Below are 115,343 nucleotides of genomic sequence, written 5' to 3' on the forward strand. Positions count from 1 at the left end.
TGACACAAGCAGGGCCAGAACCGGACAAATCCATCGCAGCCACGTCATGAACGTGTCACAAATCCGTGAATACCGGCCTTCGGGAGCTCTATCTTCCCACCTCACCCCCTATCCACGTCAACGGAATTGCAGCCACAAACAGGTGGACGTTATACAACAAAAAAATGAGTAATGACCAGCCCATTGATTGTCATGGTCTGCTTTGCAATGGTTCCAGGGATCCCGCTCACCATGCTCGTTGGGAGCCTCCGCACGATGACCATCCCTGCACCAGCCACGACCACGACCGGGGAGGCACTGGCGGCGAAGACACCGGAAACGGTGGGCCGCTCACCCGGACAGCTGATGTGGCTGCGTTTCCGGCGCGACCGTACCGGCATCGTCTCGGCCGTGGTGGTGATTTTCTTCTTCCTGGTCGCGCTCCTCGCGCCGGTCATCGCCTGGCTGTACGGCAAGGACCCCTACGCCCTGTACGGCCAGGACACGCCGGGCCTGCTGAACGACTACGGCTACCCGATCCTGCCCAACGGCGGCATCAGCTCGGAGTTCTGGTTCGGCATCGAGCCCGGCCTGGGCCGTGACGTGTTCACCCAGCTCGTCTACGGGATCAGGACCTCCCTGTCGATCGCGGTGACCGCGACGATCATCGCGACGGCGATCGGCATCGTGATGGGCATCGTCGCCGGGTACGCCGGGGGCAAGACCGACTACTTCATCGGCCGCCTGATCGACATCGTCCTGTCGTTCCCCTCGGTGCTCTTCATCATCGCGTTCATGCCGGTCGTGGAGAACCTGTTCGTCAGGCCGGACGAGGAGACGCCCATCTGGCTGAGAGCCGTCACCCTCGTGATCGCGCTGACGATCTTCCAGTGGGCCGGGCTCGCGCGGCTGCTGCGCGGCCAGGTGCTCTCCCTGCGCGAGCGCGAGTTCGTCGAGGCCGCGAAGGTCACCGGGGCCTCCCCCGCCAGGATCGTCTTCAAGGAACTACTGCCGAACCTCTGGACCCCGATCCTGATCCAGTCGACGCTGCTGCTCCCCGCGCTGGTGACGGCCGAGGCGGCGCTGTCCTTCCTGGGCGTCGGCATGATCGAGCCCATCCCCGACTGGGGCCGCATGTTCCGGCGCGGCACCGAGATCTACCAGAACGACATCACCTATCTCATCTTCCCCGGTGTCGCCCTCCTGATCTTCGTGATCGCCTTCAACCTCCTGGGTGACTCGGTTCGCGATGCCTTCGACCCCAAGCTCAAGCGCTAGATCGGAAATAGGAGAAAGATGAAAGTCCGTACGCGGTCAGCGATGGCCGTACTCGCCATAGGCGCTCTCGCACTCACCAGTGCCTGCGCCCAGGGCAACCAGGGTGCCCCCGCGGCCCCCAGCGGCGCGGCATCCGGCGCGCCCAGCGAGGGCGCCGCCCCGGCCCCGTCCTACAAGCCGCCGACGATCACCGTCGGAACGGCCGACGACTCCAAGGGCCCGGCCATCGAGCCCGAGGGCGTCGTCAAGGGCGGCACCGTCACGATGATCGACCGTGACGACATCGGCCACATGGACCCCGCGCAGGTCTACGTCAACACGATGTCGAACTTCGGCCTGCTCATCGGCCGTACCCTGACCGGCTACAAGCGCGTCGGCGTCGGCGACTACAAGCTGGTCGGCGACCTGGCCACCGACTCGGGCACCTCCTCCGAGGGCGGCAAGACCTGGACCTTCACCCTCAAGGACGGCGTGAAGTGGGAGGACGGCACGCCGATCACGTCCGAGGACGTGAAGTGGAGCATGGAGCGGACGTTCGCCCCGTTCGTCACCCAGGGCCCCACCTACATCCAGCAGTGGCTGACCGAGGTCGACTACAAGAAGGCCTACCAGGGCCCGTACGACGGCAAGCGCCTTGACAGCATCGAGACGCCGGACGACAAGACGATCGTCTACAAGTTCAAGTCGCCGCACGCCGACGCCAACTACGCCTTCGCCATGGGCGGCTACGGCATCGTGCCCAAGGAGAAGGACACCAAGGAGCAGTACGACAAGAAGCCCGTCTCCAGCGGCCCGTACATCATCAAGAGCCACGTCGTCGACAAGTCGATGGAGCTGGCGCGCAACCCGAACTGGGACCCGGCCACCGACCCGATCCGCGGCGCCTACCCCGACGCCTGGCGTCTGGAGTTCGGCCAGGAGAACCTGCAGATCACCGACCGCCTGATCGCGGACACCGGCCCCGACCAGACCGCGTTCACCTTCTACGCGACCGTCCCGCCGGAGCGTCTGCAGCAGGTCCTCGGCGACGCCAGCCTGGCTCCCCGCCTGATGAAGAGCCCCTCGCCGTACGGCAACTACTACTACTTCAACCTTGACCGGGTGAAGGACCCCAAGATCCGCCAGGCCATCAACTACGCGTGGCCGTCCAAGCAGATCCAGCAGGTCTCGGGCGGCCCGGCCGCCGCGGCGCTGCCCACCACGATCCTGAACGAGAACACCACGGTCGGCTACGAGTCCTACGACCTGTTCGGCAAGGAGACCAAGCCCGAGGGCGACGTCGAGAAGGCCAAGCAGCTGCTCGCCGAGTCGACCAACCCGACGCCGACCATCGTCTACGCCTACAACCAGACGCCCGTCCAGGAGCAGGTCACCGTCGTGATCAAGAACGCCCTGGAGAAGGCCGGCATCAAGGTCGTGGTCAAGCCCCTGGACCGTAAGACCTACTACGACTCCATCGGCAAGGTGAAGAACGACTTCGACCTGTACTGGGGTGGCTGGGGCGCCGACTGGCCGTCCGGCACGACGGTCCTGCCCGTCATCTTCGGCCCGATCGCCGACGGTGCGCCGAACTACTCGCACCTGAAGGACGAGGCCATCATCAAGGAGATGGAAGACATCACCGCGATGACCGACATCGACGCCCAGAACAAGGCGTGGATGGCGCTCGACAAGAAGATCCAGGAGACGATCACCCCGCTGGTCGTCGCCGAGAACCGGATCGCCAACACCCTCCACGGCTCCAAGGTCGGTGGCGCCGAGATCGACCCGCAGTCGTGGGTCGTCTCGCCCAACACCATCTTCGTGAAGCCGTAACGGCTCACGAAACCGTAGGAGAACCGGCGGCCGTGGCCTCGCGGGGATGACGACATCCCCGCGAGGCCACGGCCAGGGGCCTCCCCGGCCCCAGCGGTCCCAGCCACCTCGGGAAACAGGCAATGCTTCCATTCATCACTCGCCGCGTGCTCGGCGCCGCGGTCACCCTCGTGATCATCTCCGCGGTCACGTTCTTCCTCTTCTTCGCCGTACCCGCCGACCCGGCGAGGCTCGCCTGCGGCAAGGTCTGCCCGCCGGAGCTGCTGGAGCAGGCGCGGCACAACCTGGGACTGGATCAGCCCCTGTTCGCCCAGTTCGTGGCCTGGCTGGCCGGAATCTTCGTCGGCCGCGACTACGGGGGCCTGGGCTACTGCCCCGCCCCCTGCCTCGGCTTCTCCTTCGTCAACCGCGCGCCGGTGTTCGAGACGATCCTGGACCGGCTCCCGCTGACCATCTCGCTCACCATCGGGGCGTCGGCCGTCTTCCTCACCTTCGGCGTGGCGACCGGCATCATCGCGGCGCTCCGGCAGGGCAAGCCGCTGGACAAGATCGCCAGTGTGTCGTCCCTCATCGGCGCCTCCGTGCAGATCTACTTCATCGGCACCCTCGCGCTGTACTTCCTCGTCTACCAGAACCAGATCTTCTGGCGTCCCAAGTACGTGGAGTTCACCCAGGACCCCGTCGGCTGGGCCACCGGCCTGCTCCTGCCGTGGCTGGTGCTGGCGATCATCTTCACCGCCAACTACACCCGCATGACCCGTTCGACGATGGTGGAGCAGCTCAGCGAGGACTACGTCCGCACCGCGCGGGCCAAGGGCATGTCAGGGCGCAGCGTCGTGATGCGTTTCGCGATGCGCGGCACGCTGACGCCCATCATCACGATCTTCGGCGTTGACCTCGGCGCGCTGATCGGCGGCGCGATCATCACCGAGCAGACCTTCGGCCTCCAGGGGCTCGGCCAGCTGTCGGTCAAGGCGGTCACCAACTCCGACCTGCCCATGCTGATGGCGACGGTGCTCGTCGCGGCCGCCGCGATCGTCGTCTTCAACATCATCGTCGACATCACGTACGCCTTCATCGACCCCCGCGTGCGGCTGAGCTAGGAGCCTTGAAGAAAGTGTCAACTCCGTTCCTCTCGGTCCGTGACCTGACCGTCGACTTCCACACCGAGGACGGCGTCGTCCACGCGGTGGACGGGCTCTCCTTCGACGTGGAGAAGGGCACCACGCTGGGCATCGTCGGCGAGTCCGGGTCCGGCAAGTCGGTGACCAACCTGACCGTGCTCGGCCTGCACAACCCGGACACCACCAAGATCGGCGGAGAGATCCGGCTGGACGGCGAGGAGCTGATCGGCGCCTCCCGGTCCACCATGGAGAAGCTGCGCGGCAACAAGGTCGCGATGATCTTCCAGGACCCGCTGACCTCGCTCTCCCCGTACCACACCATCGGCAAGCAGATCTCCGAGGTCTACCGCAAGCACACCGGCGCGAGCCGGGGCGAGGCCAGGAGCCGCGCGATCGAGATGCTGACGCGGGTCGGCATCCCCCAGCCGAAGACCAGGGTGGACGACTACCCCCACCAGTTCTCCGGCGGCATGCGGCAGCGCGCGATGATCGCGATGGCCCTGGTGTGCGACCCGGACCTGCTGATCGCCGACGAGCCCACCACCGCCCTGGACGTGACCGTGCAGGCCCAGATCCTGGACCTGCTCAAGGAGCTCCAGGACCAGACGGGGGCCTCGATCATCCTGATCACCCACGACCTCGGCGTGGTCGCCAACACCGCGCACGACGTGCTGGTGATGTACGCCGGGCGGGCGGTCGAGCGCGGGACCGTCAGGGAGGTCCTCCACGAGCCCCGCCACCCCTACACCTGGGGCCTGCTCGCCTCCATGCCCCGCCTGAACGCCCCGGTGGACGTGCCGCTCCGGCCGGTCCGCGGCACCCCGCCGAGCCTGATCAACGTCCCGTCCGGCTGCCCCTTCCACCCCCGGTGCGACTTCATGGAGCTGGCCGGTCCCGGGCTGTGCCGCTCCGAGCGGCCCGAACTGTCCCCGCACCGCGGCCACGGCGACGCGTGCTACCTGACCCTCGCCCAGAAGAGGGAGATCAAGAAATGAGCGAGACAACCGGCGAACCCCGCGGCGAGGCGCTGCTGGAGCTGTCCGGGCTGAAGAAGCACTTCCCGGTGATGGGCGGTGTCATCTTCAAACACCAGGTCGGCAAGGTCCACGCGGTGGACGGCGTCGACCTGACGGTGCACGCCGGTGAGACGCTCGGCCTGGTCGGCGAGTCCGGCTGCGGCAAGTCCACCGCCGGTCGGCTGGCGTCCCGGCTGCTGGAGCCCACCGCGGGCAGCATCAGGTACGCCGGGCGGGAGATCGGTCACGCCAGCCGCAAGGAGCTGAAGCCGATCCGGGCCGAGATTCAGATGATCTTCCAGGACCCGTACTCGTCGCTGAACCCCCGGCACACGGTGGGCACCATCGTCGGCGGCCCGATGGAGATCAACGGCATCAACCCGCCGGGCGGCAGGGACAACCGGGTCCGGGAACTCCTGGAGATCGTCGGGCTCAACCCCGAGCACTTCAACCGCTTCCCGCACGAGTTCTCCGGCGGCCAGCGGCAGCGTATCGGGGTGGCCCGCGCGCTCTCCCTCAGCCCCAAGCTGATCATCGCGGACGAGCCGGTCTCCGCCCTCGACGTCTCCATCCAGGCGCAGGTCGTGAACCTGCTCCAGCAGCTCCAGCGGGACATGGGCATCGCGTTCCTGTTCATCGCGCACGACCTGGCGATCGTCAGGCACTTCTCCCAGCGGGTCGCGGTCATGTACCTCGGCAAGATCGTCGAGATCGCGGACCGCGCCTCCCTGTACGAGCGCCCCCGCCACCCCTACACCCACGCGCTGCTGTCGGCGGTGCCCGAGGTGCTGGAGGACGAGGCGCCGCGCGAGCGCATCCGCCTGGCCGGGGACGTGCCCTCCCCGATCAACCCGCCGTCCGGCTGCCGCTTCCGCACCCGCTGCTGGAAGGCCCAGGACAAGTGCGCGACCGAGGAGCCCCCGCTGGTCAGGCTGGAGGGCAACCGTGAGGGTCACCTGACCGCCTGCCACTTCCCCGAGCAGCCGACCGTGCACGGCCAGGACGTGGTGCTGGACCCGGCACTGCAGAGCTGACGGCCCGGTGGCGGCGTTCCCGCCGCCTCCCCGCCGGTTCCCGTCCGCCGCGTCCCCTCGCGGCTCCTCGGGAAGATCAGAGGGCGGACCCGTACGGGTCCGCCCTCTGGCGTTCGAGACCGCCCTTGTCGGGGGGAGTCCGGTTGCCGAACGGCCGGGCCGGGGGCGGCGTGGCTGATGGGCTTGGCCGGTGCCCCGGGCTCAGTGGCCGGTGGCGATTGCTGGCGGCCCGGGCTCGGTGGCCGGTGGGGCGGTGGCTTGGCCGGTGCCCCGGCTCAGTGGCCGGTGGGGCGGTGGCTCGGCGGCTCGGCGGATGTGGCCAGGGCGCGCAGGGCGTCGACCGCGCGGGCCGGGTCCTCCGCGCCGTAGACGGCGTTGCCCGCCACGAAGACGTCGGCGCCCGCCTCCGCGCAGCGCTCGATCGTCGTGTCGGAGACGCCGCCGTCCACCTGGAGCCATATCCGCCCCCCGTGCCGGTCGACGAGCTCGCGGGCCCTACGGATCTTGGGCAACACGAGGTCGAGAAATCTCTGGCCGCCGAAACCGGGGTCGACGGTCATCAGCAGCAGCATGTCGAGCTCGCCGAGCAGGTCCTCGTACGGCTCGACGGGGGTGGCCGGGTTCAGTGCCAGGCCCGCGCGGGCGCCCGCCCGGCGGATCTGACGCAGCGTGCGCACCGGGGCCTTGGCAGCCTCCGCGTGGATGGTCACGCTCCCGGCACCGGCCTCGGCGTAGGCGGGGGCCCAGCGGTCCGGGTCTTCGATCATGAGGTGGCAGTCGAGGGGCGTCGAGGTCGCCTTGAGCAGGGACTCGACGACCGGCAGCCCGAGGGTCAGGTTGGGCACGAAGTGGTTGTCCATGACGTCCACGTGCAGCCAGTCGGCGTTGGGCACCGCCGCGGCCGCCTCGGCGAGGCGGGCGAAGTCGGCGGACAGGATGCTGGGCGAGATCTGTACGGCCATGATTGGCCGATTCTAGCGGCGAGGGCCCACCGGGGGGACGCCCGTGCCCACCAATCCCCTATTTACCTAAAAATCAGCATATTTGAGACATTTTCCGTGTCGAATCCACCCGTGGCCGGGAATTTCACCGGGTGCGATTTCATAACTCTCCCGGCGGCCCGCGAACCACTGGGGTAATTTCCCTTCCGGATTATCCGAAAGCCATCGCATGAGACGGGCGCGAGGCCCGTGGCCTCCCCTCGTCCCGCTGACCGGAACCGGACGGCAATGCCCTTTTCCCGGCACCACCTGCGCCCGGCCCTCGCCCTCGCGGCCGTCGCCGCCGCCCTCCTCGTCGTGCCCGCCGATGTTCCGGTGTCCCGGCCCCGCACAACCGAACCGTCGCCCCTCGCCGGAATCCGCGTTTCCGAGAAGAACGGGATCGTCAGCGCGAAGGTTTTCCGTACCGGCCGGATCCTCTGGAAAACCACCTGGGACGGTGAGACGACGGACGCGTTCGACGTGCTGGTGGAGGAGTCGGGGAAATCCATGGACGCGGGGGAGCAGCGCGAGGAGGGAGAACCGCGCACCGCCTCCACCGGCCGCCACCTCGTGATCGAGACCGCGTCCAAGTCGGGCGACCCGCACCATCCCGACGACCGGCGGCGCATCACCGTGATCGACGCCCTGACCGGCCTGCGGACCTGGAGCGTCCTCTCGGGCTACGTCGGGGACGGCCCGGCCCGGCCGTTCTTCCACCTCGTGGGCGCCGCGGCGGGGAAGATCCTCGTCGAGGTTCCCGCCCTCCGGACGATCCGCGCGCTGGACCCGCGCGACGGGACGGTCGTGTGGGAGACCGCCCTGCCCGATGACTGCGTGAGCGTCGCCCTTCCCCGGGTCGGCGAGGACGGCCCCGTCCGCTCGTACTCGCTGGCGGACGAGAGGCTGGCGGTCGCGGTGGGCCGCTGCGCGGACCGCCACACCTCGCTCACCGGCCTCGACCCCGCCACCGGACGCGTCCGCTGGCGGCACCGGCTCCCCCCGTCCGGTGACCCGGAGCTGGTCCTGGACGAGGGCGTCTCCTTCGTGACGTTCCCCAACGCGATCACGGTCGTGGACGAGAGCGGCCTGGTCCTCGCCGAGGATCTCATCCGCCACACCCCCTCCTGGCTGATCACCGACGAGGCGGTGGTCCTCTCGGACGGCGAACAGGACGATCTCGCGGGAGTCAGGTCGATCAGCCGGTCGTCGGGACGGGTCGTGTGGTCCCGGCCCGAGTTGTCGGGCGAGCTGGGCGCCGCCGCGGGAAAGATCTACGTGTGGAGCGACGGGGTGGATCCCTGGCTCATCGGAGGGCTGACCGTCCTCGAACCCGCCGACGGGCGCACGCTCGCGACGCTCTCGGCGCCGCTGACCGAGAAGGACATCGGGGCCGCCCTGACCGCCCCGCCCGGCTGGGGCGAGCGGGGCGGAGTGCCCGCGACCGCCTGGCCGGACCCCTGCGCGCTGCTGCCCCCCGCCGAACTCGCCGCGCGCGCGGACACCGGCCCGTACGCCGCCGTCCCGGTCCCCGCGCCTCCCGGGATGAGGCTGACCACGCCCCTGTCCTGCGAGCTCACCCCGGCGCGCGGGGGGACACCGGTCACCGTCACCGTCATGCGCGCGTACGCGTCGGCAGAGAAGGCCGCTGAGGGGATGAGGGAGGCCGTGAGCGTGGAGGCCGCCCCGGAGGTGGCGAGGCACGCCGGTTACTTCGACGCGGCCGAGGACGCGGTCGTCCTCAGGGAGGGTCACGTCGTCGTCACGGTGGAGGCCTTCGGTGACCGCGCCCTGCTCCGGCACGCCGGGCGGATCGTGAGCGGGCACCTGCGCGAGCCGAGCCCGGCGGGGAAGGGAAATCCATGACGGCGCGGACATCCCCCGAACGACCGGCCGGGGACGAGCGACCGGCCAGCAGCGAGCGACCGGCCGGTAGCGAGCGGTCCGCCGGAAACGATCGATCGACCGGGGACGAGCGGCCGGTCGGGAACGAGCGACCGACCGAAAACGAACGGCCAGCCGTAAACGAGCCACCGACCGGGGACGAGCGGCCGACCGAGGACGAGCAACCGGCCAGAAACGAACGGCCAGCCGTAAACGAACAACCGGCCGAGGACGAACGACCGACCAGAGACGAGCGACCCGCCGAGGACGATGCCGCCGCCGAGGAGACCCCCCTGGCGAAGGCCGCCCGGCCGTTCAAGTGGCTCGGGCTCACCGTGGCCGGAGGACTCGCGACGATCATCGCGGGTGCCGTGGTGACCGGCTGGTCGTGGGCGCAGGACCAGTGGCGCGAGTTCCACCGGGAGCCCAGGCTCAGCGCGATCGTCTACGCCCCGGAGAAGGAGGGGATATCGTTCGCCTTCCCCGGCGCCATCACCTCCGGCCTCGACCGCCGCCACCTGCTCTCCGGTGACTACGAGAAGGTGCTCCGGTCCGGCCGGGGAGCGCGCATCGACGAGACGAAGGTCCTCCTGGTGCTGCGGGGGCGGCGTAACGACCCGATCCGCGTGCTGGACGTCCGTCCCCGGATCCTGTCCTCCGGGCCCGTCGCGGCCGGTACCTGCCTCCACCTGTCCAACGCCGGAGACTCGCCCGTGTTCCCGGTGAAGGCCGACCTCGACCAGTTGGCCAACCCCAGGAGCCGCTCCTCCGGGCGGCTCCTGGAGAAAAACCTCGACCTCGTCTACGGGGAACGGGCGTCGGTGGAGCTGACCGTGACGGCGCGAAAGCGCAGCTACGAATGGGACATCGAGGTCTCCTACGTCTACGGCGACTCCCCCGAGGTCCAGAGCGCCCACTTCACCACCGGGGGCGGGCCCTTCCGGCTCACCGGCCCCGCCCGCAAATACGCGATCGCCTACGGGAATCCCACGCTCAGCCATTTTCGCGAGGTCGGCAGGAACGTCAGGAGATGCTGACGGGGCCGGGGAGAGGCGGCAGGCGGGCGGCGATCCTCGCCGTCCTCGTCCTGCTCGTCGCCGTGCCCCGCTCCGCCTTCCCCGACGGCGCCTCGGCCGGAACCGGGTTCTCCGAGGTGTGGAGCCTGGAGGCGCCCGGCCCACTGGACGACCCGGACAACTCGGACGACCAGGACGACCAGGACGGCTCAGCGGTGAGGCTGTCCGGCGGAGACCTCCTCGTGCCCACCCGTACGGCGCTGCGGGTCCACGATCCCGCCACCGGCGCCGAGCGGTGGCGGCACACCCCCGCCGGAGCCGCCGTACGGGGGTGGGCACCGGCGGGATCCTCGGTGGTCGTCGAGACCGTCCGCCCGACGCCGTCCGGGGACGCCACCGCCCTGACCGGCCTCTCCCGCCGGACCGGCACGGTGCTCTGGCACCGGGAGGGACTCGGCCTCGCCGCGCCGGTGTCCGCCCTGGCGGGGGCGGAGGAGTCCCCGCCCGCCGGGCTCGCCAGGGATCCCGCCTCCGGGGCCCTGCTCGGCCTGGACCCCGGGACCGGACGGACCCGGTGGACCCTTCCGCTCCCCCCGTCGTGCGACCGGATGACCTCGGCGGGCTCCGACGCGCGGACCGTGGCGGTCGCGGCGCTCTGCGGAGACAGGATCCGGGTCGCCGCGCTCGACCCGGCCGGCGGCGCCGAACGGTGGCACACGGAGATCACGAGTTTCTCCACCCTGTACGTCGGGGGCGGCTACGTCGGGGGCGGCGCGGTGGTCGTCTCCCGTCCGGAGAACCTGACGGTCCACGACGCCGCGACGGGGCGGGTGATCGCCGAACGCGGAGACTGCTGGGACGGGTGCGTGCCGGTGCACGCCGGAGGGCGGATCGTGGTGGCCCGCGACCAGGACGGCGCCTCGTCCGTCGAGGGGATCGGCCTCGCCCGAGGCTCGGCCGCCTGGAGGAGGGTCCAGCGGAACGGGCCGCGCTACGACCGGCTCGTCCCCCTCGGCGCGGCGGTCTACGCGACACCGTACGGCGACGACCTGGGCAGGGTCCTGGACGTGATCCAGGCGCCGACGGGGCTCCTGCGGCGGACGATGATCCCGGCGGCGGGCACGCTGTTCGGCGCCGACGGCGACCGGCTCTACTTCGTCCGGACGGTGCGCCAGGCCGCCCTGCCGTCCCGGCTGCGGATCACCGCGCTGCGCGTCCCCGACCCCCCGGCCGGGCCCGCCACAGCGCCCGCCACGATGCCCGCCACGATGCCCGTCGCGGTGCCCGGGGCCGACCTGTGCGGCCTGCTCCGCGCGGCCGGGTTCACCGTGCTCGGCGGGGCGCGGCACCGGGGGCGGGCGGTCCCGTCGTTCACCACCTGCGAGTTCGGCGAGGCGCGCGGGGAGCCGATGACGGCCGAGTTCTGGCGCCTGCCCACGGAGGCGGACGCCGCCCGCGTCCTGACCGAACTCGGCGCGGGGAGCGGAGGGGTGGCCGTTCCCGGGGTGGGAGACGAGGCCAGGCTGCTGGACCTCCCTGAGCGGGCGGTCGCCGTCCGCGCCGGTCGTGACCTGCTCCGGATCCGGTCGCCGTACCTCACCGTGCGCGACCGGCTGGTCCCGGTCGCCCGCGCGCTGGCGGGGCGGATCGGCGCGCTGGGATGGGCGGTTCCGCCGAGCTGGTCGCCCCCGGTGGAGTACGGCGCGGCACCGTCCGGCCGGATCCACGGGCTGCCGGGGACCCGGTTCCAGGTCCGGGACGCCCCCGGCTCGCCGCTCTCGCTCTCCGCCTACACCCTCGGGAAGGACGGCCCCGCCTACCTCGGGGACGGCGACGGGTTCACCGTGGCGCGGGAACGCGTGAAGGCCGTCTCCCAGGACGGCCGGTGGGCGGTGAGCGATTTCAAGGACTACGTCGACGGCCGTGACGGCGTCGTCCTCCTCGACCTGCGCGGTGGCGGGATCCGGCGCATCACCACGGTGGGGCGTCCCTGGTCGAACAACGCCCCCGTCTGGTCCTCCGACGGCCGTGTGCTGCTCACCCTGTGGCACACCGACGAGCGGGACTACTCGACCGCGCGCGGGTTCGTCGTCGTCGACCCGGCGCGGGGAACGGTCAAGGTCACCCTCGTCGAGGACGACGACCAGGTCTACGAACCCCCGTACCGGTGGAGCGCCGACGGGGCCGGGGTGAGCGGTCGTTTCGGCCTCGGCGACGCCTACACCGACCTGGGTGAGGGGTACGCCTCCTACGAGCTGCGCACGTTCGGCGTCGACGGCACCCCGCTGTCCGCCGTGCCCGGCCTGGGAAGACCGGACGAGGCGATCCTCGACCCGTACTCCCCCGGCGGGCGGCGGCTGGCCGGGTGGTGCCCGGACCGTCCCAAGAATCTCTGCGTGCACGACGCCGCCACCGGGACCCCGCTCGTCCGGATCGAGACGAGCCTGCGATATCCGATCCGCTGGTACGACGAGGACCACCTGCTGGTGTGGCGCCGCCACGGCGGGGGCCACGCGGCGAGCGTGATGGATCTCCAGGGCCGGATCCTGACGGACCTGGCCAGGGACGGCTCCGCCGGACGGGACGGGACGAGGCTCTTCTACACGCCCCGGCCGAGCTGACGGCCCGGGATCACCCCGGGGAGGCGGGCGGCGGCTCGCCCCGGCCGCCGGTCTCGCCGGGCGGCGGGGAGGCGTCCTCCGGCCGGTTCACCTCGGCCTTGAAGACGCGCAGGGAGCGGCCGACCGACCTGGCGACGCCGGGCAGCCGCGCGGAACCGAACAGCAGGACGAACACCGCCACGATGATGAGCAGCTCGGACAGTCCCAGGTCGGCCATGGGACGACCTCCTTCTGATGGATCTCCCGCGCCGGGGACGCGGGTCAGATGTTGACCCGGACGCGGTACCTCTCCAGCCAGGCGTTGAACTGGAGCAGCCCCTCCAGCGACGCCCGGCCGCCCGTGGGACCACCGGCCGCCTCCGGCCGGTCGATCACGGCCCGTACCTTGTCCAGGTCGATGAACGGCGCGGCGGCGACGTTCCGGTCGCCGAGCAGCCGGGACACCTCCGCGCCGACGGCCTGCTCGTAGGAGGGGTCCTGCGTCGAGGGGTAGGGGCTCTTGCGGCGCCCGACGACCGAGGGCGGCAGGACGTCCGCGGCGGCGGCGCGCAGCAGGCTCTTCTCCTGCCCGTCGAAGGTCTTCATCGCCCAGGGGGCGTTGAAGACGTACTCCACCAGCCGGTGGTCGCAGAACGGCACCCGGACCTCCAGCCCGACGGCCATGCTCATCCGGTCCTTGCGGTCCAGCAGGATCTGCACGAACCGGGTGAGGTGCAGGTAGGAGATCTCCCGCATGCGCCGCTCCAGGCCCTCCTCGCCGGGCAGCCGGGGCACCTCGTCAAGCGCCTGCCGGTAGCTGTCGGCGCGGTAGCCGGGAATGTCCAGCTTGCGGGCCAGGTCCTCGTCGAGGAGCGCCCCCACCCCGGCGAACCGCCCGAACCCGGGGGCCACCAGCCACGGGAAGGTGTCGGCGGAGACCGCCTCGGGGTCGAAGAACCACCGGTAGCCGCCGAAGACCTCGTCGGCGGACTCGCCGGACAGCGCCACCGTGGAGTGGCCCCGGATGGCGCGGAACAGCAGGTAGAGGGAGGTGTCCATGTCGCCGATGCCGATCGGCAGGTCACGCGCCCTCAGGACCGCGGCGCGCACCGCGGGCTCCATGAGGTCCGAGGAGTCCAGGACGATGTCGGTGTGGTCGGCGCCGATGTGCCGCACGACGTCGTGCACGTACGGCGCGTCGGGGGTGTCGCGCATCTCGTCGGGCTTGAAGTTCTCGCTGTATCCGGCGAAGTCGACGGAGAACGACCTGACCTTCCCCGCCCCCTGCCCCTCCAGGCCGAGCGCGGCGAGTGCCGTGACGGTGCTGGAGTCGAGGCCGCCGGAGAGCAGGGTGCACAGCGGCACGTCGGAGATGAGCTGGCGGGTGACGATGTCGTCCAGCAGCTCGCGTACGGTCCCGACGGTGGTGGCGAGGTCGTCGGGGTGCTCGTGGGACTCCAGGCGCCAGTAGGGGCGGCGGCACAGGAAGTCGCGGGTCACCCGGACGGTGTGGCCGGGGCGCACCTCGTACATGCCCTGGTAGACGGCGCGTTCCGGGGTCTTGACGAAGGCGATCAGCTCGCGCAGGCCGTCCGCGTCGACCGTGGGCGTCCTGATCAGCGGATTGGCGAGGATCGCCTTGGGCTCGGAGCCGAACAGCACGCCGCTGGGCAGCGGGTAGTAGTACAGCGGCTTGATGCCCATCCGGTCCCTGACGAGCAGGAGCTCCTCGCGGCGGGCGTCCCAGATCGCGAAGGCGAACATGCCGTTCAGCCGTTCGGCGAAACCCTCGCCCCATTCGAGATAGGCCCGCAGCAGGACCTCGGTGTCGCTCTGGGTCCGGAAGCGGTGGCCCCGGGCGGCCAGTTCCGCGCGTAGTTCGATGAAGTTGTAGATCTCACCGCTGTAGGTGAGGACGGCGAGATCCTGCCCGTCCTCGTCCGCGACCATCGGCTGGCGTCCGCCCTGGATGTCGATGATGGCCAGGCGCCGGTGACCTATCGCGGCGTGCGGGGCGAGCCACAGCCCCTCGTCGTCGGGTCCTCGGCAGGCCATGGTGTCGGTCATGGCCTGCGCGGCGGCCCGTGACTGCCGGAGATCGCGCTCGAAGTCCACCCATCCGCAGATTCCGCACATTTCAACGACTCCGCATCCTTTTCGGAAGCAGTTACATTCAGTCGAACAGCGTGCGGTGCCCATATATGCCCAGGTCATACCCTCTGACCTGCGACGATGCCCCGAGCGCCCGTTCAGCGGCGGCGCAGCAGGGCCAGGAACATGGCGTCGGTGCCGTGCCGGTGCGGCCAGAACCGCGCGTAGGGGCCCTCGCCCAGCCCCTCGACCTCGGGGAGGTGGTCGCGGGCGTCCAGCGCCTCGACGTCGTCGCGGCGGCGCAGGACGTCGCCGACCACGGCCACGGTCTCGGCCAGGTGCGGCGAGCAGGTCACGTACGCGACGACGCCACCGGGCCGTACCGCGTCGATCGCCGAGTCGAGCAGGGCACGCTGGAGCCTGCCCAGCTCGGGCAGGCTCCGGGGATCGCGGCGCCAGCGGGCCTCGGGGCGGCGGCGCAGCGCGCCCAGGCCGGTGCAGGGGGCGTCGAGCATGACCCGGTCGAAGACCCCGGGCCGCCAGGCGGGCGCGGTGCCGTCCGCGGTGATCACCGCGGCCTGCCGGGTCGTCTGCCACACCAGCCGCGCCCGGTGGTACTGCAGCTCGGCCGCGAGCAGCCGTGCCCCGCCGGGGAAGGCCACCGGGCCCGCCCCCATGGCCGGGGCCATGCCCGTGACCGGCCCGGGTGTCGCGGCCAGGACGGGTCTTTCCGCACCGAGGCCGCCCAGGCCCGCCTCGTCGCCTCGGGTCGCGATGGCGTCGAGCAGGCCCGCCTTGCCGCCGGGACCCGCGCACAGGTCGAGCCAGCGGGAGTCTGAGCCCTCCACCGGGACCCGCGTCAGGGCCAGCGCGACGAGCTGGCTCGCCTCGTCCTGGACGGCCGCCCGCGACTCGGCCACGGCGAGGACCGCGCCGGGGTCACCCTCGGGCAGGTAGGCCGCGTACGGGGAGTATCTGGCGGGTTCCGCGCCCGCGTCGAGGAGCTCCTCGACCGACGAGCGGCCGGGGCGGGCGACCAGGGTCACCTTGGGACGCTCGTTGTCGGCCGCGAGCAGGGCGGCCGTCTCCTCGAAGTCGCCGCCCACGGCGTCGCGCAGGGCGTCGACGATCCACCTCGGGTGGCTGTGGGCGACCGCCAGGTGACCCACCGGGTCGTCGGCCGGGTCGGGCGCCACGATCGGGATCCACTGCTCCAGGGAGCGGGTGGAGACCTTGCGCAGCACCGCGTTGGCGTACTTCGACGCGCCGATGCCCACGCGCAGCCGCACCAGGTCGACCGTGGTGCCGACGGCGGCGTGCGGGGGGACCCGCGTCTTGAGCAGCTGGTGCACACCCAGGCGGACGGCGTCGAGCAGCGGCGGGTCGACGTCCTCCGGCGCCCGGTCGCTGCAGGCCGCGATGATCTCGTCGTAGGTGCCGAGGCCGCGCAGGGTGCCGTAGGCCAGCTCGGTGGCCAGGCCCGCGTCGCGCCCGGAGAGGCGGCGCTCGCGCAGCAGCGCGGGCATCAGCAGGTTGGCGTAGGCGTCCCGCTCGTCGACGGCGCGCATCAGGTCGTACGCGGCGTTGCGCGCCTCGTCGCGGACCGGCTTGGGCGGCCGTCCGCCCCTGCCCCTGCCTCCGGCGCCGCGTGAGCGGCCCGCCGGGCCGTGGTCCCCGCCGCGCGGGACGTTACGGCCGTTACCACTGCTCATGATCTTCAGGCCAGCCGATCCTCGTCGGTGGGCCGCACGCCGCGGGCCCACTCCCCCGCGCCCATCAGGCGCTTGCCCTGCGGCTGCACCTCGCCCAGCTCGACCGGGTGGGTGGCGGTGCCCACCAGGACGGAGTTCTTGGACGCCGCGATCCGGCCGGGGGCCAGGTCGGGGGCGCCGGGGGCCGGTCGTACGGGACCCAGCTTGATCCGCTGGCCACGGAACTCCGTCCACGCGCCCGGGGCGGGGGCGCAGGCGCGGACCAGGCGGTCGACCCGCATGGCGGGCGCGGACCAATCGACCCTGGCGTCGTCGACGCTGATCTTCGGGGCGAGGCTCACCCCCTCCGCGGGCTGCGGCACGGCCTCCAGCTTGCCGTCCTCGATCCCGTCGAGGGTGGCCGCCAGCAGCCCCGCGCCGGACTCGGCGAGCCGGGCGAGCAGCTCCCCGCTGGTGTCTGCGGTGCGGATCTCCTCGGTGACCACGCCGTAGACCGGGCCCGCGTCCAGCTCCTTGACGATCTGGAAGGTGGCCGCCCCGGTGATCGCGTCACCGTGGAGCACGGCGTGCTGCACCGGCGCCGCGCCACGCCAGGCGGGCAGCAGCGAGAAGTGGAGGTTGACCCAGCCGTGCCGGGGGATGTCCAGGGCGGCCTGCGGCAGGAGCGCGCCGTAGGCGACCACCGGGCAGCAGTCGGGGGCGAGCTCCCTCAGCCGGTCGAGGAAGTCCGGGTCACCCGCCTTGGGCGGCCTGAGCACCTCGATGCCCGTCTCCTCGGCGAGTTCGGCGACGGGACTCGGGTGGACCTTGCGGCCCCGGCCCGACTGGGCGTCCGGGCGCGTGACGACGGCGACGACGTCGTGGCGAGGCGAGTCGATCAGAGCCCGCAGCGAGGGCAGGGCGGTGTCCGGGGTTCCGGCGAAGACCAGGCGCAAGGTTCCTACAGAGCCTTCCCTTGGGTGGCGTGCGGGGAGAACTTGAACGCGGGGGCCGACAGCCCGTTCCAGTCGGCCTCGCGGATCGCCTTCATGGCGAGTTTGCGCTGCTTGACGTCCATCCGGTCGATGAACAGCACGCCGTCCAGGTGGTCGGTCTCGTGCTGGAAGCAGCGGGCCATCAGGTCGGTGCCCTCAAGGGTCACCGGCTCGCCGTGCATGGTGAAGCCGGTCGCCACGGCCCGGATCGCCCTGGGCGTGGGAAAGGACAGGCCGGGGAACGACAGGCAGCCCTCCTCCCCCTCCTCGTCCCTGTCGTCGGACAGGTCGAGGTTGGGGTTGATCAGATGCCCGACCTGGTCGTCCACGTAGTAGGTGAAGACCCGCAGGCCGACCCCGATCTGCGGCGCCGCCAGCCCGGCCCCCGGCGCGTCCATCATCGTGTCGGTGAGGTCCTTGACGAGCTTGCGCAGCTCCTTGTCGAAGTCCTTGACCGGCTCGGCGGGAGTGCGCAGCACCGGGTCGCCGAAAAGGCGGATCGGCTGAATGGCCAACAGGGATCTCCTCACGCTTCAGGGGATTGCCCCAGTCTAAGGGCGACGGCCGCCTCCCCCGGGCCTTCTCAGGGACGGCCGGGGCCGTGCTCAGCGGGAGCGGGCCTTCATCGCGGCCTTGCGGGCGGACTTGGCCACCGTCGCGTCGCCGTGGCGGGAGCCCAGCAGGTCCAGCACGGCGAAGGTGTCGGGGTGGTCCACCACGGCCATCTCCTCGATCACGCGGACGAGGTCCTCGCCGGGTTCGAGCGCGTCGAACTCGCAGATCGCCTCGGAGGCGTCGCCGCGTTCAAGCAGCGAGGCGAGCGAGTCGACCGCGAGCCAGGTGTTGTCGGCGGGCGTGAGGGCGGGCGCGGACAGGTCGCGGATGTGCAGCCAGGAGGCGGCGTAGCGCCACATGGCGGGCTCGGAGAGCGCCTCCCGCAGCGGGGCCTCGGCCTCGGGGCCGAGCTCCTCCAGGATCGTGCCCACGGCGCCACGGCGGCCGGCCGTGCCCGAGGCGGCGACCTTGACCAGCTCGCGGGCGGCGGCCTCGGGGTGGCGGGACTCCAGCCACACCGTGACGGCGCTGGGCGCGGCGGACCCCTTCATGATCGCCTCGACCAGCTCGGGCGCGCCCAGGTCGGTGAAGACCGCGACCTCGGCGCCCGTCGGCGCGTCGTGGCCCTCGCGCATCAGGTCCTGGCGGACGGCCCACATGCCGAGCGGGGTGAGCCTCGGCCGGCCCGCCCGCGAGGTCTCGACCAGCCCGCAGTAGGCCAGGAGCGACAGGGCCGACTCCAGCTGGGCGGGAAGCGCGGAGGCCAGCGTCCGCATCTCCGCCTGGCGGGCCCCGCAGGCCACCTGGTGCGACTGCAGGACGCCCTTCGCCAGGGTCGCGGTGGACAGCCCCTCGCGCACGGCGTACAGCGTGGCGAGCATCTCGGCCAGGTGGTCGTCGATCACCGGGGAGCCGGTCAGGTCGTCGTCGGCGCGGTCGAGGACGTCCATGACCACCCCGTCCCAGAATCCCAGCAGCGCCCGGGAGGGCAGGTCGGGGGAGAGCGTGAGCGGTCCCGGCGTCACCCGGCCCCGGGAGATGCGGAGCATGCCGGTGTTGACCGCGACCACCCAGAGCAGGTGCAGCCGCGCGGGGCCCGGCAGGCCCAGCTCGGCGCAGGGCGCGAACGGGTCGGGAAGCAGGCCCTCGGGGGTCACCTGGCGGGCGCCGGTCCAGGCGGCCAGGCGCTGGGCGTCGATCACCAGCGGCACGTACGGCACCAGCGCGGCCAGCTCCGCGTCGGAGGCGAGGTCGACGGGGGGGAAGCTCAGCGCGTCGCCGCGCGGGGGGCGGCCTCGGCCCGTGGCGGTGACGGACTCCTCCAGAACGGCCGCCCGCAGCTCGCGTGGCGCCGTTCCCAGCTCGTCGACCAGCCTGCGCAGTTCGCCGATGTCGAAGACGTTCCCACTGTTCCCGCTCTTTGCCACCCGTGAAACTTACTGCACTCGCGCCTCACGCATACACGGCTCAGCCGATGGCGCGGGAACGTGCCTTGAAAGCCGCCTTGCGGGCCGCCTTGGCCGCTCCGTGATCTCTGAGGGAGCGTCCGAGCAGCTCAAGGACGTCGACGACCTCCGGATGGTCGACCCGCCACATCTCCTCGATCACGTGTGGCGGGGGGCCGGAGGCGGACATGTTCTCGGCGAACGTCTCCGGATCCTCCTCGGCGGCGGGCATGGCCAGGGCGAGCATGTCCACGCTCATCCAGAGCACCTCCTCCTGGGTGAGCGCGGGGGCCGCCAGGCCCCGCGAGCTCAGCCAGTGGACGGCGTGCGGGCGCAGCTCCGGTTCCTCCAGGAAGGCGCGCACGGCCTCCTCGGCGTCGGGGCCGAGGCGGTCGACGATCGTCACCGCGACGCCCCTGGCGACCGAGGGGGCGCCGGAGACGGAGCCGAGCAGCTCGGTGACCGCCTGCGCCGGTGTCCTGTTCTCCAGCCAGCCCCCGATGTCGGCCTCGGCCATCTCGGCGGGCATTCCGGAGAGCAGCCCCTCGATGAGCTCGGGCGCGTCGGCGACGGTCAGGTCGGCCGCCTCTGGCGCCTCGATGCCCAGGTCGGTGTAGAGCTCGTGCAGTCCCCACAGGGCCAGCGGGGTGAGCTCCAGCAGTTCGTCGCTCGGCTCGGCCATCCCGCAGTAGGCGAGCCGCCTGACGGCCTCGGGGACGTCGATCTCGCCGTTCTCGACCAGGCCGATCTCCTCCAGATACTCCCCGACGAGGGAGATCGGCACGGGCGCCTGGAGGCGGTAGAGCATGTCGCACAGGCCGTAGAGCTCCTCGTCGAGGGAGACGTCGCCCGTCGCGGCGCCGCCGGTCTCCTTCTCGACGACGAACTCGACCGTCGCGGCCCAGACGTCGAGCGGGTCGAAGTCCTCGCCGTCGAAGATGGCGGTGCCCTCGACCTCGACCAGGCCGGTGTGGACCGCGAGCTCCCACAGCAGGCCGGGGTCGGCCACCGAGAGCTGCGCGGCCGCCTCGGCGGCGTCGCGGACCCTGAGGCGGCCCTTGAGGGTCGGGGTGCGGCCCCCGGCGAGCATCCACTGGACCAGCCTGCGCGCGTCGGTCACCAGCGGCACCCGCAGGGCGTTCTGGGCGAGCGTCTCGCGGGGGGCCAGCCGTACGGGCGGCAGGGGCGAGCAGCCGGGGCAGTCGCAGTGGTCGACGGCGGGCTCCTCCTGCACCGCCGAGACGGAGAGAAAACCACTCTCAGTGCTCTCGGTGGCCCGCTCCAGCGAGTCGGCGCCCATCGCGCTGAAGAGGCTCTTGGCCATGCCGAACCGGGAGGTGTCGGCGAGGGCGATGGGCATCTCGGGCTCGATGCGGTCGAGGACGCTCCTCATCCGGACGGCCATCTTGCCGCCGATCTCCTCGGTGGCGAGCAGGAAGTCGACCAGGGTACGGGCGGCGGCGACGGTCTCGGGGGCACTCTCCGGGGGGGCGATGACCTTGCGCGGATAGATGTTGAGCAGCAGCTCCTCGAAGGCGACAGGGGTGAAGTCACCCAGCTCGTTCACGTCCAGATAGTCGCTCGCGTAGTCGCAGAGCAGCCGCACCTCGTCCACGTCAACGTCCAGGCCGTGCGCACGCCCCCACGCGCGCAGGTCGTCTACGGCCCGATTCACCCATTCGATCGACACAGGGGAAAATTAACGGCTTACTGCCAGCACCGCGAATCGGGGAAACAACTCAAATCACGTCTAGGGGGTCAATGCATACCTTGACCACCTCCGGAGCCTTGCGCGCGGAGCGTACTCCGGCGGCCCCTTTCAGCGCCGCGGCCAGTGCCGATCCGGAGCCCCGCGAGATCCGCACCATGGCGCGTTCCCGCACTTGGTCCCCCTTGGGAGAGGCCACCGGGACGGGGCCGAGCACCTGTGCCTCGGGGGGCAGGACCATCTCGCCGATCATTTCCCTGACCGCGGCCGGAGATCCGGTGAGCGTCGCCATTCTCACCGCCGGGGGGAAACCGAGTTCTGTCCTGTCGGCCAGTTCCCGCTCGGCGTGGGTCACCGGATCCCAGCGCAGCAGAGCCTGTACGGCGGCCAGCGAGGAGTCGGCCAGCACGACCAGCTCGGCCGAGGTCCGCAGCAGGGCCGCCGCGTTCATCCACCGGCGCAACGTCTCCTCGGCGGCGCGCAGGTCGGGCCGGCCGAGCAGCGCCCAGCCGTCCAGCAGCACCGCGGCCGCGTACCCGCCCTCGGGCACCGGCTCGGCCCCCGGGGTGGCCACCACCAGGGCGCGGCCCGCGCCGACCGTGGCGAGCACCCCGTCCCTGCCCGACGTCCTGACCGGCACCGAGGGGAAGGCCCGCCCCAGCTCCTCGGCCGTACGGCGGGCGCCGATCACCAGGGCCCGCACCCGGGCGCCGCCGCAGGACGGGCAGCGCCAGTCGCCCGCGATCCGGCCGCACCAGCGGCAGTACGGGGCCACGTGGCCGCCGCGCAGCGCGAACGGCCCGCCGCAGTGCCCGCAGCGGGCGGGGGTCCGGCAGCTCTGGCAGGCCAGCGCGGGCAGGTAGCCCCGCCGGGGGACCTGCACCAGCACGGGGCCGCTCTCCAGCCCGGCGCGCAGGGTCCGCCAGGCGAGGCTGGGCAGCCGGGCGGCCCTGGCGGCCTCGTCCCTGGCCAGCTCCGAGTCCTCCCCCGCCGGGCGGACCCTCGGCGCCCTGGCCCTGACCGTCTCGCGGGCCGCGACGATGGGCCCGGCCCAGCCCGCCGCGATGAGCTGGGTGGCCTCCGCCGTACGGGCGTGTCCCCCGATGAGCAGGCCCGCCCGCCCCTGGTGGGCGCGCAGGGCGAGGACCTCCCTGGCGTGGGGGTAGGGGGCGAGCCGCTCGGAGTGCAGGTCGTCCCCGTCGTCCCAGATGACCGCGAGCCCGAGATCCCTGACCGGGGCGAACGCCGCGCCCCTGGTGCCGGCCGCGACCCGCACCTGCCCCCTGGCCACCCGCAGCCACCGCCGGTAGCGCTCGGCGGGCCCCAGGTCGGCCGTGAGCGCCACGTGCGCTCCGGGCTCCAGGACGGCGCTCAGGGCCGCGTCGAGCAGGGCCACGTCCTTGCCGTCGGGAAGCACCACGAGGGCTCCCCTGCCCCCGCGCAGGGTCTCCCGTACGGCAACCGCGACCGCCTCCGGCCACCCGGGGCCGTTCTCCCCGGTTCCCGGCAGGGCGGTCCACACCGCGCGGGGGGAGCCTCCCTTCGCCAGGGCCGCCAGGAACGCCTCCCCCTCCGGGTAGTCCGCCCAGGGACCCGGCCCGGCCTCCGCCGGTCGCTCCTGGCCCGGGGGTACGGGGGCGGGGGTCTCGGCCTCGACCCTGGCGTGGCGGGGCGGGACGGCCAGGCGCAGGACGTCGGCCATGGTCCCGGCGTAGCGGTCGGCCACGGCGCGGGCCAGCGCGGCGATCTCCGGGGTGAGCACGGGCTCGGCGGAGACGATCCTCTCCAGGCGGGTCAGCTTTCCCTCGTGCTCGGTGGTCTCCGCCCGTTCCAGCAGGAACCCGTCGACGAGCTTGCCCGCGAACCGGACGCGGACCCTGGTCCCCGGCACGGCGGCGGCGTCCAGGGGGGCGGGGACGAGATAGTCGAACAGCCGGTCGAGGTGCGGCAGCGGCGTGTCGACGACGACCCGCGCGACCGGCAGCTCGGCGGCCGGCTCCGGCACCCCCCTGACCGGCTCGGCCACCCCCGACGGCCTCGCCGTCCCCGCGGCCCTGACGACCCTGGCGGCCCTGACTGCCCTGGTCGCTCCGCCCCGCGCCCTCGCGGGACCGCCGGGCGCGGGCCGCTCGCGGACGGCGTCGAGCGGCAGCAGGGCGTCGTCGTCCGGCGAGGGGCTGGCGTGGGTCACCCACCTGTCCTACCAGACCCGGGCACCCGCCCAGACGACGGCGAGGAAGGCGGACCGGTCCCGGGGCGCGGATACGGGAGGCGCGCCAGGTGGGATCGCCGACGGGACCGGCCAGGGCGGGGCGGACCGGTCCCCGGCGGACACGAAAGACGGGCCGGATGGAACCGGTCAGGAGAAGGCGGACCGACCCTCAAGCACGAACACGGAACACGGAAGACGGACCCGGCGGGACCGGTCAGGAGAAGGCGGCCCGATCCCCGAGCACGAACACGGAAGACGGCCGGGTGGGATCGGCCAAAAGAAAACGGACCGGCCCCCGAAGACGTGCCCGACGGGGCCGGTCAGGGGAAGGCGGCCGGACGAGAGCTGGTCAGATGGAGCGGCGGTGGGTCCAGCGGCCACCGAGCAGGGTGCCGAGGACCGGCATGTGGCGCAGGCCGTCCCCGTCCAGTCCCGCCGGGTCGTACTCGGTGATCACCAGGTCGGCGGGGTCGCCGGGACGCACGGCGGCGCGTCCCCTGGCGGCCGCCGCGAGCGCCACCGGCAGCGGGATCGCCTGTTCCGGGTGCCACGGCGGGCGCTCGTCGTCGGTCCTGGCCACGGCTGAGGCGATCCCGTCCCACGGGTCGAGCGGCGCCACCGGGGCGTCGGAGCCCAGCTCGATGACGGCTCCGGCCGCCAGCAGGTCGGCGTAGGCGAAGGCCCTGCCGGTCCGCCCCGGCCAGTGCAGGTCGGCCACGTCGCGGTCGTCGGGCGCGTGGGCGGGCTGGACGCCCGCGATCAGGCCGGGCCTGGCGAACCTCCCGAAGTCCTCGGGGCGGACCAGCTGCGCGTGCTCGATCCTGCCCGGGCAGCCGGTCCGCTCGAAGGCGTCCAGCGCGATGCCCACCGCCAGGTCGCCGATCGCGTGCACCGCCGGGGCGATCCCGTGCCCGGCGGCCAGGGCCATCACGCCGTACAGCTCCTCGGGCGCCGTCTCCAGCAGCCCGCGCGTGTCGCCGCCGCCGGGGTACGGGTCCTCGCAGTAGGCGGTCCTGGTGTTCAGCGATCCGTCCACGAACGTCTTGACCGGCCCGACCTCCAGCAGGCCCCCGGAACCGGCGACGGGCTCACCGGTACGCAGCCCGCGGCCGATCGCCTCCTCCAGCCGGTTCACCGGGATCGAGCAGCCGACCCGGACGTCGATCCGCTCCGAGCGGACCCGCCGGGTCCAGTCGGTGACGTTGTCGGCGAACTCGAAGTCCAGCACGCCGACGACCCCCCTGGCCGCGGCGGCGGTGGTGGCCTCGGCCACCCAGCGGTCCAGCTCCGCGCGGGGCGGCGGGGGCATCTCCGCCATCGCCTCGTAGCAGTCGCGCTCGCGCAGCACCCCCGTCGGGTGCTCGCCCCTGCCGATCGCGGCGAGCGCGGCCGGGCTGAACCAGGCGGTGTGCAGGTCGTTGCTGACCAGGACGATCGGGCGGCCGGGCGCCGCCGCCTGGAGGAGCGACTTGTGCGGCGTGTCCGGCCACAGGCCGTCGCGGAAGCCGTAGCCGACCGTGAACCCGGATGTACCGGACGTACCGGCGTGGGGTGCGACGAGGTCGACCGCCTCGCGCGCCGACCGCGCCGAGGTCAGGTCGATCCTGCGCCGGGCCTGCGCCCACTGCGCGGAGTGCACGTGGGCGTCCCACAGGCCCGGCAGGAGGGTGGCGCCCCCCAGGTCGACCGACTCGTCGCAGGAAGGCGGCTCGGCGGCCACCTCCGCGACCCGGCCTCCGGTGATCAGGACGTGGCGGAGCGGGCCGCCGGGACCCAGCCGCGCGTCGCGCAGCAGCAGGCGAGAGGACGGTGAGGACATGAGGCAGAGATTAGGCGGGCCCGCGACCGCGCGCGAGGGAGCGGAGGGCACCGATCCACGCCGGGCGGGGCCTGGCGCCGCGACCGCCCCGGGCGAGCAGCCAGAGCAGGAACGGCGCGCCGAGCGCCCCGGTGACCACGCCGACCGGCAGCTCGGTCCCGGGCACCAGCCCGCGCGCGATCAGGTCGGCCCCCAGCACGACGAGGGCTCCCGCGAGCGCGGAGGCCACCGGGGTCGGCCCGGCGGTACGGGCCAGCCGCTGGGCGATCTGCGGCGCGGCCAGGGCGACGAACGCGATCGGACCGGCAGCGGCGGTGCCGAAGGCGACCAGGGCGACGCCCACGAGGAGCATGAGCGGCCGGGCGCGCCGTACCGGGGTGCCCAGGCCCAGGGCGACGTCGTCGCCGAGCTGCAGCGCGCGGGTCCAGCGGCCGAGCAGCAGCGCGGCGGGCGCGAGAACCGCCAGGGCGAGCGCGAGCGGGACCACCTGGTCCCAGCTCCGGCCGTTGAGGTTGCCGACGAGCCAGCCCAGCGCCGCGTGCGCCTGGAAGAGTTCCGAGGTGACGATGAGGTAGTCCGTCGCGCTGGTGCACATCCACGAAATGCCGATGCCGACGAGCACGATCCGGTAGCCGGTGATCCCGCCCTTCCAGGACAGCAGGTAGACCAGCAGGGCGGTGAGCACGGCGCCGGTGAACCCCAGGAACTGGGTCCCCGGGCCGCCCAGGCCGAGGACGATCCCCGCGACCACCGCCGTACCGGCGCCCTCGGTGATGCCGATCATGTCGGGGCTCGCCAGCGGGTTGCGGGTCATGGTCTGGAACAGGGCGCCCGACAGGCCGAAGGCCGCCCCCACCAGCAGCCCGGCCAGCGCCCTCGGCAGGCGCAGCTCCTGTACGACGAACAGGGTGCCCTGGTCGGCCAACCCCCACAGCGCCCGTACGACCTCGGTGACGGTGAGCGGGAAGTCGCCGACGCCGACGCCGAGGCAGAAGACCAGGAAGGTCGCGGCGGCCAGGACCAGGCACACGGCCAGCAGCCGGGGACGCACCACCCAGGAGACGGGCGGCGAGGCCAGGCGGACGGTGATGTTGACCATGGATGGCACGACTAGATCTCCGCGAGACGGCGACGGCGGACCAGTGCGACGAAGAAGGGCCCGCCGATGAAGGCGACGATGAGACCGGCCTGGATCTCGGCCGGTGGCGCGATCATCCGCCCGGCGATGTCGGCGGCGAGCAGCAGGCACGGGGCCAGCAGCATCGACAGGGGCAGCAGCCACCGGTGGTCGGTCTCGGCGCCGCCGTACTGCGCGAAGACCCGCGCGACGTGCGGCACCACCAGGCCGACGAAGACGACGGGGCCGATGACGGCCACCGCCCCGCCGGTGAGCAGCGTGACGGCCACGGCCCCCTGGAACCTGACCAGGCCCACCCTGCGGCCGAGCGCGGTGGCGATGTCGTCGCCGAGGGCGATGCTGTTCAGCGCGGGCGCCGAGGCGAGGGCCAGGACGGCCCCGGCCACGAGGAACGGCAGGATCCGCAGCAGGACCTGGGTGTTCTGCCCGGCCAGCGACCCCGCCGACCAGAAGCGGTACCGGTTGAGCGACTCGGGGTCGATCAGCACGATGGCGCTGGTCAGGGAGCTGAGCATGAAGGTGAGCGCGACCCCGGCGAGGGCGAGTTTGACCGGTGTCGTCCCGCCGGGTCCCAGGCCGCTCAGCAGGTAGACCACGACGCTGGCGGCCAGCGCGCCCGCGAAGGCGAACCAGATGAAACCGGCGATCGTCGCGACGCCCAGCAGGGCGACCGATAGCACGACGGCGAAGGCCGCACCGGCGCTGACGCCCAGCAGCCCCGGGTCGGCCAGCGGGTTGCGGGTCAGGGCCTGCATCAGCGCGCCGGACAGGCCGAGCGCCGCTCCGGCGAGCAGGCCGAGCAGCGTCCTGGGTACGCGGACCGACCAGACGATGTTCTCGACCCCCGCGTCCCGCGCGTGGCCGGACAGCGCCTCCAGGACCTGGACCGGCGGGATCTGGCGGGCGCCGAGCGCCAGCGACAGCAGGCAGAGGACAGCGAGGACCCCCAACGCCGCCACCACCGCGACAACCGGACGCCTCACCACACCGTTCACCGGACCGCTCGGTACGCCGTTCTGTACGCCTGTTGTCGGACTCTGTACGCCTGTTGGCGGACCGCTCGGTGCGCCGTTTGGTACGCCTGTCGCCGGACCGTTCAGAGCACCGCTCGGTACGCCGGTCGCCGGACCGGTCGAGGTGCCGTCCGGGGTGCCGTTTGAGGTACCGGTCACTGGGCCGGCTTGACCTCGGTCGCCGGGTCCCCGTCCACGGCGGCGGCGAGCTGCGGGACCAGCCTGTCGAGCAGGTACGGCAGGCTGAGCACCGAGATGAAGGCGGCGGCGTTCCCGTAGGGGGTGCCCTCGGCGATGATGACCTCGCGCCCCTCCTTGACCGCCCCGAGGTCGGCGTACACCTTGTCGGCGTGGAGCTTGGCCCGGTCGGCCTCGGCGTCGGCGACGGCGACGGACCAGACGATCACGTCGGTGTCGAGCAGGTCCAGGCGCTCGCGGCTGATGCTGGCGCCGAACTTGTCGCCGATCACCTTGTCCAGGTCGGCGGGGAGGGTGAAGCCGAGCGAGGTGAGCAGGCGGGAGCGGGGGTCCTCGGAGCCGAAGACGAAGTAGCCCTCGTACGGGGTGGCCATCAGCCCGCTCGCCCCCTTGAACTCGGGGTGCGCCTTCAGGTCGGCGGCGAGGCGGGCGTCGACCTCCGCCACGAGCCGGTCGGCCTCCTCCGCCCTGCCGACCGCCTGGCCCGCCTTGCGGGTCAGCTCCTGCCAGGGAATCCCGTAGTCGGAGTACTCCTTGGGCTGCGCCACGGTGGGGGCGATCTTCGACAGGGTGTCGTACTGCTCCTGGGTCAGCCCCGAGTACAGCGCCAGGATCAGGTCGGGCCGGAGCGCGGCGATCTTCTCGAACTGCGGCCCGCCACCGGTGTCCTTGAGCACCTCCGGCACCGCCGCGCTGCCCAGTTCCTCCTGGGCCCACGGCCCCACGGCGCCGGGGTAGCCGCCGAACCACTCGGTGGTGGCGACCGGGACGACGCCGAGGGCCAGCAGGGCGTCCTGGTCGGTCAGCCCCACCGTGACAACCCGCGTCGGCGCCGCCTTGATCGTGGTGCTGGCGTACTTGTGCGCGATGGTGACGGGAAAGGCCGACGCGGCCTGCTGACCGCTCTGCCCGGCGGCCTGCTCGGTGCCCGCCGGTTCGGCCGAGGTCGTGGCCGGGCCGGATCCGCACCCCGCCGCCGTGGAGACCAGCAGCGCGATCGACACGAGGGCGCCGACAAGACGCGGGGGCAGTGCGCGGGCCATTGCAGTCCTTTTTGTGGTGGAAGCTGATGTTTTCAGCCTCAGGCACCGCTTAGGTTTGCCTAACCTAAATAAGTTGTCAAGTCAGAGGCACGGCCCTGACCAGCGAAGATCAGCAAACAGGGCCCGTCTCCCCCACGGCGTCCGTCGCCGGGCGGTGCGCCAACCCCTTCCCGCGCTCGACGAGAGGCGGCGATCCCGCTATCCACTCTCACTCTCGGACGACCCCCAACCGGCGCACGTGATCTCCAACGGCCCCCAAACCGACCATCGCGACGACTTCGAGCCCTCCAAAAAAAGACCGGGAAAACCCCGCGCCGCATCCACCGCACCCCGGGACGATCGAACTCCTGTTCCTATAATCACCCTTCAACGGGAGACCTCCCGCATTCGGAAAACAGGTCATCTCCGGATGACCACCCGGGAATCAATCCACCGACACGAACGGATACAAGGCTCTCCGTGCACATCGGCCGACATCACCCAGATCCAGTGACGTCTGACAATCAAGCGATTTCCCGGAAGAGCACCCGAACGCGCCAGACCACGACGAACAGCGAGCACAACCGCTGGCCCAGGCCCCGGAGGCGCTTGCCGCCCCCCACGACCAAAGCCGTCCGCGAGTTTTCCGTACGGAACGAACAAGCCCGGCGAAGCTGTTTCGCGAGGCTATTCAAGGGGCCTCACCGATCGCGGTAACGGCCACCGGATTCTCTCGCCTCCTAATCAGCGCGGCCGTGTATTCGAGATTTTTGAAAAGCTCGCGATTCCGGTGTCCGGTTCCAGCGGCCGCCCGGCACGGAAGGCACGGCCCACCACGGTCAAAGTGCTCGTGACGAGAAACGCACGGGCCTTCGAGGAGTTTTCCGGCCCGATCGCGACCGGGTTCGTCGCGGGGAGCAGGGCTAGGCGCAGGCCGGGACCGAGGAGTCGACACAGGTGAGCAGCGGGGTCAGCGACCCTCCGCCCAGAGGTCGCCGAGGACCGGACCGGCGCCCTCGGTGGCCGCGAGCGCACGCTCCCGATCGGCTTCCGTCACAAGAGGTCCGTCACAAGCTTCCGTCACAAGTCACAAGCTTCCGTCACAAGAGGAACGGGAGAAGAAAAAGCCCCTCGGCGAGCACACCGAACCTCCGCGCCCGAGCGCGAAGCTCCGCGCGGACGTCCAGCACCTCGTCGGACACACCGTGCACAAGGATCTCCCCCGCGGTCGTGACGGAACCCTCCCGCATCCCGCCGGGCGGGATAGGGCCGGAAACGCGTACGGCCCCCGCGAGAGAACTCACGGGGGCCGTACGCGGAACGCGGTGCGAGGTCAGAGACCGGCGGCGCTGCGCAGGGCGGCGGCGCGGTCGGTGGACTCCCAGGAGAAGCCCTCCCGGCCGAAGTGGCCGTACGCGGAGGTGCCCGAGTAGATCGGGCGGAGCAGGTCGAGGTCGCGGATGATCGCGGCCGGGCGCAGGTCGAAGACCTCGAGCACGGCCTGCTGGATCTTCTCGACGTCGGTCTTCTCGGTGCCGAAGGTCTCGACGAACACGCCGACCGGGTGAGCCTTGCCGATGGCGTAGGCGACCTGGACCTCGGCGCGGTCGGCCAGACCGGCGGCCACGATGTTCTTCGCGACCCAGCGCATGGCGTAGGCGGCAGAGCGGTCGACCTTGGACGGGTCCTTGCCGGAGAAGGCGCCGCCGCCGTGGCGGGACATGCCGCCGTAGGTGTCAACGATGATCTTGCGGCCGGTCAGACCGGCGTCGCCCATGGGGCCGCCGATCTCGAAGCGGCCGGTCGGGTTGACCAGGAGGCGGTAACCCTCGGTGGCGATCTCCAGACCGGCCAGGACCGGGTCGACCACGTGCTCCTTGATGTCGGGAGCGAGCATCTCCTTGAGGTCGATCTCGGCCGCGTGCTGGGTGGAGACCACCACGGTGTCGAGCCGGACGGGCGTGTCGCCCTCGTACTCGACGGTGACCTGGGTCTTGCCGTCGGGACGCAGGTAGGGGACCGTGCCGTCCTTGCGGACCTGCGACAGGCGCTCGGCGAGGCGGTGCGCCAGCTGGATCGGCAGCGGCATCAGCTCGGGGGTCTCGCGGCAGGCGTAGCCGAACATCAGGCCCTGGTCACCGGCGCCCTGGCGGTCGAACTCGTCGCCGGCCTCGCCCTCGCGGTTCTCGTAGGCGTCGTCGACGCCCTGGGCGATGTCGGGCGACTGCGCGCCGATGGACACCGACACGCCACAGGAGGCGCCGTCGAAGCCCTTGTGCGAGGCGTCGTAGCCGATCTCAAGGATCTTCTCCCGGATGAGACCGGGAATGTCGACGTAGGTCTCCGTCGTCACCTCTCCGGCGACGTGGACCTGACCGGTGGTGATCAGCGTCTCGACCGCGACACGGCTCTTGGGATCACCCTTGAGCATGGCGTCGAGAATCGCGTCACTGATCTGGTCGGCGATCTTGTCCGGGTGGCCCTCTGTGACCGACTCGGAGGTGAAAAGGCGACGGGACAAGTCAGTGGCTCCTCATGCAGCGGCTGCTGGCGTCTGGGGGCTCTGGCGTCGGCGGACACCAGTAGCGCTCCGGCGAATTCTAGCCCCACCCGATGTGGAGCCGCGAAACCGTCTCAGATCATGTCACTCTAAAGTCTCGGATCGTGTACGGGAAAGGGCCCCGTCTCCCGGCGGTCCGGACCCGGAAACCCCGCCGGGCGGGACACGGGAGGGAACCACACCACATCACAGATCGGGCAGCGGGTCGGGGGGTAGCGTCTCCGGGGCGAAGATCTCGGCGTCGGCGGCGGCGACCACCGCGGCGTACTCCTCGTCGATCTCGAACACCATCCCGCCGAGCTCGATGGCCGCGCCCGCGGAGAACTCCAGCGGGCCGAGCCGGGTGTGCCGGGAGTGGGTGGCGTACACCGAGGTCGGCGCGTCGCGGTCGAAGAACTTGGTGGACATCACGCAGATGGTGCGGTCGGTGACCACGATGAGGAAGGTCGCCATTCCCGGGGTTCCCACCGACAGCGCGGGCAGGACGTAGTGGATCTCCTCACCCGGGGGGAGCAACGCCCGGCATCGAGCCCTGACGGCGGCGGCGACCGGCATGATCGAAACCCCTCCCAGTCGCGACATCGCAGGTCATCTCGGAGGCAGTATCCGCCGGGAGGTGGTCGACGGCAAGGGGTCAGGCCAGGCGCGCGGCGACAAGATCCCAGACCGTGTCGGCGAGGGCCTCCTTGGGACCGCGCGGGATGTCGACCGGTTCCCCTCCGGCCACAAGGACCACGGCCGCGTTGTCGGGCGTACCGAACGCGAGGCCGTCGCCGACCTGGTTGACGACGAGCAGATCGCAGCCCTTGCGGGCGAGCTTGGCCCGCCCGTTGGCGAGGACGTCGTCGGTCTCGGCCGCGAATCCCGCGATCACCCGTGGGTACGGCTTGAGACCCTCGCGGCGCCGCTCACCCAGCTCAGCCAGAATGTCGGGATTTTTCACGAGATGGATGGCGTCAGGCTCGTCGGCGGTCTTCTTGATCTTCGATTCGCTCCGCGCCGAGGGCCGGAAGTCGGCGACGGCGGCGGCCATGACCACGGCGTCGGCGCCCTCCACCGCGTCGAGCACGGCGGCGCGCAGCTCCAGGGCCGACTCGACCCGGACGACCCTGGCCCCCGCCGGGTCGGGCAGGCCGACGTTGGCGGCCACCAGGGTGACCTCGGCCCCCCGCGCGACGGCCGTACGGGCCAGCGCGTAGCCCTGCAGGCCCGAGGAGCGGTTGCCGATGAAGCGGACCGGGTCGATGGCCTCGCGGGTGCCCCCGGCGGAGATCACCAGGCGGCGACCGGCCAGGTCGGCCGGGCGCCCGGCGATGACCCGGCGGCAGACCTCGAAGATCTCCTTCGGGTCCGGCAGCCGGCCGGGGCCGGTGTCGGCGCCGGTCAGGCGGCCCACGGCGGGGTCCACGACGATCGAGCCGCGCTCGCGGAGGGTGGCCACGTTGGCGCGGGTCGCGGGGTGCTCCCACATCTCGGTGTGCATCGCCGGGGCGAACACCACCGGGCAGCGCGCGGTGAGCAGGGTGTTGGTCAGCAGGTCGCCCGCCAGCCCGTGGGCGGCCTTGGCGAGCACGTCGGCGGTGGCCGGTGCGACGACCACCAGGTCGGCGCCCTGCCCGATGCGGACGTGCGGCACCTCGTGCACGGACTCCCAGACGTCGGTCGTGACCGGGTTGCCGGACAGCGCCGCCCAGGTCGGCTCGCCGACGAAGCGGAGCGCCTCCCTGGTCGGGACCACGCGCACGTCGTGGCCCGACTCGGTGAACAGGCGCAGCAGCTCGCACGCCTTGTAGGCGGCGATGCCCGCGCTCACACCGAGGACGACCCGGGGCCTGCCGGGAGACCCGCCCTCTCCGGGGGTCGGCATCGAGGTGGGTCAGCCCTCGATCGGCTCGGAGGTCAGCAGGCCCTCGCTGACCTCGCGCAGCGCGATGGACAGCGGCTTCTCCTGCGCGTGGGTCTCGACGAGCGGGCCGACGTACTCGAGCAGGCCCTCGCCGAGCTGGGAGTAGTAGGCGTTGATCTGACGCGCCCGCTTGGAGCCGAAGATCACGAGACTGTACTTGCTGTCGACGATGTCGAGCAGGGCGTCGATCGACGGGTTGGTGATGCCTTCGGAGTAGGCGGCGCTGGTTGCCACGTGTGATTTCCCCTAGCTAGGTGAACGTCCGAGGCGCGAATCCTCGGGAGCATCAGCCAATAAGGCTATCAGCCGATGGCATACGCCCTGGACGGACGTGTTGACGAGTGTCAGGTCGAACTCCTGCTCGGCCGCCATCTCGATCCGGCCGGCCGCCAGGCGGCGGGCGATGACGTCCTCGGGCTCGGTGCCCCGGCCGCGCAGGCGCTTCTCCAGCTCTCCCCAGGTCGGGGGGGCGAGGAAGACCAGCAGGGCCTCGGGCATGGTCGCGCGGACCTGCCTGGCGCCCTGGAGGTCGATCTCCAGCAGCGTGGGCACCCCGGCGTCGAGCTTCTCGATCACGGGGCCGCGCGGGGTCCCGTACCGGTTTCCGGCGAACTCGGCCCATTCCAGCAGTTCGCCGGAGGCGGCGAGGCGGTCGAACTCCTCGTCGTCGGCGAAGAAGTACTCAACGCCGTGGGTCTCCCCCGGACGGGGCTTCCTGGTGGTCACCGAGACCGACAGCCACACCTCCGGGTGTGCCCGCCGAAGCTCGGCGACGACCGTGGACTTGCCGACGCCCGACGGCCCGGACAGGACCGTCAGGCGCTTACCGGCCGGGAGTCCGGGGAAGGCTCGCGCCCCCTCCGGGCCTCCGGCCGGGGATGTGGAGCGACCGGCCCCGCCCTCGGCGGTTGCCTCCGGAGTCCGACTCTCGTCGGACCACGACGTTCCGGTCACTCCAAACCCCCCGTGATGCTGTCCCCCATGCGGGGCGAGCGTGGTCGTATGAACCGAGATTAGCTCTCGGCCCCGCCGAACTCACGCTCGAGCGAAGCTCGCTGGTTCGTACCCAGGCCCCGCACGCGGCGGGACTCTGCGATTCCAAGCCGCTCCATGAGCTGCTTGGCGCGGACCTTGCCCACGCCGGGAAGCGACTCAAGAAGGGCCGAAACCTTCATCTTGCCGATGACGTCGTCGGCCTGCCCGTCTTTGAGCACCTCAGCCAGAGAGACCGCACCGTGCTTCAGGCGGTTCTTCACCTCGGCACGCTCTCGGCGGGCCTTGGCAGCCTTCTCTAGGGCTGCGGCGCGCTGCTCAGGGGTAAGGGGAGGAAGAGCCACGCCGGGTCACCTCGAATTTCCTGTCGATGTACTCGGACGGGAAGGGAAACTAGCTGGTCATGGCGCTTCAAGCAACGTCAAGGCCACTTTATCCCCCTAGAAAATCTACTTCGTGACTTTGCGTGTCCGCCGCGTCGCCGTGCGTCGACGAAACTGCTCTCAACGCCGAGTTTTCAGGGGTTGTCCCACCCGCGACGCCCGGCGGTTTCCCGCGTCCCCTCACACGCGGAACCGGGTCGTTTCCGGCGTTATCCCACCCGCGACGCCCGGCGGCCTCCCGCCCCCGCCACACGCGGCGCGCGACGGGTTCCCGGGTCCGGACGGCACCCCGCGCCCGGCCGTTCCGGGCCACACGCCGCCCCCGGCCGCTTCGAACACACCGGGAACCACACCGCGGGCACGCCGAAAACACACCGCGAGCCCGCCACGAGCACACCGCGCGGGACCGTTTCAAGCACGCCGCGCCCGGCGGCTTCCGGCACACACCGCGCGTCCGGGCGCACGCCGCACACACTCGTCTCGGGCGGGCGCAACACACACCCGTCTCGGACGTACGCCTCGCGCGGACGTTTCGGGCATACGCCGCACACGCCCGTTTCGAACGTACGCCACCGCGCGGTCCCCGGACGGTTTCCCCGGCCGCACGCCCGGCGTCCGGCGTGAGACCGGGCCGCGTCAGGCGCGGTGCCCCGTGGCGGCGGAGACGCGCCGGAGGGCGGCGGCGATGCCCGCGGCCGTCGCGCCGGGGTCGGCGGAGCCGGTGATCGGGCGGCCGATCACGAGCAGGTCGGCCCCGTCGGCCAGCGCCTGCTCGGGAGTCGCTACTCTTGCCTGGTCCTGACTCGCGGCGCCGGCGGGGCGGACGCCGGGGGTGATGAGGGTGATGCCGGGCCCGACCTCCGCGCGCACCGCGGCGACCTCGCGCGGCGAGCAGACGAGGGCCTGGGCGCCCGCGGCGACGGCCAGCGCCGACAGGCGGCGTACGGCGTCCTCCGAGGGGCCGTTGACGCCCAGCTGGTCCAGGTCGGCCTCCGTGAGCGAGGTGAGCAACGTCACCGCCGCGATCTGGGTGTTGGGCATGGCCTCCACGGCCGCCCGGATCATCGCGGGGCCGCCGGTGGCGTGGACGGTCAGGATGGCGGGCTTGAGCCGGGCCACGGCCCTGGCGGCGCCCGCGACGGTGTTGGGGATGTCGTGGAGCTTCAGGTCGAGGAAGACCCGCACCCCGCTCGCCCCGCGGACGGAGGCGATCACGTCGGGGCCGTAGCGGAGATAGAGTTCCAGCCCGACCTTGACGGTGGTGACGTGCGGGGTCACCAGGCTCGCCCAGTGGGCCGCGGTCTCAAGGTCGGGCGCGTCCAGGGCGACGGCGATGGGTGCGGGCGTCACAGGGAACTCTCCTCAAGATCTATCCGATGCCGGGTGGACGCCCCCGGCGGGCGGTGGGCCAGCCCGACCGCGTCGGCCAGCCGGTGGAACCCCCGGGCCGCCAGGAGCTCCTCCAGCTCGCGGAGGATGCGCAGGCAGGCGTAGGGGTCGTGGAACAGCGCCGTCCCCACGGCGACGACGCAGGCCCCGGCGAGGATGAGCTCGAAGGCGTCCCTGCCGGTCAGCACGCCGCCCATGCCGATGATGGGCACGCTGGGCAGGGCCGCGTGGACCTGCCACACGCAGCGTACGGCCAGCGGCCGGATGGCCGGTCCCGACAGGCCGCCGGTGACCGCCGCGAGGGCGGGCCGCATGGCCTCGGTGTCGATGCTCATGCCGAGCGGGTTGTTGATCATCGAGAGCGCGTCGGCGCCGCCGTCCACGCACGCGCGGGCGACGCTCACGATGTCCACGACGTCCGGGGAGAGCTTGGCCACCACGGGCACGTCGTAGCGCATGACCGAGCGCACCGAGGCGATCACCTCGGCGGAGGCGGCGCCGTCGCGGGCGAAGACCCGGCCGCGGTCCTCGATGTTGGGGCAGGACAGGTTGACCTCCACGGCGGTGACGCCGGGCGCGTCGGTGAGCCTGCGGGCCAGCGCGGTGTACTCGGCCACGGTGCCGCCGCCGATGGACACCACGGTCCTGACGCCCCGCTGGGACAGCCAGGGCAGCTCGCGCTCCAGGAAGGCGTCCACGCCCGGCCCCTGGAGCCCGACGGCGTTGAGCATGCCCGAGGGCGTCTCGGCCATCCTGGGGGTCGGGCGGCCCGCCCTGGGGGCCATCGTGATCGACCGGGTGGTCAGCGCGCCGATCCTGGCCAGGTCGAAGAACTGGGCGAGCTCGGAGCCCGACGCCGCGCATCCGGCGGCCGTGGTGACGGGGTTGACCAGCTCCACGTGCCCCAGGTACGTCCGCATGTCAACCGGCATTCCGCGTTCCCCCACCGGGTGCTCCCAGCGCGTCGAACGGGATCGTGCCGACGTCGTCGAAGCGGACGCGCTCGCCCCTGAAGACCGGTCCTTCGACGCACGAGCGCACCATCCGGGTTACACCGTCGTCCCCGATGACGGGCAGCACGCACGTCATGCACACGCCGATCCCGCACGCCATCCCCTCCTCGACGGCCACCTGGACGGGGATGTCGAACTCGACCGCCACCGCGGTGACGCCGCGCAGCGTCGGCATCGGGCCGCAGGCGTAGACGGCGTCGGCCCGTACGTCGGCGATCACCCCGGGCAGCACGTCGGTCACCCGGCCGCGCATGCCCAGGGAGCCGTCCTCGGTGGTCAGCGTGGTGGTCTCCCCCATCCTCCTGGCGCGCAGGGCGCCGAACACCCGGTCGGCGGAGACCGCGCCGAGGACGAAGTCGACGCGGCAGCCGCGTCCCTGGAGGGCGTCGGCCACGGTGAACAGCGTCGCCGAGCCGTGCTCGGCGCCGACCAGGACGCAGGTCACCGGGTCTCTGGGCAGCGGAAACGGGCGGCCGAGCGGGCCCACCAGGTCGAGGGTGTCGCGGGCGCGGCGCTCGGCCAGCCACGCCGTGCCGGGGCCTCGTACGGAGAAGACGAACTCGACCGTGCCCCCGTAGTCGGGCTTGACGTCGTGGACGAAGAAGGCGCGGCGCGTCAGCATCGACGTCTGCGCCCCGCCGACGGCCACCCCGACGAAGTGGCCGGGCCGGAAGCGCTCGGCGATGCCGGGCGCCACCACGGTCAGCGCATGGTAGGCGTCGACGCGGCGCGTCGTCAGCACCGTGCCGGTCACCTGCACCGGAGTAACAGGCGTCTCCCTCACCTCCGCTCGGGCACCGGCCCCGCTCCTCAGCCGCTCCGCAGACGCTTCGCGTGCTCCTGGAGGGACCGTACGCCGATGTCGCCGCGGACGATCGCCTGGATGCCCTGTACGGCCGCGGCGAGCCCCTGGACGGTGGTGATGCAGGGGATGGCGCGCAGCACCGCGGCGGTGCGGATCTCGTAGCCGTCCAGGCGCGGCCCGGACTGGCCGGGGCTGCCGAAGGGGGTGTTGACGATGAGGTCCACCTCCCCGTCCAGGATGCGCCGGACGATGGTCTGCTCGCCCTCGGGGCCGGTCCCCTCGCTGTGCTTGCGCACGATCTTGGCATGGACACCGTTGCGGCGCAGTACTTCGGCGGTGCCCTCGGTGGCGAGGATCTCGAAGCCGAGGTCGGCGAGGGCCTTGACCGGGAAGATCATCGCGCGTTTGTCGCGGTTGGCCACCGAGACGAACGCCCGCCCCTTGGTGGGCAGCGAGCCGTAGGCGGCGGCCTGCGACTTGGCGTAGGCGGTGCCGAAGAACTCGTCGATGCCCATGACCTCGCCGGTGGAGCGCATCTCGGGGCTGAGCACGATGTCCACGCCGCGGAAGCGGTTGAACGGCAGCACGGCCTCCTTCACCGCGATGGGCGCGTCCAGCGGCATGGTGCCGCCGTCGCCGGTCGCGGGCAGCAGGCCCTCGGCACGCAGCTGCGCCACCGTGGCGCCCATCATCACCCTGGCCGCCGCCTTGGCCAGCGGCACCGCCGTGGCCTTGGAGACGAACGGGACCGTACGGCTGGCGCGGGGGTTGGCCTCCAGCACGTACAGGATGTTGGCGGACAGGGCGTACTGCACGTTGAGCAGGCCGCGCACGCCCACTCCCCTGGCGATGGCCTCGGTGGCGGCGCGGATGCGCTTGATGTCGTGGCCGCCCAGCGTCATCGGCGGCAGCGAGCACGCCGAGTCGCCGGAGTGGATGCCGGCCTCCTCGATGTGCTCCATCACGCCGCCGAGGTAGAGCTCCTCGCCGTCGAACAGGGCGTCGACGTCGATCTCCACGGCCTCGTCGAGGAACTTGTCCACCAGCACCGGGTGGTCGCTGGCCGCGCCCGCCTTGGCCATGTAGGAGACCAGGGTGTCGTCGTCGTAGACGATGGCCATTCCGGCGCCGCCCAGCACGTAGGAGGGCCGCACCAGCACCGGGTAGCCGATCTCCGCGGCGATGGCCAGCGCCTCGGCCTCCGTCACCGCGACGCCGTGCTTGGGCGCGGGCAGGCCCGCCTCGGCGAGGACCCCGCCGAACGCGCCGCGCTCCTCGGCGAGGTGGATCGACTCGGGCGAGGTGCCGACGATGGGGACTCCGGCGTCCTTGAGCGACTGGGCCAGGCCGAGCGGGGTCTGGCCGCCGAGCTGGACGATGACGCCCACCACGGGGCCGGTCTGCTGCTCGGCGTGGACGACCTCCAGCACGTCCTCCAGGGTGAGCGGCTCGAAGTAGAGGCGGTCGGAGGTGTCGTAGTCGGTGGAGACCGTCTCGGGGTTGCAGTTGACCATGACGGTCTCGTACCCGGCCGCCGACAGCTCGAAGGAGGCGTGCACGCACGCGTAGTCGAACTCGATGCCCTGGCCGATCCTGTTGGGCCCCGAGCCGAGGATGAGGACCTTGGGACGCTCCCCGTAGGGGACCTCGGTCTCCTCGTCGTAGGTGGAGTACAGGTAGGGCGTCTGGGCGGCGAACTCGGCGGCGCAGGTGTCGACGGTGTTGTAGACCGGGCGGACGCCGAGCGCGTGGCGCAGGTCGCGCACCCGCGGCTCGGTCATGCCGCGCAGCTCGGCGATCTGCGCGTCGCTGAAGCCGTACCGCTTGACCCGGGTCAGCACCCCGGCGGTCAGCTGGGGCGCCTCGCGCAGCTCGGCGGCGACCTCGTCGATCGCGATGAGCTGGTCGAGGAACCAGGGGTCGACGGAGGTGGCCTCCGACAGCTCCCCGATCGTGGCCCCGGCGCGGATGGCCTGCTGCATGGTGAACAGGCGCCCGTCGTGCGGGACGCGGCAGGCGGCCAGGAGCTCGTCCCTGTCGCCCGGCTCCCCGGCCCAGGTGAAGGAGGCGCCCTTCTTCTCCAGCGAGCGCAGCGCCTTCTGCAGGGCCTCGGGGAAGGACCGGCCGATCGCCATGGCCTCGCCCACCGACTTCATGTGGGTGGTCAGGGTCCGGTCGGCCCCGGCGAACTTCTCGAACGCGAACCTCGGCACCTTGACCACGACGTAGTCGAGCGAGGGCTCGAACGACGCCGGGGTCTCCTTCGTGATGTCGTTGGGGATCTCGTCCAGGGTGTAGCCGATGGCCAGCTTGGCGGCGATCTTCGCGATCGGGAAGCCGGTGGCCTTGGACGCGAGCGCCGAGGAGCGCGAGACGCGGGGGTTCATCTCGATGACGACCATGCGGCCGGTGCGCGGGTCGACGGCGAACTGGATGTTGCAGCCGCCGGTGTCGACGCCGACCTCGCGGATGACCGCGATGGCCACGTCGCGCATGTTCTGGTACTCGCGGTCGGTCAGCGTCAGCGCGGGGGCCACGGTGACGCTGTCGCCGGTGTGCACGCCCATCGGGTCGATGTTCTCGATCGAGCAGACGATCACCACGTTGTCGGCCCGGTCGCGCATGACCTCCAGCTCGTACTCCTTCCAGCCGAGGATGGACTCCTCCAGGAGCACCTCGGTGGTCGGCGAGGCGTCGAGGCCCGCCCCGGCGATGCGGCGCAGCCCCTCCTCGTCGTGCGCGAAGCCCGAGCCGACCCCGCCCATGGTGAAGGAGGGCCGCACCACCAGCGGGTAGCCCAGCTCGCCCGCGGCGGCCACGCACTCGTCCATGGTGTGGCAGACGAACGAGCGCGCCGACTCGGCGTTGAGGCCGCGCTCGGCGGCGACCTTGGCCACGATGCCCTTGAACAGCTCGCGGTTCTCGCCCGCCTGGATGGCGTCGACGTCGGCGCCGATCAGCTCGACCTCGTAGCGTTCCAGGACCCCGGCCTCGTACAGGGAGATCGCGGTGTTCAGCGCGGTCTGGCCGCCCAGGGTGGGCAGCAGCGCGTCGGGCCGCTCCTTGGCGATGATCTTCTCGACGATGTCGGGGGTGATGGGCTCGACGTAGGTGGCGTCGGCGAACTCGGGGTCGGTCATGATCGTCGCCGGGTTGCTGTTGACGAGGATCACGCGGAAGCCCTCGGCGCGCAGCACGCGGCAGGCCTGGGTGCCCGAATAGTCGAACTCGCAGGCCTGGCCGATCACGATCGGCCCTGAGCCGATCACCATGATCGACTGGATGTCCGTGCGCTTAGGCACCCTTGCTCCCCTTCGTACTCGTACTCGTACTCGCGCCCGCGGTCGCGCCCGTGTTAGCGCTCACCCCGCTGACCGTTCCCCGCTCGCCCGCCATCAACGCGCAGAAGTCGTCGAAGAGACCGGCCGAGTCGTGCGGGCCGGCGGCGGCCTCGGGGTGGTACTGGACGCTGAACGCCGGGCGCTCCAGCAGCCGCAGCCCCTCGACGCAGTCGTCGTTGAGGTTGACGTGGCTGACCTCCGCCGGTCCGTACGGCGTGTCGAACACGCCCTCCAGCGGCGCCCGTACCGCGAAGCCGTGGTTGTGCGCGGAGATCTCCACCTTGCCGGTGCCCCGGTGCTGCACCGGCTGGTTGACGCCCCGGTGGCCGTAGCGCAGCTTGTAGGTGCCCAGCCCCAGCGCCCGGCCGAAGAGCTGGTTGCCGAAGCAGATGCCGAAGAACGGCACGCCCGCGTCGAGGACGCCGCGAAGCGCCCCGACCGGGCCGTCGGCGGTGGCGGGGTCGCCGGGGCCGTTGGAGAAGAACACCCCGTCGGGACCGAGCGCGAGGATCTCCTCGGCGGTGACGGAGGCGGGCAGCACGTGCACCTCGCAGCCGCGCTCGGCCATCCGGTGCGGCGTCATCGCCTTGATGCCGAGATCGACGGCGGCCACGGTGAACCGCTTGGGGCCGATCGCGGGCACGACGTACGGCTTCGGGGTGGAGACCTCACCGGCCAGGTCGGCGCCCTCCATCGCGGGGCTGCCCAGCACCCGCTCCAGCAGCTCCTCGACCGGCGCCAGGGCCTTGCCGGAGAAGACCCCGGCCCGCATCGCGCCCCGCTCCCGCAGGTGGCGGGTGAGGGCGCGGGTGCCGGTGATGGCGATGCCGACGACGCCCTGCTCCTTGAGGTAGTCGTCCAGGGAACGGTTGGAGCGCCAGCTGGAGGCCGTCCGGGCGGGCTCGCGGACCACGTATCCGGCCACCCACACCCGCGACGACTCCGGATCCTCGTCGTTGACCCCGGTGTTCCCGATGTGGGGCGCGGTCATCGCGACGATCTGGCGGTGGTACGACGGGTCGGTCAGCGTCTCCTGGTAGCCGGTCATCCCGGTGTTGAAGACCATCTCGCCGAAGGTCTCGCCCTCGGCGCCGTAGGGGGTCCCGTGGAAGACGCGTCCGTCTTCCAGCACTAGCACTGCGGTCACTCACACACCCCGATCATCTCGGTTACAGCTCCGCAAAGTATGAAATATCCGGCACGTTGGGTCGCCGTCCCGCCGCCGGACGGGACGCCCCCGCGTCCCGGGGAGGGAAAGGAGAAGGTATCCGACGCGGCACCCGCGGCGGTCGGCCGGGCGGGGCGGGCGCGTCGGAGGAGAGCCGTCACGTGAGCTTTCCGTCCAGGACGGTCGGCCTGCCGCGCAGGAAGGTCGCCACGACGCGGCCGGGCAGGCTCAGGCCCTCGTAGGGCGTGTTACGGCTCTTGGAAGCGTAGCCCGCCGGGTCGACCTCGGCACGCACCGACGGGTCGTAGAGAGTGATGTTGGCCGGGGCACCGGCCTCGATCGGCCGCCCCTGCCCCTGGAGCCTGCCGATCCTGGCCGGGGCGAGGGACATGCGCTCGGCGACCCCGGCCCAGTCGAGCAGGCCCGTGTCGACCATCGCCTCCTGGACCACGGCCAGCGCCGTCTCCAGGCCGATCATGCCCATGGCCGCGGCGGCCCACTCGGTCTCCTTGTCCTCGACCGGGTGCGGGGCGTGGTCGGTGGCCACGCAGTCGATCGTGCCGTCGGCCAGGGCCCCGCGCAGCGCCTCGACGTCCGCGCGGGTGCGCAGCGGCGGGTTCACCTTGTAGATCGGGTTGTAGGAGCCGACCGGGGAGTCCTCGACCAGGTCGTCGGTGAGGAGCAGGTGGTGCGGGGTCACCTCGGCGGTGACGTCCCAGCCCTTGGACTTGGCCCAGCGGATGATCTCCACGGAACCGGCCGTGGAGACGTGGCAGATGTGCAGGCGCGAGCCGACGTGGGCGGCCAGCAGGCAGTCGCGGGCGATGATCGCCTCCTCGGCGACCGCGGGCCATCCGGTCAGGCCCAGCCGCCCCGAGACCGCGCCCTCGTTCATCTGCGCGCCCTCGGTCAGGCGCGGCTCCTGGGCGTGCTGGGCGACGACGCCGTCGAACGCCTTGACGTACTCCAGGGCTCGGCGCATGAGCACCGCGTCGGAGACGCACTTGCCGTCGTCGGAGAAGACCCGGACCCGCGCGGTGGAGTCGGCCATCGCGCCGAGCTCGGCCAGGCGCTCGCCGCCCAGCCCGACGGTGACGGCGCCGACGGGGTGCACGTCGCAGTGGCCCGCCTCCTGGCCCAGCCGCCAGACCTGCTCGACGACACCGGCCGTGTCGGCGACCGGCTCGGTGTTGGCCATGGCGTGCACGGCGGTGTAGCCGCCGAGGGCGGCGGCGCGGGTGCCGGTGGCGACGGTCTCGGCGTCCTCGCGGCCCGGCTCGCGCAGGTGGGTGTGCAGGTCGACCAGGCCGGGCAGGGCGATCAGCCCCTCGGCCTCGACGACCTCGCCGCCGGTCAGGCCCCGGCCGATCTCCACCAGGAGGCCGTCGCGGATCAGGATGTCGGCCGGCTCGCCGCCGAGGATCCTGGCGCCCCTGATGACGATGCCGTCACACGTGGTCCCGATGCGGTCGTTCATCAGATCTTTCCCCCGAGGTCGGCGCCGCCAAGCAGCAGGTACAGGACGGCCATGCGTGCGGTCACACCGTTGGCGACCTGCTCGACGATCGTCGAGCGCGGCGAGTCGGCCACCTCGGCCGCGATCTCCATGCCCCGGTTCATCGGGCCGGGGTGCATCACGATGGCGTGGTCGGGCATCTTGGCGACGCGGTCGCGGTCGAGCCCGTAGCGGCGGCTGTACTCCCGCTCGGTGGGGAAGAACGCCGCGTTCATGCGCTCGCGCTGCACCCGCAGCATCATCACCACGTCGGACTTGGGCAGCACCGCGTCGAGGTCGTACGAGACCTCGCACGGCCAGGAGTCGACCTGGACCGGGAAGAGGGTCGGCGGGGCGACCAGGGTCACCTCGGCGCCGAGCGTGGCCAGCAGCAGCACGTTGGAGCGGGCCACCCGGCTGTGCAGCACGTCGCCGACGATGGTGATCTTCCTGCCGTCCAGCGGGCCCAGGCGGCGGCGCATGGTGAAGGCGTCGAGCAGGGCCTGGGTGGGGTGCTCGTGGGTGCCGTCGCCGGCGTTGACGACGCTGCCGCGCACCCAGCCGGCCAGCCGGTGCGGCGCGCCCGAGGCGCCGTGGCGGATGACGACGGCGTCGGCGCCCATCGCCTCCAGGGTGAGCGCGGTGTCCTTGAGCGACTCGCCCTTGGAGACGCTGGAGCCCTTGGCGGAGAAGTTGATGACGTCGGCCGACAGGCGCTTGGCCGCGGCCTCGAAGGAGATCCTGGTCCGGGTGGAGTCCTCGAAGAAGAGGTTCACCACCGTACGGCCCCGCAGGGTGGGGAGCTTCTTGATGGAACGTTCCGAGATCTTCGCCAGCTCGTCGGCGGTGTCCAGGATGAGCAGGGCGTCGTCGCGGGTCAGGTCGGCCGCGGAGATCAGGTGGCGCTTCACCGGTCGTCCTCCTTCAGCAGCAGGACCGCGTCGGTGCCGTCGTTCTCCTCCAGGTAGACCTTGACGCTCTCGGACTTGGAGGTCGGCAGGTTCTTGCCCACGTAGTCGGGGCGGATGGGCAGCTCGCGGTGGCCCCGGTCGACCAGGGCGGCGAGCTGCACGGCCTGCGGGCGGCCCAGGTCGTTGAGGGCGTCGAGGGCGGCGCGGACGGTGCGGCCCGAGTAGAGGACGTCGTCGACGAGGACGACCACCCTGCCGTCGATGCCGTCGGCGGGCAGCTCGGTGCGGCCCAGCGCGCGGGCGGGACGCAGCCGGAGGTCGTCGCGGTACATCGTGACGTCGAGGGAGCCCACGGGGACCGAACGGCCCTCGAACTGCTTGATGTGGGCGGCCAGGCGGCGGGCCAGGTGGACACCGCGGGTGGGGATGCCCAGGAGGACGACGTTCTCGCCGCCCTTGGTCCGCTCAAGGATCTCGTGGGAGATGCGGACGAGGGCCCGGTTGATGTCGGGCTGTTCGAGGACGGCGCGGGCGCCGCCCTGCGCATGCGGTAGCGCACGCGAAATGGCCTCTGCCAAGGAGGAACACCACCTTTCCCGCCTCACGGGACGGGTCTTAAAGGGAGTCGACGGCTTCAAGGTACCAGCCGGGTCACGGTTCGTCCGAACAGGGGTCCGCTTCGCGAACACCGAAGATCCGCCCACGACAATCTTCTCAAAAGTGAATAAATATCACGATCTTCGCTGACTTCCCCTTGGTCTTCCGGGTATGCGCTTTACATCCGCACCACGCCGAAGCACGACGACCACACCCCGGGCGCAGCCGTCCCGACGGGCTCGTCAACCAGCCGCGAAGGAAGAGCAATGGCCTTTCACGTCGACTCCGAGGTCGGCCGGCTCCATCAGGTCCTGCTGCACAGGCCGGAACTCGCCCTGAAACGGCTCACGCCGTCGAACAAGGACGACTTCCTCTTCGACGACGTGCTGTGGGTGCAGCGCGCCGTGGAGGAGCACGAGGAGTGGCAGAAGCTCCTGGTCGACCAGGGCGTCACCGTCTACATGCTCTCCGACCTGCTCCGCGAGACGGTCGAGATCCCCGAGGCGCGCAAGCACATCCTGGACGGCGTCGCCGACGAGCGTTATTTCGGGCCGATGGCCGTCGACGCCATCCGCAACGCGCTCGACTCGATGGACTCCGTCACGCTCCAGCGCTATCTCACCGGGGGCATCACCAAGCGCGAGCTGGTGGACATGGGCACCGATCCCAAGAGCCTCGCCTTCCACACCCTCAGGCCGGACGACTTCGTCCTGCCCCCGCTGCCCAACCACCTGTTCACCCGCGACACCTCCTGCTGGATCTACGACGGCGTCTCGATCAACGCGATGAAGAAGAAGGCCCGCCGCCGCGAGACCGTCAACATGGAGGCGATCTACCGCTACCACCCGGCCTTCGCGCCCGGCTACGACCGGCCGGACGAGGACGGCTACAACGTCTGGATGCCCGGCATCCCCGCGGCGCCCGCCACCATCGAGGGCGGTGACGTGCTCGTCATCGGCCGGGGCGCGGTGCTGGTGGGGATCAGCGAGCGCACCCAGCCCCAGGCGGTCGAGATGCTCGCGCGCAGCCTGTTCAGGCGGGGGTCGGCGACGAGGATCGTCGCGCTGGACATGCCGAAGGCGCGGGCCTTCATGCACCTGGACACGGTGATGACGAACGTGGACGTCGGCGTCTTCACCAAGTTCGCGGGGCTGGGCATGCTGCCCTCATACACCGTCGAGCCCGGCGACAACGAGAAGGAACTCAAGATCACCGACCATCCCCCCGAGGACATGCACCGGGCCATCGCGCGGGCGATCGGACTGGACGACATCAAGGTCCTCAGCGCGACGCAGGACGTGTACGCCTCGGAGCGGGAGCAGTGGGACGACGGCTGCAACGTGCTGGCCCTGCGGCCCGGCGTGGTGGTCGCCTACGAGCGCAACACCACCACCAACAACCACCTGCGCGAGAACGGGATCGAGGTCATCACGATCCGGGGCAGCGAGCTCGGCCGGGGCCGGGGCGGCCCGCGCTGCATGAGCTGCCCGCTCGAACGCGACGGCGTCTGATGCCCTCCCCGGAAACCCGGTGCCCGGTCCGGCGCGGGACCCGCGTCTCGTACGGAGGCTCCCCCGCCGCCGGGACGGGGTCACCGCGCGGGCACGCCGCCGAACCCCGCCTCCGCCCGTACGGGACCGTCGCGCCGGGTATTCCCCGCCGACGTGTCGTTCAAGATCATACGCTCGCCGCCGTGCCCGGTTGACAACGTTGCCCCGAATCCCGCAGAAGAGGCGGAAATCTAGCGAAAGTCCCGGAAAAACCGGAGGTTTCGCGACGTCGGGTAGGACAAGTGCGGCGTTTGAGGCGGACCCCATCGGATCGGATTCGACATCTTTTTTCCAATCAGCTTGACCTTAGGCGCCCACCGCTTTACCGTCACTGTCCGTAACCACACCTCGTGGCGTTATCGGGTGAACCCTGACGCACCGGTCACCGAAGGTGCCTACCCCGGGCGCCAACCCGGTGAACTGGGCATAAGTTGCGAGGTAGCACAATCAAGTTGAGAGCACTACATAACAGAGCCGGGGGGCCACACCATGCCGTCTGAGTACGCCAAGTCGCTGGGTGCACGACTCCGCGCCATTCGCACCCAGCAGGGCCTGTCCCTGCACGGAGTCGAAGAGAAGTCCCGTGGGCGCTGGAAGGCGGTCGTCGTCGGCTCCTACGAGCGTGGCGACCGTGCCGTCACCGTGCAGAAGCTTGCCGAGCTGGCCGATTTCTACGGGGTGCCGGTCTCGGAGTTGCTGCCGGGAGGGGCCGCGCCGAGCCCTCTTGGCCCGACACCGAAGCTTGTGATCGACCTTGAGCGTCTTGCCCAGCTCCCCAAGGAGAAGGCGGGCGCGCTCGCCCGTTACGCGGCCACCATCCAGAGCCAGCGTGGCGACTACAACGGCAAGGTGCTGTCCATCCGCCAGGAGGACCTGCGCTCCCTCGCCGTGATATACGACAAGTCCCCCAGCGAGCTCACCGAGGAGCTCATCAGCTGGGGAGTCCTGGACCCGGAGGCTCGCCGAGCCGTCGAGTCCTTCTGACGACCCCTGACCGGTCGTGGGTGCGCCGGAACCGGCGTGCCCACCCCGCAGAGAATCTTGCTCTCAGCAGAACGTGCCCTTCGTCCCGCCCCGGGCTGCAGCCGTTGTGGTAGGAAAAGGCAAACATGCGTTTAGCGAGATGTGGTGGACATGGCTCCGGGAGATGATCGGCTTGATCACTCTCGACCGAGCCCGAAAAGCCGTCTCCGCGCCGTCATGGCGTCGCTGGGGTCGACCAGGACGCGCGCCTTCCTGCGGCTGCTGACCTCGATCGGCACCACCAAGACCCAGGACACCCTGAAGCTCCTGCCGTTCGTCGTGATGGCCGTGGTGGCCCTGATCGACTTCGGCTCGGGCCCCACGTCCGGCCTCCTGCCGCTGCTCGCCCTCGGCCCGGCCTTCGCCAGCGTGGCGTGCGGCCTGGCCCGCACCACGGTGGTCGGCGTCGTCGCCCTGGTGCTGTGCTTCGCGCTCGGCGTCTACAACGACATCCTCTGGATGCCCCGCACCGACATCACCCTCATCGCCATCCTCGGCGTCACCGTGGCCAGCGTGCTCGCCAGCGCCGGGCGGCTGCGCCACGAACACCAGCTCGCCGACGTGCGCTCGGTGGCCGAGGCCGCCCAGCGGGTGCTGCTGCGCCCGGTGCCCCGCCGCGCGGGACCGGGCATCGGCGTGGCCGTCTCGTACACCTCCGCCACGGCCGAGGCCAGGATCGGCGGCGACCTGTACGAGGTCGTCACCACCCCGCACGGGGTCCGGATCATCGTGGGAGACGTCCAGGGCAAGGGCCTGGAGGCCGTGGAGACGGCCGCGGTCGTGCTCGGGGCCTTTCGTGAGGCGGCCCACGACGAGAGGACGCTCCAGGGCGTCGTGGCGCGCCTGGAGAACGCCCTGACCCGGGAGCTGTCCGGCGAGCAGTTCGTGACCGCCGTGCTGGCCGAGATCAGCGGCGGCTCCACCATCACCGTCATCAACTGCGGCCACCCGGCGCCCATGGTGCTCGGCGCCGACGGCGGGATCTGGTTCGCCGACCCGCCGGACGAGGCGCTCCCGCTGGGTATGAGCGCCCTCAAGGCCAGCGAGCCGCGGCCGCACCACATCCCGTTCGAGCCGGGCGACCAGGTCCTCTTCTACACCGACGGGGTCATCGAGGCGCGTGACGGGTCGGGCGAGTTCTATCCGCTGCTGGAGCGGGCGCACCTGCTGGAGGGCGACGACCCCCAGGGCTCGCTGGACGCCCTGCGCGCCGACCTGCTCGACCACGTGGGCAGGCCGCTGGGCGACGACGCGGCCATGCTCCTGCTACGCCACCGCGCCGCCCGCCAGAGCTCCACGGCGGCGTGACGACCGGCGGCACGGGAACAGGCGGCGCGAGGAACGACGGCACGCACGACAACCGGCGGCGCGAGAAACAGCGGCCCGAGGAACGGCGACGTGACGACCGGTGGCGTGAAAACGTCCCCGTACGCCCTGTGCCTGTCGGCGGGACCGACGGACACGAGGACGTACGGGGACGGCGCCGGTGAGCTAGGGCGGCGACCCCCGGTGGGAGGCGCTCCGGCTCTAACCGGCTAGCGGGATCTGGCCGGGGAGCATGGGCTGGCTCGGCACGCCGAGCAGCTTCTCCACGGTGGTGACGAAACGCTCCGCCTCGGAGACGAGCTCCTCGGCGTCTCGCGAGGACACCGTGCGGGTCAGGCCCGCCTCGGCGGCGGCCCGCTTGGCCGCGCTCGTCTCGAAGTAGGGGGCCCACTCGGCCAGGCGAGGCTCGGCCTCGGGCAGCATCTCCCAGGCGCTGCGCAGCCTGCGCCTCCTGCGGCCCTCCATGGGACGGGGACGGGCCGCCAGGACGGCAGCGGCCGCCCTGAGCGCGGCGAGGTGGGCCGCGACGTAGCGCGCGGCGGAGGTCCGGGCGGCGGCGGCCTCTTCGAGGCAGTCGCGCGCGTCTGTGAGGTGCGCCCGCACCGTAGGGGACAACCGGGGCCCACCGGAATCGCTGAGCCGAGGGGTCATAGCGCTTCAGCCTCCTTGGTCGCGAGCGGCTCCGGCGTTTTCGCCGGTGGTGTCACACTCGCAGACCCCACCGACAAATCCACCGGACGGCCGGACGAGGAGCTTCCCCTCTCCCCGTCCGTCCTGAACTGGCCCGATCGTCTCCGCCGACGACGTGGACCCGATCGGCCACCCTTCGGACACGAGCCGCGAGCCCCGTGTCATCACATCGAACATAAATTCGATCACTAATACTGTCAAGTAAAACGACGAACAAAAGTTCGATCTTCGGGCGTCTGGAGCACATGAGGGGCCCGAGAGGATCGGTGCGTGCGGACCGCGAGGGGTTCGGGAGGTCGGTGCGTCAGGACCGTGAAGAGTCCGGAAAGTCGGTACGTGCAGGCCGCGAGGGGCTAGGGAAATCCGACGCGTCAGAGTCGTGAAGGATCCGGAAAGTCGGTACGTGCGGGCCGCGCGAGGCCGGAGAGGTCGGTGTGTGCGGGCACGCGAAGGGCCCCGGGAGATCACTGTCTCCCGGGGCCCCTGTCCACGACCGGCGGGGTCACCCCGCCGGATCGCCCGCTGCTCCGCCGTCCTACCGGACGAACCTGCCCCGGACGTGCACCGGCACCCCGGTGCCGAGCAGGCCGGGAAGGACCTCCGCCACATGCATCGGCAGCCGTACGCAACCGTGGGAGGCGGGCGCCAGCGGCACCGACAGCGCGCCGTGGAAGGCGATGCCCCCGTTGAAGAAGATCGGGTTGTAGAGCTGGCCCAGGTACGACTTGTGCCAGCCGTCCCTGCGCCAGGTGGTCTTGTAGTCGCCCGTCGGTGTGCGGGCGTCGCCGCAGAACCGCTGGGCCTTGCCCTCCCAGGTCGCCGTCTCGCAGTAGGCGATCCCGCTGCCCGAGGAGGTGTGGCTGATCAGTTTCACCGCGCCGTTGACGTAGAGGACCATCACCTGCTTGGCGAGGTTGACCTCCACCCGGGTCGGCTTCCCGTTGGGAACGAGCACCTTCGGCGCCAGCGGAGCCTCCAGGGCGTCCCAGGTGCCGCGTGCCACGGTGCTGGTCGGCGAGACGCCGTTCACCTTCTGGAAGGCCCAGACCGCCGCCAGGGTCGACCCGCCGTAGCGGCCGTCGACCTTGCCGGGGGCGTAGCCGAGTTCGGCCAGCCGGGTCTGGAGCACCTTCACCGTGGCGCCCTTCGCTCCGAGCTTGAGCGTCCTGCCGGGCGCGACGAAGGGGGACGCGCCCGTCGCACCCGCCGTCACGGCCGCGACGGCCGGTGAGGCCACGGCTCCGGCGGGAAGGGCGACGCCCACGGAAGAGAGGAGCACGGCTCCCGCCGTCATCAGCGCGGCCACTCCCAGCCGCTGTCCAACCCCCACTTTCAATCAACTCCTCATATCACTATGGATCGGGTCAAGGGACCATAGCGCACGGTTTCCCGGCACAGGCGGCCGGTTATAAAGCGGCAATCAACGGTCAATCTGTTTAGAGTGGCCGCGTGCCAGAAAAGTTGCATCCGAACATCGAGAAGGTCGCCGCCGTCCTGCGCGAGCACGGCGTTCCCGGCGAGATCGTCATCTTCGCGGAGGCCACCCCGACCGCCGCCACCGCGGCGGCGCAGCTCGGCTGCGAGGTCGGCGCCATCGCCAACAGCCTGATATTCAACGCCGACGGCGAGCCGCTCCTGGTGCTGACCAGCGGCGCCCACCGGGTCGACACCGACCTGATCGCCAGGACGACCGGGGTGGCGAAGGTCCGGCGTGCCGACCCCGCCTTCGTACGGGCGGCCACCGGCCAGGCCATCGGCGGCGTCGCCCCGATCGGCCACCCCGCCCCGGTCAGGACCCTGGTCGACACCTGGCTGGGCAAGCACGAGGTCGTCTGGGCCGCCGCGGGCCATCCGCACACCGTCTTCCCGACCTCCTTCGACGAACTCGTCCGCATCACCGGCGGGGTCCCCGTCGAGGTCGAATGACGGCTCTCCGCCGAGGTTGAGCGCCGTGGGCACGACCCCGTGCCCACCGCGCGGCGCACCGGGGCCGTACGACACCCGGCGGACGCGGGAAACCGGCCGGGCCGGTGACCGTACGGCACCCGGCGGAAGTGAGAAACCGGTCAGGCCGATGACCCGTACGGCACCCGGCGGGCACGGGGAACCGGTCAGGCCATAACCCGTCGTACCGCACCCGGCGGACGCGGGAATCCGATCAGGCTCGTGACCCGTACGGCGCCCGGCAAAGGCTGGGAGCCCGGCCGGACACCCCCCGAGGACACCGCCCGGAGACGTCGCCGGAGCACGGGACCGACCGCCCGGCGGGTGCCTGGAGCCCGGTCAGGCCCTCCCCCGCCAGGCCCTGAGGCGGGCGGGAGCGGCCGGGAAACCTCCTGCTGGACACCGGATGCCGCTCCCTTTCCACACGGTGACCCGCGTCACGTCCGCCCTGCTAGGGTGCACGCGTGATCGGACTGCGACGGATCGGCCCCGACGAGTTCAGGCTCCGGCTGGACGCGGTCCTCGGCGTCTACACCGAGGCGATGAAGCCGCCGGTCGACCAGATCGCCGGCCGCAGGCTCATCATGGGAAACCACGCCACCCACCCCGCCTTCACCTGCCTGTTCGCCGAGCTCGCCGACGGCACCCCTGTGGGCATCGCCTACGGCTTCCACGGGGTTCCCGGCCAGTGGTGGCACGACGTGGTCAGGCGGGCCCTGGCCGACAGGCACGGCGAGGGCAGCGCCCACGGCTGGCTGGGCGACGCGCTGGAGCTCGCCGAGATCCACGTCCACCCCGACTACCAGGGCAAGGGCATCGGCCGGGCGATGATCACGGGCATGTGCGCGGGCCGCCTGGAGCGCACCGCCGTGCTCTCGACCCGCGACCAGCCCACCGCGGCCCGGCACCTCTATCAGAGCGTCGGTTTCGTGGACCTGCTCACACAGTTCGTCTTCCCCGGCGGGCACGAGCGCTACGCGATCCTCGGGACCCCCCTGCCGCTGGGCGGCTGAGCCACCCGCCGGGGAACCCCGGGCCGGGCGCGGGACGCGGCCGTCACGCCGACCACCCGGCGGGCCCGCTCCGGACCTGCCCCGGGATGCCGCCCTTCCCGGGCGTACCGCGCCCGGAGGAACCCGGGCCGGACGCCCCCGGAGGCGTCAGAGCGGCAGCGGAGCGGTGTTCGGCGTGTGGTCGAGGGCCTGGAAGACCTCGCGGGTCGCGCTGGAGCGGTTGAAGGTGATGAAGTGGATGCCGGGAGCGCCCTCGTCGAGCAGGGTCTGGCAGAGCTCGGCGGCGTGCTCGATGCCGAGGCTGCGCACCGCGGCCGGGTCGTCGGCGACGGCCGCGAACCTCTCGGCGACCTCCCGAGGGAACGGCGCGCCCGAGAGCTGCTCGGACCTGGCGATGGTGCTCATCTGCGTGACAGGCATGATGCCGGGGATGATCGGCGTGTCACAGCCGCTGGCCGCCACCCGGTCGCGCAGCCGCAGGTAGTCCTCGGCGCGGAAGAACATCTGGGTGATCGCGTAGTCGGCGCCCGCGCGGCACTTGCGCACGAAGTACTCGGTGTCGGACTCGATCGAGGCCGACCTGGGGTGCTTGTACGGGAAGGCGGCCACGCCCACGCAGAAGTCGCCGGACTGGCGGATGAGCCGGACCAGCTCCTCGGCGTACAGGACGCCCTCGGGGTGGCGCACCCACTCGCCCGTCACGTCGCCGGGCGGGTCGCCCCGCACGGCGAGGATGTTGCGCACGCCCGCTCCCGCGAAGCGGCCGATCAGGTGGCGCAGCTCGCGGACGGAGTGGTTGACGGCGGTGAAGTGGGCCACCGGCGTGAGCGTGGTCTCGTGGGCGAGCCGCTCGACGATGTCGACCGTGCGGTCGCGGGTGCTGCCGCCGGCGCCGTAGGTGACGGACACGAAGGTGGGGTGCAGGGACTCCAGCTCGCGGACGGCGCGCCAGAGCTGACGCTCCCCCTCGTCGGTCTTCGGGGGGGAGAACTCGAAGGAGAACGAGCGGGCACCGGCGGCGAGGAGCTCGCGGACGGTGGCGACACGATCGGGGAGGACAGATGCGCGACCCAGAGCCATGGGTCAAGGATACTTGCCCGGCCGATCGGGCGCCCGATCGGATCATGGCCGCCCGGAACGGCCCCATGACAATTACCGCGTAAAACAACCACCCCTCTAGATCGAAATGTCCCCTTGGACCGTTAATCTCATTACCTGACCTCCTCTCGCCGTCGAAGCCTGGGGATTCCAATTTTCATAGATTGGGTTTCCTGTCTCGTCGCCAGTCGCAAGGAACCCGGAGGTGTCGTGCCCCACACCGGCTCCACAGGCGTTCCACCTCTCCGCCGGACCGACGGAGAGGATCTTGTCGATCATGCGTACGGTGGACGGTGTGTCATCACCGCCGGTCATGCCGCCGGGACATACGGCGCCGTACCGCGTTTTCCCCCCAGAGCTGAAGCCCAGGGTCTCCACACTGGAGGTATTCGATGATCACTTCTGCAGCCGCGCTGGACACGATCCGGTCCGAGGTGGATCGTTCTCTTCGGCGATTCGTCGAACGGCAACGCCCGCAGGTCAGCGCTCCGGAGCTGGCGCCGCTCATCTCGGCGGCCGAGGACTTCCTCGCGGGCGGCAAGCGGCTGCGACCCGCCTTCTGCTACTGGGGCTGGCGTGGCGCGGGCGGGGGCGACGATCCCGCGCTCTTCTCCGCCGCGGCCTCGCTGGAGCTGCTCCAGGCCAGCGCCCTGGTGCACGACGACGTGATGGACGCCAGCGACCTGCGCCGGGGCATGCCCTCGGCGCACCGCAGGTTCGAGCAGCTGCACAGGAAGGCGGGCTGGCACGGCTCGGCCGAGCAGTTCGGCGAGGGGGCCGCCATCCTGCTGGGCAACCTGATGCTCATCTGGTCCGGTGAGATGTGGCGGAACAGCGGCCTGCCCGCCGCCTCGCTGGCGGCGGCGCAGAAGGTCCACGACGACATGCGCACCGAGCTGATGTGCGGGCAGTACTTCGACCTGCTGGAGCAGGCGCACGGCGAGGGCACCTTCGACAGCGCGCTGCGGGTCGCCCTCTTCAAGAGCGGCAAGTACTCCGTGGAGCAGCCGCTCAGGCTCGGCCTGGTGCTGGCCGCCCGGGGCAGGGAGCCCTGGATCGACCGGCTCTGCGAGGAGTACGGGCAGTCCGTGGGCATCGCCTTCCAGTTGCGCGACGACATCCTCGGCGTGTTCGGCGACCCGGGCGAGACCGGCAAGCCCGCCGGTGACGATCTTCGCGAGGGCAAGCGGACGATGCTCGTCGCCCGCACGCTCGCGGTGGCCTCGGAGTCCCAGGCCCAGGTGGTGCGCACCACGCTCGGCGACCCGGAGCTGGACGAGGCCGGGGTCGACCGGCTACGCCGGATCATCGAGGAGACCGGGGCCCTCGTGGCGTGCGAGGACCTGATCAAGGGGTACGTGGAGAACGCCCTCGGCTCGCTGGAGAGCGCCCCGATCCTGCCCGAGGCCCGCGCGGCATTGGCCGACCTCGCGGTGGCCGCCACCTCCCGGCGGACCTGACCCCGCGCGTCCCACGCGCCCCACGCGCACCCGGTGGAAGAGCCGGGCAGGCTGAACGGACGGTCCGCCCGGCCGGGGACGAGGTCCTCGCCGGGCGGAAGGGCCCCAGGCGGGGACGAGGTCCTCGCCGGGCGGAGGGGGCTCAGGCGGGGGCGGCCAGCCTCCGCTTGAACTCCCCGGCCGCCGCCTTGGGGTCGTCGGCCTCGGTGATGGCCCGCACGACCACGACCCTGCGCACGCCGTACGACATGACCTCGTCCAGGTTGGCGAGGTCGATGCCGCCGATGCCGAACCAGGGCCGGTCGGTCTCCAGGGCCGCGGCGTGCCCGAGCAGGCCGGGGCCCGGGGCGGACCTGCCGGGCTTGGTGGGCGTCGGCCAGACCGGGCCGCAGCAGAAGTAGTCGACACCGGGCTCGACGGCCGCGGCGGACGCCTCCTCGGGGGCGTGAGTGGAACGCCCGATGAGGATGTCGTCGCCGAGGATGTCGCGGGCGACCCGCACCGGCAGGTCGTCCTGGCCGAGGTGGAGCACGTCGGGACGGGCCGCGTAGGCGATGTCGGCCCTGTCGTTCACGGCCAGGAGGGTGCCGTGCCGGTCGCAGGCCTCGCGGAAGACGGCGAGGAGGTCGAGCTCCTCGCGCGCCTCAAGGCCCTTCTCGCGCAGCTGCACGATGTCGACCCCGCCCGCGAGGGCCGCGTCGAGGAAGTCCGCGAGGTCCCCCCGGTCCCGGCGCCCGTCCGTACAGAGATACAGGCGGGCGTCAGAAACCGAGGGCCTGGGCACGTCTCTTCACCTCGGTGTGGCGACCGGCCACGATCGCGTCGACCGGCGAGCCCGGCAACGTGTCGTCGGGGGTGAAGAGCCAGCGGAGGGACTCGACGTCGTCGTATCCGGCGTCCAGGAGCACCGTGAGGGTGCCCGGGAGGCCCTTGATGACGTCCCCGTCGGCGAGGAACACGGCGGGGACCTGCGGCTCACCACCGCCCCTGCGCACTCCGATGAGCTTGCGGTCCTTGAGAAGTTGCTTGGCGCGACCGGCGCTCAGGTTGAGCCTTCTGGCCACCTCGGTCAGGGTGAGCCACTCGCCCACCAGCTGGTCGGTTTCCCGGTCGATCTGCGCAACAGAAAGCGTCACGAATCCACCACTACCACATCGAGCCCTTCGCCAAACACCTGGCGGCGAGGTTACGCCACCGTACAATCGCGCAACGCTATCGCAGGGTCGGTCAGGCGCTCGACGTCCAGGCGCTGCCCGCCCTCGATGAGACGGCGCCCCTGGACCAGGTCGCGGGGGCGGTTGACCGAGAGCACCGCGGTGAGCCGGTCGTCCTCGGTCACCCAGCAGACCGCCCACCTGGGCTTTCCGTCGGCTCCCGGGTCGCCGCGCAGGATCAGGCGGGCGCCGTCGTGGTGGCCTGCGTACTGGACCATGTGGCCGAACTGCTCGGACCAGAAATAGGGAACCGGATCGTAGACGGCGGCGTCGCCGACGAGCGTGGCCGCCGCGACGTCCGGGGCGCCCAGGGCGGTGTCCCAGTGCTCGACGCGCAGGCGGATGCCGTAGCGGCGCGACCACCAGGCCGCGCAGTCGCCCACGGCGACCACGTCGGGCAGCGAGGTGCGCAGGTGCTCGTCGGTGACCACGCCGTTGTCGAGCCTGATGCCGGACCCGGCCAGCCACTCGGTCGCGGGCCGCACGCCCACGCCGGTGACGACCACGTCGGCCTCCAGCGCGGAGCCGTCGGCCAGGGTGAGCCCCCCGTGCTCGACGGAGGCGACCATGGTGCCCAGGCGCAGGTCGACGCCCGCCTCGGCGTACCAGGGGGCGGTGTACGCGCCGACCTGGCCGAGCGCGGCGGCCAGCGGGGTGGCGGCGGCCTCGACGACGGTCACGGCGCAGCCCGCCCTGCGGGCGGCGGTGGCCACCTCGGCACCGATCCAGCCCGCGCCGATGACGGCGACCCTGGTCCCCTCGCTGAGCAGGGAACGCAGCCGGAGCGCGTCGTCGATGGTGCGCACCACGTGCTGGGGGCCGTCGCCGCGCAGCCTGATCGGGCGGGCGCCGGTGGCGACGACCAGGCCGTCGTAGGCCAGTTCGCCCTCGGTGGTCTCGACCACGCCGGGGTGCAGGCCCTTGGCGGACACGCCCGCGCGGAAGTCGACCTCAAGCGCGTCGAGGTCGGAGTCGACGACCGTGGAGTCGGTCTCGCCGAGCAGCACCCCCTTGGACAGGGGCGGACGATCGTAGGGCCGGTGCCGCTCCTCCCCGATCAAGGTGATCTCGCCGCCGAACCCACGGGCCCGTAACGCCTCGACGCTGCGTACACCGGCTAAGCCGGCGCCAACCACCACGACATGATTCACACTTCCCGACCATAAGCGGGAACCCCGTACTCCTACCAACGGTCGTTGATAACGAAAACGGGATTTACCTCACATCTAACGCGCTGGGCGTGTTGCCCGAACCCTTAAGGTGGGGGTGAGAAGACGCGCGGGAGCCCGGAACGCACCGGGCTGAGAGGAGGGCTGCGGGCGAGGACGGACCCCTGTGAGCTGGTGATGTGCGAGGAGACGCGCCCTGGGGCGCGATCCGGCACGGCACGGGCGAACGAGGTCCGGAAACGGCCGCGAGCGAGCCCTCGACCGCCACGAACCTGATCCGGGTCATGCCGGCGAAGGGAGCGGAGCACGTATGGCGCACCATTTCGACCTCCTCGTCGTCGGCGGCGGCGTGATCGGCCTGTCGGTGGCCTGGCGCGGCGCCCGCCGGGGCCTGCGGGTGGCGGTCGCCGACCCCGAACCGGCCTCCGGCGCCTCGCACGCGGCGGCGGGCATGCTGGCCCCGGTCAGCGAGGTCACCTACACCGAGGAGCCGCTGCTGCGGCTGGGCCTGGCCTCCCTGGCGCGCTGGCCCGCCTTCGCCGCCGAGCTGGCGGACGCGAGCGGGCACGACCTCGACTACCGCGCCGACGGCACGCTCGACGTCGCCTTCGGCGCGGACGACCTGGCCGCGCTGGACGATCTCGCCGCCTTCACCGCCAAGCTGGGACTGCCCGCCGAGCGGCTCACCGGCCGTGAGTGCCGCCGCCTGGAGCCCATGCTGGCCCCCGCCGTCCGTGGCGGCCTGCTGGCGGGCGGCGACGCCTGGGTGGACCCCAGGAGGGTCACCACGGCGCTCCTGGCCGCCCTGGGGCACGCGGGCGGCGCCCTGGTGCGCGCCCGCGTGACCGGGCTGCTCACGGCCTCGGGAACGACCACCGGGGTGCGCCTGTCGACCGGCGAGACCGTCGGGGCCGATCTGGTGGTCCTCGCCGCCGGGGCCTGGTCGGGCTCCCTGGAGGGGGTGCCCCCGGAGGCGCTGCCCCCGGTACGGCCGGTCAAGGGACAGATCATGCGGCTGCGCTCCCCCGCGCCGATCCTGCGGCGGTGCGTGCGCGGGGTCGTCCACGGCTCGCACGTCTACCTGGTGCCGCGCGGCGACGGCGAGACGGTCCTGGGCGCCACCCAGGAGGAGATGGGCTTCGACACCCGCGTCACCGCCGGGGGCCTGTGGGAGCTGCTGCGCGACGCGCGGGAGCTCGTCCCCGGGGTGACCGAGCTGGAGGTGGCCGAGGTGGCCGCGGGACTGCGTCCCGGCACCCCGGACAACCTGCCGCTGATCGGCCCCACGATCGTTCCCGGTCTGCACCTGGCCACCGGGCACCACCGGGGCGGGGTCCTGCTCGCGCCGCTCACCGCCGACCTCTGCCCGGGGGGTACGGACGGGGCGGACCCGGGTCTCTCCGCGATCTGCTCGCCCCTCCGCTTCGGCGGGCGCGGTCCCGCGGGCTCCCTGGAACACCCGGAACACCTGGAACACCTGGAACACCTGGAACACCGCCTCCGGGAGCACACACCGCGGGAGTACCGATGAACGTGACCATCAACGGCGCGGCGCACGAGCTGCCCTCCGGGGCGACCGTCGCGCAGGCCGTACAGCGGCTGACCGGCGTGCGGAGCGGGGTGGCCGTCGCGGTGAACGACGAGGTCGTCTCGCGCGGCGCCTGGGAGTCCACCGCGCTCGCGGAGGCCGACCGCGTCGAGGTGCTCACCGCGGTTCAGGGAGGCTGACCGGCATGACAGACGATCTGATCATCGGCGGTGAGAAGTTCTCGTCCCGCCTCATCATGGGCACCGGGGGCGCCCCGTCCCTGGAGATCCTCGACCGGGCGCTCGCCGCCTCGGGGACCGAGCTGACCACGGTCGCGATGCGGCGGCTCGACCCGGCCGCGCGGGGCTCGGTGCTCGACGTGCTGCGCCGTCGCGGCATCAAGGTGCTGCCGAACACCGCGGGCTGCTTCACCGCGGGCGAGGCCGTGCTGACCGCCAGGCTGGCCAGGGAGGCGCTGGAGACGGACTGGGTCAAGCTGGAGGTCATCGCCGACGAGCGCACCCTGCTGCCCGATCCCATCGAGACCTTCGACGCGGCGGAGCGGCTGGTCGCCGACGGGTTCACGGTGCTGCCCTACATCGGCGACGACCCCGTGCTGGCGCGCAGGCTGGAGCAGGCGGGCTGCGCGGCGGTGATGCCGCTGGGCGCGCCGATCGGCTCGGGGCTGGGCATCCGCAACCCGCACAACATCGAGCTGATCGTGGAGTTCGCGAGCGTGCCGGTGATCCTGGACGCCGGGATCGGCACGGCCAGCGACGCGGCGCTCGCCATGGAGCTGGGCTGCGACGCGGTCCTGCTGGCCACGGCGGTCACCCGGGCGCAGCGCCCGGAGCTGATGGCCGAGGCGATGCGCTCGGCCGTCTCCGCGGGCCGGGCGGCGCGTATGGCCGGGCGGATACCCCGGCGTCGCTACGCGGAAGCCTCTTCTCCCCCGATCGGCAGCCCGCCGGTGGTTCATCAATAGAAAACCACCACGTCTCGGCATCGGTTTGGGATTCGGGGATCCTGTCGGCGCCAAATCGCCCGTAAACTCGGCCACGTGGACACGACGCTTACGGACCCCCTGGTCGGGAAACTCCTCGACGGGCGTTACCGCGTTGAGTCCCGGATCGCCCGGGGCGGAATGGCGACCGTCTATCTGGCCCTGGACGTCCGGCTCGACCGCACGGTCGCCGTCAAGGTGATGCACCGCTCACTCGCCGAGGACCCCGCCTTCGTGCGGCGTTTCATCGGCGAGGCCAAGTCGGTGGCCAGCCTGTCGCACCCCAACGTGGTGCACGTGTTCGACCAGGGCACGGACGGTGACAACGTCTACCTCTCGATGGAGTACGTGCCGGGGCGGACCCTGCGCGACGTGCTCCGCGCCCGGGGCAGGCTGCCCGCCCGCGAGGCGCTGGAAGTCATGATCCCCGTCCTCGCCGCGCTGGGTGCCGCCCACCAGTCCGGCCTGATCCACCGGGACGTCAAGCCGGAGAACGTGCTGCTCGCCGACGACGGCCGGGTCAAGGTCGTCGATTTCGGCCTGGCCCGCGCGATCGAGGCGAGCAACCAGACGCGCACCGGTGTCATGATCGGCACCATCGGCTACATGTCGCCCGAGCAGGTGACCTCCGGCGGCGCCGACGCCCGCAGCGACGTCTACGCGGCCGGCATCATGCTGTTCGAGCTCCTGACCGGCCGCCAGCCGTACGAGGGCGAGACCCCGATGTCGGTGGCCTACCGGCACGTGCACGACACGGTGCCCGTGCCCTCGGCGCTGCTGCCCGGCTCTCCCCCGCTGCTCGACACCCTGGTGGCCAGGGCGACGGCCCGCGACCCCGCGCAGCGCCCGGCCGACGCCACCGCGCTGCTCGTCGCCGCCGTCGAGGCGCACCGGATGCTGCCCAGGGAGAGTGGCCCGGTGCCGTCCCTGCCCGTCGGCCCGCCGCACGGCCACGAGATGGCGGCGCCCGCGCCTCCCGCCCCGGCCAACCACACGCTGATCCAGCCTCGCGCCGACCTGCTCACCGGCCCGCCCGGCGACCGGCACGTGGCCGCCCCCAGGTCGCGGCGCAAGGGGTCGGGGGCCCGCTGGTTCCTGATCGGGCTGGCCGTGGTCATGGTGATCGCGGTGGGGGTGACCGGCTGGCTGTTCTCGCAGAACACCTCCATCGTGGTGCCCGCCACCCTCGTGGGCAAGAACGTCACGGCCGCCACCGGCGAGGCCAAGCAGCGCGGCTTCACCGTCGAGACGGGCAAGGCCGAGCACGACGAGAAGGCTCCCAAGGGGACCGTGCTGCGCGTCGAGCCCATTGCGGGCACCGAGGCCGAGCCGGGGAGCAAGCTCACCCTCATCCCCTCGGCCGGTCCCAAGCGGGTGGCGGTGCCCAACGTCGTGGGCATGACCGAGCCTCAGGCCAGGAGCAAGCTGGCCGAGTCCTCCCTCCTCGTCGACGACATCAGGAAGCTGCCCAGCGAGACCGTGCCGCGCGGCCAGGTGATGCGGACCGTCCCCGCCGTGGGAAACCCGGTCAAGGAGAACAGCAAGGTCGACCTGGTCGTGAGCGCGGGCCTGGTCATGCCGGACGTCAGGGGCATGCCCCGCGACCAGGCCGACGGGGTGCTGCGCGGGGCCGGGTTCACGCCCGAGTTCGTCGAGCAGACCGACTCCGCCCAGCCGTGCACCGTCATCGCCCAGGACCCGCAGCCCAAGGCCGAGATCGACAGGGGTGCCGTGGTCCGGCTGACCCTGTCGCAGTGCAGCAGCGAATGGCGCTGGCCGTGGGAGCGCGACGGCGAGGTCCCGCCCGGCGACAACGGCGGCAACGTCGTGGTGATCCCGAACATCGTGTTCAAGGACTACCGGGCGGCGCGAGACGAGCTGCGCGCCGCGGGGGTCACGGTGAAGCTGAGGCGCACCCTGGGCAAGGGCAGGGTGCTGGCCCAGGTCCCGCCGGGCGGCCAGACGGTCCCGCCCGGCACCGAGGTCACCATCTGGTACTGACTGGTACTGACCCTCCGGGGCTGAGCCGGGGCCTGGCCTCGGTTCGGCCCCCGGCTCAGCCCCCGGTGAGGAAGCCGTGCAGGCGGACCCTGGCCAGGCCGCCGTCGGGGTGGATGTCCACCCTGACGTACGTCGCCGCGGGCGCGTCCCGGACGCGGAAGCGGTGCCGGGTGTCGGGCAGCAGGCGGGTCCTGGGCAGCAGCGGGAACCAGGTGGTGCCGTCCGAGGTGCCCGTGACGGAGACCTCGGCCGGGGCGTTGAACACCAGGTTGGTGGTGTCGATCTCGGCGAGGCTGACGACGCCGGTGCCCGCCAGGCGGATCACCAGCCAGTCGTTGCCGCCGTCGCGGCGGCGGGCGGTCTCCCAGCCCTCGGCCTGGTGACGGGCCAGTCCCGGGGAGATGGCGTTGTTGGGCGAGGAGTAGAACTCGTTGGAGCAGGCGGTGACGAGCGCGCCGTTCTCCAGGGCGGCCAGGTCGAGGCCGAGCCCCTCGTACAGGGACAGGTCGGGCCTGATCTCGCCGTGCACCCGCAGGCGGGCGATACCCCCGTCGGGAAACATGTTCAGCCGCACGTGTGTGAAGCGGCGCTCGCCGGACACCGCGAAGAGGTGCTCGGCGTCCCCCTTGAGATCGCTCCTGGGGACGATCTCCACCCAGTCGGCCGCCTCCAGCTCGGCGACCGTCGGGTAGCCCTCGGCCTCGGTGGCCTCGACGGAGGCGTACGGCGGGTAGTTGCCCTTGAACCAGGCGGTGTCGATCACGACGCCCCTCACCACCCCGGGCATGCCGAGCCTGACCAGGGCCCAGTCGTGGCCCGGTTCGCGCCGCCTGCGGGTCTCCCAGCCGTCGTAGACCTGGCCCTTGGCCCCGAAGGTGTGCGGCATGAAGCCGGGGCGGCCGGGCCTGATGAGGCTCTCCTTCTCGGCGAAGGACTCGTCGTTGGCCGCGATGACCGCGCCGCCGAGGGTGCGCAGGGCGAGGTCGGGCAGCGCGGTGAACTCGGGCAGCGCGGGCAGCACGGTCGGTGCGGTCGATGCGGTCGGTTTGTTCGTTTCGGTCAAGGAGCGAGCCTTTCTCGCGGGGAACGGGCCGGGCCGCCGGGGTCGTTCCAGGGACCGGGGTCATTGTGGCGGGGTCGTTTGGATGGGTTCCTTCCGTTTGGGTGGTTTCGGATGTTTCATGTTGATTCGGGTTGTTTCACGGCCTGGATCGTTCTGCGGGCCGGGTCGTCCCGAGGTTCGAGCCGTCCTGCGGTTCGGGTCGTTCCACAGCCTGGGTTGGTTCGTGGTTTGGGTTGGTTCGGGTGGTTTTACAGGAGGGTGCCCCGGGGATCCTTCCCCACGGCCCGGCCGCGCAGCCACGTCGTGCGGACCACGCCCGTCAGTGTCCTGCCGTGATAGGGCGTGACCGGGTTCCTGTGGTGCAGGGCGGAGACGTCCACGGTGTGGACGGCGTCGGTGTCGAAGGCGACCAGGTCGGCGTCCGCGCCCACGGCGATGGCGCCCTTGCCGCGCAGCCCGGCCAGCTCGGCGGGCTGGGACGACATCCAGCGTACGACGTCGCCCAGGCCGTGCCCGCGCCGTACGGCCTCGGTCCAGACGGCGGTCAGGCCGAGCTGGAGGGAGGAGATCCCGCCCCAGGCGGCGGCGAAGTCGGGCACCTTCAGGTCGGGGGTGGACGGCGAGTGGTCGGAGACGACGTAGCCGAGGATGCCGTCGGCGAGGCCGCGCCAGAGCTCGTCGCGGTTGGCCGAGGAGCGGATCGGCGGGCAGCACTTGAACTGGGTGGCGCCCTCGGGCACCTCCTCGGCCATCAGCGTGAGGTAGTGCGGGCAGGTCTCCGCGGTGAGCCTGACCCCCTCCTTCCTGGCTTTCGCCAGCGGTTCCAGGCACAGCGCGGACGACACGTGCAGGATGTGCGCCCGTACCCCGGTCTCCCCCGCCAGCGCGGCGACCCGTTCGACGGCGCGGCGCTCGGCCTCCCCCGGCCGGGAGTCGAGGAACTCCGGGTATCCCGGCCCCTCGGGGTCGGCGAGCAGCGCGGGGTCCTCGGCGTGGACGACCAGCAGGCCGTCGAAGGAGGCGATCTCCACCATGGCGGCCCGCAGCCCGTCCGCGTCCAGTGGCGGGAACTCGTCCACGCCCGACGGGGACAGGAAGCACTTGAACCCCCGTACGCCCGCCTCGTGCAGCGCTCGCAGGTCCCCGACGTTGCCGGGGATCGCCCCGCCCCAGAAGGCGACGTCCACCGCGCACTGCCCTTCGGCGGCCCTCCGCTTCACGGCGAGGGCGTCCGCGTTCACGGTCGGCGGCAGCGAGTTGAGCGGCATGTCCACGATCGTGGTCACCCCGCCCGCGGCGGCCGCCCGGGTGGCGGAGGCGAACCCCTCCCAGTGGGTACGGCCGGGCTCGTTGACGTGCACGTGGGTGTCGACCAGGCCGGGCAGCAGCGCGACGTCGCCGAGGTCGACCCGCTCGGCGGCGTCCAGCTCGGCGTCGTGGGCGTGCACCCCGACGATCCTCCCGTCCCGTACGGCGACCGCCGCGGGTCCCTCTCCCCCGGGCAGCACGGCCCTGCGGGACCGGATGACCAGATCCGGTACGTCCTCAGCCCCTGCGCTCATCCGCTCTCCGTTCCTCGCCGCTTCTCAAAGGTGCCGCTCCGCGACCCTGCGGGCGAGCCGCTCCAGCAGCGGGCCCGCCTGGGACATGCACACGGCCGGGTCGGGCTCGATGTCGGTGAGCGCGTAGGCGGCCGTGATGCCCGCCGCGTTCAGCTCCTCGTCGCCGAGGCTGCGGCGCCCGCAGACCGCGACGACCGGGACCCCCGCCTTGGCGGCGGCGCTCGCGACCCCGGCGGGCGCCTTGCCGCGCAGCGTCTGCTCGTCGAGCGAGCCCTCGCCGGTGACGACGAGGCGGGCGCCCTCAAGCCGGTCGTGGAAGCCGAGCAGTTCCAGGAGGTAGCCGATGCCGGGACGGAAGTCGGCCGCCAGGAAGGCCAGCGCGGCGAAGCCCACTCCCCCCGCCGCGCCCGCGCCCGGCTGCCCCGCCACGCCCATCGGGCGGACGACGCCGTCGTGCTCGATGGCCCCGACCAGGCCGTGGGTGTGCGCGGCGACGGCGGCGAGCCGGGCGAGGGCCCGTTCGAGCAGCTCCACGTCGCCGGGACCCGCGCCCTTCTGCGGCCCGTACACGACGGCGGCGCCGTGCGGGCCGAGCAGCGGGTTGTCCACGTCGGCCGCGACGACGAACTCGACCTCATCAATTGCGATAAGTCCGGAAATATCGATTTTTTCCAGGTCGCGGAGGGCCGCTCCCCCGAAGGGCAGTTCCCGACCTTCGGCGTCCAGGAAGCGGACGCCGAGCGCCCGCATCATGCCCGCGCCGCCGTCGCTGCAGGCGCTGCCGCCGAGGCCGAGCACGACCCGCCGGGCCCCGCGCCGTACGGCGTGCGCGATCAGCTCGCCGGTGCCGTGGCTGGTCGCGGTGAGCGGGGCCAGCTCGACGCCCTCGTGCGCGGGGGACCCCGCGGGGGCGGCGGGCCCGGAGGCGACCGGCAGCCGCCGCAGGCCGGACGCCTCGGACAGCTCGACGACCGCCGTCGGCACGTCCACTCCCGGGGAGAGGCCCTCCGGCGAGGAGGCGTCGCGCCAGGCGTAGGAGGCGAGGACCGGTTCGCCGACGGGACCGGTGACCTCGACCTCGACGCGGGTGAACCCGCAGGCCACGACCGCGTCCACGGTGCCGTCACCGCCGTCGGCCACCGGCAGCGCGACCGTGGTGACACCGGGCCCGAAGCCCGCCGCGACCCGCGCGGCGACCTCGGCGCCGGTCAGCGAGCCCTTGAACTTGTCCGGGGCGATCACGACGTGTCCCGACGACTCAGACAACCCTGCTCCCTGATGACGGATGGGGGGCACGCGTCCCCGGCCGGTACGAGCGGACGGGAGGCGGGTGCCGGACCCCGGTGAGACGGAGGACCATCATCACATCCACCCCCGCACGCCCCCGACGCCCGGTCCTCCCCCGCGACACCCTCGGACGGCGGAACGGGAGCGGCGAGCGCTCGGGCGCGGCGGCGGGGAGGGTCACGCGATCCCGATGATGTGCTCGGGGCGGAGCGGCACGCGGGTCAGCGGGAGTCCCGTGGCGTCGCGGACGGCCGCGACGATCGCGGGGGTGGACGAGAGCGTGGGCGGCTCCCCTGCGCCGCGCAGCCCGTACGGGGCACGCGGGTCGGCGTTCTCCAGGATGTCCAGCCGCATGGGCGGCATGTCGAGGATGGTGGGGATCAGGTAGTCGGTGAACGACGGGTTGAGCACCAGCCCGTCACGGACCTGGATCTCCTCCATGAGCGCCAGCCCCAGCCCCTGCGCGGTACCGCCGTGGATCTGCCCCTCCAGCGAGACACGGTTCATGATCTTGCCCACGTCCTGGACGGCGGCCAGCTCCACCACCTTGACCAGGCCCAGCTCCACGTCCACGTCCACCACGGCCCGGTGGACGCACAGGGCGAGCTGGGTGTGCGAGTCGCCCCGCCCGGTGGCCGGGTCCATCCGCGTGGTCGGCGCGTGGTGGTACTCGCGGACCTCCTCGACGACGGCGTCGCCCAGGACGTCCTCGACGGACGCGAGCACGCCCCCGCTCGCGGACACGACCTTCCCCCCGGCCAGGGAGAGGTCGTCGAAGGCGCCGAACCGCGCCGTGGCCAGGGCGAACACCCGCTCACGCACCGCACGGCAGGCCGTCATCACGGCACCGCCCGTCATGTACGACTGGCGGGAGGCCGAACTGGAGCCCGCGTCGCCGATCCGGTTGTCCGCCGGGTGGATGACGACCCGCTCGACGCCCAGTTCGGTGCGGGCGATCTGCGCCTGGAGGGTGACCAGTCCCTGGCCGACCTCGGCGGCGGCGGTGTGCACCAGCGCGGTGGCCCGCCCGCCGACGACCTCCAGGCGGACGCGGGCGGTGGAGTAGTCGTCGAAGCCCTCGGAGAAGCAGATGTTCTTCAGGCCGACCCCGTACCCGACGCCGCGCCGCACCCCCTCGCCACGGGTGGTCTGCGCGGTGCCGCCGGGCAGGTCGCGGATGTCGGACGCGTCCAGCGGGGCGGGCATCGGCAGTTCGCGGGCCCGCTGGAGCATCTCGGCCATCGGCAGCGGGGCGGCGATGATCTGCCCGGTGGCCAGCGCGCTTCCCTGGGAGACGGCGTTGCGCCGCCGTACCGTGATCGGGTCGAGCCCGCAGGCCGCCGCCAGCCGGTCCATCATCGACTCGTAGGCGAAGCACGCCTGCACCGCGCCGAAACCGCGCATCGCGCCGCACGGCGGGTTGTTGGTGTAGACGCCGTACGCGTCGATCCTGATGTTCGGGATCACGTACGGGCCCACGCCGAGCGACGCGGCGTTGCCGACCACGTTCATGGTCGCGGAGGTGTAGGCGCCGCCGTCGAGGAGGATCTCCACGTCGGCGTAGAGGAGCCTGCCGTCGCGCGTCGCGCCGTACTCGTAGCGCATCTCGGCCGGGTGCCGGTGGACGTGGCCGAAGAACGACTCCAGCCGGTTGTAGACGATCTTGACGGGCCGGCCGGTACGGAGCGCGAGCATGGCCGCGTGGATCTGCATCGACAGGTCCTCACGCCCGCCGAAGGCGCCGCCGACCCCGGAGAGCGTCATGCGGATCCTCTCCTCGGGCAGGCCGAGGCAGGGAGCGATCTGCTTGAGGTCGTTGTGCATCCACTGGGTGGCGACGTAGAGGTCGACGCCGCCGTCCTCGGCGGGCACCGCCAGCCCCGACTCCGGGCCGAGGAACGCCTGGTCCTGGATGCCGACCCGGTACTCGCCGGAGACGACCACCTCGGCCAGCCCCCTGACCGCGTCCACGTCGCCGACCCTGACGGGCTGGTGGCGGGCGAGGTTGCCGCGCGGCTGGACCCGGGGGTAGGACGGGTCGAACGCCGCCCGGCGGGCGTCGGTCAGCGGCTCCAGGACCTCGTACTCGATCCTGATCTTCTCCATCGCCCTGCGCGCGGTCTCCGGGTGGTCGGCCGCGACCAGCGCGACCGCCTCACCCTGGTGGCGTACCTCGTCGAAGGCGAGAACCGGCTGGTCCCAGGTGTGGTCGAGGCCGAAGTGCTTGCGGCCTGGCACGTCCTCGTGGGTCAGGACGGCCTCCACGCCCGGGTGGGCGAGGGCCTCGGAGACGTCGACGGAGACGATCCGGGCGCGCGGGTGCGGGCTGCGCAGGGTGGCGCCCCACAGCATGCCGTCGATCCACAGGTCGGAGGAGTACGCGAACTCGCCCCTGACCTTGAGCGTCCCGTCGGGGCGGGGCGGGCTGTCGCCCACTCCCCCGGTGCCGGGCGCCGCGATGTCGCGCGGCGCCCTGACGGGCACGCCGCTCACGGATCCCACCGCCGGTACGTCTCGCCTGCCCCGTCCCCGTACGCCCGCGCCGTCCGTTTCCGCGCCTCCATCCGCTTTCATGTCCGCATCTGCTTCTGTGTCGGTTTTAGCGTCCGTTCTCGTGTCCGGCCGGGCGGTGTCCCTCACCTCGCTCATCCGCCGACCTCCTTGGCCGCCGTGAAGCCCTGTTCCTCGGCCAGGCGCATGAGGCGGCGGTGCGCCTCGCCTCCCGCGCGGCCCAGCTCGTCCTGGGCGACGGTACGCAGCTCGTCGTCCCCGACGACGGTCTCGCCGCCGACCAGCAGCCGGGCCAGCGGGGGCTGCCGGGTGCCGAACACCAGCGCGCAGACCGGGTCCTCGACCGCGGAGGCGAAGGCCCCGGTGCGCCAGAGGGCGATGTCGGCGAGCTTCCCCGCCTCCAGGGAGCCGAGCTCCTCCTGGCGGCCCAGGTTCCTCGCCCCGCCGAGGGTGGCGATCTCCAGGGCCTGGCGGGCGGTGAGCGCGGTGGGCCCGTACCTGGCCCGCTGGAACAGCAGGGCCTGCCGCATCTCGCCGGAGAGGGAGGTCAGCTCGGCGGAGGCGCTGCCGTCCACCCCCAGGCCGACGTTCGCGCCCCGGTGGAGCATCTCGGAGACGCGGGCGATCCCGGCGCCGAGACGGCCGTTGGAGCTGGGGCAGTGCGCCGAACCCGTACCCGTCTGGGCGAAGGTGTCGATGTCGCCGTCACTCAGGTGGACGGCGTGGGCGAACCACACGTCCGGGCCGAGCCAGCCGAGCTTCTCCATGTAGTCGACCGGGCGCTGCCCGACCTGCCGCAGGCAGTGCTCCTCCTCGTCGAGGGTCTCGGCGAGGTGGGTGTGCAGGCGCACGCCCTTGGACCTGGCCAGCGCGGCGGCCTCGGTCATCAGGTCGGCGCTGACGGAGAACGGCGAGCAGGGGGCGACCGCGACGCGGAGCATGGAGGAGAAGGACGGGTCGTGGTAGGTGTCGACGGCCTCGGCCGTCGCGTCGAGGATCTCGTCGAGCCGCTCGACCACGACGTCCGGCGGCAGGCCGCCCTGCGACTTCCCCCGGTCCATCGAGCCCCGGGCCGGGTGGAAGCGGAGGCCGACCTCCCTCGCCGCCTCGATCTCGGCGGCGAACAGGTCCCCACGCCCCTTGGGGAAGATGTAGTGGTGGTCGCTGGAGGTGGTGCAGCCGGACAGCGCCAGATAGCCCAGCCCCGCGCCCGCCGCGCCCCTGACGACCTCGGCGTCCATCGCGGCCCACACCTGGTAGAGCGCCGTCAGCCACTCGAACAGGGTGGCGTCCTGGGCGAGCCCCTGGGAGGCCCACTGGTAGAGGTGGTGGTGGGTGTTGACGAGGCCGGGGGTGGCGAGGCAGCCGGTGCCGTCGATCCTGGCCGCTCCGGGGACGTCCGGCGCGGGACCCGCGCCCAGGGCCACGATCCTGTCGCCCTCGACGTGGATGTGTCCCGAGGGGATCTCCGGGCCCACGACCGGGGCGATGTGGACGTTCTCGATCAGGGTGGAACCCGCGGAGTCGCTCTCGGTCCGGGAGAAACTCATGAAACCGCCTTCCGCGTGGACGCGTTCCCGGTCGGAGAAAAGCTCATGAGGCCGCCTTCCGCGCCGCGGCGAGGCGTACGGCGTCGAGGATCTTCTCGTAGCCGGTGCACCGGCACAGGTTGCCCGCCAGGGCCTCGCGGATCTCCGCGTCGGACGGCTGCGCGACCCGTTCGATCAGGTCGTGGGCCTGGACGAGGAGGCCGGGGGTGCAGAAGCCGCACTGGACGGCCCCGCACTCGACGAAGGCCTCCTGGATCGGGTCGAGCCGGTCGCCGTCGGCGAGCCCCTCGACGGTGCGGACCTGACGCCCCTCGGCCTGCCCGGCCGCGACCAGGCACGCGCAGACGGGGATCCCGTCGAGATAGACCGTGCAGGAGCCGCACTCCCCCTGCTCGCACGCGTTCTTGGAACCCGGCAGGCCGACCCGCTCGCGCAGGACGTACAGGAGGCTCTCGCCCTCCCAGACGTCGTCGGCGGTCTCCGTGCGGCCGTTGACGGTGAAGGTGACGCGCATCATCCGGCCCTCCTCTCGAAGTGTCCTGAGCGGAACTCGTTCCACGCCCAGGTCAGGGTGCGCCGCGCCATCACCGCGATCGCGTGGCGCCGGTAGTCGGCGGTGCCGCGTACGTCGTCGATCGGCGAGGCGGCCCCGGCGGCCAGCTCCCCGAAACGCCCGAGCACCCCGGGGTCGAGCCTGGCCTCCCAGTCGAGTTCGGCGGCGAGGAACTCCTCGGCGGCGACGGCGCGGCGGGGGGTCGGGGCGGCCGAGCCGATGCCGGTGCCGACCCGGCGCTCGCCGGGGTGCAGCGCGATCGCGAACGAGCAGACCGCGATCACCATGGCGTTGCGGGTGCCGACCTTGGAGAAGTACTGGGGACCGCTCGCGGGGCTCATCCAGAACGCCCGGATCAGCTCGTCGGCCTCCAGCGCGCTGCGCTTGACCCCGAGGTAGAAGTCGGCGGCCGGGATCATCCGCACGCCCCGGGCGGCGGACTCGACCTCGACGACCGCGTCCCCGGCCAGCAGCGGCGGGTGGCTGTCCCCGGCGGGCGAGGCCGCGCCGAGGTTGCCCCCCACGGTGCCCCGGTTGCGGATCTGCGGCGAGCCGACCGTACGGGACGCCTGTGCCAGGCCGGGCAGCCGGTCGCCCAGCTCGGCGATGAGCCGGGCGTACGTCACGCCCGCGCCGACCCTGAGCCTGCCGTCCGGCTCCTCGCTCCACCCCGCGAGGTCGGCGACCCGGTTCAGGTCGAGCAGCGCGGCGGGCCGCCGCACGTCGAAGTTGAGCTCGACCATCATGTCGGTGCCACCCTGGATGGGTACCGTCTCGGGCCGGTCCGCCTTGGCGGCCAGGGCCTCCGCCCACGTGGCGGGTCGCAGGAAATCCATGCTCGTCACTCCCAGGCGAATCGGGCGTCGGGGGCGTCGTCGCGGAGCACGCTGCCCTCGATCAGCCCGTAGGGACGGTCGGCCGCGTAGAACACCTCGTTGGGGTTGTCCAGCCCGAACGGGGTGAGATCGACCAGGAAGTGATGCTTGTTCGGCATCGCCAGGCGCACCTCGCAGACCTCCTCGCGGGCGTTCAGGACCCGCTCGCCCATCGCGTAGAGCGTCTGCTGCAGCGACAGGCTGTAGGTCTCGGCGAACGCCCCGAGCAGGTGGCGGCGCACCTCGTCGTACGACTCCCCGTACGCCGTCCCCTGCCCGGCCGCCCCTGGCAGGTGCCGCCAGCGGGCCGAGACGGCGGTGGCGAGGACGCGGTCCTTGGTGGGGGGCAGGGTGGTGTACTCGTCCTGGATGAAACCGGAGAACTCCGAGTCGGTCGAGTTGAGCACCACCAGGTCCTTCAGCCCGGAGACCACGGTGGTGGTACCGTCCCGGTCGTGGTGGACGGCGCAGGTGCGCACCTCCCCGCCGGAGCGGACGAAGGAGTGCCGCCCGCTCTCCCCGGTATCCCCGGCCGCCGGGATGCGGTCCCAGAAGTGCTCCTCGATCTCCACACGGGCGTGGTGGACGGTGGGCTGCGACTCCACATAGTGGCGGGCCAGCAGGATCGCGAAGTCCTCGATCTCCGCCACGCCGTACTTCCTCGCGAAGGCGTACACGGTGTTCTTCTGCGTGTCGGTCGGCAGGACCGCGGCGTTGTCGCCGGTGCGGTGCACCGCCTCCATGTCGCCGGACAGCGCCGAGCCGACGGTGACGTCCTTGATGTGGTGGACGCCGCCGTCCCTGACGACGCGCACCAGGCGGGTCTCCGCCTTGCCGTAGCGGTTGGGGCCGAGAACGACGGGCATGCTAGCTCCCTCGGTACGTCGAGTAGGCGAACGGGCTGAGCAGCAGGGGCACGTGGTGGTGCTCCCGGGGATCCGCCACCGTGAAGTCGATCGAGACCCGGGGATAGAAGGCGTCCACCGCGCGGGCGGCGAAGTAGCCGCCGGTGTCGAAGACCAGGCGGTGGTCGCCCGCCCCGCAGGTCCATCCCGAGATCCGCCCGTCGGCGTCGGTGACGCCCTCGGCGAGCACCTCACCGTCCCTCTCCAGGCGTACGGCGACCCCCGCCGCGGGCCTGCCCAGGGCGGCGTCCAGCACGTGGGTGGACAGGCTCATGCTGACCCCTCCCCGAGGAGTACGGAGTTCGTGACGGCTCGTGCGAGGCTCATGGGGCGGCTCCCGCGGACGCTGGGCTCATAGGACTCATGTGTTCATGGGGTTCCTCACCTGGCGGAACCACCGGTGCGGCTCCTGGGGACGCTGGGCTCATGGGACTCATGGGGTGTTTCCCGAGAACCCAGGGCTCACGGGACTCATGGGGCTCATGGCATGGTTCCCAAGAATCCGGGGCTCATGGGGCTCATGGCACGGTGTGGTTCCCACGGGCGCGGGGCTCATACGGTGGCTTCCAGGAGTTTCGCCAGCCGCAGACGGGTGATCTTCGCGAGCTCGGCCCTGACGACCTCCCGTTCGGTGTCCTCGTCGTTGCCGAGCCGTTCGGTGAGCCGGTCCAGCATCTCCCCGGCCGACAGGCCGGTGGCGCAGATCAGGTAGACGTGGCCGAACCGCCGCTCGTAGGCGCGGTTACCCTCCGCCAGCCGGTCGAGGACCTCCCGCCCGGCCGTGTCGACCCCCGCCTGCTCCCCGCGCGACCAGGCCGCCTCCCGCTCAGAGTGCCTTTCCCGCGACTCCGGGCTTTCCAGGTGTTCCGGGCGCCTTTCCGAGAGTCCGGGTGGCTCAGAACCCGCCACCGCTTCCGGATGACCGGAGTGACCGTCCGCCACCGGGCCGCCCTCACGGGACGGCTCCGCGGCGGGTGGCCGTTCCGCCGTGCGAGGTGGCTCGCCGATCCGGGGGTGGGCGGCCAGCGCCTCGCTGACGCCGGACCACTCAAGCCCCCGTACGGCGGCCTCCGCCACCTCGGCCAGCCGGTCGAGGTCGCGGTAGGGGCGCGACGCGGCCACCTCCCGGGCGAAGGCCCGGGAGGCGCAGCAGGCCAGCAGCCCGGCCTCGGCCTCCTCGGCACCCAGCGCGTTGAACGCGGCCAGCCCCGGGACCGGCGGCGCGGAGTTCACCTTAGGCATGTGAGCAGTACACACACCGCCGGTGTGTGCGGTCCAGCGCCACGAAGCGCAAACTGAGCCATGATTTGCCCCAGATTTTCGTAACATGCTCCAAACTCGTTGATCTTCATCGCCCGCTCACGTCCGTGACACACGGCTGAAACCCCGCGAGGATCCGGCCTCGTACGTCACCCGCCTGTCCACGGGTGTCACGGAGCGAAGAGCGACGGCGGGCGGATGCCGGGCTGATAAGGAACATCGATCGCCGGTGACGGGGCAACCCCCCGGGCGGCGCCTAAAATGGTGTCACTATGACTTCACACTCCCTCATCGGCGGGCACGTCTCCGTCACCGGCGGTCTCGCCAAGGGCGGGCTGCGGTACGCCGAGGACATCGGTGCCGAGATGATCCAGGTGTTCGTCACCAACCCCCGCGGCTGGGCGCTCGCCGTGGGCGACCCCGCCCAGGACGCCAAGCTCCGCGAATCGGGCGTGTTGTCCTTCGTGCACGCCTCCTACCTCGTCAACATGGGCTCTCCCAGCCCCGAGACGCTGGAGAAGTCGGTGGCCACCGTGCGGCACAACCTGCTGCGCGGCCACGCGATCGGCGCGAAGGGAGTGGTCGTCCACACGGGGTCGGCGGTGAGCCAGCCCCGCGACGCCGCCCTGCGCCAGCTGCGCGAGCATCTCCTGCCGCTGCTGGAGGAGATCCCCGACGACGGGCCCGACCTGCTGCTGGAGTCGATGGCCGGGCAGGGCGGGGTGCTCTGCGCGACCGTCCAGGACCTGGAGCCCTACCTGGAGGCCCTCGACTGGCACCCCAAGGCGGGCGTCTGCTTCGACACCTGCCACGTCTTCTCCGCCGGGCACGACCTGTCGACCTCCGAGGGCGTCAAGGAGACCCTGGACGCCCTGCACGCGATCGCCCCGGGGCGGCTCAAGCTGGTTCACGCCAACGACTCCAAGGACCCGTGCGCCTCCAGGAGGGACCGGCACGAGAACATCGGCTCCGGCCACATCGGCGCCGCCTCCTTCGCCGAGATGATGCGCCACCCCGCGGTGGCGGGGGTGCCGTTCTGCATCGAGACGCCGGGCGGTGCCGAGAAGCACCGTGAGGACATCGACGCGCTCAAGAAGCTCCGCGACACCTGACGCGACGACCGGCCGCTCCGGCCGTGAAAGCCCGGATCACCGGGATCCACGAGATCGGACGGGACGCCCGTCCTCGTGATCCGACCGCCCCCGTGTGGCCGGATCACGGTCCGGCCCCCGTCGGCTAGCGCGGGCGTCCCGTCATATCGGAGATCGGCGGCCCCCCTTCCGGCCAAGGACCCGGCGGCCGAGTGACCGGATACCCCCCGGTTCTCGACGGTCACCCGGTGTCCGCCGCGTCAGGTCTTGCGCGAGCCTTCCGGCTCTGTCCCCCCCGACGCGGCGGGTCCCGCTCTCCGATGAGGGAACACTAGAGGCGCGTCCAGACGCGTGAGCGATGCTTTCCCCCCAGCGCGATTAACGGTTCGTAGTTGTCGATGTGCGGAGAGTGCCCGCACGACGAACGGCCGCCGACGGGCGACGAACGGTCGATCGGAGGCCCATGAGGCCCCTGTGACCGCCGTCGCGGGGAAACACCCGTGGGGCGCGTGAAACGCGTGCCGACGCGCGGGATCCACGTCCGGGAGTCCACCGACGGCAGGTCGGCGTCCCGGGCGAGGGCCACCCGTCCGGACCACGGCCGGGACAGCGATCGGAGGCCCGGCGGCCGGGGACCGGCGCGCCGGGGTCCACGCGGGCGTGAATCGCCACACGGGGGCGTGGGAGCGCCGGGGCATGCCCTCCGCTAGGAAAAGCCCGTACGGCGGCCGTGCGCGCTCATGGGAGAAGAGAGGGACCCGCCCGGCCACCCGGCACGGCGGCACGGATTCCACCGGGACCGGCCGGGCAGCTCGAAAGAGCCCCGGGACCACGTACGGGTTCCGCCCGACGCTTACGCAACCCCGCAGAACCCGCAGAACCCGCAGAACCCGCAGAACCCGCAGAACCCGCAGAACCCGCAGAAAAGGAGCGGAGACCATTCGGCGTGACGCCGTCCAGAGGTCTCCGGCGGACCGGTCGCGGAAGGTAAGGGAACGGACGGGACACACCCCGAGATCCGTACCGCGAAACCGGGCGGGTGCGGCTACCGCAGGGCGGCGGAGGGCAGGGGCCTGGCCCGCACCACACCGGGGACGGCCGGGCGGTCGCGGAACTGGCGGACGAGCCGCTCGCGGACCTGGCGGGTGTGACGGCGGCTGACCGGGAGCGTCTCGGTACCCACCCTGAGCATCACCCGGCCGCCGTCGAAGCGCAGCTCGCTCACGTGCCGTACCGAGACCAGCGTGCTGCGGTGCACCCTGATGAACCCCGATCCGGCCCAGCGCCGCTCCAGGGCGGCGAGCGGCATGCGGACCAGGTAGCTGCCCTCGTCGGTGTGCAGCCGGACGTAGTCGCCCTGCGCCTCGGCGAACCAGACGGCCTGCTGGGGCACGAACCTCGTCCGCCCGGCGAGCTCGACCGGGATGACGTCCTCGGGCACGGGGTCGGCCGCCGCGGGGGTCATGGACTCCAGGCGCCGTACCGCCTCGGCCAGCCGGTCGGCCCTGATCGGCTTGAGCAGGTAGTCGACCGCCTCCAGCTCGAAGGCCTGCACCGCGCACTCCTCGTGGGCGGTGACGAAGACCAGCCGGGGCGGGTTGGGGAAGCCCGCGATGAGCCTGGCCAGGTCGAGGCCGTCGAGGCCGGGCATCCGGATGTCGAGGAAGACCCCGTCCAGCCGCTCGCCCGTGCCGATCATCTGGACCATGTCCTGGAGCGCGGTGACGCCGCCCACGGCGGTGGAGACGTGCTCGATACGGGGGTCGTGGCGGAGGAGATAGGCGATCTCCTCAAGAGCGGGGACCTCGTCGTCAACGGCCAGGACTCGCAACATGACCCTACGCTGCCCCCTCGACCGTGTCCGCCGCAAGCCTCACGGCAACTTCAGGTAATAGTTTGACTACAAGTAGCTACGGGGGAGGGAGCTTGGGCACGCGAAGCCTCACCGTGGTGCCCGCGTTCGGGGCACTCTCCACGACCAGGCCGTAGTCCTCGCCGTAGATCTGGCGGAACCGCACGTCGACTCCGGCCAGCCCGATCCCGCCCTCCTCACCGTCATGCGAGCCACCGTCGTACGAGCCGCCACCGTACGAGCCCTCGTGCGAGCCGTCGTATGAGCCCTCGTACGAGCTCCCGCGCGGGAGGCCACCGCCGAGGAGCAGCCGGGCCCGCTCGGGCGACATGCCCAGGCCGTCGTCCTCCACGCTGATGTGGGCCTCGGGCCCGGCGTCGCTGACCACCACCCTGACCTCGCCGCGACGTCCCGCCGCGGCCACCCCGTGCTTGACGGCGTTCTCCACCAGGGGTTGCAGGCAGAGGAACGGGACGGAGAGCGACAGCACCTCCGGCGCGACCCTGAGGGTGACGTGGAGCCGGTCGCCGAACCTGGCACGTTCCAGGAGCAGGTAGCGGTCCACGCAGTGCAGCTCCTCGGCGAGGGTGGTGAAGTCACGGGCCCGGCGCAGCGCGTACCGGTTGAAGTCGGCAAACTCCACCAGCAGCTCCCGCGCCCGGTCGGGGTCGGTGCGGACGAACGAGGCGATGGTGGTCAGCGCGTTGTAGACGAAGTGCGGGGACATCTGGGCACGCAGTACCCGCATCTCGGTCTCCATCGTCCGCCGTCGCGAGGAGTCGACCTCGGCCAGCTCCAGCTGCCCCGAGACCCACCGGGCGACCTCGGTGACGGTCCGCGCCAGCGCCGTGCTCACCACGGCGTCGTACGCGGCGAGCGCGCCGACCACCCGCCCGTCGACGGTGAGCGGCACGACGACGCCGCCCCGGACGGCGCAGCCCGGCGTGCCGCAGTTCAGATCGTCTCGGGTCACCACGCGCGGGCGGGCCGAAGCGAGGACGGTACGGGCGTGCTCGGGCGCGTGGTCGCGGTGACAGCCCGCCGCGCCGTCCCAGGCGAGCAGGCCGCCGGTGTCGACGACCGCGACGGCGCTGGTGCCCAGCAGGGCGCGCAGGTGGCGGACCGCCTTGCGCGCGGACTCGCGGGTGAGCCCGGCCCGCAGCGAGGGGGCCGCCATCGCCGCGATGTGCAGGGTGAGAAAGGTGGCCTCATCCGTCGGGCCGCCGGAACGGTCCGGATGTCCCTGGCGCGGGCGGGGGAGAAAGAATCCGAGGAGGGTGCTGAATGCGCAGAGCAGCATCCAGCCGGTGGTCGACATGCGGGAAACGGTAGTCAACCCACCCCTCCGATCAGGGGCGAACACCGATCACGGCGGACCTTCGCCCGCTTCCTCCTGATAGGAGTAGCGCTGCTCACGCCAGGGGTCGGCGACGTTGTGGTAGCCGCGCTCCTCCCAGAAGCCGCGCCGGTCCTCCAGCAGGTACTCCACGGCGCGGACCCACTTGACGCTCTTCCAGGCGTACAGGTGCGGGACGACCATCCGTACCGGGAAGCCGCGCTCCGGGGAGATGGGCTTCTCGTCGAACTCCAGCGCGAACATCGTCTGGGAGCGGGCGAAGTCGCCGATGCGGACGTTGGCGCTGTAGCCGTACTCGCCCCAGATCATCACGTGCTCCACGCCGGGCGCGGGCGGAGCGACCTCCATCAGCGTCGCCGTGGACACCCCGCCCCACTCGTTGCCCATGATCGAGAACTTGGTGACGCAGTGGAAGTCGGCCACGATCGTGGTGCGCGGCAGCTCGGAGAACTGGGGCCAGGTGAAGCGGTGCTGCTCGCCCGAGGCGGTCGCCCCCATGACGTGCAGCTGCCAGGTCGCCGGGCGGAACGTGGGCACCCGGCCGTAGTGGATCACCGGTCTGCCCCGGGGGACGTACTGGCCCGGGGGCAGGCGAGGTTCCTCCGAAGGTTCGGGCTGCTCCACCGTCACTCCCTTCGCCGTTTCCCCGATGGCACGGGGTAATCCTGCCATCGCGCGTTTCCCGCCATCCCGGTGGCCACCGCGTAACCCCCTTCCCCGCGTCCCGACGGCCACCGCACAGCCCTCTTCCCCGCCTCTCAGTGACCACCGCGCACCCCCCTTCCCCGCGTCCCGGCGGTCACCCGCGTAGCCCTCCTTCCTCGCATCTCGGCGACCACCGTGTAGCTCCCCCCGGGGCGCGGGAGAGGCGTGTTCTCCTTGTGCGCTACTATTTGCCGCTATGCGCACCGCGTTCTGGTTTTGGTATGGCGACGGACCCTTAGGTCGAACCGTTCGCCCCCAGATGCTGCGCTGACAGCCTGGCGAACAGAAGGCCCCGGGTCCGTTTTTCGGACCCGGGGCCTTCTGCTTTTTCCGGCCTTCTTCAAACAGGTCACCACCAAGGAAACCCATCGGAGCCCGCCCGGATCGGCGGGCACCGGCGGGGTCATCGAGAGGGAGAGAAATGGTCATCGTCATGGGCCCGGACGCCACGCGGGAGGACGTCGAGGCGATCGTGGAGATCATCGGTACGGCGGGCGGCGAGGCGTTCGTCAGCCGGGGGGTGAGCCGCACGATCATCGGCCTGGTCGGCGACGTCGCCCAGTTCGCCACCCTCGACCTGCGGGGGATGCCGGGGGTGGCCGACGTGATGCGGGTGAGCGCGCCGTACAAGCTGGTGAGCCGCGACAACCATCCCGAGCGGTCCGTCGTCCGCGTCGGCGGCGTGCCGATCGGGCCCGGCACGGTCACCCTGATCGCCGGTCCGTGCGCGGTGGAGACCCCGCGGCAGACCCTGGAGGCCGCCCTCATGGCGAAGGCGGCCGGGGCCACCCTGCTGCGCGGCGGCGCCTACAAGCCCCGCACCTCCCCGTACGCCTTCCAGGGGCTCGGGGAGGCGGGCCTGCGCATCCTCGCCGACGTGCGCGAGGAGACCGGGCTGCCCATCGTCACCGAGGTCGTCGACGCCGACGACGTGGAGCTGGTGGCCTCCTACGCCGACATGCTCCAGGTCGGCACCCGCAACGCGCAGAACTTCGCGCTGCTGCAGGCCGTCGGCGCCTCCGGCAAGCCGGTGATGCTCAAGCGGGGAATGAGCGCGACCATCGAGGAGTGGCTGATGGCCGCCGAGTACGTCGCCCAGCGCGGCAACCTCGACATCGTGCTGTGCGAGCGCGGCATCCGCACCTTCGAGACCGCCACCCGCAACACCCTGGACGTCTCGGCGGTGCCGCTCGCCCAGCGGCTGTCGCACCTGCCGGTGATCGTCGACCCGTCCCACTCCGGCGGGCACCGCGACCTGGTCCTGCCGCTCACCCGCGCGGCCATCGCGGTCGGCGCCGACGGCGTGATCATCGATGTCCACCCGCATCCCGAGCAGGCCCTCTGTGACGGCCCCCAGGCGCTGGTCGACGCCGACCTGGACGAGCTCGCCCAGGTGATGGAGCGGTTCCCGCCGCTGCTGGGCAAGGTCGCCGCCGGGGACCTGCTCGCCCCCGCCTGACACCTCTCGTCCCTCCCCCTCGGGTGCGGCCCGAGGGGGCTCAGGCGTCGAGTTTGTACTCCTGGAGGGACCCGGCCAGCTGGACGGCGAGCTCCTCGGCGTCGAGGCGGCGCTCGATCTTCTTCAGGTCGGCGACCTTCGCGGCGGTCTCGGCCTTGCGGGGGGCCAGGAGGGTGCAGCAGTCCTCGTCGGGCAGCTCGGAGATCGCGAGGGTGCCGATGCGGCGGGCCTCGGCCATGATCTCGGTCTTGTCGAGGCCGATGAGGGGACGCAGGATCGGCATGTCGACGGCGTCGTCCTGGGCGGTGATGTTCTGCAGGGTCTGCGAGGAGACCTGTCCCAGGGAGTCTCCGGTGACCAGGGCCCCGGCGCGCAGGCGGCGGGCGACCTCCTCACCGGTCTTCAGCATCAGGCGCCGCTGGGTGATGATCGCCAGGCGGTCCTGTCCCGAGGCCTTGATCGACTGCTGGGCCTTGCCGAAGGGGACGACCCACAGCCGGGACCCGCCCTGGAACTTGTCGAGCGCCCTGACCAGCGCGTACGCCTTGTAGATGGACTCGGAGGTGGTGAAGGGGATGCCGGAGAAGTGCAGGAAGTCGACCCGCAGGCCACGGCGCATCATCCGGTAGGCGGCCACCGGCGAGTCGATGCCGCCGGACATCAGCACCAGGCCCCTGCCGCTGGTGCCGACCGGCAGCCCGCCCTGGCCCGGCTGCCCGCCGGTGAAGACGAACGCCTCGTCGCGGTCGACCTCGATGGAGACGACCAACTCGGGGCGCTTCAGGTCGACGGGCAGGCCGTAGATGTCGTTGAGCTCGCCGCCGACCGAGCGGTCCAGCTGCATCGAGGTGAGCGGGAAGCGCTTGTCGCGGCGGCGGGAGCGGACCGCGAAGGAGACGCCGCGCCTGACGTCGTCGCGGTCGGCCAGCAGCTCGATCGCGGCCTTGGTGATCGCCGAGGGGTCCTTCTCCACCCGCCAGGCGCGGTGGACCCAGACCAGGCCGGGGACGTACGAGACGCGCTCGGCGACCGCGTCGGCGATCTCGGCGCCGCTGCCGTCCGGCAGGAAGAGCGCGATGACACCGTGGCGCTGCCGTACGTCGACCTTGACGCCGACGTCCTTCAGGGCGGCCTTGATGTTGGCCTGCAACCTGCGCTCGAAGAGTTCGCGATTGTTGCCCTTGAGGACGACCTCGCCCAGTTTGAGCAGAACGCAGGGCTCGCCCAAGGCGGACATGGTCATGGTGCGACCTCCGGTGGAGCTTCGAGGGGAACGGGGAGTCGGGGGACGTCAGGGATCCGACATCAGGGAACCACAGTCAAGTCTCTCGCGTGCTCACGCAAAGACAACGTCTCGACCTTGTCACTTTAGTCGCGTCTACGACCCGTCGAGGCCCTGCTCTATCGCATAACGAACCAGTTCCACCCGATTGTGAAGTTGGAGCTTGTTCAGGGTGTTCTGGACGTGGTTCTGCACCGTCCGGTGGGAGAGCACGAGACGCTCGGCGATCTGTTTGTACGACAGGCCCTTGGCGACCAGGCGGAGCACCTCGGTCTCCCGTTCGGTCAGGCGGGGCGTCGCCTCGGGCGCGGGCCTGGCGGACAGCCTGCGGTACTCCCCCAGGACGAGTCCCGCCAGGCCGGGGGTGAACACCGCGTCGCCCTCGGCGGTGCGCCTGACCGCGTCGAGAAACTCCTCCTTGCTTGCGGATTTCAGGAGATATCCGGACGCGCCCGCCTTGATGGCCTCCAGTACATCCTCCTGCTCACCACTGGCCGACAGCACCAGCACCCGGGGCGGCGACTCCGACGCGGCCAGGCTCCTGGCCACCTCGACCCCCGGGAGGTCGGGCAGCTGCAGGTCGAGCACGACCAGCTCGGGCCGGACCGCCGCGGCCACCCGGACCGCCTGCCGCCCCTCACCGACCGTGGCCACGACCTCGTACCCGGCCTCGGCCAGGTCCCTGGCCACCCCGTCCCTCCACATCGGGTGGTCGTCCACCACCATCACGCGCATTGGCCCACCTTAGGGCTGTTCCGTCCTGATCAGTCAGCCTTCTCCGCGCCACCGTCCCCGGCTCAACCGGCCGGGACCGACATCTCGATCTCGGTGCCACGGCCGGGATCCGAGATCACGGTGACCGTGCCGCCGAGGTCGGCGATACGGCCCCGGATGGACTGCGCGACGCCGAGCCGCCCGGCGGCGGCGGCCTCCTCCAGGCGTCCGGGCTCGATGCCCGGCCCCTCGTCCCTCACGGTCACGGTGACCAGCCCGTCGTCGCACTCGGCGAAGACCCACGCGGGTGCCCGCGCCCCGCAGTGCCGGGCGACGTTGTCCAGGGCGGCCCCGACGGCGGCGGCCATCTCGGCCGCGGTGGCGGCGGGCAGGGGCAGCGGGGTCGCCGGGGCGGAGACGGTGACCGTGGCCGAGCCGTACCTGTGCAGCAGGACGCGCAGGTCGGCGGTGCCGAGAGCGGGCGTCTCCGGCCTGAGCCTGACCAGCTCGCGCAGAGCGGCCTCCTGCTCGCCCGCGAGCCTGCCCAGCTCGGCCGCCTCACCGCCGATCTCCTGCCCGCGCCGCTGGACCAGCGCCAGCACCTGGAGCACCGAGTCGTGGATTCCCCGGGCGAGCCGTTCCCGCTCCCGCCCGGCCGCCTCCAGCTCGATCGCCTGCTGCATGCGCTCCTCGGCCTTCTTGGCCAGCCGGGCCACGTGCCCGACGACCACCCCGGCGAGGAAGAGCAGGACGGTGCCGTTGATCGGCAGCATGTCGAGGTCGCCCCCGAAGACGCCGCGCAGCCACAGGTCGGCCAGCGAGACGATCAGCGCGGCCACGGCGCCCAGCCGCCGCCCGCCGTACACTCCCCAGGCGAGCACCGCCCCGCCCATCCAGGTGCCGGTGATCGGCAGGCTGCCCTGCTGGTAGATGCCCTGTACGGCCGGGGTGGCGAGCAGGCAGCCCACGGTCACGAGCATGTCGGCGGCGAGCAGCGGACGGCCGCGGAGCTCCGCGACGGAGTAGGCGAAGATCGTCGCCGCGGTCCACAGCGCCATGACGCCGATCACCGTCCAGCCGGTCGCCGGGTGGGCGTACCCCCCGGCGCGGATGAGCAGGAGCGCCGCGTACGCGAGGGAGGCGACGCGGAAAACCGCGACCGCCCGCCAGAACGGATCCTCGATTCCCGTCACCCGTCGCCCACGCCTTTCACCGGATAGGCCACGAGCTGCAATAATTCACCGATTTCCCCCTTACGAGAAACTGGAACATGTCCCACGTAGATCACTTCTCCTACGGCCTGCTCACGCCCGCGCTGGCCTACGTCATGTCGAGCGTCGGATGCATGCTCGGCCTCCTGCTCACCGCCAGGGCCCGCTCGACGAAGGGCGCGGCACGCGCCCGCTGGCTGGCGGGCGGGGCACTGTCCATCGGCGGCACCGGCATCTGGGTCATGCACTTCGTCGCCATGATGGGCTTCGCCGTCAGCGGTGGCCAGATCCGCTACGACGTGCCGTTGACGGTCGGCTCGGCGGTCCTGGCGGTCGTCGTCGTGGGCGCGGGGCTGTTCCTGGTCTCCCACCAGGGTGAGAGGCCGCTCTCCCTCCTGTCCGGCGGCGTGCTCACCGGCCTCGGGGTGGCGGGCATGCACTACATCGGCATGTACGCGATGAACATGTCGGCGCGGGTCTCCTACGACCTGACGCTGGTCGGGATCTCGGTGCTGATCGCGGTCGCCGCCTCCACGGTGGCGCTCTGGTTCACCCTGCGGGTCAGCGGCGCGCTCGCCACCGGCGGCGCCGCGCTGATCATGGCCCTGGCGGTCTGCGGCATGCACTACACCGGCATGTTCGCGCTTGAGGTACGGCCCCTGATCTCGCTGACGCCGGTCGAGGGGGCCAGGGGTGTCGACTTCATGCTGCCCACGCTGGTCGTGGTGAGCCTGCTCACCCTCGGCCTGCTGCTGGGCGTCATCCTGTCGCCGTCGCAGCGGGAACTGGAGAACGACGCCGCCCTGCTGGCCAGGCTGGAGAGCCGCCGCGACGACAACCGGCTCCGCGAGCCGGTCGCCCCGGCTCCCGAGCCGAAGGGCCCGTCGCTGTTCGACGCCCGGGAGCGATGATGTACGGCTTGCGCCCCCGCTGGTGCCTGGTCAAGGCGCAAGCCGTACATGGAGGGGAATCGCGGGGCTCGCGCCCTGCCGGGAGGTTAGGGGAGGCCGCTTGCAGAACACTTACAGGCGTGTCCGCGAGGACATATCAGCCAAAACCTCGGCCCAGGGCGGGGCGTGACGGGTCTCACAAAACCTCACAAACCATCACGAGCCCCACAGCCTCACGGCCCCACAGACCCTCACGGGCCCCCAAGGACCCTCAGACCCTCACGAGCCTTAGGGGACCTCACGGACCTCACGGACCTCAGCCGAAGAAGACCTCGGCCTCCTCGTAGCGGCTGGCCGGCACGGTCTTCAGCTCCTTGGTGGCCTCGTCGAGACCGGCCCTGACGATGTCGGTGCCCTGGAGGGCGACCATCTTGCCGAAGTCGCCGTCCTGCACCGCGTCGATGGCCTGCAGGCCGAACCGGGTGGCCAGCACCCGGTCGAAGGCCGTGGGGGTGCCGCCGCGCTGGATGTGGCCGAGCACGGTGGTGCGGGCCTCCTTGCCGGTGCGCTTCTCGATCTCCTTGGCGAGGTTCTCGCCGATGCCGCCGAGCCGGACGTGGCCGAAGGCGTCGAGCTCGCCCGCCTGCAGCGCCATCTGGCCCTCGACCGGGTGCGCGCCCTCGGCCACGACGATGATCGGGGCGTACCGCGTCTTGAAGCGGGACTCGACGTAGGCGCACACCTTGTCGATGTCGAAGGGCTTCTCCGGGATGAGGATGACGTTGGCGCCGCCCGCCATACCGGCGTGCAGGGCGATCCAGCCCGCGTGACGGCCCATGACCTCGCAGATCAGCGCGCGGTGGTGGGACTCGGCCGTGGTGTGCAGCCGGTCGATCGCCTCGACGGCGATGTTGACGGCCGTGTCGAAACCGAAGGTGTAGTCGGTCGCGTTGAGGTCGTTGTCGATCGTCTTGGGCACGCCGACGACCTTCACGCCCTTGTCGAAGAGCTGCTTGGCCACACCGAGGGTGTCCTCGCCGCCGATCGCGATCAGCGCGTCGACCCCGCCCTTCGCGAGGTTCTCCTTGATCTTCTCAACGCCACCGTCGATCTTGATCGGGTTGGTCCGCGACGAGCCCAGGATCGTTCCGCCACGCGGCAGGATCCCGCGTACGGCCTCGATGTCAAGCGGCATGGTGTCGCCTTCAAGGGGGCCCCGCCAGCCGTCGCGGAATCCGACGAACTCATGTCCGTGAACGCCCACTCCCTTGCGTACGACGGCGCGGATAACGGCGTTCAGGCCGGGGCAGTCGCCGCCCCCGGTGAGCACTCCGATACGCATGGCATCCTCCGGTAGTGAGTTCGGTTCAAGATGGCCAGACTAAGTGGCACGGTCGGTACGGCGACGGATTTTCGCCACCGACGCAACGCATTCTGCCCGCAGATGCGGCCAGTGGTCTAGACCAAGTGGAGTAGTCCTCACATGTCGTTTTCCGCGATCTACGGAAGAGCGACACAGGGACGGACCCCGCTCCCCGCGTCCGGCCTGGCGTACGCGCCGGACGCGGGCCGGGGGCCCGGGAAGGGCCCCTCGCGAGCACGCCCGCCGGGACGTCCCCGCGACCGGCGCCCCGGAAAGACCCCTCGTGAGCACCCTACGGCAGGGGCAGCACGCAGGAGGGGGTGCCGACGGCGAAGACCTCCTCGGCGGGCCGCGGGACGCCGTCCTTGAGCGGCAGCACGGCGACGCCGCCCGAGCGCTGGTTGGCCACGTACATGTGGCCGTCGGCGATGGCGAAGTGCCTCGGCCAGACGCCGCCGCAGGGGACCTCCGCGACCGCCTCCAGCCCGGGGCCCGCGAAGACCGAGATCGTGTCGGGCCCCCGGTTGGCGACGTGGACGAGGCCGCCGTGGACCTCCAGGTGCGAGGGCTGGTTGCGCCCCCCGCCCCCGCTGGCCGGGACGGCGGCGATCTCGCGCCACTCGCCACCGAAGCCATCCGAGGCGTCGGAGGTCTCGTAGACGCGCACGATGCCGTCCAGCTCCCCCACCACGTACCAGTGACCGCCTGACCAGGCCATGTGCCGGGGGCCCATGCCGGACGCGAGCCGCACCGGCCCGGCGGGGTGCGGGACCACCTCGTCCCCGACCAGGTAGCGGCGGACCTCGTCGGAGCCCAGGTCGCTCACGTACAGGACCCCGTCGGGACCGAAGACCGCCTGGTGGGCGTGGGCGCCCTCGCGGTAGGGGAAGATCCACACGTCGGCCGGGAGGCCGGATCCGTCGATGCCGTACACGCTGACCGTGCCGTCGCCGTAGTTGGCCACCGCGAGGCGCGTGCCGGTGGGGTCCACCGCCACGTGACAGGGGGCCGAGCCCTCGCTGGGCCGCTGCGCGAGCGGGCTCAGCGTGCCGTCTCCGGCGCGGGCGAAGACCCCGACCGTGCCGCGCTCGCTCTCCCCCACCGCGTACAGGACCGGGAGGGTGGGGTGGACGGCGAGGAAGGAGGGGCCGGAGGCCGCCGTCTCCCCGAGCCGTGCGAGGCTCCCCAGCTCGACCAGGGTGATCCCCGGCCCGGACCCGCCGGTGTCCGGGGTGTATCCGCCGATGTACGCGACCTCAGCCATCATGCTCCCGCCACGGGTACGGCACGCGCCGCCCCAGCTCATCATCCGTCCTCAGCCAAAGTGCGAAGTTAGCGCAGCGGGCCGCCGATCTCACAGGCCCCCGCGTCGATCAGATCATTGACTACGTCAATGAATTGCTTGATGCTGTCAAGCATGGAGAGACACGTGGCGGACGTCCGCGCCTTCAACCGCTTCTACACGAGGCTCATCGGCCTGCTCCACCAGGGCGTCCTGGACAGCTCCTACTCGCTGACCGAGGTGAGGGTGCTGTTCGAGCTGGACCGCGCGGGCCGGACGGAGACGGGCGACCTGCGGCGCCTGCTCGGGCTCGACGCCGGATACCTCAGCCGGATGCTCGGCAGGTTCGAGACCGACGGGCTGGTGGTGCGCGAGCGGTCCGCCGCCGACGCGCGGCGGCAGGTGGTCGAGCTGACCGGCGAGGGCAGGACCAGGTTCGCGGGCTTCGACGAGCGCGCGGCGGAGGAGGTACGCGAGCTGCTGGCCGGGGTGAGCGACGAGGACCGAGGGCGGCTGGTCGCGAGCATGGCGACGATCGAGAGGATCCTCGGCCGGGCGCCGAAGACGGACCGGTCGTACGTCATCCGCCCGCCGCGCCCCGGCGACCTGGGCTGGGTGGTCTACCGGCACGGCACGCTCTACAGCCGGGAGCAGGGCTGGGAGATGGATTTCGAGGGGATGGTGGCCGGGATCGTGGCCGACTACGTGGACGGCCACGATCCCCGGCGCGAGGCGGGCTGGATCGCCGAGGTGGACGGCGAGCGCGCCGGGTGCGTCTTCTGCGCCCGTAAGGACGACGAGACCGCGCAGCTGCGGATGCTGCTGGTCGAGCCGTCCGCGCGGGGGATGGGGATCGGCACCCGGCTCGTGGACGAGTGCGTGCGCTTCGCCAGGGCCGCCGGATACCGGCGGATGGTGCTGCTGACCAAGGACGTGCTGCTGGGCGCGAGGCGCATCTACCAGGCGGCGGGCTTCGAGCTGGTCGAGAAGGAGCGGGCCGGGGGCGAGGGGGCCGACGGGTCCTTCGCCGGGGAGGTCTGGGCCCGCGACCTCTGAGCCCGTCCGCTCACCGGACGGGCCTGGCTCGTCCGGAGAGCGGGCAGAACGGACGGGTCTCAGCCGGACAGGCCGATGCGGGCGTGGAGGCGGCGCAGCGGGCCGGGGGCCCACCAGTTGGCCTCACCGGCCAGGCGCATCGCGGCCGGGACCAGGATCGCGCGGATCACGGTCGCGTCCACGAGGATCGCCACCGCCATCCCCACGCCCAGCATCTGCACGAAGACCACCTGCGCGCTCCCGTAGGCCGCGAACGACACCGCCAGGATCCCGCCCGCCGCCGTGATGAGGGGGGCGCCGCCCTGGAGCCCGGCGACCACGGCCCCCGAGGTGTCGCCGGTCAGGTCGTACTCCTCCTTGATCCGCGACAGCAGGAAGACCTCGTAGTCCATCGAGAGCCCGTACGCGACGCAGAACATCAGGATCGGGATGCTCGGGTCGAGGGTCCCGGTGGGGGTGAAGCCGAGCGGACCCGACAGGTTGCCGTCCTGGTAGACCCAGACCAGGGCACCGAACATGACCGACAGGCTGAGCAGGTTGAGCACCGTCGCCTTGAGCGGGATCAGCACGCTGCCCGTCATCACGAACAGCACCGCGAAGGTGATCGCCAGGATCAGCCCGAGCAGCGCGGGCAGCCGCTCGATCACGGCCTGCCGGTAGTCGGCCAGCTCGGCCGGGTAGCCGCCGACCAGCACCTCGAACGGCGCCCTCAGCGCCCTGACGTCGTGCACCAGCCGTACGGGGTCGTTCTCCATCAGCTCGGCGGAGGGGACCACCGACAGCCAGGTGCCCCCGGTTCCCGCGAACCGCGACGGGTCCCCGGCGGAGATCCGGGCGCCCGCCGCGTACGACCCGGCGGCGGAGTCGACCTGGGCGACGCCCGGCAGGCGGGAGAGGGCGGCGGCGTAGCCGGGGACGGCCTCGGGGGGCGCCCCGGCCGCGCCCGCGGAGACGATCTGGAGGGCGTCGGTCTCCTCGGCGGGGAACTCCGCGCGGATCACGTCGGAGGTCTGCCTGGCGGGCGCGGACACGGGCAGGACGCGGTCGTCGGCGACGCCGAGGCGCAGACCGAGGAAGGGCGAGCCGAGCAGCAGGAGCACCGCGGTCGCGACCCCGCCGTAGACGACCGGGCGGCGCATCACGCGGGTCGCCAGGCCGCGCCAGAAGGTTCCCCCCGCCGCCGCCCGGGGACGGCGTGACAGCACCCGGTCGCCGACGGCCGCGAGAATCGCGGGCAGCACGACCACGGCACCGGCCACTCCCCCGACGACGACCGCGACCCCGGCGTAGGCGAAGGAGCGGAAGAAGTCGAACGGCATGAACAGGAGCACGCTCAGCGAGGCGGCGACCGTCACCCCGCTGAAGATCACCGTACGACCGGCCCGCTCGACGGCGCGGGCGACCGCCTCGTGCCTGTCCCTGCCCAGCTCCACCTCCTCCCGGAATCTGGCGATCATGAACAGCGAGTAGTCGACGCCCAGGCCGAGCCCCATGGCCAGGGTGAGGTTCAGCGCGAACGTCGACAGGTCCGCGTACAGGAGCGGGATCCGCAGCAGCGCCAGCCCGATCACCATGGCCAGCGCGCCGAGCACGACCGGCAGCACGGCGGCGAGGACGCGCCGCAGGTAGACCCAGAGCAGCACGAGCACGAGCGGGACGACCACCAGCTCGGCGCGGACGAAGTCCTGCCTGGCCAGTGGCACGGTCTGGCGGAAGACCTCCTCGCCGCCGCCCGCCCTGACGGTGGTCGCGGCGTCGCCGCGCAGGACCTCGGGGATGATCCTCGGCAGGATCTCCGAGCGGACCCGGTTGGCGTCACCGGGGATGCGGGCGACCACGAGCGCGTGCCTGCCGTCCTCGCTGCGCAGTGTGGCGGGGTTGCCGCGCGACCAGTAGGACGCCGTCTCGGCCACGCCCTCGAAGGCCGCCAGCCGGGTGGTGAGCGCCCGTCCTGAGGCGGCGACGGCGGGGGTGTCCACGGTGCCGCTCCTGGCGGTGACCAGGAGGACCAGGTCGGCGCTCCCGGTGCCGAACCGCCCGGCCAGCTCCGCCCGCGCCCGGTCGGACTCCGAGCCCGGCGCCTCGTACCTGGCCAGGGAGAGCCCGGACACCGTGCCCGCGGCCAGCGCGCCCAGCACGACGGCACCCAGCAGGGCGAGAACCATCACCGGGCGGCGGCGCCGTACGAGGAGGTGGCCGAGTCGTCTCAGCGGCGGTACGGGAGGCGCCGCGACCGGACGCGAGTCGGTTTTCATGATCATCCCCGAAATTCGGTAAACTGCTCGTGTTTTAGGGTTCGAGATAGGAATACAAGTAAATGCTCGTATTTGTCAACGGGATGACGCATGCCTGAGAAGCGTCCGGTCACCGGACAGCCCACCGGCGACCGGTCCGCGCCTGCGGGGCGGCCCACCGTGCGCGCGACCGGCCAGACCGGCGACCGGCCCGCGTCCGCCCGCCGGACCGGCGGGCGCGCCGCCGACCATGCCGCCGACGACCAGACCGGCGGCCGGGCCGCGCCCGCGCGGACGGTCAAGCGGCAGGCGCGCGGCCTCAGGCGGATGGAGGAGATCCTCGACGCCGCCGAGGAGGTGATCGCCGAGACCGGTTACCCCGACATGACGACGAACGCGGTGGCCGAGCGGGCCGGGATGTCCCCGGGCTCGCTGTACCAGTTCTTCCGCAACAAGGAGGAGATCCTGGACGGCCTGCTCGACCGGTTCACCGAGGGGCGGAGCGCGCACTGGGAGGCCAGGCTCACCGGCGACGTCGTACGGATGCCTGCGGCCGACCTGATCGACCAGGTGGTGGACGAGATCGTCGCCTACAAGACCTCCCGCCCCGCCTACTGGGCCCTGCTGCACGGCTCGGCCACCGGCGACCGGCTGGCGGCGGCGTCCGAGCGGCTGCACCGGGGCGTCGCCCTGCGCATCGCCGGGGTCCTCGCCGGTCGCGCGCCGCACCTCGGCGAGGAGCGGCGCCTGCTGGTCGCCACGATGATGCTCGCCACCATCAGGGCGGTGCTCCCGCTGGTCGCGGCGGGACCGCCGGACCGCGCGGCGGAACTGACCGCCGAGCTCAAGACCCTGCTCACGGGCTACCTGTCGGCTTCCACGGACTCCGGCGGTGAACCGGGCAGCTGATCCACCGGCCCTGGAAAGCGGCACGCGGACCACCGCCCCCGAAAACCGGTACGTGAGCCACCGGGCGGCCGATCCACCGCCCCCGAAAACCGGCGCATGGACCACCGAGCGGCCGAGAAAACCCGTACATGGGCAACCGGCCACCCGTCCCAGGTCCCGGGGCCTCCCGTGGGTCCCATCGGCCACCGGCCGCCCGTCACGGGAATCCCCCCATGGACCCCGGGCGACCGGTCACCGGCCCCACGCCCCGCCCGGACGGGTGGGTCCCGGGGTCGGGGCCCTGCTCAGGGACCGTCTGGGACCCCGACCTAATTCCCTCTTTATAGATAGGTATTATGTGGTTAATATCGGGGGCACCACCCCGTTCCGTTTGAGCCCTATGAGCCCTATGAGGCGAAGATGCGCTTGCACTGGTTCCTGCCGACCACCGGCGACGGCCACCACGTCAGGCCCGCCACGACCACCGTCGCGGCGGGCGGTGCCGCGGCCAGGCCCGCGACGCTCGACTACCTGTCCCAGGTGGCCCGCGCCGCCGAGGCGGCCGGTTTCGAGGCGGCGCTGACCCCGGTCGGGGCGGGCTGTCCCGACCCGCTGGTGGCGTGCAGCGCCCTCGCGGCGCGGACCGAGCGGCTCAAGCTGCTGGTGGCCTTCCGGCCCGGCTTCACCCTGCCCACGCTGCTCGCCCAGCAGGCGCAGACCCTCCAGGAGATCAGCGGGGGGCGGCTCCTGCTCAACGTGGTCACCGGGGGCGACCCCCGGGAGCAGCGCGCCTACGGCGACTTCCTCGACCACGACGCCCGCTACGAGCGCACCGGCGAGTTCATCGAGGTGCTCAGGCGCACCTGGGCGGGCGAGCCGTTCGACCACCTGGGCCCCCACTACCGGGTGTCGGGGGGCGGGCTCGCCACTCCGCTCCCCGACACCCCGGACATCTACTTCGGCGGGGCCTCCCCCGCCGCGGAACGGGTGGCCGCCGCCGGGGCGGACGTCTACCTGATGTGGGGCGAGCCCCCGGCGATGATCGCCGAACGGGTCGCCAGGATGCGCGGGCTCGCCGCCGAGGCGGGCCGCGAGCTGCGGTTCGGCATCCGGCTCCACGTCATCGCCCGCGACACCTCAGAGGAGGCCTGGGCACACGCCCGGCGCCTGCTCGACGGCATGGACCCGGACAGGATCGCCGCCGCCCAGGCGCGGTTCGCCCGGATGGACTCCGTGGGACAGCGCCGCATGGCCGACCTGCACGGGGGTTCCCCGGACGCGCTGGAGATCTCGCCCAACCTCTGGGCGGGGGTCGGGCTGGTCCGGGAGGGCGCCGGTACCGCGCTGGTCGGCAGCTACGCGGAGGTCGCCGAGCGTATCCGCGAGTACGCCGAGCTGGGCCTGTCGGAGTTCGTGCTGTCCGGCTGGCCGCACCTGGAGGAGGCCTGGCGGGTGGGCGACTTCGTCCTCCCCCGGCTGGCCGCCCCCGCGCTCGTCGCGTGAGCGTCCTCACCTCCCGTCCCCGTACTCGTCCTCAACCCGTGCCGGGGCTCTGGCGGGCCCTGGCGCTGCGGGCCGGGGCGATCGTCGCGCTGGTCGCGATCTGGCAGGCCGTGGCCATGGCCGGGATCTGGCCGCCGGTCTTCGTACCGGAACCGGTCGCGGTCTGGGACCAGTTCCTGCGCACCACCGTCGAGGGCGTGAGCGGCTACACCCTTCAGGAACACCTGCTGACCAGCCTGCGCCGCATCCTGCTCGGCTGCCTGTACGGGGTGACGGGCGGCGTCGCGCTGGGGCTGCTGATCGGCATGGTCCCCACGCTGCGCGCGCTGCTGGGCCCGCTGGTCACGTTCGTCCGCACCCTGCCGCCGCTGGCGTACCTCAGCCTGCTGGTGATCTGGTTCGGCATCGACGAGGAGCCCAAGATCTGGCTCCTGCTGCTCGCCGCGCTCCCGCCGGTCGCGGTGGCCACCGCCGACGCCGTACGCGGCGTGCACGAGGACTACCTGAACGCGGCCCGCTCGCTGGGCGCCAGCCGGTACGAGCTGCCGCTGCGGGTGGTCCTGCCGAGCGCGCTGCCCGAGATCATCACGGGGGTACGGGTGGCTGTGGGCGTCGCCTACACCACCGTGGTCGCCGCCGAGACCGTGAACGGCGTGCCCGGCATCGGCGGCATGGTCCGCGACGCCCAGCGCTACAACCAGACGGACGTGGTGGTGCTCGGGATCATCGTCATCGGCCTGTCCGGCCTGCTCATCGACTTCCTCCTGCAAACGCTGGACCGCCGCCTGGTGCCCTGGCGCGGCCGTACCTAGGAAAGACCCCCATGAAACGCATGATCCTCGCCCTCACCGCCGCCGCCCTCGCCCTGACCGCCTGCGGGTCCGGTACGGAGGAGGCCAAGCCCGCCGCCGACGGTTCCCCGGCGACCCTGCGCATCGGCTACCAGCTCATCCCCAACGGGGACCTGATCGTCAAGGACCAGCAGTGGCTGGAGAAGGCGCTGCCGAACACCAAGATCACCTGGAGTAAGTTCGACTCGGGCGGCGACGTGAACACCGCGATGATCGCCGGATCGCTCGACATCGGGCTGGCGGGCAGCAGCCCGGTCACCCGCGGCCTGTCGGCGCCGCTCAACATCCCGTACCGGGTGCCGTGGATCTTCGACGTGATCGGTGACAACGAGGCGCTCGTCGCCCGGGGCGGCGTGACCGACGTCAAGGGGCTCGCGGGCAAGCGGGTCGCCGCCCCCTTCGCCTCGACCACCCACTACAGCCTGCTCGCCGCGCTCGCCGAGGCCGGGCTGTCGGAGGCCGACGTGAAGATCCTCGACATGGAGCCGCCGGACATCCAGGCCGCCTGGCAGCGCGGCGACATCGACGCCGCCTACGTCTGGACGCCCACCCTGGCCGAGCTGCAGAAGAACGGCGGCACGACGCTGGTCACCAGCCGCGAGCTGGCCCAGCGGGGCAAGCTCACCGCGGACCTCGCGGTGGTGAGCGACGACTTCGCGAAGAAGTACCCGAAGGCGCTGCACGTCTGGCTCCAGCAGCAGGACCGCGCGGTCAAGCTGGCCAGGGGCGACAAGGACGCCGCCGCCGCGGCCATCGGCCGCCAGCTCAACCTCGACCCGGCGGAGGCCGCGCGCCAGCTCGGCCAGCTCGTGCTCCTCGACGCCACGGAGCAGCGCTCCGCCGAGTATCTCGGCACCCCCTCGGCCCCCGGCAGGTTCGCCGAGAACCTGCACAGCTCCGCCGAGTTCCTCAAGGGCCAGAAGAAGGTGGACGCCGTACCCGAGCTGGGCGTCTTCCAGAAGGGCCTGGCCACGCAGGAGCTCGCGGATGCCTTCGCCGGAAGCTGAGACCACCCGCGCGAACGCGGCCCCCGGCACGAGCACAGGTTCCGGTTCCGGGACGGCGGGCGACGCGAGCACGGACTCCGCCACGACGAGCGCCGCGAGCACAGGTTCCGGTTCCGGAACGACGAGCGACGCGAGCGCGAGCCCCGGCACGGCGGGCGACGCGAGCGACGTGAGCACGGGCCCCGGGGCGGCGGTCGGCGCGAGTACGGAGGCTCGTGGCGCCGGGGCCCGGGAGACGGCGCTGGCGCTCGCCGGGGTGTCGCACTCCTACCGGGGCCGCGCCGGGACGGTCGACGCGCTCGGGCCGATCGACCTGGAGATCGCCGCCGGGGAGTTCGTGACGGTCGTGGGCCCCTCGGGGTGCGGCAAGAGCACGCTGCTGCGGCTGGTGGCGGGCTTCACCGCGCCGTCGGCGGGGGTCATCACGGCCTCCGGCGGGCCGGTCTCGGGACCCGACCCGGCCAGGGGGTACGTGTTCCAGCAGCACCGGCTCTTCCCCTGGCTCTCGGTCGAGGGGAACGTCGGCTTCGGGCTGCGCGGCCTGCCCGGGGCGGCGCGGCGCGAGCGGGTGGCCGAGCTGCTGGAGCTGACCGGGCTCGCCGACGTCGCCAGGGCGAGGCCGTACGAGCTCTCCGGGGGCATGCAGCAGCGCGCGGCGATCGCCCGCGCGCTCGCCCCGGGACCCGCGCTGCTGCTGATGGACGAGCCGTTCGCCGCCCTGGACGCCTTCACCAGGGAACGCATGCAGGAGGAGGTCCGCGAGCTGTGGCGGCGGGCGGGCACGACGGTGGTGTTCATCACCCACAGCGTGGACGAGGCCGTCTATCTCGGCACCCGCGTGCTCGCGCTGAGCGGCAGGCCGGGCCGGGTGGTCCTCGACCGCGCCTCGGACCTGCCGTACGGCGACCACCCCCGCACCGACCCGCTCTTCGCCGGGCTGCGCGAGGAACTGACGGAGGTGGTGAGGGAGGCCGCGTCGCTCAGTGGCGGAAGGGGCCGGTGACCTCGTAGGTGACGCCGTCGGTGCCGGAGGCGCCGCCCCGGGGTCCGCGCCGGAAGGAGAAGTAGAGGCGGTCGCCGTCCGGTGAGAAGGCGGGACCGGTGATCTCCGATCCGGGGTGACCCTGGATCCGCAGGAGCGGGGTGACGACCCGGCCGTGGGTGATCAGGTTGATCTCCATGTCACCGCCGTCGCCGGCGACGTACAGGTCACCCGAGGGGGCACCGGCGTCGTGGACGGCCTCCAGGCGTTCGTGCTCCGCGTCGTAGGCCCACACCCGGCCCCCGCTGGTGAAGAGGCACAGGCCGTCCGCGTAGTGGCACCCCTCGCCGCCGGAGAAGCGCAGGGCGTCGCCGACCTGGTCGCGGGTGGCCTCCCGCGACCCGCCGGGGTCGGGCACGCGCCGCCAGGTCACCCGCCCCCGGCCGGACGTGGCGCAGAGCACCTCCAGGACGCCCGACGTCAGGTCACCCCAGTAGGCAGGACGGAACCGGTAGAAGCAGCCGTCCGGCTCGTCCTCGGTCAAATAGACCACGCCCCGGCCGGGGTCGCAGGACACGGCCCCGTGCCGGAAGCGGCCCATGGCCAGGCGCGGCATCGCGGCCCGTGAGCCGTAGGGGTCGCACTCGAAAACCCGGCCGCGGAGGGTCTCCTCGCAGGAGAGCCAGGAGTTCCACGGGGTGCGCCCGCCCTCGCGGTTGAGGTTGGTGCCCGACAGGACGCGGTAGGCGTCGGCGACGGCCCCGCCGGGCCCGAACCTGATGACCGACGCCCCGCCGAGCAGCGGGGCCTCGGAGTTGGACACGTAGATCCAGCCGCCGCCGTCGGGGAAGCACGCGCCGCCGCCGGGTGCCGGATGCCACAGCACCCGGCCGATCCTGCGGCCGGTGCGGGCGACGATCCGGCTGGTGAACCCCTCGGGCAGCGCGACCCCGTTGGCGTCCGGCTCGCGGAGCGGCCCGTGGGGGCCCTCCGGGCTCCGGGTGACCGCGCCCGCGGCCCCGTACCAGGGCGAACCCGCGAGAACCGTGCCGGTGGCCGGAACCGGTGTGCGCGGAGCCGTACGGCGAAGCATGGGCCCCTCCTCGTCGTCCCTCACGGTACGCGGCCAGTTGATCGAACTCACATGAACGACGGGACTCCCCCTCCGCAAACTTTGCGGAAACCGGAGAGCAAACATCCGTCAAAACAGGTCGACCTATCGCCAAGATCGCCTTCTTCCCCGCCCGGCGCGTCCACAGTGGGATCTTGAACCGTCGTCAGATCGGGAGGACCGTTGAGCGAGGGACTCGCGTTCGCGAATCCAGTCTTCGAGACCACGCCCCACGTGGGCACCCGCCGAGCTCTCGTCTTCCTCGACTCTCCCCCGGCCGCGCCCCCGCCGCCGCCTCCCCCGCCGTCATCGCCCGCGACGGACGCGGAGACCTTCGTGAGCAGGCCCGACGCGCGGCTGGCGAGCGCCCTGCGCGCCGAGGGCTTCACCGTCGACGCCGAGACCAGCGAGGGGGCGGGCGCGGACGGCGAGCGCGTGTGGAACCTGCTGCGCTCGGCGCGGGAGGGCGACCTGCTGGTGATCCGGCTGCCCGCCGACGGCGGCTGGACCTCGGGGCAGCTGGGCTCGATGATCGGCGCGTTCGGACGGCAGGTCGGCGAGTCGCTGGCGGCGGCCGTACTGATGATCGTCGACTTCGGCTGGAGCGCCCTGGACGGCTCCGCGGAACCGGTCAGGCAGCTCGCCGTGGCCGGGGAGCCGAGGGTGGCCGCGGCGGCCCTCACCCTCACGCTGAGGCTCGACGAGACGGTGCCGGGACCGGTGCGCACGCTGACCGACGTCGTCGCGGAGGGCCTGCTGACGCGGGCCGCCGACCTCGACGGGGACGGGACGGTCAGCGTCGGGGACCTGCACGCCTACGCGCTCGCCCGCTACGCGGCGGCCTCGGCCGCCCGCACCCCCATCCTGATCTCGTACGGAGCCGTCGCGGGCGTCGCCCTCACCCCGGCGAGGGACACCGCCGCCGCGCCGCACGCCGCCTTCGCCCGCGTCCTGGCGCGGCTCGGCGACCCCGCCCCGCCCGCCCGCGGGATCGAGATCGTCCGGCGGGTCTACGAGCTCCACCTGAGCGAGCCCGCCAGGGAGATCCTGCGCAGGGCGGCGCTGCTCGACGAGGACGAGCCGATCGACGAGATCCTCGGCGACGCCGCCGAGCTGAGGCAGTGGGGCCTGCTGGGCGAGACGACCACGTTCGTCCACCCGGACGTGCGGATCTTCGGCCACTCGCGGCTGTCGGCCGCCGAGAGGGCGCAGACCTCGGCGCTGCTGCGCCGCCGCCGGGCCGGGCTGCGGACGGTACGGCCCAGGGCCAGGCTCACCGCCGACCGGTGGACCACCGAGGACCAGCTCGGGCACCGGGTCTATGCCGAGGCCATCGCCGCGTTCGTCCGCCACCCCGAGACCCGGCCCCCGCTCACGATCGGCGTCAAGGGCCCGTGGGGCGCGGGCAAGACCTCCCTGATGCGGATGATCCAGGACCTTCTGGACCCCGGGGCCGCCGGGGACGCCCCGGCCCCGATCCACCTGCCCGGCTCCCGCGCGGAGCGGACGCTGACCAACGCCGAGGTGCTGGCCAGGACGGGACGGCGCCCCCGGGAGAACGCCGGGCGGGCCGAGCCCGGCCCGATCCCGCTGCGCCCGGCGGACTGGCGGCCCACGGTCTGGTTCAACCCGTGGATGTACCAGAGCGGCGAGCAGGTCTGGGCCGGGCTGGCCCACGAGATCATCAGCCAGGTCACCCGGCGGCTGCCCCGCGCCGAGCGGGAACGGTTCTGGCTGGAGCTGAACCTGTCCAGGATCGACCGGGAGGCGGTCCGCAGGCGCGCGTACCAGCTGGCGGTCACCCGCCTGGCGCCCGTGGCCCTGGGCCTGGTCGCCACCGTCGTCCTCACCGGGGCGCTGCTGGCCGCCGCCGCGCTGCTGCCCGCGCTCGGGGCCTTCCTGGGCAACGCCGCGGCGGCCGTCGGGTCGGCCGGGTCGGCGGTGGTGGTGGCCGCGGGCGCCGTACGGCTGGCGCGGTTCTTCGGGGAGTCGGCGGACAACGCGTTCCGCGGCCTGGTCACCCAGCCCGACCTGCTCGGCCCCGGCGCGGCCGACGGGTTCGTCAACGAGGTCGCGGCCACCCCCGGGTACCGGTCCAGGACCGGTTTCCTGCACCTGGTGCAGACCGACATGCGGCAGGTCCTCGACCTGGTCGCCACCGGGGAGCGCCCGCTGGTGGTGTTCGTGGACGACCTCGACCGCTGCTCCCCGGGGACGGTGGCGCAGGTCATCGAGGCGATCAACCTCTTCCTCGCCGGGGAGTTCCCCAACTGCGTGTTCGTGCTGGCCATGGAACCGGAGGTGGTCGTGGCGCACGTCGAGGCGGCCTACCCGGAACTGGCCGGGACGCTGCCGGGCGGCGGGCGCTCCGGCCTGGGCTGGCGGTTCCTGGAGAAGATCGTTCAGCTCCCGCTGAGCGTGCCGCTCCTGGACGACGCCGACCGGCTGCCCGCCTTCGTACGGGCCCTGCTGGGCGTCCCCTCCGTCCAGGCTCCTCCATCTTTTTCATCTCTTCCCACTGTTTCCACGGGCACGGAGACCGCGCGACCGCGGGACCCGGACACCGCACGGACACCGAATCCGGCCGGACCGCGTCCGGCGGGCCCCTCAGCCGCCCTGGAACGGCTCGACCCGCCACCGGATCCGGCCGGACCGCGCTCGCGCGGTCCCCTGCCTCCCGCACGGCCCTCCCCGCTCGACGCGGTCGCACCGGGCTTCCCCGGCACCACCACGCCACCGGGAGCGGCCGTGCCGGGACTGCGGGCATCGGCGGAGCCACGGAGACCCGGACCGCGAACACCGGTGGAGACACCGGGTCTCGGGTTGCGGGCGACGATGGAACTGCAGGGATTCGGTCCGCGAACGCCGCTGGAGACGCCGGAACCCGGATCGCGGGCGGCGGAGCCGCCGGACCCGGTCCAGGTGAGCCGTCTGCAGGACGCCATCTGGGCGCTGCGCCCGACCACGACGACCCTCGACGAGGCGGCCCGGCTGGCGCAGGACGCCCTGGGCATCGAGTGCTCCGACGCCGTCGGCGGCCTCTGCGCGGCGACCCGCGAGGCCGCCGACCGGGTCTTCGACGACCTCTACAGCGACGAGAACGCCTACCGGGCGATCGAGTTCGTGCTCCCGGCGCTGACGTTCTTCAACCCGCGCGAGATCAAGCGGTACGTGAACGTGTTCCGCTTCTACTCGTTCCTGACCTACCGCCGCGCCCTCGCCGGGGCGGCCCCCGCCTCGGACGGCGAGGTCGCCAAGCTCGCCGCGCTGGCCGTCCAGTGGCCGCACCTGCTGACGCTGCTGGCCGGGGAGACGGACGGGGCGAGCGTGCTGCGGCGGCTGGAGGACGCCGCGAACGACGACGGGAACTGGGAGCGGGCCGTCCACGACACCGGCCTCACCGCCCACCACACCCTCGGCGGCCCCCACCTGGACGCCCTGCGCGACCTCCTCTCCCGCCCCCACCCCATCGCCGACCTGGCCCGCTATCTCCTGTGAGCCTGAAACCCCACGGCCCCACAAGTGGGGGCGTCGGCCATGACCGAAACCGGTACGCGTCATCGGGTGATTTCCGCTAGCGAAAATCACATTCCATCTACTCCCCTGTCATGCGACAGTCAGGCGAATGCCCGGCGAATGGAGAAATGGATGACGATCACCACCCCCCTCGGCCGAACGGCATGTGCCGTGACGGCACTGCTCGTTCTGTCCCTGACACCCGTCTCGGCCGCCAATGCCACATCCCAGACGGCCGCCGCCGTACCCTGCTATTTCCGGGAAACCGCCGGTCGCTGGTATTGCGACAACGTGAAAGACGCACCGGTGTGGTATCAGCCGAACACCTTAGGAGGCGTCGCCGGTTACATGCAGACACGCCCGAGCTGGTTCTACTGCCGGACCGACTCCGGTGGCTACGTCGGCGGACCTCACAAGTTCCGATGGCTGCACACCGTGGCCGACAACGGCCGCGCCGGTTATATGAGGGACACGGACATCTACAGCGAGACCGACCCGGTGCCGACCTGCTGAGCATTTCCATCCCGGCTCTCGTGTTTCGCGGTTCCACAATCACCACGCGAATTCTGCCGCGCCACTCACAACGGGCGGTAATCGAGGCGCCATAAGTCGACCGGTAAAGCCATTTCTTTGGCAGGTCGCCTTCTTTTTGCTTGTCGAGGCGGGCGGCCCGCCATCCGTGGCACGGGTGTCGGACCGGAGCCGAATGGTCATTCCACGGCGTGGCCGGTCGAGGGCCTGAATCCTCCCAACTCTCAGCCGGAAAAGATGAGTAGGGGCGTACTCATCCGCCGGGGGGCGACGGTTCGCACACTGGGAGGCGGCGGCTCCGTCGGGATCTCCGGCGGCGGCCGACGCGTACGGCTCCCACCTGGGGCCGCGCCGTGCCGGCCCGCGCGACCGCCGTCACATGCCGTCACCGGCAGGTCCGCATCCGGGCGCCCGGCCGGTGACGGCGTGTCCATCCGCCCGAAGGCGGGGCGGTGCGAAACGATCGTCGGCAGGGCTCACGTTTCGCGGATTCAGACAATTCGGCCGGGCGCGGCAGCCCGGGATGGGGGTTCGGCGTGCGGGACTCATCGATGTCGTTCAGCCGTCGCGGCGCGCTGCTCGCGGGGATCGGGACGGCCGCGTTCATCGGCCTCGACCGGCCCGGCGTCGCCCTGGCGGCCCACGTCGCGGAAAGCGTGGAAAGGCTCCGTACCGGCGCGGCGACGGCGGCCGGAACGTTCCCGTGGGCGGCCCGCCACGGCCTGACCTCGGAGCAGTACCAGGCCGAGTTCACCCGCATGGCCAACGAGGGCTACCGGCTGGTCCAGGTGGACGGCTACGAGACGGGCGGCCGGGTGGGATACGCGGCCATCTGGGAGCGGGCGCCGGGACCTCCGCAGTTCGCCCGCCACGGCCTGACCGAGCCGGAGTACCGGGCCGAGTACGAGCGGCTGCGCGTCGCGGGTTACCGCCTGGTCCACGTGTCCGGATACGAGGTTGCCGGGAGCGTGTACTACGCGGCGATCTGGGAGCTCACCGGCGGTCCCAACCTGGTCAGCTACCACGCGATGACCGCCGAGCAGTACCAGACCGAGTTCAACCTGCAGCTCAGCAGGGGCTACCGCCTCGTCCACGTGGACGGCTACAGGATGGGGGGCACGGCGCGCTTCGCGGCGATCTGGGAGGCGGTCTGGGGAGCCGTGGGACCCGCCTGGGCTGCTCGCCACAACCTGACCGCGGGGCAGTACCAGGCCGAGTTCGACCGGCTCACCGGGGATGGATATCGCCCCTTCCACGTCAGCGGTTACACCGTCGGCGGCGTCGACCTGTACGCGGCGATCTGGGTGCGGGGCGCCGGTCCCGCCTGGTCGGCCCGGCACAACGTGGAGGCGGCGAACTACCAGGCGGTCTTCGACCAGCACGTGCGCGACGGCTACCGGCCCGCCCGGGTCAGCGGCTACGGCGGCGGCGCGGGCCGGTACGCGGGGATCTGGCTGAGCGACAGGAGCACGGACGGCGACTTCGCCGCCGCCCACGCGGTCGTCGACCGCCATCTGAGGGCCTCCGGGGCGGCCGGTGTGTCACTCGCGATCGCCCGGCGCGGCGCGCTCGTCTTCGCCCGAGGGTACGGGCTGGCGAACCGGGAGACCGGCGAGCGGCTCACCGAACGGCACCTGATGCGCATCGCCAGCGTCTCCAAGCCGATCACCTCGGTCGCGGTCATGCGGCTCGTCGAGGCCGGACGGCTCACGCTCGACCGGCGCGTCTTCGGCACGGGCGGCGTCCTCGGCACCCGGTACGGCAGCAAGCCCTACAGCGCGGGGCTCCAGGCGATCACGGTCCGGCACCTGCTCCAGCACACCGCCGGGGGCTGGACCAACGACGCCAACGACCCCATGTTCCTCAACCCGACGATGGACCACACCCAGCTGATCGGCTGGGTGCTCGACAACCGGCCCCTCCAGCACACGCCCGGCACCACCTACCTGTACTCCAACTTCGGCTACTGCCTGCTGGGCCGGATCATCGAGCAGGTCACCGGGCAGTCCTACGCCGACTTCGTACGCCAGAGCGTGCTCGCGCCCAGCGGGATCACCAACATGCACATCGCCGGGAACACCCGCGCCGAACGGCGGCCCGACGAGGTGGTCTACTACGGCACCGGCGACCCGTACGGCATCCCGGCGCGGCGGATGGACTCCCACGGCGGCTGGCTCGCGTCACCCGTCGACGTCGTCCGCTTCGCCCTGCGGGCCGACGGCTTCGCGACCGTCCCCGATCTGCTCCGGCCGGACACGGTCACGACGATGACCACCCCGTCGGCGGCCAACCCGAACTACGCCTGCGGCTGGTCGGTCAACACCGTGGGCAACCGGTGGCACAGCGGCCGACTGGTCCCCGGCACGGAGAGCATCCTCGTCCGGACGAGCAACGAGTTCTGCTGGGCGGCACTCGCCAACGGCAACGGCATCGACGTCGACACGATGATGTGGGAGGTCTTCCAGCAGGTCGCCGTCTGGCCCTCCCACAACCTGTTCTGAAGTCCCTCGGCGGCGTACGCCGGGGGCAACGGCCCCCGGCGTTCCCTTCGCGATCAGATTCAGGCGGTCACATTCAGGCGGTCACGTTCAGGCGCTGAGGGCCCGCGCGACCGTGAGGCTGTCCTCGTAGATGTGGTAGCGGGTGACGAGCCCGTTCTCCACGGTGAGGTGCAGCGCGAACGGTGAGGTATACGCGGTCCCGCCGTCCCGCACCGTCTGCACGATCTCCCCGAGCACGACGGCGTCCGCCCCGTCGACCAGGATCCGCGCCACCGACGTGCCGTTCAGCTCGGGCACGTGATGGGCCTCCAGCGACCGGAAATGGTCCGCCACGTCGGCCCGGCTGGACCGGGGGCGAATCCACGGCACCGCCGGATGCCCCTCGGCGGGCCAGTCGAGCTGCCAGTCGATCGGCTCGGCGAACAACTCCGCCGTACGGTCGTGATCACCCTCGGCCATCCGGCGCAGCAGTTCTCCTACGATGTCACGGGTTTCATCACTCATGCCGTGATCCTCTCGGCTCCGGACACCGCCCGTCGATTACCACCGAGGTATAACAAACCTTAAACCAGGACCGTAAACCGCACCGAGCCCGACCGCGTCCCACCAAAGCCATGGGCCAACGGACCGACCTCGACACACTGACCGCCACCATCGGGGCTTCTGGTGCTGATATGCGCTGAACTGACGCAGCGCTCAGCGGTGCTGCGCTCGGTGTACAGGACCTCACCGTGCCAGACGGGGCGTCACCGTGAGAGAGCCACCTGTGATCAGGCTGAGAGACTCATCAGCGTCTCTCAGCCTGATCACAGGTGGCGCCGTGGATCCTACGGCCATGACGCGAACAGCAGTTCCTCCGCCGCCCCGCTGGGCGCGTGTCGCCGGGACGGTGGGGTGGGTGGCTCCCATCCTCGGATTCGTGCCGTTGCACATCCCCTGGATACTCGGAATCCCGTTCCTGGCCCATGAAGCGAGCTTCGACGCCTGGTATCACGGCCGAGGTCACGGCACGGAAAGCTTCCCGGATGGCGGAGTCCTGGGCATCCCCGCGGGTGCCATGTACCTCGGGGTGCTGACGCTGCTCGCCATCCTCGGTGGAATCCTGTCACTCGGTCTGATCAGCGGCTGGGGACTGGTCTATCCCCGATGGATCCCCGTGCTGGGCGGACGCCGGGTCCCAGCTTGGTTTCCGCTCACCCCCACCGTCCTGGGCTCGGCCCTGCTGGTGGGCTACTCGCTCACCCTGCCCGCGCAGATCCCTCGCGCCATCGCCGAGGCGAGCCCAGACGATCCGTTCACCCTGACCGGCGCGTTCGTCGGCCTGCCCGTCCTCCTCGTCGCGTGGATGATCGCGCTACCGGTCGCCGGTTGGTCGTACTACCGGCGCACCCGGCGGGTTACTCCGACCACCGCCAGCTGACCACCCGACCTCTGAGGAGAAGAAGAGGGCGGGCCTTCGTCTACGCGGAGCCATCCGCCATCGTCAGCGTTCAAAGCTCCGCCAGGCGCGAATCAGTACTGACGACACCCCACGAGGCGTGGGTGATCAAAGGTGGAGACGGTCACCCTGTCGGGAAGTCGAACTCGCCATCCTTGACCCCGCCGACGAACGCCTCCCACTCAGCCCGGGTGTAAACGATCACCTCGGCATCAGGACGACGACTGTGCCGCACGGCCACCCGCCCACTGCCATCAGCCAACGGACCAGCCTCGACACACTGACCGCCACCATCGGGGCTCCTGGTGCTGATGCGCCAGGCCACACCCGCCAGTTCCTCCGAGCTGATCATCACGTGCTCCTCCCTCTCACTCGTCTGACACGACCGACCGCAGCCCGGGTGAGAGCGGCGCTTCGCGGGGGATCGTACGCTCGCGCGAAGCTCGCGACACCGGCCTCCCGGACCACACTTCTGTGAGTAAGACGCTATTCCAGGGAGTAGTCGGCCGAGAGCTCGCGACCGGGGCCGAGAAAGTCCACCGCGTACTCGGTCACCTCGTCGTGCTGGTCCCAGTAGAGGTTGGTCATGGTGAGTGCCGGTAGACCGCTTTCCATGCCGAGCACTGAGGCGATGTCCTCGGGAACCGGCCTGATGGCGACGGTGTCGCGCCGCCGGACGACGCGTCGGCCCGCTCTGTCCTCGACCAGCCCGAACGTCATCCTCGGAAGCGGCTCCGCGATCAGCAGTTCGGGCACCACCTGGCTCAGCTCACCCGGAAGCCACGACGTGGACAGCGTCACGAGCCCCCTGTCGTCGTAGTAGGCGCGACGACGCTGGACGACATCGATCCCCTCCTCGACTCCCAGAGCGTCCGCGACCTCCTTGGATGCAGGAACGAGACCGGCGCTCAAGATCTCGGCTCGCTCACCCTCCCGGTAACCGCTCCCGCTCGTCCGTAGCATCCGAAGGCGATCGGAACCTGTCGTGATCTTCTTCGGCAGGCTGGCCAGGGTCCCGATCCCCGGAACCGACTCCGCGTAACCTTCCGCCCTCAACACGGCCGCGACCCGGGTGGCGGTCGCGGTGGACACCCCTTCGTCGCGCATGATCTCTCGCACCGACGGAATCCGCTCACCCGGCCGGATCTCCCCGCTCTCGATCCTGGCCCTGATCTGCGCGGCGATCCTCTTGTACGGAGCCATCGCCTGCGGGCTGTCGGTCATCATGAGGCTCCCGTTTGGTGCACGCCACATCAGCCAACGGTTTCACCGGTGCTCTAGAACACCATAAAACCGCCATGGGCCAAAGAACAGGGAACACGATTCACTGGACCGCGCAGAGCTGGGCGCGTCCGCTCCCGTCACGGTCCTCGCGCCCGCCACGCTGCGCGATTCATGCTCGGGCGCGTCTCCAGGGGCTGTCGCCCCCGGGCGAAGGGCTGCGCCCCTCGCGCTCCCCGCTGCGCCGACTGTGCACCACGTCCGCAGTCCAACCGGCTGACGAACGCAGACTTGGTTGGCCAGCAGTCGCACCCAACGGAGTGCCCCGGCCTGTTCCGAATCAGGGCCCCCTTCACTCCGCCATCGTCAGCGTTCAAAGCTCCGCCAGGCGCGAATCAGTACTGACGACACCCCACGAGGCATGGGTGATCAAAGGTGGAGACGGTCACCCTGTCGGGAAGTCGAACTCGCCATCCTTGACCCCGCCGACGAACGCCTCCCACTCAGCCCGGGTGTAAACGATCACCTCGGCATCAGGACGACGACTGTGCCGCACGGCAACCCGCCCACTGCCATCAGCCAACGGACCAGCCTCGACACACTGACCGCCACCGTTGGCGCTCCTAGTGCTGACATGCCAGGCCACGCCCGCCAGTTCCTCGGGGGTGATCATCACATGCTCCTCCCTCTCGCTCGTCCGACACGGCCGATCGCAGTCCGGATGACGGTCGCGGACTCATCCGGCGTGAGAGCGACGTTACGTAAGGAATCGTACGCTCGCGCGAAGATCTCGGCGCTCTCCGCCTCGGTGTAGACGGCACCTCCCCGGGTCTCTACATAGGTCACGTCGGAGTAGGGCTCCGGCATGTCAAAAATCATGAAAGATCCCTCTGGACTGGCATGCGCTCCGGCAGCGAACGACAGGATCCGGATGGTCATGTTCGGCCTATTCATGACCTCGTGTAGGTGTTCCAGTTGGCCGCACATCACCTGCGCGCCACCGATCATGCGGTGCAGCACGGCCTCGTCGAGAATGACCTCCAGCTTCGGGGCCGATTCGGCGTCGAGCACCCGCTGCCGGTCCATTCGAAACTCCACCCAGCGCTCGATCTGCTCACCGGGAGCGTCCGCGTCACCCGCCGCAATGACCGCCTGAGCGTAGTCCCGGGTTTGCAGGAGGCCAGGGACGACCATCGCCTCGTAGGAGCGGATCCCCTCTGTGCGGGTTTCGAGCCATGCGTGGTCGAACAGCCCACCGAGCGAATCGGTGGCGTAACCGTCCCACCAGCCCTTGCGCCAGATGTCGCGGCTGATCTGTTCCAACCCGTCGCGGACCTTCTGGTCGCCGACGCCGTACAGGTTGAGGAGTGCCAGCACGTCGGCCGCCCTCGCCGGAATGATGCCCGACTCCAGTCGGCTGATGGTTCCGGCATCACGCTGTAGGTAGTCGCCCGCCTGTTTGAGTGTCAGCTTGGCCGACTCGCGGAAATCCCTCAGGTGTTTGCCGAGCCACTGCGCCCGCAGTGTCGGCCCTCGCTTCGCACCCATTGTCCGTCTCCTTTGGGTTCATACCGTCTATACCACCGGCCCGTACCAGACAAATCAGGACAACGCCAACAACCTTATCAAGCAAGCTTGCGTCATCCTGAATTCGCTGTCACGCTACCGAAGTATCGGCGGTCACGCTCGGCATTCACCCGAAAACACAGGGGAATCAGGGCACAACCGTCCGCCAGATCTCCGCTCAGGTTCAGCACCGGAAGGGAGCACGACGACATGGAGCACCACGCTGGTTCCGACCAGCCGTCCGTCTGCCATGGCTCGGACTTCGACGAGCGTTGCCCGCAGGACAGGGATTACGAGCGTGTGCACACGCCGATCGGTGACCTTCCTCGGATGTTCGCCCTGGTCCAGGAGTTCTACGAGGAGGACGAGGAGGACGGGGAAGGCGTCACGGAGGTGGTGGCCTACGGGCTGGCGCTGCCGGGTGGGACGGCGGCGACCGTGGGCGCGAACGGCCGCGAATTCGGGCGGTGGACGAGCGCGCACAGTGCCGCGCGGCGGTTTCACTCCGACCTTGTCTGGCTCGGGGGCGACTCCTAAAGGCTCCTGACGAGATTCGGGGGCGGCTCCTGACGGGATCAGGCGTCGCGACAACCCCCGGAATCCAAGGCGGTCCGCGTGAATCGACTCGATGATTGACCAGCCAAATTGTCAGACAGGCACTTGAGTCATGGGCTCTGGTCGCCGGATGGACGTGATCGTCGGGGGTGTGCCAGAGTGACAGCGACAAATCCGTATAAGCCTGTCAGCGCCTGGTCGGTCGGTGGAGCGCGCTGGCGTGCTCGCTTGGTCGCGAGCACGACCAGTCACGTCTCCGCACGGGATCACGGTCGTGTACGCGCCGAGCCGTACACGAAAGGACCATCATGTCCACCGACCAGTTCGGGCTCGCGGAGGGTGAGTACGTCCCCGATCCCGATCGCGACACGACGCTGCTTCTCGACGCGTTCTACGACCACCTCGCCTCGGCCCTGCCTGAGCACGCGCTTCCCGGCGATCTCACGACCGCCATGCGGGCGCGTCAGGACGAACTCGAAGCGGCGAACCGGTCCCTGATCGTCGATGAGCCCTCCCTGTACAACCTGCGCATGACCTTGGCCCTGGTGGCCGCCTACGAGGTCCTTGTGCCCAGGCTGGGACAGGAGACGGCCGTCGCCGCCGTACGTGCCTCGTTCGTCGAACCGCTCGGCGACACCATGAAGGAGGGCACCCGCGCGATGCTGGACAACGCGCCGGACGCCTTCCGGGCCATGGTGGAACTGAGCAAGTCGCGCGAGGAGTACGCGTTCGGGAAGGGGTTCGTCTTCGCCCGGCCGATCGACGACGACGAGCGTTACCACGTCGACGTGCGCCGGTGCTTCTACCACGACGTCCTGGTCGCCAACTCGGCGCCGGAACTGACCCCGGTCATGTGCGCGTTCGACGCCAACTGGATCGAGGCCATCGCCCCCGGCAGGCACGGCTTCCGGTTCGATCGCCGTACCACCATCGGAACGGGTGGCACGCACTGCCCGTTCCATTTCAGCCGGACCGGGGAAGCGGGCTGACGCCCTCGTAGTCGCGGTGTTCGGGGGCTCTTTCGCGGTCGTGACGGAGCCCCCACCCGCTCCACGACGCACGGGGCATCCCGTGTGGCGCCGGTAGTCGACCTCTCATGCCGCACCCGCTCCACGACACACGGGGCATCCCCTAACGGGCCGGGGCCTCCTTGCGGCGGCGTACCTTCTCTCCGGCGGGGAAGCGGGAGGCCACGGATCGGAGCGTGGTCAGCGTGGACGCGACCGGCTGCCCGACGAGCATTTCCTCAAGCGCGTTGTTCAGGCCGTCCTGGACCACCTGGACACGCTCGGCCAGCTGCGCGCCGTCCGCCGTGAGGGTCAGCGTGACGTGCCGTCTGTCGCTCGCGTCGGTCACCCGTTCGACGATCCCCGCGGTCACGAGCCGGTCCACCAACCTGCTCGGGTTGACTCCCGTCTCGCAGACGAGCAGCTCACCGAGCCCGGAGAGGGTGAGGGGGCCGCGATCGTCGAGGACGCTCACCACCTCCGCCTGGGACGGCGTGAGCCCGAGCGGGCGGAGCGCGGCGGCGAGCAGGCGGTTGCCCTCTCGCTGCACCGCCAGGACAAGGTAGCGGAACTCCTCGGCGTCCTTCATTCGTGCGGATCCCTTCTCCGCACCGTGCGGAAACTCTCCGGCGGAGCGCACCGTGGGTGCCACTCCGTACGTCCACGCGTGTGCATGTTACGACAGACGATGACGTGTCATCGGCCCGTCCGGTGACGGCCGCCCGCGACCTCGTCTCCCGAACGGCGGCCGTCACCACGCGGTGGTCCCGTTCCCGGCGCCGGGGGCCTCAAGGATGTCCTTCAGGACGTTGAGGTTCTTCGCGACGGCTCCGGCCATGCTCCGGGCCAGCAGGCCGCCCGGTACGCCCGGGGCCCCCGCTACGAGGTCGATCTCGTTGACCAGGTCCGTCGCGGTGGCGGATCCCTCAAGCGTGTAGATCGCGCGTCCCTGGAAGAGGCCGAAGCCGCCTTCTACCACGAGGCGGCGGTCGCGCTCGTACTCGATGATCTCAAGGCGCTCCCGCATGACCCGGGGAAGGCTGCGGGTCTGCTCGTAGACGGTCCCGAGACCGGCCGGGCCCGGTGTGAGCGGCCGTGTCTCGCGGATCGCGTAGTTCCAGGCGGGGAGGTTTCGCAGGTCCGCCAGATAGTCGAAGACCACACCGGCCGGACGCTCGACACGCAGGGCGTTGGTGAATTTCACGTTCTTTCGCCTCCTTGAGGACCTGAGGAAGTCGGTAAGCATCGTTCACTCCTTTTGATGAGTTCGTGGGTCGCGCCGGGCCGGTGACTCCCGGTCCTCACACGGCCCGTACGTGGCCGAGCGTCTCGGCGAGGCGACCGGCCGCCCCGGGGTCGTGCGCCGCCAGGACCTCCAGGCCGGGCATCGTGGCCCGCAGCGCGTTCACCTTGTTCACCGTGTCACGCATCTGCCGCTTGTCGCCGACCCCGGGCAGCTCACCGGCGGCCAGGAGGTTGGCGTCGTAGGTGAGATCGCCCACCAGGATCAGCGGCGCGCGTCCCGGACGGCGGATCAGCAGGGACAGCGATCCGGGCGTGTGCCCCGGAGTGGGCAGGAGCAGGAGGCTTCCGTCACCGAACAGGTCGTGGCCGGTGTCGAACGGCGCCACCGTCGGGTCCGCGAGCGGCTCGGGGGTGATCCGCTTCCAGTTCAGCCCCGGCAGGTCGATGTGCGACGGCATCAGGCCGCGCGCCTCCGGCAACGGCTTGCGCAGGGACTCCCACTCGTCGTGGCTGACGACGACGTCGGCGTGGCCGAGCAGCGGCAACCCGCCGATGTGGTCCTGGTGGAGGTGGGAGATCACCGCGGTGTCCACGTCGTCGACGGCGTACCCCAGCCTGGACAGACCGGCCGTGAGCGTCTCGTCCGGTTCGACGGAGAATTTCGCGAGACGTGAGTAGACCAGCCCGTTGAACCCTCCGGGGAAGTAGTCCGGATCGGTCACCGACGCGCGGTCCTGCCCGGTGTCGAAGAGCACCACGCCGTCGCGGTGCTCGATGACGTAGACGTTGATCGGCCGGGGAGCGGTCCACCGTGTCGAGGTGAACAGCCAGAAGTAGAGGTTCTTCCAGGTCGGACCGACGTGTTCGGGCCGGATGGCCACCGAGCCGGTGCTGAGGACGGACACACGCTTGATCGGATCTGCCGAGGTGTTCATGGGGGACCTTTCGCGAAGTTCTGTGTCGTGTCATTAAATTACACGACACATATATGGCCGTCAACGCCCCCCGCCGAACCGCCAGGACACCCGGCTTCGCTCCGTCGACGAGCGAGCCGGGAACACGGAAGGCGCCCCGGCCCTCACGGGCCGGGGCGCCTCGAAAGACGATCTAGCGCTGAGCCTCGATCATCCAGTGGTGCTTCTCCAGGTCCTGCGTGATCTCAATGAGGAGGTCCTGGGTGACCAGGTCGGGCTTCTCGGTGGCCTTGATGCGCTCGCGCATCCGGCGGACGATGGACCCGAGGATGTCCGTCATGGCGGCGACGACCTTGCCGTCGTTGATGTAGCCGCTCTCCAGCTGCGGCACCTCGGTGCTCTGCGCCAGCGTGGAGGACCTGCCGTCAGGGTTGCAGCCGAGGGCCACCGCGCGCTCGGCGACGGTGTCCGCGTGCTTCCTGGCCGACGAAACGATCTTGTCGAGCTGCAGGTGCAGTGAACGGAAGTTGTGACCGATCACGTTCCAGTGGGCCTGCTTGGTCAGGAGCGACAGGTCGAGCAGGTCGACGAGCGCGCCCTGGAGCACGTTGCCGACGACCTTCTTGTCTTCTGCCTTGAGTGGACTGGTGATCGCGGACATGGAATCTTCCCCCTGTTTCGAGCTTAGTTTCCCCTTTGCTACGAAATGTCCGTACCCACCTCCGCGCCCACCTATTCCGGTCATCATGTTGACACTGTCATGATGACAGTGTCACTATCGAGGCATGGAATGGACCATCGGTGAACTGGCTGAGCGGGCATCCGCGGCGCTGGCCCCCACCGCCCAGCTCAACGGGCGGGTCAGGGACATGCCCAACGAGCGCCTCATCCGCTGGTATTCGACGATCGGCCTCCTCGACCCTCCGCTGACCCGCCGAGGCCGCGTCGCCATGTACGGCAGGCGTCACCTGCTCCAGATCGTCGCCGTCAAGCGGCGCCAGTCCGACGGCCGGACCATCGCCGAGATCCAGGTCGAGCTGGCCGGGGCCACCGACCAGACCCTGGAGTCGATCGCCCGCCTCCCCGGACACACACCGGAACACGTGCCGGAGCACGCACCCGAGCACGCGCCGAAACCCCCGCCTCCCCCCGCGGCCCGGACCGGCTCCCCCGGTACGGCACGCCCGCGCTTCTGGGCCGGACCGCCCTCCCCCACAGGACCGCCTTCACAGGCGGGACCGGCGAAACCGATAGACCCGGCTGTACACCCGCTACCACCCCCCCGACCGGCCGCCACCCGGCCACCCACCCCGCCCGCTCCGGAGGCCGTGATCGTCCACGGCGTACGGCTGGCGAACGGCGTGACGCTGATGCTCGACACCGGCGGACACGCCCCCACATCCGACGACCTCGCCGAGATCGCCGCCGCCTCGGAGGGACTCCTGTCACTCCTCCGCGAACGCGGCCTCACACCTCCGGAAGGAATTCACGCATGATTACCTCGATCACCACGCTGCCGCCGGAGGAGTGCCACCCCGTCCCCGACGCCGGGCTGGGGGCGCTCACCACCGAGCGCGGCAACCTGCCGCTGGAAAGTGTGGACGTGACCGCCGCCGTGTCCGGCCTGAGTGCCGGGGTCGAGGTGGTCCAGGGCTTCCGCAACCCGCACGACGTGGCCCTTGAGGCGACGTACGTCTTCCCGCTGCCCGACCGGGCCGCTGTGACCGCCTTCAGGATGGAGGCCGACGGCCGGGTCGTCGAGGGCGTCCTCAAGGAGCGCGGCCAGGCCAGGGCCGACTACGACCAGGCGATCTCCGAGGGCAAGCGGGCCGCGATCGCCGAGGAGGACCGGCCGGACGTCTTCACCATGAGGGTCGGCAACATCGTGCCGGGCGAGCGGGTCACCGTGCACCTCACGCTGAACCAGCCGCTCCCGTACGAGGACGGCGCGGCCACCTTCCGCTTCCCGCTGGTCGTCGCGCCCCGCTACATCCCGGGCACCCCGCTGGACGGCGAGCGGGCGGGCGACGGGTGGGCCCCGGACACCGACGCGGTCCCCGACGCCTCCCGGATCACCCCGCCGGTGCTGCTGCCCGGCTTCCCCAACCCGGTCCGCCTGTCGCTGGCCGTCTCCGTCGACCCCGCAGGTCTGGAGCTGCGCGAGGCCCGTTCCAGCCTGCATGTGGTCCAGGAGGAGGGCGACGTGGTCCGCCTCCAGCCGGGTGAGCGGCTGGACCGCGACTTCATCCTGCGCCTGGCCTTCGACGCCTCCACCTCCCTCGCCCTCTCCCCCGACAAAAACGACGAGGACGACGAGAACGACGAGGGCACGTTCACGCTGACCGTCGTCCCCGAACCGGTCCCCGCGGGGACCGGGGCCAAGGACGTGGTGCTGGTCCTCGACCGTTCGGGCAGCATGACCGGCTGGAAGATGGTGGCCGCCCGGCGCGCCGCCGCGCGCATCGTCGACACGCTCACCTCCGGTGACCGGTTCGCGGTGCTCTCCTTCGACACCGTCGTGGAGTACCCGGAGGGGCTCGGCGAGGGGCTGTCCGAGGCGTCCGACCGCAACCGCTACCGGGCCGTGGAGCACCTGGCCAGGCTGGAGGCGCGCGGCGGCACCGAGATGCTGTCCCCGCTGGAGCGGGCCGCCGCGCTGCTCGCCGACTCCGCCAGGGACCGGGTACTGGTCCTCGTCACCGACGGGCAGGTCGGCAACGAGGACCAGATCCTGGAACGGACCGGTGCCGGGCTGGCCGGGGTGCGGGTGCACACCGTCGGCATCGACAGGGCGGTCAACGCCGGTTTCCTGGGCAGGCTGGCCGGGCTGGGAGGGGGCAGGTGCGAGCTGGTCGAGTCCGAGGACCGGCTGGACGAGGCGATGGAGCACATCCACCGCAGGATCGGCGCTCCCCTGGTCACCGACCTGTCCCTCAAGGCTGACGGGCTCGACCTGGTCGCCGAGACGGTCAGCCACCTCGGCTCGATCTACTCGGGCGTCCCGCTCACCGTGCTCGGCCGCTACCGTGGCACCGCCAAGGGAGCGCTGACCGTACGGGGCCTGGGCGCCGACGGCTCGCCGTGGGAGCGGAGGGTCACCGCGTCCGTGGTGGACAATCCGGCCGTACGGGCGATCTGGGCGCGGGCGCGGCTGCGGGCGCTGGAGGACCGCTACGCGGCCGGTGACCGGTCGCTGGAGGCCGAGATCGTCGAGACCTCGCTCAGGTACGGGGTGCTCTGCCGGTTCACCGCCTTCGTCGCGGTCGACACGCGGGTGGTCGCCGAGGGCGGTCCCGGACACCGGGTGATCCAGCCGGTGGAGCTGCCCAGCGGCTGGGAGAGCCCGGTCACCGCCGCGCCGATGATGCTCACCTCGATGGCCTTCGGGAGCGCGGCCCCGAGCCCGCCGCCCATGGGACCGCCCGGGATGGCCCCTCCCGGCGCCGCGCCGAAGTTCGCGGCGAGCCCGATGGGCGGTGGCATGTCCCAGGAGTCGGCGGCCGGAGGCTTCGACGACCGCGCCCGGATGCTGCCCCGTCCCGTACCCGCGGGAGCTCCCCCGAGGCAGAGCGCGCCGCGGGCCAGGCCGCAGGACCCGCCGAGGGAACAGCTCGCGGAGGAGCTGAGGCTGCTGCGCGCCGCGGAGTCCCTGCCCGCCGCCGAACGGCTGCGCCTGCTGGAGGACCTGGGCAGCCGCCTCGCGGCCCTGGTCGTCTACCTCGGCGGCCACGCGGAACTGGCCGCCCTCGCGGGCGAGCTGCAGGCGGGCGGGGACGTGGACGTCCTGTGGCGGCGGGCTGTGGAGGTCCTGGAGTCCCTGGCGGGGCCCGCCAAGCGGCGCCCGTTCTGGAAGCGGTGATCTCCTCGGTCCCACCCCGGGCGGCGGTCCCACCTCAAGCAGCGGTCCCGCCCCGGGCAGCGGTCTCGCCCCGGGCGGTCCCGCCGCTCGGGGCGGAGGAGGCCGCGACCTGAGGCGACCGCCCCGGTGGTCTCGTGCCTGTTCGAACGGGCACGAGACCACCACCGGGCACGAACGCCGGGCCGGTTCCAAGGCTTTTACGGCTTGACGGTGACGGTTATCGTCGGCTCCGGCCGGACGGCCGCACCTGTTCGGTCCGGCCTGACGGTGACGGTCCTCGTCGGCGTCGGCTTCGGCTTCGGCCGAACAGCCGTACCCGGTCGGTTCGGCTCGACGGTGACAGTCCCCGTCGGCTCCGGCTCCGGTCGTACCGCCGTACCCGTCCGACCATCC

The 115,343-nt window shown here is 71.6% G+C and carries 98 protein-coding genes (1 of these 98 running past the window's edge); 35 read left to right on the forward strand and 63 right to left on the reverse strand.

What is annotated here, in order from left to right; all coding sequences use genetic code 11:
• Window positions 1–255: 255 nt before the first annotated feature.
• From ACW9TB_RS08165 to ACW9TB_RS08185, 5 genes are all read left to right on the forward strand, one after another.
• Complete coding sequence (locus ACW9TB_RS08165) at window positions 256–1,257, forward strand: ABC transporter permease (RefSeq protein ID WP_472747315.1); 1,002 nt, start codon at window positions 256–258, stop codon at window positions 1,255–1,257.
• Between the two features lie 18 nt (window positions 1,258–1,275).
• Complete coding sequence (locus ACW9TB_RS08170) at window positions 1,276–3,072, forward strand: ABC transporter substrate-binding protein (RefSeq protein ID WP_472747316.1); 1,797 nt, start codon at window positions 1,276–1,278, stop codon at window positions 3,070–3,072.
• 122 nt (window positions 3,073–3,194) lie between these two features.
• Window positions 3,195–4,175: an ABC transporter permease gene (locus ACW9TB_RS08175; RefSeq protein WP_472747317.1), complete on the forward strand. Its 981-nt coding sequence runs from the start codon at window positions 3,195–3,197 to the stop codon at window positions 4,173–4,175.
• A gap of 14 nt (window positions 4,176–4,189) precedes the next feature.
• Window positions 4,190–5,191, forward strand: coding sequence for an ABC transporter ATP-binding protein (locus ACW9TB_RS08180; protein WP_472747318.1), 1,002 nt, complete (start codon window positions 4,190–4,192; stop codon window positions 5,189–5,191).
• Window positions 5,188–6,246, forward strand: coding sequence for an ABC transporter ATP-binding protein (locus ACW9TB_RS08185; protein ID WP_472747319.1), 1,059 nt, complete (start codon window positions 5,188–5,190; stop codon window positions 6,244–6,246). Before ACW9TB_RS08180 ends, ACW9TB_RS08185 begins: the two co-directional genes overlap by 4 nt.
• A gap of 275 nt (window positions 6,247–6,521) precedes the next feature.
• Here ACW9TB_RS08185 and rpe read toward each other — a convergent pair whose 3' ends face one another.
• On the reverse strand, window positions 6,522–7,208 hold the full coding sequence (rpe, locus tag ACW9TB_RS08190) for a ribulose-phosphate 3-epimerase (RefSeq protein ID WP_472747320.1): 687 nt from the start codon (window positions 7,206–7,208) through the stop codon (window positions 6,522–6,524).
• 267 nt (window positions 7,209–7,475) lie between these two features.
• On the opposite strand from rpe, the gene ACW9TB_RS08195 reads away from it, so the two are divergent.
• The 3 genes from ACW9TB_RS08195 to ACW9TB_RS08205 are packed head-to-tail and all read left to right on the forward strand — an operon-like array spanning window position 7,476 to window position 12,747.
• Window positions 7,476–9,092, forward strand: coding sequence for an outer membrane protein assembly factor BamB family protein (locus ACW9TB_RS08195; protein WP_472747321.1), 1,617 nt, complete (start codon window positions 7,476–7,478; stop codon window positions 9,090–9,092).
• Window positions 9,089–10,147 carry a hypothetical protein gene (locus ACW9TB_RS08200; RefSeq protein WP_472747322.1) on the forward strand — a complete coding sequence of 353 codons (1,059 nt, stop codon included), beginning with the start codon at window positions 9,089–9,091 and terminating at the stop codon, window positions 10,145–10,147. The genes ACW9TB_RS08195 and ACW9TB_RS08200 overlap by 4 nt, the downstream gene beginning before the upstream one ends.
• Window positions 10,141–12,747, forward strand: a complete 2,607-nt coding sequence (locus tag ACW9TB_RS08205; protein ID WP_472747323.1) for an outer membrane protein assembly factor BamB family protein — start codon at window positions 10,141–10,143, stop codon at window positions 12,745–12,747. Before ACW9TB_RS08200 ends, ACW9TB_RS08205 begins: the two co-directional genes overlap by 7 nt.
• A gap of 10 nt (window positions 12,748–12,757) precedes the next feature.
• Here the strand turns inward: ACW9TB_RS08205 and ACW9TB_RS08210 are convergent, their stop codons facing one another.
• The 26 genes from ACW9TB_RS08210 to pyrR all read right to left on the reverse strand — a co-directional run bounded on the left by ACW9TB_RS08210 (window position 12,758) and on the right by pyrR (window position 45,155).
• Complete coding sequence (locus ACW9TB_RS08210; protein ID WP_472747324.1) at window positions 12,758–12,964, reverse strand: twin-arginine translocase TatA/TatE family subunit; 207 nt, start codon at window positions 12,962–12,964, stop codon at window positions 12,758–12,760.
• Between the two features lie 44 nt (window positions 12,965–13,008).
• Entirely contained in the window at window positions 13,009–14,862 is a 1,854-nt protein-coding gene (gene asnB, locus ACW9TB_RS08215; RefSeq protein ID WP_472747325.1) for an asparagine synthase (glutamine-hydrolyzing), read from the reverse strand.
• A gap of 113 nt (window positions 14,863–14,975) precedes the next feature.
• Window positions 14,976–16,529 carry an RsmB/NOP family class I SAM-dependent RNA methyltransferase gene (locus ACW9TB_RS08220; RefSeq protein WP_472747326.1) on the reverse strand — a complete coding sequence of 518 codons (1,554 nt, stop codon included), beginning with the start codon at window positions 16,527–16,529 and terminating at the stop codon, window positions 14,976–14,978.
• 5 nt (window positions 16,530–16,534) lie between these two features.
• The gene (fmt, locus tag ACW9TB_RS08225) at window positions 16,535–17,464 is read right to left on the reverse strand and encodes a methionyl-tRNA formyltransferase (RefSeq protein WP_472747327.1); all 930 of its coding nucleotides are present in this window, start codon (window positions 17,462–17,464) and stop codon (window positions 16,535–16,537) included.
• 5 nt (window positions 17,465–17,469) lie between these two features.
• Window positions 17,470–18,018, reverse strand: a complete 549-nt coding sequence (gene def, locus ACW9TB_RS08230) for a peptide deformylase (RefSeq protein WP_472747328.1) — start codon at window positions 18,016–18,018, stop codon at window positions 17,470–17,472.
• Window positions 18,019–18,108: 90 nt separating this feature from the next.
• A complete protein-coding gene (locus ACW9TB_RS08235) occupies window positions 18,109–19,485 on the reverse strand; it encodes a hypothetical protein (protein WP_472747329.1) in 1,377 nt (458 codons plus the stop codon).
• A 40-nt stretch (window positions 19,486–19,525) separates the two neighbouring features.
• Window positions 19,526–21,178 (reverse strand): hypothetical protein, encoded by a 1,653-nt coding sequence (locus ACW9TB_RS08240; RefSeq protein WP_472747330.1) that lies wholly within the window; start codon window positions 21,176–21,178, stop codon window positions 19,526–19,528.
• Window positions 21,179–21,242: 64 nt separating this feature from the next.
• On the reverse strand, window positions 21,243–23,402 hold the full coding sequence (locus ACW9TB_RS08245) for a primosomal protein N' (RefSeq protein WP_472747331.1): 2,160 nt from the start codon (window positions 23,400–23,402) through the stop codon (window positions 21,243–21,245).
• Between the two features lie 370 nt (window positions 23,403–23,772).
• A complete protein-coding gene (locus ACW9TB_RS08250) occupies window positions 23,773–25,242 on the reverse strand; it encodes an amidohydrolase (protein ID WP_472747332.1) in 1,470 nt (489 codons plus the stop codon).
• Window positions 25,243–25,252: 10 nt separating this feature from the next.
• A complete protein-coding gene (locus tag ACW9TB_RS08255; RefSeq protein ID WP_472747587.1) occupies window positions 25,253–26,341 on the reverse strand; it encodes a FecCD family ABC transporter permease in 1,089 nt (362 codons plus the stop codon).
• Between the two features lie 11 nt (window positions 26,342–26,352).
• Window positions 26,353–27,363, reverse strand: coding sequence for a FecCD family ABC transporter permease (locus ACW9TB_RS08260; RefSeq protein WP_472747333.1), 1,011 nt, complete (start codon window positions 27,361–27,363; stop codon window positions 26,353–26,355).
• Window positions 27,364–27,548: 185 nt separating this feature from the next.
• Window positions 27,549–28,634 carry an iron-siderophore ABC transporter substrate-binding protein gene (locus ACW9TB_RS08265; protein WP_472747334.1) on the reverse strand — a complete coding sequence of 362 codons (1,086 nt, stop codon included), beginning with the start codon at window positions 28,632–28,634 and terminating at the stop codon, window positions 27,549–27,551.
• A 1,312-nt stretch (window positions 28,635–29,946) separates the two neighbouring features.
• Window positions 29,947–31,134, reverse strand: coding sequence for a methionine adenosyltransferase (gene metK, locus ACW9TB_RS08270; protein WP_472747335.1), 1,188 nt, complete (start codon window positions 31,132–31,134; stop codon window positions 29,947–29,949).
• Window positions 31,135–31,359: 225 nt separating this feature from the next.
• Complete coding sequence (locus tag ACW9TB_RS08275) at window positions 31,360–31,755, reverse strand: hypothetical protein (protein WP_472747336.1); 396 nt, start codon at window positions 31,753–31,755, stop codon at window positions 31,360–31,362.
• Window positions 31,756–31,807: 52 nt separating this feature from the next.
• Window positions 31,808–33,040 (reverse strand): bifunctional phosphopantothenoylcysteine decarboxylase/phosphopantothenate--cysteine ligase CoaBC, encoded by a 1,233-nt coding sequence (coaBC, locus tag ACW9TB_RS08280; protein ID WP_472747337.1) that lies wholly within the window; start codon window positions 33,038–33,040, stop codon window positions 31,808–31,810.
• A gap of 9 nt (window positions 33,041–33,049) precedes the next feature.
• Entirely contained in the window at window positions 33,050–33,313 is a 264-nt protein-coding gene (rpoZ, locus tag ACW9TB_RS08285; protein ID WP_030909981.1) for a DNA-directed RNA polymerase subunit omega, read from the reverse strand.
• Between the two features lie 12 nt (window positions 33,314–33,325).
• Entirely contained in the window at window positions 33,326–33,898 is a 573-nt protein-coding gene (gmk, locus tag ACW9TB_RS08290; protein WP_472747588.1) for a guanylate kinase, read from the reverse strand.
• Window positions 33,899–34,092: 194 nt separating this feature from the next.
• Window positions 34,093–34,416, reverse strand: a complete 324-nt coding sequence (gene mihF / locus ACW9TB_RS08295) for an integration host factor, actinobacterial type (protein ID WP_030909986.1) — start codon at window positions 34,414–34,416, stop codon at window positions 34,093–34,095.
• A gap of 675 nt (window positions 34,417–35,091) precedes the next feature.
• Window positions 35,092–35,805, reverse strand: a complete 714-nt coding sequence (gene pyrF / locus ACW9TB_RS08300) for an orotidine-5'-phosphate decarboxylase (protein ID WP_472747338.1) — start codon at window positions 35,803–35,805, stop codon at window positions 35,092–35,094.
• Window positions 35,802–36,776 carry a dihydroorotate dehydrogenase gene (locus ACW9TB_RS08305; RefSeq protein WP_329092979.1) on the reverse strand — a complete coding sequence of 325 codons (975 nt, stop codon included), beginning with the start codon at window positions 36,774–36,776 and terminating at the stop codon, window positions 35,802–35,804. Before ACW9TB_RS08305 ends, pyrF begins: the two co-directional genes overlap by 4 nt.
• On the reverse strand, window positions 36,766–37,617 hold the full coding sequence (locus ACW9TB_RS08310; RefSeq protein WP_472747589.1) for a dihydroorotate dehydrogenase electron transfer subunit: 852 nt from the start codon (window positions 37,615–37,617) through the stop codon (window positions 36,766–36,768). The genes ACW9TB_RS08305 and ACW9TB_RS08310 overlap by 11 nt, the downstream gene beginning before the upstream one ends.
• A gap of 50 nt (window positions 37,618–37,667) precedes the next feature.
• Window positions 37,668–40,964 (reverse strand): carbamoyl-phosphate synthase large subunit, encoded by a 3,297-nt coding sequence (gene carB / locus ACW9TB_RS08315; RefSeq protein ID WP_472747339.1) that lies wholly within the window; start codon window positions 40,962–40,964, stop codon window positions 37,668–37,670.
• On the reverse strand, window positions 40,957–42,150 hold the full coding sequence (gene carA / locus ACW9TB_RS08320; RefSeq protein ID WP_472747340.1) for a glutamine-hydrolyzing carbamoyl-phosphate synthase small subunit: 1,194 nt from the start codon (window positions 42,148–42,150) through the stop codon (window positions 40,957–40,959). The genes carB and carA overlap by 8 nt, the downstream gene beginning before the upstream one ends.
• A gap of 178 nt (window positions 42,151–42,328) precedes the next feature.
• Window positions 42,329–43,648, reverse strand: a complete 1,320-nt coding sequence (locus ACW9TB_RS08325) for a dihydroorotase (RefSeq protein ID WP_472747341.1) — start codon at window positions 43,646–43,648, stop codon at window positions 42,329–42,331.
• Window positions 43,648–44,577 (reverse strand): aspartate carbamoyltransferase catalytic subunit, encoded by a 930-nt coding sequence (locus ACW9TB_RS08330; RefSeq protein WP_472747342.1) that lies wholly within the window; start codon window positions 44,575–44,577, stop codon window positions 43,648–43,650. The genes ACW9TB_RS08325 and ACW9TB_RS08330 overlap by 1 nt, the downstream gene beginning before the upstream one ends.
• A complete protein-coding gene (gene pyrR, locus ACW9TB_RS08335) occupies window positions 44,574–45,155 on the reverse strand; it encodes a bifunctional pyr operon transcriptional regulator/uracil phosphoribosyltransferase PyrR (protein WP_472747343.1) in 582 nt (193 codons plus the stop codon). Before pyrR ends, ACW9TB_RS08330 begins: the two co-directional genes overlap by 4 nt.
• A 285-nt stretch (window positions 45,156–45,440) precedes the next feature.
• On the opposite strand from pyrR, the gene ACW9TB_RS08340 reads away from it, so the two are divergent.
• From ACW9TB_RS08340 to ACW9TB_RS08350, 3 genes are all read left to right on the forward strand, one after another.
• Window positions 45,441–46,685, forward strand: a complete 1,245-nt coding sequence (locus ACW9TB_RS08340) for an arginine deiminase (protein ID WP_472747344.1) — start codon at window positions 45,441–45,443, stop codon at window positions 46,683–46,685.
• Between the two features lie 528 nt (window positions 46,686–47,213).
• On the forward strand, window positions 47,214–47,708 hold the full coding sequence (gene bldD, locus ACW9TB_RS08345; protein WP_329424589.1) for a transcriptional regulator BldD: 495 nt from the start codon (window positions 47,214–47,216) through the stop codon (window positions 47,706–47,708).
• A gap of 216 nt (window positions 47,709–47,924) precedes the next feature.
• A complete protein-coding gene (locus tag ACW9TB_RS08350; RefSeq protein WP_472747345.1) occupies window positions 47,925–49,055 on the forward strand; it encodes a PP2C family protein-serine/threonine phosphatase in 1,131 nt (376 codons plus the stop codon).
• Window positions 49,056–49,274: 219 nt separating this feature from the next.
• Here ACW9TB_RS08350 and ACW9TB_RS08355 read toward each other — a convergent pair whose 3' ends face one another.
• A complete protein-coding gene (locus ACW9TB_RS08355) occupies window positions 49,275–49,724 on the reverse strand; it encodes an SAV_6107 family HEPN domain-containing protein (protein ID WP_472747346.1) in 450 nt (149 codons plus the stop codon).
• Between the two features lie 574 nt (window positions 49,725–50,298).
• The gene (locus ACW9TB_RS08360) at window positions 50,299–51,093 is read right to left on the reverse strand and encodes a L,D-transpeptidase family protein (protein ID WP_472747347.1); all 795 of its coding nucleotides are present in this window, start codon (window positions 51,091–51,093) and stop codon (window positions 50,299–50,301) included.
• A 119-nt stretch (window positions 51,094–51,212) separates the two neighbouring features.
• On the opposite strand from ACW9TB_RS08360, the gene ACW9TB_RS08365 reads away from it, so the two are divergent.
• Both ACW9TB_RS08365 and ACW9TB_RS08370 read left to right on the forward strand, forming a co-directional pair.
• Complete coding sequence (locus tag ACW9TB_RS08365; protein ID WP_472747348.1) at window positions 51,213–51,689, forward strand: YbaK/EbsC family protein; 477 nt, start codon at window positions 51,213–51,215, stop codon at window positions 51,687–51,689.
• A gap of 482 nt (window positions 51,690–52,171) precedes the next feature.
• A complete protein-coding gene (locus ACW9TB_RS08370) occupies window positions 52,172–52,720 on the forward strand; it encodes a GNAT family N-acetyltransferase (RefSeq protein WP_472747349.1) in 549 nt (182 codons plus the stop codon).
• Between the two features lie 147 nt (window positions 52,721–52,867).
• On the opposite strand, the gene metF is transcribed toward ACW9TB_RS08370, so the two are convergent.
• Entirely contained in the window at window positions 52,868–53,800 is a 933-nt protein-coding gene (metF, locus tag ACW9TB_RS08375; protein WP_472747350.1) for a methylenetetrahydrofolate reductase [NAD(P)H], read from the reverse strand.
• A 410-nt stretch (window positions 53,801–54,210) separates the two neighbouring features.
• On the opposite strand from metF, the gene ACW9TB_RS08380 reads away from it, so the two are divergent.
• Entirely contained in the window at window positions 54,211–55,278 is a 1,068-nt protein-coding gene (locus tag ACW9TB_RS08380; protein ID WP_472747351.1) for a polyprenyl synthetase family protein, read from the forward strand.
• A 142-nt stretch (window positions 55,279–55,420) separates the two neighbouring features.
• Here ACW9TB_RS08380 and thiE read toward each other — a convergent pair whose 3' ends face one another.
• The 3 genes from thiE to ACW9TB_RS08395 are packed head-to-tail and all read right to left on the reverse strand — an operon-like array spanning window position 55,421 to window position 57,643.
• The gene (thiE, locus tag ACW9TB_RS08385) at window positions 55,421–56,062 is read right to left on the reverse strand and encodes a thiamine phosphate synthase (protein WP_472747352.1); all 642 of its coding nucleotides are present in this window, start codon (window positions 56,060–56,062) and stop codon (window positions 55,421–55,423) included.
• Window positions 56,040–56,414: an Rv2175c family DNA-binding protein gene (locus ACW9TB_RS08390; protein ID WP_472747353.1), complete on the reverse strand. Its 375-nt coding sequence runs from the start codon at window positions 56,412–56,414 to the stop codon at window positions 56,040–56,042. The genes thiE and ACW9TB_RS08390 overlap by 23 nt, the downstream gene beginning before the upstream one ends.
• Before the next feature lie 50 nt (window positions 56,415–56,464).
• Window positions 56,465–57,643 (reverse strand): NAD(P)/FAD-dependent oxidoreductase, encoded by a 1,179-nt coding sequence (locus ACW9TB_RS08395; protein WP_472747354.1) that lies wholly within the window; start codon window positions 57,641–57,643, stop codon window positions 56,465–56,467.
• A 328-nt stretch (window positions 57,644–57,971) separates the two neighbouring features.
• On the opposite strand from ACW9TB_RS08395, the gene thiO reads away from it, so the two are divergent.
• The 4 genes from thiO (at window position 57,972) to pknB (ending at window position 62,193) form a co-directional block, all read left to right on the forward strand.
• On the forward strand, window positions 57,972–59,192 hold the full coding sequence (gene thiO / locus ACW9TB_RS08400; RefSeq protein ID WP_472747355.1) for a glycine oxidase ThiO: 1,221 nt from the start codon (window positions 57,972–57,974) through the stop codon (window positions 59,190–59,192).
• The gene (gene thiS, locus ACW9TB_RS08405) at window positions 59,189–59,389 is read left to right on the forward strand and encodes a sulfur carrier protein ThiS (RefSeq protein WP_472747356.1); all 201 of its coding nucleotides are present in this window, start codon (window positions 59,189–59,191) and stop codon (window positions 59,387–59,389) included. Before thiO ends, thiS begins: the two co-directional genes overlap by 4 nt.
• Before the next feature lie 5 nt (window positions 59,390–59,394).
• Complete coding sequence (locus tag ACW9TB_RS08410) at window positions 59,395–60,174, forward strand: thiazole synthase (protein WP_472747357.1); 780 nt, start codon at window positions 59,395–59,397, stop codon at window positions 60,172–60,174.
• A gap of 75 nt (window positions 60,175–60,249) precedes the next feature.
• Window positions 60,250–62,193 carry a Stk1 family PASTA domain-containing Ser/Thr kinase gene (gene pknB / locus ACW9TB_RS08415; protein WP_472747358.1) on the forward strand — a complete coding sequence of 648 codons (1,944 nt, stop codon included), beginning with the start codon at window positions 60,250–60,252 and terminating at the stop codon, window positions 62,191–62,193.
• 55 nt (window positions 62,194–62,248) lie between these two features.
• Here the strand turns inward: pknB and alc are convergent, their stop codons facing one another.
• The 10 genes from alc to ACW9TB_RS08465 form a co-directional block, all read right to left on the reverse strand.
• Window positions 62,249–63,256, reverse strand: coding sequence for an allantoicase (gene alc / locus ACW9TB_RS08420; protein WP_472747359.1), 1,008 nt, complete (start codon window positions 63,254–63,256; stop codon window positions 62,249–62,251).
• Between the two features lie 248 nt (window positions 63,257–63,504).
• Window positions 63,505–64,818: an allantoinase AllB gene (gene allB, locus ACW9TB_RS08425; protein ID WP_472747360.1), complete on the reverse strand. Its 1,314-nt coding sequence runs from the start codon at window positions 64,816–64,818 to the stop codon at window positions 63,505–63,507.
• A 24-nt stretch (window positions 64,819–64,842) separates the two neighbouring features.
• Complete coding sequence (locus tag ACW9TB_RS08430) at window positions 64,843–66,084, reverse strand: glycerate kinase (protein WP_472747361.1); 1,242 nt, start codon at window positions 66,082–66,084, stop codon at window positions 64,843–64,845.
• Between the two features lie 198 nt (window positions 66,085–66,282).
• Window positions 66,283–68,598: a xanthine dehydrogenase subunit D gene (pucD, locus tag ACW9TB_RS08435; protein WP_472747362.1), complete on the reverse strand. Its 2,316-nt coding sequence runs from the start codon at window positions 68,596–68,598 to the stop codon at window positions 66,283–66,285.
• A gap of 152 nt (window positions 68,599–68,750) precedes the next feature.
• Window positions 68,751–70,166 (reverse strand): 8-oxoguanine deaminase, encoded by a 1,416-nt coding sequence (locus tag ACW9TB_RS08440; protein WP_472747363.1) that lies wholly within the window; start codon window positions 70,164–70,166, stop codon window positions 68,751–68,753.
• A 43-nt stretch (window positions 70,167–70,209) separates the two neighbouring features.
• Window positions 70,210–70,680 (reverse strand): (2Fe-2S)-binding protein, encoded by a 471-nt coding sequence (locus ACW9TB_RS08445; RefSeq protein WP_472747590.1) that lies wholly within the window; start codon window positions 70,678–70,680, stop codon window positions 70,210–70,212.
• Window positions 70,680–71,555, reverse strand: a complete 876-nt coding sequence (locus tag ACW9TB_RS08450) for an FAD binding domain-containing protein (protein ID WP_472747364.1) — start codon at window positions 71,553–71,555, stop codon at window positions 70,680–70,682. Before ACW9TB_RS08450 ends, ACW9TB_RS08445 begins: the two co-directional genes overlap by 1 nt.
• A gap of 5 nt (window positions 71,556–71,560) precedes the next feature.
• Window positions 71,561–72,460 (reverse strand): factor-independent urate hydroxylase, encoded by a 900-nt coding sequence (gene pucL, locus ACW9TB_RS08455; protein WP_472747365.1) that lies wholly within the window; start codon window positions 72,458–72,460, stop codon window positions 71,561–71,563.
• Window position 72,461: 1 nt separating this feature from the next.
• Window positions 72,462–72,773: a hydroxyisourate hydrolase gene (gene uraH / locus ACW9TB_RS08460; RefSeq protein WP_472747366.1), complete on the reverse strand. Its 312-nt coding sequence runs from the start codon at window positions 72,771–72,773 to the stop codon at window positions 72,462–72,464.
• A 278-nt stretch (window positions 72,774–73,051) separates the two neighbouring features.
• The gene (locus ACW9TB_RS08465) at window positions 73,052–73,741 is read right to left on the reverse strand and encodes a 2-oxo-4-hydroxy-4-carboxy-5-ureidoimidazoline decarboxylase (RefSeq protein ID WP_472747367.1); all 690 of its coding nucleotides are present in this window, start codon (window positions 73,739–73,741) and stop codon (window positions 73,052–73,054) included.
• Window positions 73,742–74,031: 290 nt separating this feature from the next.
• Here ACW9TB_RS08465 and ACW9TB_RS08470 point away from each other — a divergent pair, with 290 nt between their 5' ends.
• Entirely contained in the window at window positions 74,032–74,871 is an 840-nt protein-coding gene (locus ACW9TB_RS08470) for a deoxyribonuclease IV (RefSeq protein ID WP_472747368.1), read from the forward strand.
• A 1,024-nt stretch (window positions 74,872–75,895) separates the two neighbouring features.
• Here the strand turns inward: ACW9TB_RS08470 and ACW9TB_RS08475 are convergent.
• From ACW9TB_RS08475 to ACW9TB_RS08485, 3 genes are all read right to left on the reverse strand, one after another.
• A complete protein-coding gene (locus tag ACW9TB_RS08475) occupies window positions 75,896–76,684 on the reverse strand; it encodes a LytR/AlgR family response regulator transcription factor (RefSeq protein ID WP_472747369.1) in 789 nt (262 codons plus the stop codon).
• Between the two features lie 76 nt (window positions 76,685–76,760).
• On the reverse strand, window positions 76,761–78,020 hold the full coding sequence (locus tag ACW9TB_RS08480) for a histidine kinase (protein ID WP_472747370.1): 1,260 nt from the start codon (window positions 78,018–78,020) through the stop codon (window positions 76,761–76,763).
• 48 nt (window positions 78,021–78,068) lie between these two features.
• Entirely contained in the window at window positions 78,069–78,731 is a 663-nt protein-coding gene (locus ACW9TB_RS08485; protein ID WP_472747371.1) for a molybdopterin-dependent oxidoreductase, read from the reverse strand.
• Window positions 78,732–79,185: 454 nt separating this feature from the next.
• Between ACW9TB_RS08485 and aroF the strand changes: the two genes are divergently transcribed.
• A complete protein-coding gene (gene aroF / locus ACW9TB_RS08490; RefSeq protein ID WP_472747372.1) occupies window positions 79,186–80,223 on the forward strand; it encodes a 3-deoxy-7-phosphoheptulonate synthase in 1,038 nt (345 codons plus the stop codon).
• Between the two features lie 40 nt (window positions 80,224–80,263).
• Here the strand turns inward: aroF and thiI are convergent, their stop codons facing one another.
• From thiI to macS, 3 genes are all read right to left on the reverse strand, one after another.
• Window positions 80,264–81,466: a tRNA uracil 4-sulfurtransferase ThiI gene (thiI, locus tag ACW9TB_RS08495; protein WP_472747373.1), complete on the reverse strand. Its 1,203-nt coding sequence runs from the start codon at window positions 81,464–81,466 to the stop codon at window positions 80,264–80,266.
• Between the two features lie 135 nt (window positions 81,467–81,601).
• Entirely contained in the window at window positions 81,602–82,231 is a 630-nt protein-coding gene (locus tag ACW9TB_RS08500) for a response regulator (protein WP_472747591.1), read from the reverse strand.
• Window positions 82,232–82,302: 71 nt separating this feature from the next.
• Window positions 82,303–83,412, reverse strand: a complete 1,110-nt coding sequence (gene macS / locus ACW9TB_RS08505) for a MacS family sensor histidine kinase (RefSeq protein WP_472747374.1) — start codon at window positions 83,410–83,412, stop codon at window positions 82,303–82,305.
• 77 nt (window positions 83,413–83,489) lie between these two features.
• Between macS and ACW9TB_RS08510 the strand changes: the two genes are divergently transcribed.
• A complete protein-coding gene (locus ACW9TB_RS08510; protein WP_472747375.1) occupies window positions 83,490–84,341 on the forward strand; it encodes an MHYT domain-containing protein in 852 nt (283 codons plus the stop codon).
• A 295-nt stretch (window positions 84,342–84,636) separates the two neighbouring features.
• On the opposite strand, the gene ACW9TB_RS08515 is transcribed toward ACW9TB_RS08510, so the two are convergent.
• Together ACW9TB_RS08515 and ACW9TB_RS08520 are read right to left on the reverse strand one after the other, a co-directional pair.
• Window positions 84,637–85,662, reverse strand: coding sequence for a 6-phosphofructokinase (locus ACW9TB_RS08515; protein WP_472747376.1), 1,026 nt, complete (start codon window positions 85,660–85,662; stop codon window positions 84,637–84,639).
• Between the two features lie 313 nt (window positions 85,663–85,975).
• Complete coding sequence (locus ACW9TB_RS08520; protein ID WP_472747377.1) at window positions 85,976–86,947, reverse strand: lactonase family protein; 972 nt, start codon at window positions 86,945–86,947, stop codon at window positions 85,976–85,978.
• Window positions 86,948–87,100: 153 nt separating this feature from the next.
• On the opposite strand from ACW9TB_RS08520, the gene ACW9TB_RS08525 reads away from it, so the two are divergent.
• A complete protein-coding gene (locus ACW9TB_RS08525; protein WP_472747378.1) occupies window positions 87,101–88,021 on the forward strand; it encodes a bifunctional helix-turn-helix transcriptional regulator/GNAT family N-acetyltransferase in 921 nt (306 codons plus the stop codon).
• A 59-nt stretch (window positions 88,022–88,080) separates the two neighbouring features.
• On the opposite strand, the gene ACW9TB_RS08530 is transcribed toward ACW9TB_RS08525, so the two are convergent.
• Window positions 88,081–90,276 carry an MMPL family transporter gene (locus tag ACW9TB_RS08530; RefSeq protein ID WP_472747379.1) on the reverse strand — a complete coding sequence of 732 codons (2,196 nt, stop codon included), beginning with the start codon at window positions 90,274–90,276 and terminating at the stop codon, window positions 88,081–88,083.
• A gap of 90 nt (window positions 90,277–90,366) precedes the next feature.
• On the opposite strand from ACW9TB_RS08530, the gene ACW9TB_RS08535 reads away from it, so the two are divergent.
• The 5 genes from ACW9TB_RS08535 to ACW9TB_RS08555 all read left to right on the forward strand — a co-directional run bounded on the left by ACW9TB_RS08535 (window position 90,367) and on the right by ACW9TB_RS08555 (window position 95,507).
• The gene (locus ACW9TB_RS08535) at window positions 90,367–91,164 is read left to right on the forward strand and encodes a TetR/AcrR family transcriptional regulator (RefSeq protein WP_472747380.1); all 798 of its coding nucleotides are present in this window, start codon (window positions 90,367–90,369) and stop codon (window positions 91,162–91,164) included.
• A gap of 399 nt (window positions 91,165–91,563) precedes the next feature.
• The gene (locus ACW9TB_RS08540; protein WP_472747381.1) at window positions 91,564–92,646 is read left to right on the forward strand and encodes an LLM class flavin-dependent oxidoreductase; all 1,083 of its coding nucleotides are present in this window, start codon (window positions 91,564–91,566) and stop codon (window positions 92,644–92,646) included.
• Between the two features lie 38 nt (window positions 92,647–92,684).
• Complete coding sequence (locus tag ACW9TB_RS08545) at window positions 92,685–93,458, forward strand: ABC transporter permease (RefSeq protein WP_472747382.1); 774 nt, start codon at window positions 92,685–92,687, stop codon at window positions 93,456–93,458.
• A gap of 11 nt (window positions 93,459–93,469) precedes the next feature.
• The gene (locus ACW9TB_RS08550; RefSeq protein ID WP_472747383.1) at window positions 93,470–94,504 is read left to right on the forward strand and encodes a taurine ABC transporter substrate-binding protein; all 1,035 of its coding nucleotides are present in this window, start codon (window positions 93,470–93,472) and stop codon (window positions 94,502–94,504) included.
• The gene (locus tag ACW9TB_RS08555) at window positions 94,485–95,507 is read left to right on the forward strand and encodes an ABC transporter ATP-binding protein (protein WP_472747384.1); all 1,023 of its coding nucleotides are present in this window, start codon (window positions 94,485–94,487) and stop codon (window positions 95,505–95,507) included. Before ACW9TB_RS08550 ends, ACW9TB_RS08555 begins: the two co-directional genes overlap by 20 nt.
• Here ACW9TB_RS08555 and ACW9TB_RS08560 read toward each other — a convergent pair.
• Complete coding sequence (locus ACW9TB_RS08560) at window positions 95,485–96,630, reverse strand: alkaline phosphatase PhoX (RefSeq protein WP_472747385.1); 1,146 nt, start codon at window positions 96,628–96,630, stop codon at window positions 95,485–95,487. The genes ACW9TB_RS08555 and ACW9TB_RS08560 overlap by 23 nt on opposite strands.
• A 150-nt stretch (window positions 96,631–96,780) precedes the next feature.
• Here ACW9TB_RS08560 and ACW9TB_RS08565 point away from each other — a divergent pair, with 150 nt between their 5' ends.
• The 3 genes from ACW9TB_RS08565 (at window position 96,781) to ACW9TB_RS08575 (ending at window position 103,145) form a co-directional block, all read left to right on the forward strand.
• On the forward strand, window positions 96,781–100,095 hold the full coding sequence (locus ACW9TB_RS08565) for a KAP family P-loop NTPase fold protein (RefSeq protein ID WP_472747386.1): 3,315 nt from the start codon (window positions 96,781–96,783) through the stop codon (window positions 100,093–100,095).
• A 150-nt stretch (window positions 100,096–100,245) separates the two neighbouring features.
• Entirely contained in the window at window positions 100,246–100,626 is a 381-nt protein-coding gene (locus ACW9TB_RS08570) for a hypothetical protein (RefSeq protein WP_472747387.1), read from the forward strand.
• A 569-nt stretch (window positions 100,627–101,195) separates the two neighbouring features.
• Window positions 101,196–103,145: a serine hydrolase gene (locus tag ACW9TB_RS08575; RefSeq protein ID WP_472747388.1), complete on the forward strand. Its 1,950-nt coding sequence runs from the start codon at window positions 101,196–101,198 to the stop codon at window positions 103,143–103,145.
• An 87-nt stretch (window positions 103,146–103,232) separates the two neighbouring features.
• On the opposite strand, the gene ACW9TB_RS08580 is transcribed toward ACW9TB_RS08575, so the two are convergent.
• On the reverse strand, window positions 103,233–103,649 hold the full coding sequence (locus ACW9TB_RS08580) for a nuclear transport factor 2 family protein (RefSeq protein WP_472747389.1): 417 nt from the start codon (window positions 103,647–103,649) through the stop codon (window positions 103,233–103,235).
• A gap of 394 nt (window positions 103,650–104,043) precedes the next feature.
• On the opposite strand from ACW9TB_RS08580, the gene ACW9TB_RS08585 reads away from it, so the two are divergent.
• A complete protein-coding gene (locus ACW9TB_RS08585) occupies window positions 104,044–104,565 on the forward strand; it encodes a hypothetical protein (RefSeq protein WP_472747390.1) in 522 nt (173 codons plus the stop codon).
• Between the two features lie 142 nt (window positions 104,566–104,707).
• Here the strand turns inward: ACW9TB_RS08585 and ACW9TB_RS08590 are convergent, their stop codons facing one another.
• From ACW9TB_RS08590 to ACW9TB_RS08605, 4 genes are all read right to left on the reverse strand, one after another.
• Window positions 104,708–104,935: a DUF397 domain-containing protein gene (locus ACW9TB_RS08590; RefSeq protein WP_472747391.1), complete on the reverse strand. Its 228-nt coding sequence runs from the start codon at window positions 104,933–104,935 to the stop codon at window positions 104,708–104,710.
• Between the two features lie 134 nt (window positions 104,936–105,069).
• Window positions 105,070–105,807, reverse strand: coding sequence for a GntR family transcriptional regulator (locus tag ACW9TB_RS08595; protein ID WP_472747392.1), 738 nt, complete (start codon window positions 105,805–105,807; stop codon window positions 105,070–105,072).
• Window positions 105,808–106,249: 442 nt separating this feature from the next.
• Entirely contained in the window at window positions 106,250–106,477 is a 228-nt protein-coding gene (locus tag ACW9TB_RS08600) for a DUF397 domain-containing protein (RefSeq protein ID WP_472747393.1), read from the reverse strand.
• Entirely contained in the window at window positions 106,477–107,352 is an 876-nt protein-coding gene (locus ACW9TB_RS08605; RefSeq protein ID WP_472747394.1) for a helix-turn-helix domain-containing protein, read from the reverse strand. The genes ACW9TB_RS08600 and ACW9TB_RS08605 overlap by 1 nt, the downstream gene beginning before the upstream one ends.
• Before the next feature lie 228 nt (window positions 107,353–107,580).
• Between ACW9TB_RS08605 and ACW9TB_RS08610 the strand changes: the two genes are divergently transcribed.
• The gene (locus ACW9TB_RS08610; RefSeq protein WP_472747395.1) at window positions 107,581–107,907 is read left to right on the forward strand and encodes a hypothetical protein; all 327 of its coding nucleotides are present in this window, start codon (window positions 107,581–107,583) and stop codon (window positions 107,905–107,907) included.
• 326 nt (window positions 107,908–108,233) lie between these two features.
• Window positions 108,234–108,914, forward strand: coding sequence for an L-2-amino-thiazoline-4-carboxylic acid hydrolase (locus tag ACW9TB_RS08615; RefSeq protein WP_472747396.1), 681 nt, complete (start codon window positions 108,234–108,236; stop codon window positions 108,912–108,914).
• Window positions 108,915–109,056: 142 nt separating this feature from the next.
• On the opposite strand, the gene ACW9TB_RS08620 is transcribed toward ACW9TB_RS08615, so the two are convergent.
• The 4 genes from ACW9TB_RS08620 to ACW9TB_RS08635 all read right to left on the reverse strand — a co-directional run bounded on the left by ACW9TB_RS08620 (window position 109,057) and on the right by ACW9TB_RS08635 (window position 111,752).
• Window positions 109,057–109,521, reverse strand: coding sequence for a MarR family winged helix-turn-helix transcriptional regulator (locus tag ACW9TB_RS08620; protein WP_472747397.1), 465 nt, complete (start codon window positions 109,519–109,521; stop codon window positions 109,057–109,059).
• A gap of 162 nt (window positions 109,522–109,683) precedes the next feature.
• On the reverse strand, window positions 109,684–110,136 hold the full coding sequence (locus ACW9TB_RS08625; RefSeq protein ID WP_472747398.1) for an SRPBCC family protein: 453 nt from the start codon (window positions 110,134–110,136) through the stop codon (window positions 109,684–109,686).
• Window positions 110,137–110,233: 97 nt separating this feature from the next.
• On the reverse strand, window positions 110,234–111,082 hold the full coding sequence (locus ACW9TB_RS08630; RefSeq protein ID WP_472747399.1) for an N-acyl homoserine lactonase family protein: 849 nt from the start codon (window positions 111,080–111,082) through the stop codon (window positions 110,234–110,236).
• A 202-nt stretch (window positions 111,083–111,284) separates the two neighbouring features.
• Window positions 111,285–111,752, reverse strand: coding sequence for a Dps family protein (locus ACW9TB_RS08635; RefSeq protein WP_472747400.1), 468 nt, complete (start codon window positions 111,750–111,752; stop codon window positions 111,285–111,287).
• Window positions 111,753–111,876: 124 nt separating this feature from the next.
• Between ACW9TB_RS08635 and ACW9TB_RS08640 the strand changes: the two genes are divergently transcribed.
• Entirely contained in the window at window positions 111,877–112,587 is a 711-nt protein-coding gene (locus tag ACW9TB_RS08640; RefSeq protein WP_472747401.1) for a MerR family transcriptional regulator, read from the forward strand.
• Entirely contained in the window at window positions 112,584–114,950 is a 2,367-nt protein-coding gene (locus ACW9TB_RS08645; RefSeq protein ID WP_472747402.1) for a VIT domain-containing protein, read from the forward strand. The genes ACW9TB_RS08640 and ACW9TB_RS08645 overlap by 4 nt, the downstream gene beginning before the upstream one ends.
• Window positions 114,951–115,147: 197 nt before the next feature.
• Here ACW9TB_RS08645 and ACW9TB_RS08650 read toward each other — a convergent pair whose 3' ends face one another.
• A protein-coding gene (locus tag ACW9TB_RS08650) for a hypothetical protein (RefSeq protein WP_472747403.1) crosses the window boundary here: on the reverse strand, window positions 115,148–115,343 show its final stretch. The gene runs 839 nt beyond the window's last position; the window shows 196 of its 1,035 coding nt (coding positions 840–1,035); its start codon lies beyond the right edge, outside the window — the gene reads right to left on this strand; its stop codon occupies window positions 115,148–115,150.

It is taken from the genome of Streptosporangium sp. H13245 (assembly GCF_055690525.1).

Excerpts from the sequence above, each read along its gene's own strand:
- ACW9TB_RS08380 (WP_472747351.1), top strand. The coding sequence starts at position 54,211 with ATGATCACTTCTGCAGCCGCGCTGGACACGATCCGGTCCGAGGTGGAT.
- ACW9TB_RS08550 (WP_472747383.1), top strand. The coding sequence starts at position 93,470 with ATGAAACGCATGATCCTCGCCCTCACCGCCGCCGCCCTCGCCCTGACC.
- ACW9TB_RS08255 (WP_472747587.1), bottom strand. The coding sequence starts at position 26,341 with ATGGTCAACATCACCGTCCGCCTGGCCTCGCCGCCCGTCTCCTGGGTG.
- ACW9TB_RS08515 (WP_472747376.1), bottom strand. The coding sequence starts at position 85,662 with ATGCGTATCGGAGTGCTCACCGGGGGCGGCGACTGCCCCGGCCTGAAC.
- ACW9TB_RS08570 (WP_472747387.1), top strand. The coding sequence starts at position 100,246 with ATGACGATCACCACCCCCCTCGGCCGAACGGCATGTGCCGTGACGGCA.
- ACW9TB_RS08590 (WP_472747391.1), bottom strand. The coding sequence starts at position 104,935 with ATGATCAGCTCGGAGGAACTGGCGGGTGTGGCCTGGCGCATCAGCACC.
- ACW9TB_RS08635 (WP_472747400.1), bottom strand. The coding sequence starts at position 111,752 with ATGTCCGCGATCACCAGTCCACTCAAGGCAGAAGACAAGAAGGTCGTC.
- thiS (WP_472747356.1), top strand. The coding sequence starts at position 59,189 with ATGAACGTGACCATCAACGGCGCGGCGCACGAGCTGCCCTCCGGGGCG.
- ACW9TB_RS08200 (WP_472747322.1), top strand. The coding sequence starts at position 9,089 with ATGACGGCGCGGACATCCCCCGAACGACCGGCCGGGGACGAGCGACCG.
- ACW9TB_RS08610 (WP_472747395.1), top strand. The coding sequence starts at position 107,581 with ATGGAGCACCACGCTGGTTCCGACCAGCCGTCCGTCTGCCATGGCTCG.
- ACW9TB_RS08340 (WP_472747344.1), top strand. The coding sequence starts at position 45,441 with ATGGCCTTTCACGTCGACTCCGAGGTCGGCCGGCTCCATCAGGTCCTG.
- ACW9TB_RS08275 (WP_472747336.1), bottom strand. The coding sequence starts at position 31,755 with ATGTCGCGACTGGGAGGGGTTTCGATCATGCCGGTCGCCGCCGCCGTC.
- ACW9TB_RS08185 (WP_472747319.1), top strand. The coding sequence starts at position 5,188 with ATGAGCGAGACAACCGGCGAACCCCGCGGCGAGGCGCTGCTGGAGCTG.
- ACW9TB_RS08640 (WP_472747401.1), top strand. The coding sequence starts at position 111,877 with ATGGAATGGACCATCGGTGAACTGGCTGAGCGGGCATCCGCGGCGCTG.
- ACW9TB_RS08600 (WP_472747393.1), bottom strand. The coding sequence starts at position 106,477 with ATGATCACCCCCGAGGAACTGGCGGGCGTGGCCTGGCATGTCAGCACT.
- ACW9TB_RS08440 (WP_472747363.1), bottom strand. The coding sequence starts at position 70,166 with ATGAGTTTCTCCCGGACCGAGAGCGACTCCGCGGGTTCCACCCTGATC.
- ACW9TB_RS08410 (WP_472747357.1), top strand. The coding sequence starts at position 59,395 with ATGACAGACGATCTGATCATCGGCGGTGAGAAGTTCTCGTCCCGCCTC.
- allB (WP_472747360.1), bottom strand. The coding sequence starts at position 64,818 with ATGAGCGCAGGGGCTGAGGACGTACCGGATCTGGTCATCCGGTCCCGC.
- metF (WP_472747350.1), bottom strand. The coding sequence starts at position 53,800 with ATGGCTCTGGGTCGCGCATCTGTCCTCCCCGATCGTGTCGCCACCGTC.
- bldD (WP_329424589.1), top strand. The coding sequence starts at position 47,214 with ATGCCGTCTGAGTACGCCAAGTCGCTGGGTGCACGACTCCGCGCCATT.
- pucL (WP_472747365.1), bottom strand. The coding sequence starts at position 72,460 with ATGCCCGTCGTTCTCGGCCCCAACCGCTACGGCAAGGCGGAGACCCGC.
- ACW9TB_RS08595 (WP_472747392.1), bottom strand. The coding sequence starts at position 105,807 with ATGACCGACAGCCCGCAGGCGATGGCTCCGTACAAGAGGATCGCCGCG.
- ACW9TB_RS08500 (WP_472747591.1), bottom strand. The coding sequence starts at position 82,231 with ATGGTGGTGGACGACCACCCGATGTGGAGGGACGGGGTGGCCAGGGAC.
- ACW9TB_RS08620 (WP_472747397.1), bottom strand. The coding sequence starts at position 109,521 with ATGAAGGACGCCGAGGAGTTCCGCTACCTTGTCCTGGCGGTGCAGCGA.
- ACW9TB_RS08605 (WP_472747394.1), bottom strand. The coding sequence starts at position 107,352 with ATGGGTGCGAAGCGAGGGCCGACACTGCGGGCGCAGTGGCTCGGCAAA.
- thiO (WP_472747355.1), top strand. The coding sequence starts at position 57,972 with ATGGCGCACCATTTCGACCTCCTCGTCGTCGGCGGCGGCGTGATCGGC.
- ACW9TB_RS08210 (WP_472747324.1), bottom strand. The coding sequence starts at position 12,964 with ATGGCCGACCTGGGACTGTCCGAGCTGCTCATCATCGTGGCGGTGTTC.
- ACW9TB_RS08480 (WP_472747370.1), bottom strand. The coding sequence starts at position 78,020 with ATGTCGACCACCGGCTGGATGCTGCTCTGCGCATTCAGCACCCTCCTC.
- ACW9TB_RS08575 (WP_472747388.1), top strand. The coding sequence starts at position 101,196 with ATGTCGTTCAGCCGTCGCGGCGCGCTGCTCGCGGGGATCGGGACGGCC.
- ACW9TB_RS08170 (WP_472747316.1), top strand. The coding sequence starts at position 1,276 with ATGAAAGTCCGTACGCGGTCAGCGATGGCCGTACTCGCCATAGGCGCT.
- ACW9TB_RS08325 (WP_472747341.1), bottom strand. The coding sequence starts at position 43,648 with ATGAACGACCGCATCGGGACCACGTGTGACGGCATCGTCATCAGGGGC.
- thiI (WP_472747373.1), bottom strand. The coding sequence starts at position 81,466 with ATGACCATGTCCGCCTTGGGCGAGCCCTGCGTTCTGCTCAAACTGGGC.
- ACW9TB_RS08175 (WP_472747317.1), top strand. The coding sequence starts at position 3,195 with ATGCTTCCATTCATCACTCGCCGCGTGCTCGGCGCCGCGGTCACCCTC.
- ACW9TB_RS08250 (WP_472747332.1), bottom strand. The coding sequence starts at position 25,242 with ATGTCCTCACCGTCCTCTCGCCTGCTGCTGCGCGACGCGCGGCTGGGT.
- ACW9TB_RS08350 (WP_472747345.1), top strand. The coding sequence starts at position 47,925 with ATGGCGTCGCTGGGGTCGACCAGGACGCGCGCCTTCCTGCGGCTGCTG.
- ACW9TB_RS08465 (WP_472747367.1), bottom strand. The coding sequence starts at position 73,741 with ATGCCTAAGGTGAACTCCGCGCCGCCGGTCCCGGGGCTGGCCGCGTTC.
- ACW9TB_RS08450 (WP_472747364.1), bottom strand. The coding sequence starts at position 71,555 with ATGGATTTCCTGCGACCCGCCACGTGGGCGGAGGCCCTGGCCGCCAAG.
- ACW9TB_RS08355 (WP_472747346.1), bottom strand. The coding sequence starts at position 49,724 with ATGACCCCTCGGCTCAGCGATTCCGGTGGGCCCCGGTTGTCCCCTACG.
- coaBC (WP_472747337.1), bottom strand. The coding sequence starts at position 33,040 with ATGCCGACCCCCGGAGAGGGCGGGTCTCCCGGCAGGCCCCGGGTCGTC.
- ACW9TB_RS08535 (WP_472747380.1), top strand. The coding sequence starts at position 90,367 with ATGCCTGAGAAGCGTCCGGTCACCGGACAGCCCACCGGCGACCGGTCC.
- ACW9TB_RS08540 (WP_472747381.1), top strand. The coding sequence starts at position 91,564 with ATGCGCTTGCACTGGTTCCTGCCGACCACCGGCGACGGCCACCACGTC.
- ACW9TB_RS08485 (WP_472747371.1), bottom strand. The coding sequence starts at position 78,731 with ATGGCAGGATTACCCCGTGCCATCGGGGAAACGGCGAAGGGAGTGACG.
- ACW9TB_RS08645 (WP_472747402.1), top strand. The coding sequence starts at position 112,584 with ATGATTACCTCGATCACCACGCTGCCGCCGGAGGAGTGCCACCCCGTC.
- ACW9TB_RS08195 (WP_472747321.1), top strand. The coding sequence starts at position 7,476 with ATGCCCTTTTCCCGGCACCACCTGCGCCCGGCCCTCGCCCTCGCGGCC.
- ACW9TB_RS08205 (WP_472747323.1), top strand. The coding sequence starts at position 10,141 with ATGCTGACGGGGCCGGGGAGAGGCGGCAGGCGGGCGGCGATCCTCGCC.
- ACW9TB_RS08510 (WP_472747375.1), top strand. The coding sequence starts at position 83,490 with ATGTCCCACGTAGATCACTTCTCCTACGGCCTGCTCACGCCCGCGCTG.
- ACW9TB_RS08470 (WP_472747368.1), top strand. The coding sequence starts at position 74,032 with ATGACTTCACACTCCCTCATCGGCGGGCACGTCTCCGTCACCGGCGGT.
- ACW9TB_RS08165 (WP_472747315.1), top strand. The coding sequence starts at position 256 with ATGACCATCCCTGCACCAGCCACGACCACGACCGGGGAGGCACTGGCG.
- ACW9TB_RS08475 (WP_472747369.1), bottom strand. The coding sequence starts at position 76,684 with ATGTTGCGAGTCCTGGCCGTTGACGACGAGGTCCCCGCTCTTGAGGAG.
- ACW9TB_RS08530 (WP_472747379.1), bottom strand. The coding sequence starts at position 90,276 with ATGAAAACCGACTCGCGTCCGGTCGCGGCGCCTCCCGTACCGCCGCTG.
- ACW9TB_RS08520 (WP_472747377.1), bottom strand. The coding sequence starts at position 86,947 with ATGGCTGAGGTCGCGTACATCGGCGGATACACCCCGGACACCGGCGGG.
- ACW9TB_RS08615 (WP_472747396.1), top strand. The coding sequence starts at position 108,234 with ATGTCCACCGACCAGTTCGGGCTCGCGGAGGGTGAGTACGTCCCCGAT.
- asnB (WP_472747325.1), bottom strand. The coding sequence starts at position 14,862 with ATGTGCGGAATCTGCGGATGGGTGGACTTCGAGCGCGATCTCCGGCAG.
- rpe (WP_472747320.1), bottom strand. The coding sequence starts at position 7,208 with ATGGCCGTACAGATCTCGCCCAGCATCCTGTCCGCCGACTTCGCCCGC.
- ACW9TB_RS08220 (WP_472747326.1), bottom strand. The coding sequence starts at position 16,529 with ATGAGCAGTGGTAACGGCCGTAACGTCCCGCGCGGCGGGGACCACGGC.
- ACW9TB_RS08580 (WP_472747389.1), bottom strand. The coding sequence starts at position 103,649 with ATGAGTGATGAAACCCGTGACATCGTAGGAGAACTGCTGCGCCGGATG.
- uraH (WP_472747366.1), bottom strand. The coding sequence starts at position 72,773 with ATGAGCCTGTCCACCCACGTGCTGGACGCCGCCCTGGGCAGGCCCGCG.
- ACW9TB_RS08305 (WP_329092979.1), bottom strand. The coding sequence starts at position 36,776 with ATGCCGGTTGACATGCGGACGTACCTGGGGCACGTGGAGCTGGTCAAC.
- aroF (WP_472747372.1), top strand. The coding sequence starts at position 79,186 with ATGGTCATCGTCATGGGCCCGGACGCCACGCGGGAGGACGTCGAGGCG.
- ACW9TB_RS08555 (WP_472747384.1), top strand. The coding sequence starts at position 94,485 with ATGCCTTCGCCGGAAGCTGAGACCACCCGCGCGAACGCGGCCCCCGGC.
- ACW9TB_RS08525 (WP_472747378.1), top strand. The coding sequence starts at position 87,101 with ATGGAGAGACACGTGGCGGACGTCCGCGCCTTCAACCGCTTCTACACG.
- ACW9TB_RS08265 (WP_472747334.1), bottom strand. The coding sequence starts at position 28,634 with ATGGCCCGCGCACTGCCCCCGCGTCTTGTCGGCGCCCTCGTGTCGATC.
- ACW9TB_RS08445 (WP_472747590.1), bottom strand. The coding sequence starts at position 70,680 with ATGCGCGTCACCTTCACCGTCAACGGCCGCACGGAGACCGCCGACGAC.